Genomic DNA, 96105 nt, shown 5'->3' on the forward strand with positions numbered 1-96105 from the left:
TGTATTCTTGGTCGAAAACAATAGATTAGTGAGGTGCTCTTCTTTTTTCAATCACTTTTAAAGTTGAGAGTGGGGTATGAAACGCTAAGCAGCATAGAAGATGCTGAACAAAGAGAGCAGGTGCATAAGCAGATTACTAGCAACGGTAAACTACCCCCTAACCGATTAGAAACGCTATCACTAGCATTTTTATTTGCATTTATACTCTTCGATGTATTGTATACCCGCTGCTGGATAAGAGATCTGAGCCTAGTGTGGCAGCCTGACTGGGTCAATGCGTGTATTGGTTGGGTACATAATAATTTAACGCTGCCACCAATTAATGAGAATAGAAAACTCTTTAATTTGTATTTTAGTGGTAATAGTGCAGATACTAAATTGAAGGAATATTTTGGAGATGAATGGGCATTTTTAGCATCTCCATTTGGTGATGCCGCAATGTTGTACCACTTTATCCGAGTGGTCATGTTTATTCCTATTTTAGCGGCATTGTCGATCGTATTGTGGAAGCCGTTAAGATGGCTGGGTATGCAGCAAATTGATCCCAGAAATATTCATAGCGTCATGTCTTTTTTACGCAGTTGCGCATGGTCGCTTATTTTTGCATTTTTTATGGCGATTGGCACGTGGGGGTTTTTAACCAATGCAAACTGGTTCACATTAGGTTTGATAGATCAAGAGGCATGGTTCGAGAACTTATATATCAATGGTTTATACCTATTTATCGTTTTCGGTATCCGTTTTTTTTATGGCTGGTTCGTTTTTTGGAAAAATAATTTTTTAAAATTCTTGGCAATGTTTCGAAATAAATATCGAACTCAAATATAATCAAAGCTACGGGTCTCGTCTTGCGTATACCCCAAGGGAACCAGATATTTCACCCTTCAAAACTATTAACAGACTGCTATAATGGAACCACTTATAACAGACCGTGTTTGATGACTCATAAATAGGTATTGCTGGTGCTAACATTGCCCAATACTGCGCGACCAATTTCACTAAAGCATAGACTTATGCAAGAGGTCTATTCTCAAAATAAGAACATGGCTTTAGTCAATCCACAAAAAATACTCTTCCATTCGAGCATTATTTTGCTGAATAAAACAGACTTTTTCAGCTTGGGTTCTGGGTTGATGCCGAGAATCTGCCCCGCAGTCCTTTGAACGCTCCCTTATCCATCTAACCTGATCTTTTTTTGAACGCATTCAGGCTATCTTGACCGTATACATTCTCTATGTCTTTTCCGACAAGTTTGTAGCTACTATTTAAATCTTTGTCAGAAGTTTTATATAAAGAATCAATGAGACCAGCTTGTGACGCTAATGGCAAATAAGTTGAATTTTCTTGGTAGGAAAAGGTCGCGCTATCTTCTCTCCATTGACTGCCTACCGTTATTTCCTTGTTTGATGGGTCTATAAATCCATTAAAGTCATTATCCTCAAAGCGATAGCCTTGGAATCTACAAGGCGTCACGCCATCTTTGCATAAGCTATGCTTGGTCTTAGCAGGATAAAGCTTTACGGCATAAGGTAATTTATTTTGCCTCTCTCCAAGCTGCTTTGTTTGCAACAATCGACCCAAATCAGGGGCAACCAGCAGCATATTATCGCAAGTCACACTGCCTTCTTCGCAATCTCGATATAGATTTAAGCGTTGACCTTGTATGTCCATACCTAGTATAAAGTTCGCTTTTATAGGCGTCACGGCTGAGCTAAAAGAAGCGCACAGCATTAGACTCGCAAATACACTTACACGGCATAGTCGTTGATATATCGGTAATCTGGATTTATTTGGGCCCAAGGCAAGCATGATAATTTATACCTGTAGCAAAAAATTCGTTAGCAAGCGCTTGGCACCTTCGGTGGCAAAAGACTCTGGGTGAAATTGTACCCCTTGGATGGGGTAGTCTTTATGCTGGAGTCCCATAATCTCATCACCTGCTAGCGCTGATTCTGCCAAGTTTAAGTCAACATGAGCGTCATTGGCGACGACAGCTGTCACAGTCAAGCACTCTGGTAGGGTATCTGCTTTTACCATCAGTGAGTGATAGCGCATGATTTCAATCTCTTGTGGTAAGCCTTGATAGACACCTGCGCCATCATGTCGAATCGACGAGACCTTACCATGCATCGGCACACTGGCGCGTACCACGTCACCGCCAAATACATGCGCGATGCCTTGTAAACCCAAGCAGACACCCAGTATTGGCGTCGTCTTACCCATCACTTCGATGACTTCGGCACAAATCCCAAAGTAGGCGGGGTCGTCAGGAGCACCAGGACCGGGTGAAATGATGATGCGGTCAAGATTCATGGCCTGTACATCTGCTAACGTTATCTCATTGTTACGTTTAACAATGACGTTGGCTGCTTTATCGCCGTCCATCGTCTGCAAAATCTCACCGATATATTGGTAAAGATTAAAGGTAAACGAGTCGTAGTTATCTATAATTAAAACATTCATGGGTTATCAACTCTTTGGCGAAATATACACAATTTAGGGATTCATAAAGCTGTCTAAGACTACTTTCATCGCAGAAAGCTTACGCTGAATTTCTAGATATTCGTCAGCAGGATTGGAGTCATAAACATTACCGCCACAGGTCTGTGCATAGGCGGATTCGCCGTTGATGAATAGGCTGCGAATAGGAATAGCAAAGATACAATCGCCATTGAAATTAAACGATCCAAGCGCGCCGCCATAAGCACCGCGACCATCTGGCTCCAGCTCATTGATGACTTTAATCGCTTCAACTTTTGGTGCGCCTGACAACGTCCCAGCAGGGAAGTTACTGGCAAGGGCGCTAAACATATCTTCATTAGGATGTAAGATTCCGACGATTTCAGAAGAGATATGTTGCACGTGTGAGAAGCGTTTGATATCCATGAGGCTACGTACTTTTACCGTACCAAATTGTGCCACACGGCCGATATCATTGCGGTGCAAATCGACTAGCATATTGTGCTCGGCAATCTCTTTGGCATCGTTGAGCAAGGCGCGAGCAAGTTGACGGTCTTCGACGACATCAACGCCGCGCTTGGCTGTGCCTGCCAGTGGATACGTTTCCATCTCGCCTTGACGTAAGCGAAATAACAGTTCTGGTGACGCTCCAATGATGCACTGCTGGGCAAATTTCATAAAGTACATATGCGGTGATGGGTTGACCGCGCGCAGCTTTTCATAAATCGGCATCTTATCGCCCGCAATACGATATTTGGATTTAAATCCGACCTCACACTGAAAGATACGCCCCGAGATGATGTCTTCTTTGACTTGCATGACCGCTTTGGCATGCTCTTCTTGACTCATGCCATCACCCAAAAACGCAACCGTCGGCGGCTGATAATTTGGAATTGGCGCATCAAGTAAGGCTTTGATTTGCTCGATGCGGTTTTCTTGCTGCGCAGTCGGATAATAAAAATAGAAAATCTCACCGGTCATTTTATCGAGCGTCAAACCATCCAAATAGACGCCAAATTTAAACGGTTCAAAATCGTCGCTCGCCTTAGCATTAAGACTGGGCTCAAAGAAATTGACACTGTCATAACCCAAATAACCAACGAGACCACCGCTTTGGTCACGAGCAATGACGTGTTGCGGGGTAATTGTGCGCAGTAGCTCGTAAGGATTATCCGTTTGATAATGGCTGGTTTCAGCAGTTTTATTATCAGTAATCGCTAGGGTTGTACGATCGATGGCAGCAATGGTCATCACGGGGTCAAAACCAATGGCATGATGACGCGCCATATGACCATCTTCGCCCAATGATTCGAGCAAATAACAAGTATCAAAAGCGCGCTCAATACGTTTAAACAACGAAAAGAAATCAATATCCTGTGTCAGTTTAATGCGTTGTGGCTTACTAGGAATGTCAATAGCAGCAGGCTGGTTAGGTTTTGAGTTAGGAGAAGTCATAATCATGTCCAAAGTGGTTCAAATGTGTATCAGATAACAATAAAAGAAATCAAGATAGTTAATGGCTTACGCGTTTTGTCTATGAGTCGTTTTGCTGATGAGTCATCAGTAAGGCACTCACATCATGAGTGTGCATTGCCTTGGCACCGCGCGACACAGTGGCAATACCGACACCTAGCTGCTCAGATATTTCACGTTGGGTAACGCCGCGCGCCAGCAAGTCAAAAATACGAATACGATTGGCAATCTCATGTTGCTCTTTGTCTGTCAGTAAGGCAGTTAGCAAGGCTTCGATATCTGCGCTATCAGTACAGTTGGTCAAATGTTTCACTAAGCTTTGATAAGGATCGGTAGTCATAATAGGTCATCTTAGCCAAAGAAAATAGATAGGTCGTTTATTAAGCAATTTTTCGCTGAGAACTATCTTGTTTCAGTATTCTAGTACAGTAGTACAAGAAAAACAAGTAATGAGTTAAGTGAATAACAGACTGCTATAAACGTGATAAGTTCTTACGCCTGACTACATATAGCCTTAATACAATAGCCTTAATACAAAGCCAGAATAATATTGAATGATTATTTTATAACCAGTATCGAAGCATTTTTATGCTCTCTCAGCATGTTTAGAGCTAAAATTGAGAATTTATTATATTAATTATTGCCAAAGTGTTAATACTTCGTTATTATGCCTCTCATTATTTAAACGCTAATCATTATCATTAACATTAATCATGTTATTCGCACAATAAGCTTAAGCGTTTTTAAGGTATTTAATCTTCTGGTAGGCACTATTTTAAGGGTTTTTCGATGATAGCCTTTAAAAATAATTCTAAACATTCTAATTTCTGAGAGTAAACCAAGTGAGTAAATGTGTTATGCGCGAAGTAAAGTTATCTAGTCAATTGACAGTATTGTCTATCGGTGTTGCCGCTGTATTGTGGACACAAGCTGCCAGTGCCGCAACGGCAGCAGATATGCCAAATACGACGTTGCAAACGATTACCGTGACAGCAAATAGCTCTGTCCGCGGTAGTGTACAAGAAGACTCTGTCTATATAGATGACTATACGCCAGCGGCACAAGCAAGCCATCTGAGCGATTTTCTGGACGTTGTACCAGGGGTAAGCGTGGGTGGCACCTCATCAGTCAACCAACGTATTCGTGTACGCGGGCTAGATGACACCAACCTAAAAGTTACGATTGATGGCGCCCGTCAAGAAGGCGCTTTGTTCTATCATATGGGCGATGTCACGATTGATCCGGACTTATTAAAACAAGCAGAGGTGTCGGTGGGCAATAACTCAGTGACGCTCGGTAATGATGCTATCGGCGGTGCGGTTGCTTTTGAGACAGTCGACGCGGCAGATTTACTTAAGCCTGGTCAAAAAGTAGGTGCTAAGCTGCATGCAGGCTATGGCAGCAACAATGATGAGCTGTTAACCTCAGCTACTGTATATGGTGCGCCAACAGAAAGTGTTGATTTGCTGGCTTATTATGGCAAACGTGATGCTAATGCTGGTGAAGACGGTAAAGGCCGTAAAATCCAAACGGAAGACAGCGAAGGCGAAAACATCCTATTAAAAGCGGGTGCTTATGTCGGTAGTGATCATCATGTAGGCGCTAGCTTTAGCCGTACCGAAAACAAAGGCAAGTTCCCATTGCGTCCAGATTTTCCTGCTGGTGGCTGGAACCCAATCATCCCGCAGGAAGTCAAACGCGATACCTATGCGCTTGACTATGCATATAGTCCTGCCAACCAGTTGGTCAATGTAGATGCCAATGTATATCAGACTAGCACGCAGATTTTGCGTAACTCTGATGGCATACCTGGGTTTGAGTTTGATGCAGAAGTCAAAACCACAGGCGGCAAAGTACAGAACACCAGTATCGTTGATAGCACTATTATCAACGGTGTGCCAGGGGTTCATAAGTTAATCGCTGGGGTTGAGCATTACAAAAAAGAATCTGAGATGGCGCGCGATTTTGGCAAGGCGAGCACCGATGAGGCGACCAACACTTCAGTCTATCTGGAAGACCAATGGCAAATGGGCAAGCTTAGTTTAACGCCAGGCGTCCGTTATGACCGTTATGAATCTCCAGAGTATGTATCGGCTGGCAAAACCTATGACAATGTCGTCGGTGCCTTGGCCGCCAGCTACGAAATTGCACCACGTACGCAAATATTTGCCAGTTATACACAGCTCTTTAACGGCCCAGACTTGAGCCAAGCTATCTTTAATGCCAATGGTCAAGATACCTTTGTTAATGAAAATCTAAAAGCGGAAGAAGGCGATAACGCAGAAGTCGGTATTACCACGACGTTGCGCGACCTGACCACAAGCGACGACGCACTACAACTGAGCGCCAAGTACTTTGAGACCAATATCGAAAACTATATCGAATTCGTCCGTGCAGGCAGTAATAGAGTGGGTTTAGACTGTGCGACCGGTCAGCTGGGCGGCAAATGCCAAGGGGTCATCAATAAAGACGAAGACTATAAAATCAAAGGCGTAGAGCTATCAGCCGACTATCGAGCAGATAACTTTAGCATGGGTCTCAGCTACGCTCGCGCCCGCAGTGAAGGCGATGATACTGGCTACAATATCTCATCAGTGAGCGGTAGTAGCTCTGAGTCTGGCGACAAGTATATGGTCAATTTGGCGTATCAGCCAACGAATACCACCGAGCTTGGCTGGCGCAGTACCTATGTTGCGTCAGTCACGCCAAAAGCTGAGACAGTACAGCCTAAAAAGCCTAACTATGATGTGCATGATATCTTTATGAGCTATACACCCACTCAAGTTGAAGGCTTAAAAGCCACGCTTGGCGTATATAACATATTTGATGAGACCTATGCCAGCCATGCCTCACGTAACAATGCTTTAGATGATAATTATACGGATTTTGAAATGGGACGTAATATCAAAACGTCTTTAACTTATCAGTTCTAATCTAGCTTATCGAATTTAAGTCTAATCGTACTTATAAAGTCAGCTGTCTTATACGGGAGCTGGCTTTTTATTGCCTACTAGCTTTTACATTGGCTGTAACAGCAATGACGTGCCAACTGATAAGTACCTACCAAAACAACAAATGACAAAGAACTAAGACTAATGATTTCATTCAATCCTCGTCAAGCTTGCCTATGGCTCCATCGTTATACTGGGCTTGCCATGGCAGCTTTCTTAATTATTACTGGTATTACTGGCACGTTATTGGCATTTCATGACGAGCTAGACGATATCTTTAACCATAAACTGGCTCAGGTTGAGAAACAAAACGCATCACATCTGCCTATTGCCGAGCTTCATGACAAGGTCATAAGTGCGTATCCACAATATGCTTTTTCTAGTATGCCAACCTCGATAGCAGCAGAGAGGTCGGCTGTATTTTCGGTAGATAGAGCACGAGGAAAAGCCGCCCAAAACCAATCAACAGCACCGTTTCAGCAAGTTTATGTCCACCCTTATACTGGCGATATCATTGGTACTCGTGATAGAGATGAGTGGGCATGGCACAACACCATGTGGAAAGTGTTTTGGTTACATCGCGATTTATTACTGGGTGATATTGGAAAATTGCTACTAGGGATTGTTGCGCTCGTGTGGACGATTAATTGCTTTATTGGCTTTTACTTAACGTTTCCTAGAGCGCTCAAGAAAAAAGCACAGAATCAAACCTCGCCTAAAAAACGTGCCTCATTTTTGAAACGTTGGTTACCAGCGTGGAAAATCCGCACCAAAAGTAATATGTTTAAATTGAATTATGATCTACACCATGCCTTTGGGTTATGGCTTTGGGGGATTTTATTTGTCATCGCGTGGTCGAGTGTTGGTTTTAACCTAAGAGAGGTCTATCAACCTGTGATGCACGCTGTCGTGGGGCTTGAGGGAAGAGGTGAAAGACAGGAGAACTCAAGAAAACCATCAGAAAAAGCAGAGCAGGCGTCTGGTGCAGAAACAGCGACTAGGGTTAAGGCTGTAAACAATGAGGTTGTCGATGTCGAGTCTGTTGATGTCGAGTCTGTTGATGTGGTCAACAAAGCCAATAGCATTGCTTATTTAAGTGAGCAAGCAGACATCGCTGCCAAAAGTAAGGGCATGACAGTACAACAGCTATTGGGCGTACGCTGGGTAGAGGATGAAGGTCAATGGCAGCTGCGCTTTAAGACAGATAAGGATATTGGTAAAAAAGGCGGTGCATCATCCATCACGGTCAATGCAAGGACTGGTAGCATCGAGCGTGTAAATTTTGGCTATCAAAGTTCATCATTTGGCAGTAAAACCAACAATTGGCTAATGACTTTACATATGGGTCATATTGGCCATGGCATCGGCCATTTACTGTATCAAATATTTTTAGCACTGGTCGGTTTGGCTGTGACGGTGTTGTCCATTACGGGCGTCTATCTGTGGTGGAAAGGTCGACAGCAACGACTTAAAGCAGCGCAAAAACTTAAATAGATGTTAAGACATAAAATTAATATGCTCAATATAGTGCTAGTACCAATGTGCTAGTAATATATTGAGTTTTTATTGCGTACTTGAATACGGTTTAGTTATTAAACCGTATCAACAATCACTGGACGACCCTGATGGCTTAGGACAGTGACATCGACGTTGTATAAATCTTTCATCGTCTCTTTAGTAATAACATCAGCAGGACGACCAACAGCCGTCACTTCTCCTGCTTTCATCGTAACCACTGTATCTGCAAATTGTGCTGCTTGATTGATATCATGCAGGACGATTACCACGGTTTTTTGCTGATTGTGGCTAAGCTGGCGTAGCTCACGCATCAGCCGACCAGCATGATACATATCTAGGTTGTTCAGTGGCTCATCGAGCAATAGATAGGGTGTATCTTGGCAAACAATCATGGCGATCAGCACGCGCTGACGCTGTCCACCTGATAGCGTTGACAAGAAACGCTCGGCAAGTGGCTCAAGCTCAAAGCGTTCGAGGATTTCCTGTACTTTTTGCTGATCGTCTGCGGTTGGTTGCCCTTGATGATAAGGATAACGACCAAACATCAGTAGCTCATGTACGCGTAGGCGTCCTTGCACATGATTGTCTTGTCCGAGCATAGCGACAGTTTTGGCCAGTGTGCGCGCCTGACAGCTGACAATGTCACGTTCCTCATTATCTACAGCGAAGCTCACCTGCCCAGATTGTAGCGGCTGCAAACGGGCCATGACAGAAAACAACGTAGACTTTCCAGCACCGTTAGGCCCAATCAAAGCAATTACCTGCGCCGTTGGTAGGGACAACGTAATGTCATGCAAGATTTGTTGTTTGCCAATATGGTGAGAGATATTATTTAGTTTAATCATAGTCAGTCTTATTTAAAAAAGTCTTAGGGTTTTCTCTATCAACAGCATCAGCTAAATAAACAATGTCGGCTAAGTAGTTATAACGAACGACGTTGAGACATAAATATCAATGCTAAGAACATCAATCCGCCTGCTAGCTCTATCACCACTGACAATACGCCTGCCATATCTAACACTTGCTCAAAGATAGTCTGACCCAGCACTAAGCAAATCATAGCAACCAAGCTGACCAATATCAGCCGCTCAGTGTGATACATATGTCGCGCGATACGATTGGTCAATGCGCAAACCAATAAACCAAAGAAAGTCACTGGACCGACCAGTGCAGTGGCCGTGGCAACCAATACAGCGATGACAGTTAATAGACCAAATGCCAGACGCTGATAGTTGATACCAAGGTTGACGGCCTGTGCTTGTCCGAGCATCAACACATCGCATTGGTAACGCCAGCGCCACACAAATATCGCAGTGATGGCACAGATAAATAAGCTGATACCTAGTAGCTGAGGGTTGACTGTATTAAACTGCGCGTAGCTAGCGGACTGTATGACCACAAAATCATCAGGGTTTATCAGCCGTGCAATGAGTGCTGATAAACTGCGAAACAACACGCCAAAAATAACACCCACCAATATTAGCCGCGTCAGATCCTGACTGCTTTTAGAAAACAATAGCTTAAATAATAATAAAGATGCCCCAAACATCAGGACAATCTCTAGCGTAAACTTAGCAATAGGATCGAGACTGGTAAAGCTAATCGCACCTAAAAAGAAAACCAGCAGGCTCTGCAACAGAACATAGAGTGAATCAAATCCGAGTAGGGAGGGCGTTAGAATTGGATTGTGAGTCAACGTCTGAAACAGTAACGTCGACACGCCAATTGCATAGCCAACCACCATCAGTGCCAGCAGTTTTTTGCCGCGTAATGGTAGCGCAAAGTCCCAATAGCCATTGACATTGAGTGTCATAAACAAGGTCATCGAGATAAGTAGAATAATAGCTGCTATGGATTTTGGATGGGCAGCTATCCATGCCCAAAGCTTTGCCAAATGACCTTGGGCAGCGGCTGAATATTGACCGTCTGCTGAAGATGAGTTATCTACCGCTGTGCTGGTTTTGGTAGCATCAGTCTTGGTGGAAGTAAGCTTAGTTGATGAGAACATACAAAAATCCTATGGTGCCAAGCTTATCTAATAAGGCAAAAAATGAACGACGGTAAGCGAGTGTTGAAAATTAATACATAGTTAGTGAACATGGTGCTACTGCTCAGCTGGCGCACGTAATAACAGCCATAAAAACAGCACCGTACCAACCACACCAAAAATAGTGGCGACCGGTACTTCAAATGGATAGCGAATAGAGCGCCCGATAATATCGCATAGCAGTACTGCTGATGCGCCCAAGAGCGCGACAGCTGGCAAGCTGCGACGCAACTTATCTCCCATTAGACGGCTCACAATGTTTGGTACGACCAGCCCAATAAAAGGAATCATGCCCACAGTCACGACCACGACAGCGCTCATCATGGCTACCATACCCACGCCAATCCAAGTGACTTGACGCTTACTAATACCCAAGTTTAAGGCGATATTGTCACCCAAACCAACGATGGTCAGCTTGTCAGCAATAATATAAGCCAGCACACACAGTCCACCCGTGAGCCACAACAGCTCATAGCGCCCTGCCAATACGCCCGAAAAATCTCCAAACTGCCAAACACTCAGCATCTGTAGTGATTCGGTTTGATAGGCGATAAAGGTAGTGACGGCTTCAATAATGCCGCCAAAGACAATGCCAATCAGTGGAATCATCAAAAAATCAGTGGGCGGAATGCGGTGAATGAGCAGCATAAATAGCATCATGCCAAAAACGGCAGCGATGGTTGCCACGCCCATTTTTACAATGAGCGCACTGGCAGGGAACAGCAGACTGACCACTAGCAAACCAAGTGCAGCACTCTGAGTTGCACCAACCATAGATGGCTCTACAAAGCGGTTTTTTAGTACTATTTGGATAATCATCCCAGCCACTGCCATCGCAATACCAGTCAAGATAATGGCGATGGTACGCGGTATACGGCTAACCAATAACAATGAGCTATCGGAGTTGGCACTCTGAGTCAGCAGGCTCTGCAAGATACCTGACCACGAAAAGTCAGCCACACCAATAGATAAGCTCAATAACACCAAAAGCCCCATAAGAATGAGGCTTGCTGTATTGATGAACCACGGTGGTATGACAGTACGTCGATGTAACGCATTGCCAGTACCGCTTTGCCAGCTTGACGCTGATGGAGCAGTACTGGATTTGAGCCTAGCATGAGTACGGTGTGAAAATAACGACATAATCTCTACTGGCTTAAAAATGAGCAGGGTTAACGGTAATAATTACCTACTTGAGCAATAATATTTTTTATAAGCAACGACGTTATTTAGCGTTAGTAAAAGCATCTTTGATCGTCGTTAGATCCTGCATCCACTGGTAGTAACCGCCAAATGCTAAGTAAGAGTCTGGGCTCAAATAAACCACTTGCTGCTTACTCCATGCATTGCTCTGGGCAACTAGTGGATTGTCTAATACGGCCTTGGCACCAATACCGTCTTCACCAATTGCAGCACTACGGTCGATGACAAATAACCAATCAGGATTGGCTTTTTGGATGTATTCAAACGATATCGGCTGACCATGAGGCGCATCGGCAATTTTGTCATCTGCCATTGGTACACCTAACACAGTATGGATAAAACCATAGCGAGACTTGTCACCATAGGCTGACATTTTGTTGCCATTGACCATGACGACTAGGCCAGTGCCTTTATTTTCTTTTGTTAGATTCTTGGTCTCGTCGATGAGTCCATCGATGTTCTGTTGTAGCTTAGCGGCTTGATCGCTTTTACCAAACAGTGCACCTAAATCATGCAGGCGCTGCTTGCTTGACTCATAGATATTGGCTGTATCAATACTCATGTCCAATGTCGGCGCGATACTTGATAGCTCGTCGTATTTTTCTGCCATGCGTGAACCGACCAAAATAGCTTGCGGTTGCATTGCATTCAACGCTTCAAGATCCGGCTCAAACACAGTACCTACCGATTTTGGATCAGGCTGTGTTTCTGAATGTAGATTCTTTAGTAATAGGCCACCAGGCATACCATCGACCGCCACATCTAGCGCGGCCAAGTCTTGCATCAATGTCATGTCATAAACGACAAGTGGCGATGGGTTCATGGCTAGCTCAACATCACCTTTTACGGTATTAACCATGATTTTTTCAGCAGATACAGCATCGTTATTAGCAACGTTCTGTGATTCATCAGCCGTTGGGTTTTCGGTTTTGGCGTCTGCTGGCTCAGAGTCATTAGATTCAGGCGAGCTACATCCTGCCACTACGGTAGCTAACAATGCTGTCATGGCAGCAGTCAGTAATGGACGTTTGAAAGAAGAGGCGGTAGATCTGCTAGATAATAAGGGTGTCGGCATAATGAACTCGGTCTATAAAAAAATGTTTAAGCAATTGTCTAAAATGATTGCAAATGAATAACGCTAAAAATATTAAGTCTGAAAGATGCTTGAGATAAAAAGCATAAAATAAATAGTCTACTTAGTACCACTCACTAATTTTTTGTACGAATAATTTTTATAAAAATAGTTTGGGTAGACAGTACAGCGGTTATAATAAAGTAGTTGAGACTCATTATCAATATAAATGATAATGGTTTTTATTAACAGCACTTGTTATATTAAACGCAACGTATCATTTGATGTAAAGATAAGATTCATAGTAGTGAGGTATAAAAGTAGGTAACGTTCATAGAAATAAGCGTTCTGATAAGTAAGGCTACTAAGCAATGTCACGTGTCAGAGATGTATTAAATAGCGAAAATATTGTAAATTATTATTGATAATAATTATCGTTTGCATTATTATCTACGCCATTCTACCTCGGTTAATGAATATTAGGGTGTTATGAGTTCAACGGATTTAGACGCGCCACCACTTAAATTGATACTCACGGCTATTATGATAGTTGTGGGTCTGCATGTGTTGACGGTAGTCGCCTTAGCGGCCATCAAAACGCCTGAGTTGAAAATCGATAAAAAAGAAACACCGCCTATCGAAATAGAGCTGGTTACGCCACCACCTGTTGAGGTTGAAGAGATACAGGTGGAAGAGGAAAAACCTGAACCAGTTAGGAAGCTTGATACTAAGCCTAAAGCGAAGCCAGTTACTGCGCCTAGTACTGTAAAACAGACTAAAACTCCCAAAGATTCAAGTAACAAAAAATCACCAGCGCCATCACCTAGCAATAATAATCCAACTGATGAGCTTCCATCTGAAAGTATAAATAATAAACCTGCTGATAATGAGAAGCCAAATCTGGGAGGAGTGGTAGATAATAGTACGACTACTGTTATCAAAGTAAACAAGCCTACTGCTCAAAAACCTACAATTGATACTAGTACAAACAGTAACCAAGGTGTAAACAAGCCAAGTAGTGTTGGGGATGGCTCAAAGAATACTGGAGGCGGTAATGAAGGTGGTAATCAACAAGAAACACAATCACCTGTGGATACAGGTCCAGTAAGTTTCGGCGCTAGTGAAGCCAGCTGGCGAAGTGAGCCTCAACTTGGTTTCCTCGCGAATGAAAGAAGCCTTAAAAAGAAAGGAAGTATATCAGTAACAGCAGCAATCACAGTGGATGAAAAAGGTAATATTACGAAAGTATCTATCTCTCCAAGTACAGGTATCAGCAGCGTAGATAATAAAATTATAAGAGCTATAAAGAAAGCTAAACTGACCCCATTTATACGCAATGGGGTAGCGGTGAGAGGTAGGGTGTCTGTGCCTGTTAGTTACGTAATATCTTGAATATATTGATTATTTACATCTAACGTTATAAAAATAATGATCGATATCTTAAGCCATAATACAAAAGACGAAGGAGTCTGACATGGACTTTATGCAATACTGGCAAATCAGCGACATGGTGACAAAAACGTTGTTCTTTTTGTTGCTTGCTTTATCTATTCTTTCTTGGGTGACAGGCATCATTCGTGTGCTACAAAGCCGCAAATTGGCCGCCAATGTTGCAGATGATTTGAGTCAGCAGATTCAAATGAAACAGGCTGAGATGATAGCAGCAGATGCCACTACTCGCCGTTTGGTTACTGAGCAGATTTTGCTCAAGCATATTGGTCGTTACCGTTTTGCCAGCGAGCGCGGTTTACCTATTCTTGGGACGACGGCCGCAATTGCGCCATTTATCGGTTTGTTTGGGACGGTATGGGGTATTTTCCATGCGCTGCATAATATTGGTGTGAGTGGTCAAGCGGGTTTGGGACAAGTAGCAGGGCCAGTCGGTGAGGCACTTATCATGACAGGGCTGGGTATTGCCGTGGCGATTCCAGCCGTGGTGTTTTATAACCTTGCAGTGCGTATCAATCGCCGTGTGATGTATCACGCCAACGATAGAGCGCATGACCTATTGGCACGTTCTGCCGAGATGGTCGTTACCCAGCAGCCGTTAACAGACAGCAAAGCGACCGTTGCCCAAGATCCGTTAGCAAAGGGTATGCACTCAAACACAGCAGATACTCAGAAAGCGACTCATTATCATAGTTCAGCAGCATCGTCGCAGCCTTAACGATTATCCACTGATGAGACAGTCCGTTAGGCGATAGCCAAGCGAGCTGTATTGCGAATAACTAAATGTATTGAGAGTGATTATGGCATTTCAATTGGGTGATGATGACAGTCAAAGTATGAATGAGATGAACCTCATTCCACTTATCGATATCATGCTGGTATTGATGATTATATTTCTATTGACGGCGACCGTCCTCAATCCGACGGTGCCATTAGAGTTGCCGAAGACCAGTGCTGAGGTCAATGAAACACCGCCAGAAGCCATTCAAATCAGTATCGACAAGGATGCAGGGATATTTTGGGACAGCGATCCGATTAGTATGGAAGCGCTTGAGGTACGATTACAACAGCAAAGTGCTGCGGGTAAAGACCCTTCTGTGCAACTACGCGCTGATAAAGACAGTCGATACGATACCGTTGCCCAAGTATTGGCGGCTGCCAGTCAGGCTGGGCTCAGCAAAATAGCCTTTGTTAACGAATAATCTGTAGAAGTAAGTGATTGAAAAAAGCAGCTTCTAAAAGAACAAACTAGCAATGTAAACCAGCAAGCTTAGCAATAAGAAAACAACCAAGACCATAATAAGAATAATTAAAATTATAAATTTTTCTCCGACCTCGCTAGGGCAACCTTGCGAGGTTATCTTTTTGCTGATTACCTGTTTTCGATTGTACAATTGCTATAAAACTAGCTCTTTTCGCGCTTATGAGTTAAAGATATGGCACTATTACCAACCATAGCCGAACGGACTGTAACCATAACCAAAGCGTCCAGCAGGACCGTAGGCAAATCGATAAGGCGTACGTAGATAGTCTAGATCACGCTGGCGAATATAATAATAACGCCCTTGCGAATACGCTTCTTCTAGTTTATCAATGCCTTCGAGCGGACAGACAGGCTGCCAGTCATAGCCTTCGCGCCCAAGTTTATAAGCATTAAGTTCTGTACAGTAATTTTTTAGACCTTGCTGCCGACCTTGTTCCCATTGGATGCGGTTGGGGCTAGCACCAATCACACTGGCGCATTGATTGGTATATTGACCAAAATATGCACCTGAGCGCCCACGAATACCATCTGCATAACCGACTTCTTGCCAATTACTGGCCTGACATTGCTGAGGTGTGAGGCTTTGGGTGGTAGCACAGCCTGAGAGGATGATTAATGCAGCGCTCATTAGCGAGAGAACGATACTGGTCTTACTCATGAATTTGTTTGTCAGTTTACTGGCTAACACAGCGGTCGATGAGTTTGACTTAATAAGATAATTCATAATAAACCTGCGCGCGTCTAAAATTATGGTTTATCATAGCACTTTTTGCTGCATACAACTTTTTGTGTCTTGTTATTAAAATTATTTTTTGCGTACTAACTAATTGATATGACAGTATAAATAGTAGGTTTGTCAAATAAGGGGACTTTGCCAAGCAAGTGGCTATCAGCTGATTATCAACGCAGCGCTCTATCAACCCTGCTTGATTTTTTATGGTTCGTGCTCATTATAAGGACTGGTATGACAAACCACTGTCCATCCAGTTACTCGCTAATAGTTTTTTGCTCAATCGCGGCGCTAGTGTCGTCTCAGCCGCATTTTAATTCAGCTAAAAGGTCAGATTGTTATGGGAATATGGATTGCGATCGCCATTGTACTATTCGTATTAGGGAGTATGATGGCGCTCAAACCGAGCGGTATCGATCAGCGCTTGGATCATTTGCGCATGACCGCCCGTCGCTTACAGTTGAATCCAAAACTGGTGGCTTGTCCCGATTGGATCAGGGGCAAGGACAATGAGTATGGTCGCGGGATGCTTGGGCAGTATGGGTTGGTGCTAGACAATGTCAAATTGCCGCTGACGCGCTATCAGGTCCTCGATGGCTACTGGCGACCAGATAGCAATGCAAACAGCAACGTAAATAATGTGCCTCCTCAAGCCAATCCCCAAGCCAATTTTAGCTTGGATAAAGTGCCATTGGCATTGCCCGCCAGTATTGAGCCATTTGTAAAAGCCTTATTAATTAAGTCAAATAGCATTGTTATTTATTGGGAAGATATCGCCTATGTGCGCCCAGTGACCAACCCTCATTATCAACAAAAAATGATTGAGTCAGACTTATTAGTACTGAAGACACAGCTCGAAGCGTGGGCATTACAGATGCAAAAAAAGCGCCAGAGCTAGTAAATCGTTTTTTAGTCTCCATTAATGGGCAATAAGCAAGCAGTTTTGCGGTGCCCCAATTATTTACAGTTGACAGTTCAGCGCCTAGCAGTGTAACGTCTTTGTACCTTTATTGCTGTTTTATGACTCGTATCGGCGTCGTTGCTTGCTTTATACCCTTTTATATCAGCAGCTATTATTACAATAAATCGCTGAGCTATGATGATCAGCTTCCATAAATTGCCGTGCTGCTGAATTTAACCTTACTTTTAAACTACTTATATTATGGTGTCGTCAAATATGGCAAAAACCACAACTAAAAAAAGTCCAGCTGCGGCTGCTGACAAAACTAAAGACAGTCCAAAGGGCAAGTCTTTGGTGATTGTCGAGTCACCAGCCAAGGCAAAAACGATCAATAAATACCTCGGTAATGACTTCGTCGTTCGCTCGAGTATTGGACATATACGCGATTTACCCGTTGGTGCGAGTAAAAGCGCGAAGAAGCCAGCGACCAGTAAAAAAGATGACAGTCTGAGCAAAGAAGAAAAAGCGCAGCAAGCACTAGTCAGACGGATGGGTGTCGACCCTGAGCATGACTGGGCGGCAGTCTATGAAGTATTGCCAAACAAAACCAAGGTCATCAAAGAGCTCAAAGCCTTAGCTAAAGACGCTGACAAAATCTATCTCGCAACGGATATGGATAGAGAAGGGGAAGCCATCGCTTGGCATCTCAAAGAAGTCATCGGTGGCGCAGATAGTAAATATGAGCGCGTGGTCTTTAACGAGATTACCAAAACCGCTATTCAAAACGCCTTTAAGCAACCATCAAAGCTCGATATTGACCGTGTTAACGCCCAACAAGCACGGCGCTTTTTAGACCGTGTCGTTGGCTTTATGGTATCGCCACTACTCTGGCAAAAGGTTGCTCGCGGTCTTTCTGCAGGTCGTGTCCAGTCGGTCGCTATGCGCTTGGTGGTCGAGCGTGAGCATGAAATTCGTGCCTTTATTCCAGAAGAATACTGGCAAATTCATGCTGATACTCACGTTGCTAGCAGTAAAAAAGACGCTGAGCAAATTGCCATTCGTTTAGAAGCAACCAAGCAAGGTGGCAAAACGCTAAAGCTTGTCAATAAAGAGCAGACGGATAAAGTCTTAGAAGTGCTTAACGCCAACGACTTTATCGTCAAAGAGCGTGAAGAGAAACCAACGCAATCACGCCCGAGTGCGCCGTTTATTACGTCAACATTGCAACAAGCAGCCAGCACGCGACTGGGTTTTTCAGTTAAGAAAACCATGATTTTGGCACAGCGTTTATACGAAGCCGGTCATATTACTTATATGCGTACCGACTCGACATTCTTGTCGGGTGATGCATTGGCGGCGGTACGTGGCTATATCGAAGACAGCTATGGCAATAAATACGTGCCAGAAAAGCCAAACTTTTACGGTAATAAACAAGGCGCACAAGAGGCGCATGAAGCGATTCGTCCGTCTAACGTCAATATGAAATCAACCCAGCTAAAAGGGGTTGAGCGTGATGCCATCCGTCTATATGAGCTGATTTGGCGTCAGTTTGTGGCCTGCCAGATGCTCCCTGCAAAATACCTGTCAGTGAATCTATTCGTCGCTGCCAATGATGTTGAGCTAAAAGCCCGCGGTCGTACATTGGTGTTTGATGGCTTTACTAAAGTCATGCCACCAGCGAAAACCGACGATACTTTGCTTCCAGATGTCAAAAAAGGCGACAAATTAACGCTCGATAAGCTTGATCCGAGTCAACACTTTACCAAGCCACCACCGCGTTATACCGAGGCAAGCTTGGTCAAAGAGCTTGAGAAAAAAGGTATCGGTCGTCCATCGACTTATGCATCTATCATCTCGACCATTCAAGATCGCGGTTATGTAAAGCTTGAAAATAAGCGTTTATTTGCCGAAAAAATGGGTGATATCGTCACCGACAGACTGACCGCAAGTTTTCCGGATTTGATGGATTATACTTTTACTGCTGCGCTTGAAGACAAGCTCGATCATGTCGCAGAAGGCGATACAAACTGGAAAGATGTTCTCGATAACTTTTATGGCGACTTCAAAACCACGCTTGATCGCGCCAAAGAAAAAGATGGCATGCGGCCCAATGATCCGACCGATGTGCCAGATGTCCATTGTGATATTTGTGGTCGTCCAATGCAGCTGCGTACTGGCTCAACGGGTGTGTTCTTAGGTTGTACGGGCTATAACTTACCGCCAAAAGAGCGCTGTAAAGGCACCAAGAACTTAATGCCAGTCGAAGCGTTTGCTAATCTTGATGATGCTGAAGGTGATGACGAAGCAGCTGAAGTTAAAGATTTGATGGAAAAGAAACGTTGCCCAAAAGATGGTACCGCGATGAACGGGTATATCGTTGATGGCGGTCTCAAGCTACATATCTGTGGTAACAATCCCGATTGCGACGGTTATATCTTAGAAGAAGGCAAGTTTGAAGTACCGGGTTCAGATGCCCCAACCATTGACTGTAATAAATGTGATGGGCAGATGGAGCTAAAAACCGGACGTTTTGGTCCTTACTTTGCTTGTCAGAAATGTGACAATACTCGTAAAGTGCTCAAAACTGGCGAAGCTGCACCGCCGCGTATGGATCCTATTCATCTACCAGAGCTAAAATCAACCAAGCACGATGATTACTTTATCTTGCGTGAAGGGGCGGCTGGGATGTTCTTAGCAGCCTCTAAGTTCCCGAAAGTACGCGAAACACGTCCGCCAAAGCTTGCGGAGCTACGCGAAATCAAAGATAAGATGGAAGATAAGTTCCAGTATCTGTTTGCAGGTCCAGACGAAGACCCTGATGGCAATCCAACCATTTTGCGCTGGTCACGTAAGAAAAAAGAGCAGTATATCGGCTCTGAGAAAAACGGTAAGGCCACGCGTTGGGGTGTGTACTGGCGCAAAGGTGAATGGGTAGAAGAGTAAATTTCTTTAACCACTTTATCTCGAAGCCATATCTTTAAACCATAAAAAAACCTCTTAGATTATCTAAGAGGTTTTTTTACTATCAGTTTTTATGCTATTAAACGTATTAAACTTTAAAGGTTAATAGTTTAGTTAAAAACTATTAGATCTTTTCAATGATACCGCAAGCAACGCGATCGCCTGCATTACCAGCTGGTTGGCTAGTATAGTCATCTACGCCGCCATGAACGATAAAGGCTAGGCGGTTGACACTATATTTACCGGCATCAGCAGCAGATATTTTCTTGTTTACAAAGTTGATAGTAGCAACACCATCTGCGTTAGCGGTTAAGTTCGGCAAGTCGCCCGCATGACCATTCATATCATCAGGGTTAGAGTGCGGTTTGTTATCTGGGTTGAAGTGACCACCTGCCGCTTTACCCATATTACCGCAGCTACCTGTTTCATGAATATGCAATGATACCGTCTTACCTGGCTGCAAGTTCATCAGTTTACCGTAGACTTGTACGCCACCATCTACTGGGCGTAGGAATACTTGACCCACTTCACTATTGTTACCAGCGACTGCATTGATCGTCGATTTTAGCGCAGGTTGGTTAAGTGGATTACCGGTTTGCATCTGACCTTCTACCGTTTGGCAACCAGTCATCGCTAAAGCTGAACCACATAATAGCGCGCTTGCAAGAATTACTTTTTTCATCGTTTTCTCCGTTTATCTAAATAGTTGTTTCAAGTCTTTATATTTATAATCGTTACTGGCTTCGTTGCAACATTCGTTTATGTCGCAATCAGTATAACCAACGACTCGGCATAGATATTCATTAAAAGCGCAACAATCGGTTAATAAATGTAAGTATCGTATGGATTTGAAAAGGGTTTACGGTGTCTTCTTTACTTCGTTTTGCCATACTAAGGTTTCGCCTGATTCTAACTTTTGAGTAAGGAGATAGCTGGATTCAGAGTTATTAGAAGGATTAGATACTCTCTGCTTATCAAGATTGATCAGTGTTAACTGACTAGAGCTATAAAGCATTAGGCGGCTAAGGCTTGATTCAATATCATCAATGTCATCACCACACCCTACCATCGTTGAAGGGTTGCCACCAATTAGCAACGTTTGATTAGTAGATAAAGCATAAGACCCACCAGCCCCATTGCATCCGACAGAAAACCCAACACCTTGGCTAAAACTACTTTGCTGAGGATGGCTATAATCATGTGAACCAAGTCTGTAGTTTGCAGTAATAGGTACATCTGGACGATTAAATTTATTAATAGTTTTATTGGTATCGTCAGTTGCACTAATAAGACGCCATTGGTATCGCTCTAATAATTCATTGGTAAGCGGTATGCCCGCCACACGATATTCAGGCTTGGGCGTACCCGAAAAAATCAGTGTTTTTCCTTTATTGGTTTTTAGAGCCAGCTGTTTTAATGTCTTGTTAGAATTCTGTGTAGAATTTGGTAGTACTGGATCAAATCTGAAAGCTGTATCTGAATAGGGTATAAAAACACCATTTACGACATTTCCTGTTTTGTTTTTGATTGTGTTTTTATTACTCAAATTTTCGATAATTGAATGGTTTACTGTGGTGCAGTTATCAGATAGTTCTCTGACATCGATTTGCCCGTAAAGGTACGGTAATGGTAACCACATATCAAAAGAAACTTGGTAACGCTGACAGCCTTCTGTGAAAGTTAAAAGGCTTGGATGTACCTCCATTATCAAAGGCAGCTTTTGGTTAAAAGGCTTGATTCGACCCTTATCATTGCTGACATGGGTTAGTTGCCACTCATATTTTGTGGTGGTTTGAAACAGTCTGGATTCAAGCGTGGTCGCTGACCAGTTTTTATCGTCGATAACGGTACTGGTTTGTGCTGAATGATTGAGGCTGTTGGTTTGGCAGCCTAATAAAGCGAGGGGTAGTAATGTGCTTATTACAACTAGAGGCACCCTTAAATGATTTAACATTGTACTTTCCTAATTAATAAACATTTGTCTAAAATATAGCACAGGGTCTTAACCAAATTGTTTTTTATTATTACCAAAAAAAGCCGCCCATCATGACGATGAGCGGCTCTTTAATTTGTAAGACTGGATTAGTAACGAATCAGATTAGCTATGCAGTGCTTTGCTTGAGGTTTTATCAACCGTCACCTTAGCAGGTTTAAGCGGTACTGGCATACTCACCAACGCAACTTTTAATATCTCATCAATCGTCGCGACTGGCTGAATAGTCAGACCAGCTTTGACGTTATCAGGGATATCGGCCAAGTCACGCTCGTTGGTCGCTGGAATCAACACATGCTTGATACCACCGCGATGTGCAGCAAGTAGCTTCTCTTTTAGACCACCGATGCGTAGGATTTTACCGCGTAAGGTAATCTCGCCTGTCATTGCAATATCTGGACGAATGGCAATACCAGTCAAGGCAGAGACCAGCGCTGTGGTAAGCGCACCACCAGCCGATGGACCGTCTTTGGGCGTCGCGCCTTCTGGCATATGTACGTGGACGTCAGTGGTTTTAAAGGTCTCATAATCGATACCTAAGCTGTCACCGCGGGCACGCACCACACTCATCGCTGCACGAATCGACTCTTTCATGACGTCGCCGAGTGAACCGGTAAAGCTCAGCTCGCCTTTACCTTTCATCGCTACCGCTTCGATGGTTAATAGCTCACCACCGACTTGTGTCCAAGCAAGACCCGTAATACGACCAATCTCAGGCTCTTCTTCTGCCAGACCATAGTCATACTGATGCACACCTAAATAGTCATCGATGTTTTTGTCATCGACTACGACCAGCTCACGTTCTGCTTTTTTCGGAGCGCGTGCACCATGAGTTTCGACTGAACCGCGAACCACTTTACGGCAGATTTTATTGACTTCGCGCTCAAGGTTGCGCACACCGGCTTCACGCGTATAGCTACGCACGATGCTATGCAATGCCGCTTCTACAATCTCAATTTCACCTTCTTTAAGGCCATTATTTTTGATCGCTTTTGGCACAAGATATTTCTGCGCAATATTGACCTTTTCTTCTTCGGTATAACCCGGTAGACGAATCACTTCCATACGGTCAAGTAGGGCAGGCGGAATATCCATGCTGTTGGCGGTACAGATAAACATCACTTGTGATAAATCTAAATCCATATCAAGATAATGGTCGTTAAAGGTATCATTCTGTGAAGGGTCTAGCACTTCAAGTAACGCCGACGCTGGATCGCCGCGGAAGTCTTGCGCCATTTTATCGATTTCATCTAATAAGAATAGCGGGTTTTTAACTTCGACTTTTGCCAGTGATTGGACGATTTTACCCGGCATCGCACCGATATAAGTACGGCGATGACCACGGATTTCCGCTTCATCACGTACGCCGCCGAGCGCCATACGGACAAACTTACGACCCGTTGCACGCGCAATCGATTCACCCAATGAGGTTTTACCAACACCCGGAGGACCGACTAAGCAAAGAATCGGACCGCGCAGTTTTTTCACCCGTGATTGTACGGCGAGGTATTCTAAGATACGATCTTTCACATCTTGCAAGCCGTAATGATCTTCATCCAGTACCGTTTTGGCTTTTTCTAAATTAATCGAAACCTTGGTTGTGGCATTCCACGGCGTATCCAAGATCCATTCAATATAGTTGCGTACGACTGATGATTCACTCGAGGCAGGCGGCATCATTTTTAGCTTTTTAAACTCTTGCTCGGCTTTTTTGCGCACATCTTCTGGCAAGTCAGCATCTTCTAGGCGCTGCTCAAGCTCAGCCACATCATCTTCACCATCGAACGCGCCGTCATTCATATCTGACAGCTCATTTTTAATGGCTTTCATTTTCTCATTTAAGAAGTACTCGCGCTGATTGTCTTCCATCTGCTGACGAACGGCATCTTGGATATCTTGTTCGATATTTTGCTCAGCGCTTTGTTTGACTAAGTACTCAGTTAACGTATTGATATGGGTTTTGATATCGTCATGTTCTAAGAACGATTGCTTGACCTCAAGATCCATCGACACGCGGGTTGAGATGAAGTAAACCAGTTCAAGCAAATCATCGATGCGTTTTGCCACGCGAGTTAGCTCACGCGCATTACGCAAACGAGCATCCGCATAGCTTTCAAACAGTGTAGTTAAAGCTTGAATGGTATTTTTTTGCTGGCTCTCATCCATGTCGACATCAAGGTCAGCACGCTCAAAGCTCGCCATTAATAATTTGTCGTGATTTTCGATGTTATCGACGCGCGCACGGTACTGACCTTCGATCAATACTTTGATACAATTCTCATCGCTGTCATGAGGCATGGTGCTGACGATGCGGCACACGGTTCCGTACTGATACAAGTTATCTTGATCAATGTCTTCGGTCAGCGAGTCTTTTTGCGCCACGACCAATACTTTATTGCCATACTCAGCTTGTGCCAGTTCAACGGCTTTGACCGATGGCGCACGCCCTACGAACAAGGCAATTTGCATATGTGGATACACGACCACATCGCGCAATGCCAGTAGCGGTAGATAGTTCTGTTCACCTTTGTCTTTAGCATTCATGTTTTCAGCATCGTCTTGAGTAGATTCAGGCGTCGACTCTGACTCATTTTCCAACGTATCGTCAGCTGAGATATTTAGCGCATTATCATCAGAAACGTTAGATGATACGTCGACATCGATGTCGATATTGTCTTGGGCAATTTTATGTTCACTCATATATTCTTCCTCGTTCACCAGACTTGTAAAGTCAAGTTAGTGGTTCATGTTTAGATAAATGGTGCTCACAGATAAAATTGCAAGGCTTGGTGACCAAGTCATGCGCTTATCTTTGTTAAATAGTTATATCTTCTTTAATACAGCGATTCATCGCTGTGTTAATTTTATGAGTAATCATTGAAAGTCAGCATAGACAAAGTACTTATCGTTAGTAGGCAGCCAATATCTATTGGGTTCTATGCGTAGGTTTTATGGGCAAAATGAGGTAAACTGACGCGCGTCCGAAACCTCGCTTTTTAGAGTAAAGCATTTTAGGCGTTAGAGCGATATTGATAGGTCTTAAAATACTAATAAGTCCTAACCAGACCAGATTATAAAGAGCAAGGGGCAACATATGACCATCAACGCAGTATTATTGGCAGTCGTCATCATGTTAGGGCTGTCACTAGCGCGCGTGCACGTGGTGCTCAGTTTATTGATCGGTGCGCTGGCGGGCGGGCTGCTAGCGGGTCTCGGTATCACTGATACGCTAGAGGCCTTTCAAGAAGGCATCCGCAATGGGGCACAAATCGCTCTATCTTACGCGCTACTGGGCGCTTTTGCGGTAGCGATAGCTCATTCTGGTTTGCCGCAATCATTGGCAGGGGCGGTCATCAAGCGCATTGATGCCGGTGGCACCAGTGGCATGATTAAGTATATGCTGTTTGCAGGCTTAATCACCATGAGCTGCTTTAGCCAAAATTTAATCCCCATTCATATTGCCTTTATTCCGCTGCTTGTGCCGCCGTTATTACTCGCCTTTAATCGTATGCAAATTGATAGACGCTTGATTGCTTGTCTATTGACCTTTGGTTTGGTTACTACCTATATGTTTATCCCGTATGGCTTCGGTGATATTTATCTCAATCAAATTATGTTAAAAAACGTCGGTGAAGCGGGCATTGATATCGCCAATATCTCTGTGGTTAAGGCCATGGCGATTCCGGCACTCGGTATGTTGTTTGGTTTGCTGACGGCGGTATTTATCAGTTACCGTAAACCGCGACAATATCAGCAAGTGGCAATAGATAAAGAAGCTCGCGATGCCGCTCTTCAGAGTCAAAGGTTAGAAGGTGATGAGCTAAGCAAAACCACCGCTGGTGCGCAGTCTCAAAGCAAGATGAAAACGCTGGTTGCTCTAGCCGCTATTGTCACTGCCTTTGTCGTACAGCTCTACACAGACTCGTTATTACTTGGCTCAATGTTTGGCTTTGGGGTCTTTATGGCGACCGGCGTGGTCAAGTGGCGTGAAGCGGATACGGTCTTTAATGATGGTATCAAATTGATGGCGATGATTGGCTTTATTATGATTACCGCGCAGGGCTTTGCCGAAGTCATGAAAGCGACAGGTGAAATTGCACCACTTATCGATGGCGCGACCAACTTGTTTGCGGGTAATAAAGCCATCGCTGCGTTGGTCATGCTCGGAATTGGTCTAGTAGTTACGATGGGTATCGGTTCATCATTCTCGACCATTCCGATTATTGCTGCGATTTATGTGCCGCTCTGTATTTCTTTAGGATTTTCACCACTCGCGACGGTGGCGATTATTGGTACGGCTGGCGCGCTTGGGGATGCGGGTTCGCCTGCGTCAGACTCGACATTGGGACCAACCTCTGGTTTGAATATTGATGGACAACATGACCATATTGAAGACAGCGTGGTGCCAACCTTTTTGCATTATAATATTCCGTTATTAGTGTTTGGTTGGATAGCGGCGATGGTGCTGTAGGTTGTATTTTATAGAACTATGTTCCATAAAAAAGCTACCGAATAGGTAGCTTTTTTATTTCAAATCGATAATTTCATACTAAAGCTTTTTGTACTGCTTTTGCTAAAAACCCAGAGCGAGTTTCGTGGTTTTTTTCAGCATAACTGTCAACACGCTGTAATAAATATTCAGGCCAACTAACATTAAAGCGTACTTGCTTAGTTGAAAACTTGTTTTCATCAATATTTACAATAGCCCAAGCCAAAGCATCTTGAAAATCTGCATTCATTCTTAATGTTTCTATATCACTAGTATGAAAGTCAAAACTCATTCCTTTATCTACCATATATTCGATATGATCGTAAATTAAGGACTGCGCTTCTTGCACTGTGTCATCGATGGTATCTCCTAAAGGGAAACAGCCGTCAATATCAGGAACAATAGCTGCATAGTTGTCCATGCCTTCGTCTTTGAATATAGCGATGGGATAATTTAACATATAACCCCCTATGAATATTATCTTATTAATAAAGTTAAATAGGATAGAGAAAGTTTTTATGAAGAGTAAAAACCAACCTTTATTAAAAGGTTGGAGTTGCTTAAAGTTTCAAACCAGAAATACGTCTTGCTTGAGCCAATTGATGCCGAGACACATCTTTTTCAGGGTGACTGATTGAAATAATGCTATCAACGCCTTCCTTTCTCAAAATATGATGACTTCCTTTAACTCTATCAACTATCCAACCATCCTCTTTAAGCAACTTGATTAGTTCACCACTTTTCATGGATTCTCCTCAAGGATACTAATTGGATGTGTGTATTATTACACATAATTTATAATTAATGCTATATTTTGTGTGTAGAAGTGTGTATTGAATATTAAAGAAGATCGTTAATCCCCAAAATTCCCAATCTCACCACTTAAACTCTTCAAAAAATCATCACTTTGCGCTAGTAACTCATTCAAACGCGCCTCATTAATGACACTAGCCAACTCATCACCGCTAAAAGCTTGCTCCTGACTGTAGTAAAGTATCTCTCTAGCATCGTCATTTCCTAACGCTTGCAAATACGTATCAACACTATCAGCGCTAGATGCTTTGTCGTTGGACATTTTGATCTGATTTCTTTTAAACCACCTTAAGCCACTTGGCGTAATTAAGCCATCTAGCGGCACATCCCACGGTTGACGCTGTAATTGTTCAATCACTTGAAAGTCATAACACCAGCCAATTTTTAATGGCTTTTTCGCCCCTGATCGATAGCTTTTACCAAGGGTCGTATCATAAAATCCGCCACCCATGCCCATACGATTGCCATCTTTATCAACTGCCACTAACGGACAGATAATCACATCTAACTCTCGTGCCCAAAGTAACCTGCGATGATGGTTTTGTTTCATACCTAAGCTGTGAATACGTGTCGGTATGTTTAACAGTTTCGATTGATAAAGAGGTACAAAGCGCAGGTGTTTATCCACGTTCCCCTTATCATCACGACCGAGCGAACCAACGACCGGCAAGTAGGAAAAATAGCCTAAGCGTTGACACCAATCCAACAGTGGCTGAGTGGGCAGCTCGCCGAAGCCATCATAATATAAGCCAATACGCGCACGCGGCGGTAAGCGCTGCTGCAATTTAATTAAATGTAAACTTGCCATACGCGCGTATTGTCTACGCTCGCTAGCCGTTAGCTTACGACGTTGGCGGGTAAATTGCCGTCTCGGCGGATTGCTAACGGTAGATTTTTCTGACTCAGGATGCATAGATATACTATCCAATAATGTATTAAATTGATGATGGCTGGTGCTTTTAGACGCTAGCAACGGCTATTTGTGAATATTCAACGCGCCCTAGTCATGCTATCATAACGCCACTTTACATCGTATTTTCCTTTATGTGCAGCGTGTGTTGCACTTTTTTCGAAGCAGCTATACAACAAACCATCAAAGAGGGTAGTTATGTCGACACAGAATCAGGCAACTCGTACCGAAAAAGATACCATGGGCAATGTGGAAGTTCCAGCTGATGCTTATTGGGGTGCGCAAACTCAGCGTAGCCGTGAGAACTTTAAAATCGGTGGCGAGACGTTGCCACGTCCGATGATTGAAGCGATGGCATTAGTCAAAAAAGCCGCTGCCATTACCAATGCGAGCCTTGAGCGTATCGAAGGTGACAAGCGCGATTTAATCGTGCAAGCTGCTGACGAAGTTATCAACGGTGGTTTAACGGATCAGTTTCCATTAGTGGTATGGCAGACGGGTTCTGGCACACAGTCAAACATGAACATGAACGAAGTATTGGCCAACCGTGCCAACGAAATCGCAGGGAACGCGCGCGGCAGTTATACGCCGATTCATCCAAATGACCATGTCAACCATGCACAGTCTACCAACGACAGCTTCCCAACCGCGATTCGTGTGGCTGCTGCTCGTCAGATTAATAGCCTATTGATTCCAGCGGTAAAAGCACTCCGCGATACATTAGACGCAAAAGCAAAAGAATTCGATAGTATCGTTAAAATCGGTCGTACGCACCTGCAAGACGCCACGCCTTTGACTTTAGGTCAAGAATTCAGCGGTTATGTCAGCCAACTTGACCATTCATTGACTCGCATCGACAACGCGCTACAAGGTCTATATGAATTGCCACTAGGCGGTACAGCGGTTGGTACGGGTCTAAACGCCCACCCTGATTATGCGGTAAAAGCGGCTGAGCAATTGGCGACATTGACAGGTCTACCATTTGTCACCTCGCCAAATAAATTTGAAGCACTAGCGGCTCGTGATGCCGAAGTATTTGCTTCTGGCGCACTCAAAACACTAGCCGCTAGCTTGAATAAAATCGCTAATGATGTGCGTTGGTTAGCATCAGGTCCGCGTTGTGGTCTAGGCGAATTGACCATTCCAGAGAACGAGCCAGGCTCATCGATCATGCCGGGTAAAGTGAACCCAACGCAGTCAGAAGCAATGACTATGGTTGTGGCACAAGTGATGGGTAACGACGTCACTATCAGCATGGCAGGCGCGTCAGGTAACTTTGAGCTTAACGTTTATAAGCCAGTGATTGCCTTTAACTTATTGCAATCTATCCAATTGTTAGGCGATGCGTGTAATAGCTTTAACGACAACTGTGCCGTTGGTATCGAACCGGTAAAAGACAAAATCGATGATTTCTTGCACAACTCATTAATGCTAGTCACGGCACTGAATCGTCATGTCGGTTATGAAAACGCAGCGAAAATCGCTAAGACAGCTTATAAAGAAAACAAAACGTTGAAGCAAGTTGCCGTTGAATTGGAGCTGTTAACTGAAGCGCAGTTTGATGAGTGGGTAACACCTGCTGATATGGTGCATCCTTCTTAATATCAATCCAAAAACCTGACTAGCATTGTCAGATAAGCTGATTCTACAATTAGTAGCACTTGCGCTTGTCTTCCTCGCTACCCAGATTTTTAAATTCGATATTCTGATTGATAAAAAGACCTTGCCATCTCTTGTAAAAGGGTGTGTAAGGTCTTTTTTTGTCTATCAATTGAATCACCTACATCGCGCGCAACAATGTCTTACGCTCAAACAACAAGCAAACTAATAGTTATAACAGAACCAACAAAAATTTTGCTTATAATGAGTACATAGATAAGGGCTCGTGAATCAAAGTTTTAAAAAAATTTTAAATCACGACAAAGACAATAAGAGCAAACGATTAGACTAACTAAAAATAGTTCGCCGCTAACGTCCATATTACTCTTATCTATGACCATTCTATTTATATCATTGAGGTAATTTATGAAAAAGTTAACTGCCGCTCTATCATCAGCTGGCATTATGATGGCGATGTTGGGTTCTGGTTCTGCCATGGCTTACTCGGACCAAGTGATGGAGCCAAGCGAAAGTTATGATACCGCTGTTAAAATTGGACAAGTCAACTATACTTGCCAAAGCAACAAAAAAGTCAGCGTGACTTACGGTTTTAACAAAGAGTATTTACCGACCTTTGCAGAAGCCAATCTAAATGGCAAGAAAAGATTTTTACCTATTAACTTAGGTCGTTCTGACGATGTTGATACCGTGTTTGGTGATGAAGATAACTTTAGTATTATGACGGGCGCGCTGCGTTTGAATAACTATCATAAATCATCCGCCAATATTCAAAACGCTAAGAGTGAAATCCTTTATAAAGGCTGTAATGTTGCCTCTATCAGAAAGCTTAAAGGCTAGTTTATAGCAGGCTGATAAATATAGTCAATCCCACTTAAAAATGTTATAAACTAATTATCAAATTCAATTGTTATTATAAAGACCATGACTTACTCGCTAGATTTTCGCAAACAAGTACTAAAAAGCTTAGACGAGGGTATGACCTTTGCCGAGGCAGCTAAATTCTATAACCTCAGCCCAACCACCATACAAAACTGGAAGAGACGTGTTCATAGCAAAACAACCAGGCAAACCAAGCCCTATAAAATACCAGATGATGTGCTACTGAATGATGTCAAAGAACATCCCGACGATTACCAGTATGAGCGAGCACGTCGTCTAAACTGTAGTAAAACAGGCATTTATCATGCCCTAAAGCGCCTTGGTATCAGTCAAAAAAAAGACTTTAGAACATCCAAAAGCCTGTCCGATCAAAAGAGCGATATATCAGAATAAGCTTGATATCTTTAAACAACAAGGCTATCCCATTGTTTATATATACGCGCGCGGCTTTGAGCACGAGACTATTCGCTCTCATGGGTACACATTAATTGGTACACCTTGTATTGATAGCTACAATTGGCAAGGTAAAAAGCGAACCAACGTTATCGGTGCTCTGTATGAAAAGATGCTGTTTGCACTAGATTACTTTAAGCACAACATTAACAGCAGCATATTCTACGAATGGTGCAAGTTCACACTTATTCCAAGTCTTAAAACCAAATGCGTGATTGTGATGGATAATGCCAGATTTCATAAGAGTAAGCGTATTCAAAAGCTACTGAATAGGCATGGTCATCGTATTTTATGGTTGCCGCCGTACAGCCCTGATCTGAACCCTATCGAAAAGAAATGGGCTCAGGTGAAGTTTCTACGCCAAGGCTGGATGGAAAACGACTTATCCAAATTGTTTTATGATATTTGTCCTGGCCATAACAATTTTATTTTGAACTGACTATATAGAGAATTAAAAAGACCTTGTCATTTAATGTGGCAAGGTCTTTTTTTTGTATTTAGGTTTAGTGTGGGAGCTAATCCCGCTTTTCGCTACAATTAGGGCTAAATCTTGCTTCAATGAAAAACACCTAATTGGTGCGAAAAGCGATACTCTGTGTGTTTACATATCATTATTGATGTTTATCGATTATCGATATACTATAAGTAGTAGCACTACAACTTATTTTAAAAGCATAAATAAAGGGTATCGAGACTTGTATGATTGTTAATTTCAAATGTAGTGATACTCAAACTCTTTTTTCTGCTGGAAAAACAAAGCGCTGGTCAGCCATTAAAAATGTTGCAGAACGTAAATTACTACTACTAGATAATGCAACTATGCTAGAAGACTTGAAAGCTCCACCTGGCAACCGATTAGAAGCTTTACGTGGTGATAGAGAAGGTCAGCACAGTATTCGCATCAATGTGCAATGGCGACTTTGTTTCACTTGGACAGATCAAGGCGCTATAGATGTAGAAATTGTGGACTATCATTAATTTTATAAGAGATGTTATCAAAGATATAGAATATAGAATATAGAATATAGAATATAGAAGAGAGAAACACTATGACTAAAAACGGTATGCGTCCCATTCACCCGGGCGAAGTATTACGAGAGGATTTTCTTGAGCCGCTGGGTATGAGTGCCAATGCATTGGCGCTGAAGCTTGGTGTCACACCTGCACGTATTAATGAAATCATACGTGAGAGGCGTGGCATTACAGCAGACACTGCCCTGCGTTTAGCCAAGTATTTTGGTGGTAGCGCTCAGTTTTGGTTAAATCTGCAGTCTACTTATGAGCTGCGTTTGGTTGAGACTGATGATTTACATTTTTTAGATGATATTGAACCTATTGAATATGCTTAACTGCGCTATCGAGCAATACTACCTTTATCTTTTTTCCTAGAATATATATTTAACGAGTTACCCGTTACTATCAGCAGCATACCAATGATTAAAGCTGCACTAAAGCTTTCAGAATACAAAAGCACACCGATGATTGAGATGAGCGGTAATCTGAACATATCCATAGTGACCACGAATGTGACCTCTGCATGTTGCATGGCTTTGGTCATACAATAATGCGCCGATAGTGCCGTTATGCCTATGATGACAAGCCATAGCCACTGAATACCTACTGGCGCTGTCCACCCTTCTATAAATAAGAGTAACCCCAGAGGTGCTTGTATCAAACACATCATAAAAATAATGGTGATTGGGCTTTCAGTATTAGAGAGTGATTTTGTGGCCACATGGGAAAAGGCATAACAAATGGCAGCGCCCAACACGATAAGTGACGCATAGTGAGCGACATCTAAGCTGGGTTGTACGATGACGATTACCCCAAGAATTCCTAAAAATACGGCAATAACCTTTTTTACAGTTATAGATTCTTTTAGGAAGAGATACGAGATGATTATTGTCCAAAAAGGGACAGTAAATTCGATAGCGAAAACGGTCGCCAAGGGCAGGAGTCCTATGCCCAAGAACCAGCCATATTGCCCCGCGAAATGAAATAGATTTCTGACTACGTGTAATTTAATACGCTTGGGGAATGAAAAACGACCTTTTTTCGATGAAGCGTTTGATGCAAAGCTTGATAACGATAGTATGGGCAATAATACCAATAGTCCGACGATACTTCGAAAGAATAAGATCTGAAAAACACCAATCTCACCGTTTAGCTCACGAGCACCAATGGCCATTAAACAAAATGAAGTGAGTGCTCCAATCATCCAAAGGGTAGCGTGGAACATAATGGTGCAATCCTGTATATAAAATCAAATCTGGAATTTATCTTATAGTTAATTTACTCTAAGAATGTTATGGCGAGGTTGATAGAAACTTTCGCAGCCTCTGTCTGCGTAGGCACAGCAAGCAAGAAAATTTCTATCAACCTCGCATCCAGATAAAGTAAATGACACTTTTATTTTGTACGAACTATATAGGCTAGTGTCTCATATCAACGAATTAACGCAATAAAAAAGCCAAGCAAAATGCTCAGCTTTTTTATCAAACTTCTTAAACTTATTAAACCTTAAATTTCAAATCTTAAAACTTATAAAGTAGACCAAGCGTTGTCGTGGCTTCAGTACGCGAGTCAACCATAGGGCTATCGTGTTGCTCATTTGGTAGATAGCTCAAGCTTTGGTTGGCAAATCCTGCCCAGCGCTCATTGAAATCATAGTTGGCACTGACATTGATGTACGGGTTCAAGCTCGAATTAGATTTATAAGCTGCAACGCCCGTTTCAGCAGATTCTTTTTCGCTCACGCCATAGTAGTATTCGTTATAATCTGCATTATGAAATTCAAAGCCAATGCTTGGATAGACCGTCAGCTTGTCTTTGGTGATTCGGGCCAGATAAGTCAAGCGCCCCGTATTGCCGCCACTACGATCCAAAATATCGGTCGCTACTTGCGCACGAAAGCCGCCGACAGGAGTATTGCGCTGATAAGTCAGACCAGCAGCAGCTGAGGATTTACGCTCGTCCAGACCAGCAAGCGCGCCTCTGGCATCATCAGGATCGAACTCATTACCATCGAATTGCGCATAAGCAGACAGCTGGTTGGTACCATCATTAATGATATAAGCGCCCGCTTGCGCCCCGCGTGCATAGAATTTATTGTTATCATAAAACACACCCGGCAATACGCGTATATCGGTGCTGTCTTCCAAGTCATAGGCTGAGTTGACTGCCATGACGTTAACGCCAACGCTGAGCTCAGCATCTGGATCAGCCGGCAAGTTTTTATTAAAAAAAGCGGCATTGGATATGCTAGCGACACTGAATAGTGCAGTGGCGGTCAAAGTGCTAAGCAAGACGCGCGTAGAGGTAGCGGATAGCGCTGAAAGTGTAAACATAATTAAGTCTCGTCAGTAGGTAAAAATAGCTGGGTAACCATAGAAGAATAAGGAAAGCTAAAATCAGCTGTTTGTTTCTATGTGCAGGTTAATGATCAAAGATAAGGGTCAGCGTTTATTCAACAGCGTTTAGCACTTGTAGTATTTGCTGATGAATATCCTGCCACCACCAAACAAAGCCAATGCTGATGAACAACATTACCAGCCATGGTAGCAGCTGCCACATAAGGGCAGGTTTGGCCGCTGTCTTTTGCTCGATGATGTCGGCACGATTATCGTTCATATTTATAGGTAAGTTTACACGAGTGTCATCAAAATGAGCATTATTATCCAAATTAATATTGCTCATCGTTGGCTGCTCGATATAGCTGGTTTGCTCATTGTTTTGGATGTTGCTTTGCTCGTTATTTTGAGCGGTGCTTTGAATGTTGTTTTGAATATTATCTTGATAACGACTCTGTTTGAGAGCGACCGTCTGCATGAGGGCTGCCGTACGTTGGCGATGAACGATACCGATGGCGAGTGCAATGATCAATCCTGTCACCGCGCCGCCAATATGTCCTGCATTGTCAATGCCAGGCACCGCAAAGCCGTATACTAAATTGATGCCCATAATCAATATCAGACTTTTTAAATTGAGCACTAAGCCATTGACCGATATTTTAAACAGCGCAGCTATCAAAAGAGCGGCACCGATGCCCATGATACCACCAGAGGCACCGGCCGACAGCCCCGGTTGCCCCGTGCCATCCAAGATACTCTGCCACGTCACATAACTATTCAGTAAGTTGCCACCGATGGCCGCGAGTAAAAACAATGCCAAAAATTTAGCGGAGCCAAACATCGGCTCGGCGATTTGCCCAAAAAAATACATGGCAAAACCATTAAACAATAAATGCATCAAGCCAATATGCAAAAACGCGCTGCTGACCAAGCGCCATGGATCATCGCCCATGGTAAAAGGCAGCGCATTGGCACCCCATTTTAGCAGCGCTTCAGTTGAGGGGTTATTGGCATCGACACCTGTCAGCACCTGCATGATAAAAAGTCCGATAAAGCTGACTAATAGCAGGGTGGTCACGGGTGCCGTTTTTAAAAGCTGTTGGATGGTCATAAAAGCCGAGTATCAATTAAAAAGATTAAGGCGATTATAAAGGGTAAGGCCACTATAAAGAAAGCCACTCCTAAAAAGCCACTCCTAAAAAGCCATCGGCAAAAAAGCAAAAAGCAATCAGCGTCTAGGGGTGGCATTATCAGTGATATAAGGCGGTGCCAATTTTAGCTGCTCATACGTTCCTTTGACCAATATATTATCTGTGACTTGATTGATATCGGTATGACCACAAAACGCCATGCTAATATCGCACTCGTTATAGATAAGCTCAAGCGCGCGGCGTACCCCATCCTCACCATAAGCACCAAGCCCATACAAGAATGCTCGTCCAATCATGGTGCCTTTCGCGCCAAGCGCGATTGCTTTGAGCACGTCTTGACCGGAGCGAATACCGCTGTCGAGCCACACCTCGATATCACTGTTTTCGGCATGGACCGCCTGCACAATGTCAGAAAGCGCAGAGATAGAAGACAGCGCTCCATCCAATTGACGGCCGCCATGGTTGGAGACCACTAGCGCGTCCGCACCGCTACGCGCGGCTAAAATAGCATCTTCCGGCTCCATAATACCTTTGATAATGAGCTTGCCGCCCCATGCGTCTTTGATACGTGCCACATCATCCCAACTTAGGCGAGGGTCAAACTGTTCTGCAGTCCACGCTGACAGCGATGAGATATCTTCAACATTTTTGGCGTGACCGACGATGTTGCCAAAGGTGCGGCGCTTGGTGCCGAGCATATTAAGACACCATTCTGGCTTGGTCATTAAATTTAAAATATTAGCCAATGTGGGTTTCGGCGGTGCGGATAGACCGTTTTTGATGTCTTTATGACGTTGTCCCAGTACCTGTAAGTCCGCAGTCAAAATCAACGCAGAACAGTTTGCTGCTTTGGCACGGCGAATCAAATTTGCCATAAAGTCCTGATCACGCATGACATAAAGCTGAAACCAAAACGGCGCACTGGTATTTTCAGCGACGTCTTCGATAGAGCAGATACTCATGGTCGATAATGAAAAGGGCACACCGAACTTTTCAGCTGCCCGCGCGGCATGAATTTCACCATCTGCCCACATCATGCCTGTGAATCCCGTTGGCGCAATGGCGACAGGCATCTTGGCTGATTCGCCAATCATCGTTGTCGCTAGACTGCGGTTGTCCATATCGACCAAGACGCGCTGGCGCAATTTGATACGATCGAAGTCAGTCTCGTTGCTGCGATAAGTGGTCTCAGTCCATGAGCCTGAATCGACATAATCATAAAACATGCGCGGTACTTTGCGCGCGGCGACTCGGCGCAGATCTTCAATTTCGGTGACTTTTTTTAAAGTTGGGCTCAAGTTTTTCATTATCCCTCTCGCTTATCTATTCCATAACTGCTGTAAATCCATGACTGAAAATGGATAATTTAGAAGCTGCGTCTTTGTCAGGAGCACCGGAATGCTGGTAGCAAATTCCATCATCAATGACTCATCGAAGTCAGCGATATCGACATATTGGTAGGTAAGTGGCTGTACCGCCCGAAACTGTGTTAATAGTTGCTCAGCGACATCACATAGATGACAGCCAGAAGTACCAAGCAACCACCATTCATCGAGGTTTTTAGAGTCATTAAGCTCAGGGCACGCTGCCATAACGCGGTTCCGTAATAGGGTTATATTATTATCATTATGCATGTTTCTACTCTTATGTTAAGCCTTGTCGCAAAATACTTGTGTGCTGTTTTTAAGCCGACATACCAATGTGGCTTAGCCGTTATGACATGATAAAGAAATGGGGTAAATAATGACAGCGATTGTGAGATTAGGTAAGATGAGCTGCAGTTTATGATTCTCAATTTTATCTTATTATCTTTTTATCCACTCAGGTAGCGCACGCATGGCAAGTTTTGGCAAATTTATGAAACGAGTGTTATTGGCATTCATGTTATTGGTCGTGGCATTTCATATGCTGGTGGCAGGACTGCTATTAATTTGGAAAACGCAGCCAATTAACAACAGCATGTTTATGCTTACCCATCGCTTGAGCGGCGGTACGGTCACGCAGACGTGGGCTGAGTACGATGCCATCGCCAAATCAGCCAAGCAAGCGGCAATAGTGAGCGAAGACTCGACGTTTAGCCAACACAATGGCTTTGACATAAAGGGCATCGAGCTGGCGATGAAAAAAAATGAGGAGTCTGGCACCACCTCGGCTGGCGGCTCGACCATTACTCAGCAGCTGGCCAAAAATCTATTTTTGACGTCGCATCGCTCGTATATTCGTAAAGGCGAGGAAGCGGTAATCACCGTGATGATCGAAACATTTTGGGACAAGCAGCGTATCTTGACCGCCTATCTAAATGTCGCCGAGTTTGGCAATGGCATCTATGGTATCGATGCGGCGGCGCACCATTATTTTGATAAATCTGCTGCCAATCTCAATCGTGATGAATCCGCGCTACTCATTAGTATGCTGACCAATCCTAAATACTATGAAGACAATCGCAGTGATAGACGCCTACGTAATAAACAGCGTATTATTAAAAAACGTATGAAGAATGCGGTCTTGCCACAAGCGGCTTAATGAGTATTTACTAACAGTAGTTTTTTGAATGATAAATAGCAGGGTAAGTAGTACGATAAACTCATGACATGATTGATAGTCATATGGTTGCAATGATAGAACGTCACTATATTATGAACGCCACTATATATAGGGTCTGTTGAACATTCAAATATCAGGACTGCTGATTGCTAAAATAGTCCCAAACCTTTTATCAAATCAGGCGTAAACCGACGATAATGTCGAGACCTTAGCTAGGTTTACAACAACGTTTGAGGTGATTTTAGTATCAGCCTTTCAGGGCAGGACTGTTTTTTGCCAATACATGGCGAAATTGTCTAACCTAGAACGACTAGGCGTCAAACATTTCACTGCGTATTGTCTAAAAAATAGCCACTGCCAGTGCCACATTTGAATGTTCAACAGACCCTAGGTATCAAAATAAATTTGTTTAAAATGAGTGATTAAATAAAGTTACGGATACAGTGAAGTTAGCCATAAAAAAAGATAGGTAATGGCAGTAAAAATAAATTACATCAGTGATGATATATCGATAATGACAGGGGATGGCAGTATGGTGGATATTAATAATCAGAATAAAAGTGTCATGACTAACGATAATGCCACTGTTAACGAGCTGAATATACAGCAACTGAGCCAGCAGATGACCGATATTGCATGGCAGCGCTCTGAAGATGGTAGCTATTCACCCAGCAGTTATATCAATCGTGACCTGTCCTTATTACAGTTTCATTTGCGGGTCTTAGCACAAGCCGCCAGTTCTCGTCATCCGTTACTTGAGCGCCTATTTTTCTTGATTATTTTTTCATCAAATATAGACGAGTTCTTTGAGATTCGTGTCGCTGGCATTATGCAAAAGTTAAACCTCGGTGATGTGGTCAGTAGTCCGCATGGCATGCGCCCAAGTGAAGTGTTGGCAGAGTTATCCGCCGTCACCCATGAGGCGATTGATAAGCAATATCGTATTTTGAACGAAGACATCTTGCCAGCGCTTGCCAAGGAAGACATTCGTTATCTAAAACGTGACGAGCTGAATGCTGAGCAATCGGCATGGATGAAACGCTATTTTACTGAGCAAGTCTCACCAGTGCTGACCCCTATAAGTATCGATCCGGCGCATCCGTTTCCAAGATTGGTTAATAAGAGCCTCAATTTTATCGCCACTTTAGAAGGCAAAGATGCCTTTGGTCGCGATATTAATCTGGCGATTGTCCCAGCGCCGCGCAGTCTGCCGCGCGTGATTCGTCTGCCAGACGAGCTGACCGGTGGCAAAGAGCACCATGTCATGCTATCGGCTGTCATTCATGAGCATATCGGCGAGCTGTTCCCCGGTATGAATGTCACGGGTTGCCATCAGTTCCGACTCACGCGCAACGCAGACTTGGACTTGGCCGATGATGTCGATGATATTGCCAAGGCGCTAGAAGGCGAGCTTGAAAATCGCCGCTTTGGTGACAAAGTGCGGCTCGAGGTAACGACTGATTGCCCAACACCGATTAGTGATTACCTGCTTAATGAGTTTGAGCTACATGACAATCAGCTGTACCGCGTCAATGGCCCTGTGAACCTGACGCGCTTGCTGTTCGACTTTAACATACCCAAGCTGCGTTATCAGCCTTTTACCCATATCGTGCCAAAACCCTTTCGCCGCGAGCTGGACAAGCTTGATAAGAGTACCAGTATATTTTCTGCCATGCGCAAAGGTGATGTCTTGGTGCATCATCCTTTTCATGCGTTTTCACCGATTATCAATCTGCTTTGGGAAGCGGCGAGCGATCCCAAAGTATTGGCGATTAAGCAGACATTGTACCGCTCAGGCACCAATTCAGAGATCGTCAAGGCACTGGCTGCTGCGGCTCGTAATGGCAAAGAAGTCACGGCTGTCATCGAACTACGCGCCCGTTTTGATGAAGCGTCCAATATCGCCGTCGCCAATTTTTTACAAGAGGCTGGGGCAGTAGTGGTCTATGGGATTGTCGGCTACAAGACCCATGCCAAGCTGATGCTTATCGTGCGCCGCGAAGACGATCGCATTCGCCGTTATGTGCATTTAGGCACCGGCAATTATCATGCGGCCAATGCCAAAGTCTATACCGACTACGGCTTGTTCAGCGCTGACCCTGACATCTCAGAAGACGTGCACAAAATTTTCCAAGAACTGACGGGTATGGGCAAGCCTGCCAATCTAAAAAAACTGTTGCACGCGCCATTTACCTTGCACGAAAAGTTAATGAGCTTTATCGATGATGAAATTGCCCATGCCAAGGCTGGCAAGCGCGCGCATATTATTATCAAAGTTAATGCGTTGACGGAACGTCGCCTGATCGATAAGCTATACGATGCCTCGCAGGCAGGTGTCAAAATAGAATTAATTTTGCGCTCCATGTGTTGTCTGCGCCCCCAAGTCAAAGGCTTGTCTGAAAACATCACTGTACGCTCGGTTATTGGGCGCTTTTTAGAGCACACACGCATTTATTACTTTTATAATGATGGTGATGAGCGCTTGTATTGCGGCAGTGCTGACTGGATGGATCGTAACCTCTTCCATCGCGTCGAAGTCGCCTTTCCGATCGAAGATAAAAAACTGTTTAAACAGATATATCAAGATGGGCTACTTAACTATCTGCAAGACAATGTCCAAGCTTGGGCGCTTAATGGCGATGGTATTTGGCAGCAAATCCAACCAGCTGCTGACGAAGCGCCGCATATTGCTCAAGACCATTTATTACGGGTAATCAATCACGTTGGCGAGCCAGTATAGGCAAGACCTTTAATCATAAACGGCTTGGATGCTGTAGTTCGTGGTTGGTTATTCAATGTAACCATATTGATGGCCTTTCAGCGATGGGGTTTGCTTTACGACAATCTTAACTATCCACTGAACCAAGCGTTGGTAATCACCGATGCTTGGTTTTTTTGTGGCGAAAATAAGTTACAAACTGTCTGGTAACCTCACATTTATTCACATATTGATACGGCAGTACACTGGTGTGCTATTGCTTGACTTACTTATAATTAATGTCAGTCCTATGCTATGGCAAAAATAAGTTCAATTGAAAATTAAACCAGTCGATTTACTCTTCTAGGATAGTATCCAAGTTTATAAATCTGTGTCATAGAGGACTATTGGTTCACTAAACAATAATAATAGGAATTGCACCATGAGTAATACTAACAACGATACTTCAGACATCAAAAAAGCAGCAGAGCAGGCCGATAATCAACAAATCGAGAAAAATCTAAACGATGGCAAAAATGTTGATACTCCCGAAAAACTGAGTGAAGAAGAGCAAACCTCTTTTATTGATGAAGAGTTACGGACAGATAAGTAAGGAGCCGTTTGAGCGATATTGATAGCAAAGATATCAATAGCAACAACAATATCATCGATCAGGTCAAATGAACAATTAACATCATAAACGCGAGGGACACGCTATGCCAGATAATACCAAGCCAAATCATGAAGAAGCGGTAGCTGTTCGTGATCCAGCAGCCTTACACTCGGACAATGCGCCAGACAGCTACGAAGGCCGAAAGTACCAGCCAAATATAGATGGGCCGGAACAAGCCTCACAGGAGACAGACGAGGTCTATGTCGACCCGCGCAAAGAAGAAGATCTGCCTGCGGGTGGCAAAAACGTATCGGACCTAAATGCTTATGATCTGAGTCGAGACGACTAACAAATGATAAGCACAATATGTTATCGATACAAACAATAATTATAATAAGGACAAAACAATGGAAACCAGAGATCCTGCTTTAAGTAAAACTCGAATCGCAGAAACGGACACGCATGAAACTTTAGACAGTGCTCAAACGGTGAAAAACCATGAGGAGCTCGAAGAAAACGTCAATGAAAATAAAGGTACCGACACTTTTGAAGAGGGTGTAGTAGAGTCTGAGCATGTCAATGAAAATGACAACCCAGCGCGCCAGCCAGATCGCCGTGATCAACAGGGCAGCAGTCCGTTTGATGACAATATTAACGAAGATACCGTGGGCAGTGAAGCGCCAAAAAGTGAAGGTATTACGGATATGAATCGATATGCCAACGTTGATAACGCTCAAACTCGTGTATTAAATCCAGATGAAAAAGACTGATTTCTTAGCAAGATATTTCTGAATATTATTAATCTGAGCATTATTAATATGAGTATCGTCAAGTTATCGAATGCTCGATGTGGAAGACAGTTATTATAATAAGGATCGGTTATGAATAAGTCTAATGATACAGTTAACCATGATAACCATCAGCTCAAAGATGCAGATGATAATAATGGTATCGTCCCTGATGATGCATTACAAAAGGCAAATCCAGCCGCTGCAGAGCAAGAGACTGATGATCATGATCCGCATAATGTCGCAAAAAATACCAAGCAGTATGACAGTCCACTTATGGAAGATAAGAAACAGTCATAACTGAGCATCATATTCTGTACAGACAAATAAAAAAGCTAACGCTAGGCATGGTTTAAGACGCTAGTGTTGGCTTTTTTATGGATACGATATGAGTATCTTTGCATAGCGCTTATTTGACAGAAGCTATCAGCTGAAGCGCTCAGCAGGTGTACCACTGTGAAAACGCAGTTCAGTGTCAGGACTGGATATCAACTCTGCTTCTACTTCTTTAAAGAATGCGACACGCTCATCGATATTGTCGTCAGATAGCGATTGTGCCAGTGCCAAATAATCCTCAAAATGGCGACTCTCTGATTTTAATAGATAACGGTAGTACTTGGCTAAGCGTTCATCATCGATGACTTCAGCAAGCGCGGCAAAGCGCTCACAAGAGCGCGCTTCGATAAACGCCCCGATGATTAATACATCAACCATTGCTGCTGGCTCATGCGTACGTTTATGCTTGAGCAACCCTTTGGCATAACGCCCCGCACTCAGATATCCCCACTCTTGCTCGCGCTCATTCATAATGCCTAGGACTTGCTCATAGTGCAGCATCTCCTCACGTATTAACTGCGCCAATTTTCGCTGTAAGTCGTAAGAAAACTCATAGCGGAATAGTAGATTCATCGCTGTACCGGCTGCTTTCTTTTCGCAATTGGCATGATCTTGGATGATTAAAGGCACATCAGCGCTGGCAGCCTCCACCCAAGCCTGTGTGGTTCGCGCTCCCAGAAAATCATAGACAGCAGATAAGTCGACCTTAATAGGGGTGCGCAGCTGTGCGATATCGATACTGTCTGGTTCCATACTTTCCTCTGTTAGACCGTCTTTTTCTATCTTATATTCTTCTGTATGGCTGTCGCTCACAGCCTTGTCATTACTGTTATTGATTTTCATATTTTCATTATTCATAGTCTTTGCCATAGTCGAGGGTTCAACATCTCTTAATCAAATATTAAAAGTTAAATAGATAACCGTTAAGCATAAATGAATGCTGTAATGATTACTTACAGTTTATACTGAACGTATAATGGTCTAACTCTAAAGTATTGATTAAAGCCTCTAGAGTAGGTGGCTTATAGAGTATCATTATTATACAGCCTAAGTATTTACTTGGTGAATGACGTTTCCTTGTTTATTTTATTATTTGATAGTAGGATGAGATTTTGCTTTTCAGGCATTTTGTCTTACTATTGATCATTACTTAGTAGCGGGCGATAGGCATTATATCAAGTGCCAATCCTGTATTAAAACCTAAGAATTATAGACAGCTCTGCTTACAGACACTCCCAAAATCACAGACGCTGCATCAGACAAATTCAGTCTTAAACAGTTATTACATTAATAGATGCTCAATCACCACCAACAGTTCGCATTGTCATGTTTGCTATTTATTCACCGCAAAGCAAACTAGGGATAAATGCTCCAAGAGCACATATTTTCACACCGTTATTGTAGCAACTTAGCATTAACACACCTCACGAACAGATAAGGATAACAATATGAGCCAGTCTTCTAACGCCAATCGTATTCAAAAAGGCATTCTTGCCATCGACCAGCAATTGTATGACTTTATTGAAAACGAAGTGCTGCCGAAAGTCGGTGTTGATTCAGACAGCTATTGGTCAGGTTTTGAAAAGGTCATCAAAGAGTTTACCCCGCGTAACAAAGCGCTGCTAGAAACTCGTGACAAGATTCAAGCGCAGATTGACCAATGGCATCTGGACAACCCTGCCAAAGATGGCGAAATTGATTACCCCGCGTATAAAACATTCTTGCAAGAAATTGGCTATCTGTTACCAGAAGGTGATGATTTCAAAGTCAGTACTCAAAACGTCGATGACGAGATTGCCCATATTGCAGGTCCACAGCTGGTCGTACCAGTCCGTAATGCTCGCTACGCATTGAACGCCACCAACGCGCGTTGGGGCAGTTTATATGATGCATTATATGGTACTGACGTCATCAGTGACGAAAATGGCCAACAAGCAACAGGTGGTTATAACCCAACGCGCGGTGCTGCTGTTGTTGCTTATGCCAAAGCATTTCTAGACGAACATTTTGCCTTAGCATCAGGGTCATATAACGATGTGACCGGCTTTAAAGTGGTCGATGGCAAACTTGAAATTGTTCAAGGTGATAATAGCACTGAGCTAAAAGACGCCGCGAAATTTGTTGGTTTCGTTGGTGAAGCAGAGCAGCCTACTGGTATTTTGCTCAAGAATAACGGCCTGCATGCTGAGATTCAAATCGATGGCAATCATCCAGTGGGCAAAGATGATCCAGCAAGTATTAAAGATGTACTATTAGAATCAGCGATTACGGCAATTCAAGATTGCGAAGATTCAATCGCTGCTGTCGATGCAGAAGAAAAAGTAGAAGTGTATCGTAACTGGCTTGGTCTAATGAATGGTGACTTGCAAGAAACCTTTGAAAAAGGTGGCAAGACCCGTACGCGTAAACAAAACCCAGACCGTGAATATATCAGACCAGATGGCAGCACGCTTATCCTGCCAGGCCGTTCACTACTATTGATTCGTAACGTTGGTCACTTGATGCAAAACCCAGCCATCTTGGTCGACTTGGGTAATGGGCAAGAGCAAATCTTTGAAGGTCTGATGGATGGCTTAATCACGCCGCTATTGTCTTTAAATGATTTGAAAGGTAAAACTGCGCTATCGAACTCACGCAAAGGCTCGATGTATATCGTTAAGCCAAAAATGCATGGCCCTGAAGAGGTCAAAATGGCCAATGATTTGTTCAACGCTTCAGAAGATCTATTGGGTCTAGAGCGCAATACTCTAAAAATCGGCATCATGGACGAAGAACGTCGCATGACGGTCAACTTAAAAGAAGCCATTCGCCAAGCAAAAGAGCGCGTCATCTTTATCAATACCGGCTTCTTAGATCGTACTGGTGATGAGATGCATACCAGTATGAACGCTGGGCCTTTTGTACCTAAGGGTGAAATGAAGTCGCAAGCATGGCAACCAGCCTACGAGCAGTGGAACGTCGATATCGGTCTAGAGACAGGTCTACAGGGTCATGCGCAGATTGGTAAAGGCATGTGGGCGAAGCCTGATGAGATGAAAGAGATGATGGATACCAAAGCTGCACATCCTAAATCTGGTGCCAGTACCGCATGGGTCCCCTCACCAACAGGGGCAACTTTGCACAGTATGCATTATCATCAAGTCAATGTTGCCGACGTGCAAGACAGTCTAAAATCACGCGAGCGTGCCAGTTTAGATGACATCTTGACCATTCCATTAGCGAAAAATACCAATTGGACAGAAGAAGAGAAGCAGCAAGAGCTTGAAAACAACGCTCAGGGTATCCTAGGTTACGTCGTACGTTGGGTAAACCAAGGCGTTGGTTGTTCTAAAGTACCTGACATCAATGATGTCGGTCTTATGGAGGATCGTGCGACTCTACGTATCTCAAGTCAGCATATCGCCAACTGGTTGCATCATAACGTGGTCAGCGAGCAGCAAGTGATGGATACTATGAAGCGTATGGCAAAGGTCGTCGATGAGCAAAACGCTGGCGATAACGGTTATCAGCCAATGGCAGATAACTTTGATCAGTCTTACGCCTTTAAAGCTGCCTGCGATTTGGTCTTTAAAGGTCGTGAGCAGCCAAGTGGTTACACTGAGCCATTATTGCATCAAGCGCGTTTAGACTTAAAAGCCAATACGCATTGCTAATTCCTTATTTATAAAAGCCATTTTAGGGCTACTTATCCATGGTTAAGTAGTCCTTCAATACTTAGTATTACTCAAGCATACTTAAAGCAATGTATTTCTACTTTATTTATAAAAGTTACCCCTATTTGCCAATGGCAAGTAGGGGTATTTTTTTTGTTTTTATCTGAACAATCGTTAAACCTTAGATTAAATATGGGTTTAAGGATTTTTCGTCATCAAAGACTTAAAAATATGTTGCAAATTATGTCAAAGTTGTTATGCTTATACTCTAAGTATGAGTTTGGTAACGGATGTTACGCAGTAGGACGCATAAGACTTAAGTTTACATGGCAGTTACGTTGTTTAATCCCAGTCATGTGAGTCATGGTTTTTTATCTTACTGTAATAGAACTTCGCCACACTTGTTTCTGACCAATCTCGGTAGCTAGTTACACATTATATCTTTGAGGATTTGTGACGATACCATTATGGGCGCCAGCTAATCACAGCTTGCTCATTACTACAATTGTAAAGTGGAGATACCCCCATGAAAAAACTACTTTTAGCGACAGCAATCGCCGCCCTATCTGTATCTGCAGCACAGGCAGCACCTACCGTTTATGGTAAAGTATTCGTTACTACTGATTACGTTAATGCTGAAATTGATGGTCAGAATATGGATAATAATAACAGAATTAATGAAGACAACGGTTCATTACAAGTTAATTCTAAGCTTTCACGTTTAGGCTTCAGAGGCTCTGAAGCGATAACGGCCAACACTGACGTAATTTACCAATTAGAGTACGGCGTTCAAGTTGATGATAGTGGTAGCGATAACATTGGCTTCAAAAGTCGTGATACTTATTTAGGTTTAAAAAATAAAGACTTCGGTGAATTCCGCTTTGGTCGTAACTACACAGTCATTGACTATATCAATAACGTATCAGTTAATGAAGGTTATTGGGATAATCTTGGCTCTAGTACTCTGAACAACAACGACAGCTTTGCTAATATTTTGACCCCGACCGTTGGTAACCGTATCAATAATTCAATCGTTTGGAAAGCGCCTAAATACAATGACCTACCATTAGCGCTTGCGCTGATGTATGGTGCTGATGAAGACTTTATATCTGAGAGTGATCGTGACGCAGGCTATGGTGCCTCATTGATGTTTGATCCAGGTACAGGCATTACCGCTGGTATTGCTTATGAGCAAGACATGAGTGTTAGTGGTGATATTATCCGTGGCAGTGCTAGCGTCGATTTAGGTAAATATATCGCAGCTCCTGTAAAGTTAGGCGTTCTATATCAAGAAGCTGACTATGCCGGTACTACTACTGCAACAGAGGACGGTTTAGTGGTGAGTGCTGAAATGGGTCTTTCGAATTTTGCCCGTCCAGCCTCTGTTTATATTCAGTATGACAAAACCGACAATATCAGTGGTCTTGAGAATAATGACTCAAATCAAGTCGTTGTAGGTGGCAAATATGCGTTTAAAAATAATATGATCGCTCATGCCTATGCTGGTCTAAATTCAGCGGAATTAAACAATGGTCGTTTTGGTTCGAGAGACGAAGACGGCAAGGTTAATGAAATCGACTTACGTGGTGATATTGATGTACTCGCTATCGGTGGCGGTCTAGAATACTTATTCTAATCTAAACATTAGAAACGTATTATAAAAAACTCATCCTTCGGGGTGGGTTTTTTTGTTTTGTAATCAATACTGTGTCTTGAACAACAGCGTGTCTTAAATAACAGAATCCGTAAAATTAATAATAACATTTGTGTAAACTTTGGTTTTTTCATCTTACTGTAATATTTGCTTGGTAAAGTTATGTCTAAGCAGTTCTTATGGCTCGCTATATATATGGTTTCGAAGGTATAGGACCTTGCCATTATATATCTAATGATCTTAGACCATTTATCACTCAAATCGTAAAGTGGAGATATCCTTTGAAAAAATTACTTTTAGCCACAGCCGTCGCTGCACTTTCAGTTTCTGCTGCCCATGCTGCGCCAACTGTATATGGTAAAGCATTTTTAACCTTAGATTATGTTAGTACAGACTACGATGCAGCTAACAAGACAGATGAAGATACATTTAAACTTAACTCTAATCAATCACGTATCGGTTTTAAAGGTGAAGATGATCTTACTGATACCACTAAATTAGTCTATCAATTGGAATATGGTATTGATGTTGATGACGATAGCCAACAGTTTAGATCACGTAATACTTATGTAGGCTTAGCCCACAACACTTTAGGTACTGTACTAGCGGGACGCCATGATACCCCATTGAAACTTGCACAAAACAAAGTTGACGTGTTTAATGATAGCTTATTTGATATTAAAAATGCGGGTGTTTCAGGTGAATACCGTGCTAACAATATGGTGGCCTATCAATCACCTGTTATTGTCGGTATGCCAGTGAGTTTTATGGCAGCTACCGCATTATCAGAAACTGATGCCGACGGTGATATTCTCGTTTCCGCAGCATCTGGTGCGAAGCCTGCAGTCTATCGTGATAGAAAAGTAAAAGATAACGGTTATTCTGCTTTATTAGCCTATGACAAAAATGGTGTTTATCTAGCCGGTGCTTATGACAAAGACATGGGTGCTAACAATGTAAATACTGGCGTGATTGATAATACGTGGCGTTTGGTTGCTGGTTTAGATATGGGCAAAATGAATATGGTTTCGGGCTTAACTTTAGGTGCTCTATACCAACAAAGCCAATACTACGATAATTATAGCATCGTTAACAACAACCGCGTTAACAAAGCCAGTGAAGATGAAAAATCTTGGCTAATTAGTGGTAAATATAAAGTTGGTGCAACACCTTGGGCAGTTAAAGCACAGTATGTTAATACCACTGACGAAAAAGGCGTAAAAGATGCTGATGTAAATGAAATCGCAGTTGGTGGAGAATATGCATTCAATAAAGCGACCACGGGTCATATTTATGCAGGGCAAATCAGCCGTGACAATAACAAAGATGACTTGATTGTAGGTACGGGTATTGAATACAAATTCTAATCTAAACATTAGAAAACGTATTATAAAAAACTCATCCTTCGGGGTGAGTTTTTTTGTTGTGACCTTTTTAAAGCCGCAGTGGGTTATAATAGCTACGTATTTACGATGATTACGCACTTATGACAATTAAGCGTTAAAAACTGAGTGTTTTAAAGAGTTTGCGCTTTTGCCCTATATTTTGTAGCGTATTTTTAGTAAAATCCTTCTTTACCAATTACCGACAGAGTACTATGACCAAGTTTATATTTGTAACCGGTGGGGTAGTGTCCTCACTAGGAAAAGGTATCACTGCTGCTTCTCTTGCTGCCATACTCGAAGCGCGCGGTGTGAACGTGACCATGACTAAGATGGATCCGTATATTAACGTCGATCCAGGTACGATGAGTCCGTTTCAGCATGGTGAAGTCTTCGTTACTGAAGATGGGGCGGAGACGGATTTAGATTTGGGTTATTATGAGCGTTTTTTACGTCATTCTAAGATGAGTAAGAGTAATAACTTTACCAGTGGTCGCATCTATCAGAATGTACTGAATAAAGAGCGCCGCGGTGAATATCTAGGCGGTACTGTACAGGTTATTCCACATATTACTGATGAAATCAAAAACAAAATCCTTGCCAGTGGCGAAGGGTATGATATCGCTATTATCGAAATTGGCGGTACGGTTGGTGATATCGAATCACTTCCGTTTATGGAAGCCGTACGTCAGATGCAAGTAGAGCTTGGCCGTAATAGAGCCATGCTAATGCATCTTACTTTAGTACCGTATATTGCTAGTGCGGGTGAGACCAAAACCAAACCTACCCAGCATTCAGTAAAAGAGCTGCGATCTATTGGCCTACAGCCTGATATCTTAATCTGCCGCTCTGACCATCATATCTCACAAGACAACCGTCGCAAAATTGCGCTATTTACTAACGTTGAAGAGCGTGCGGTCATTATGTGTGAAGATGCACAAAGTATCTATCAGATACCGCGTACCCTTTATGAGCAAGATCTTGATGATTTGATTTGTGAGCGCTTTGGTTTGGATGTACCTGAAGCCGATTTGAGCGATTGGGACAAAGTCGTTGAAGCCCAGCTCAATCCTGAATCCACTGTTACCGTGGCAATGGTCGGCAAATATGTCGAGCTGCCTGATGCTTATAAATCGATTAATGAAGCATTATTGCACGCGGGTATCACTCACAAGGCAGATGTGAAGATTGATTATATCGATGCCGAACGTTTAGAGGATGACGATAGCTTGTTGGCGCAGCTTAATAATGCCGATGCTATCTTGGTGCCAGGCGGCTTTGGTGAGCGCGGTACTATGGGTAAAATGAAAGCAATTACTTATGCTCGCGAAAACAATGTGCCATATTTAGGTATTTGTCTAGGTATGCAGTTGGCCGTCATCGAATACGCGCGTAATGTGATGAATATCGATGCCAACTCTTCTGAATTTGATCGCAAAACGGCTGAGCCAATCATTGGTCTCATCACTGAGTGGCTAGATGAGCGCGGTGAGCTACAGATTCGCAGTGATGATTCAGATCTTGGCGGCACCATGCGTTTAGGCGCACAGCAAGCTGAGCTGGTCGCTGGTAGCAAGCTGAGCCAAATCTATGGCGCTAGCAATATCACTGAGCGTCATCGCCATCGTTATGAGATGAACAACCGTTATATCGAGCCGTTAGAGCAAGCAGGCATGACGATATCGGGTTATTCTGCCAAGCAGCATTTGGTCGAGTCAGTTGAGATTAGCGAGCATCCATGGTTTATCGCGGTACAGTTCCACCCTGAATTTACCAGCTCGCCACGCGGTGGTCATCCATTGTTTAATAGCTTCGTAAAAGCTGCGAAAAATTATAGCGCAACTAAGTAATAGTTTAAGTATTACAGCTTTACCTACAATAAAAAAAGACTGATCTTCGGATTGGTCTTTTTTTTGACTGTTTATTTAGCCATTTTTTAATAGTTTTTTCTAGGGCGTGTCCTCAATTCAATTGATCATATCTAAACGGGCTAAAAATGGCTAAATTTTGCCAAACATCGTTAAATAGCTGGTTAATATCCCGATATTATCTGCGCTATTTTCCTTGTTTGACTGCAATTTATCTCATTTTTATCACCATTTTTAAAATGAGGACACGCCCTAGCAATAGCGGTTTGATTAAGTAATCTACAGTATCAGCGAGATGTAATTACGCTTGGATACTTTTATTCATTGGGCTATCGGTTACAATATGGGAGAGTAATATTAATAACAACAGTATATAACAATAATGAGGGTCACTACTTTATGGAAAATTTATTAACTGCACAATCGCATATAGAGCTTACGACGCCAAGTGGCAATACGATTAATATAGGCAACGACCAGCCATTTGTATTGTTCGGTGGCATGAATGTTTTAGAATCAAAAGAATTGGCGTTCGAGATTGCCGAGCAGTATGTCGAGATTTGCCAGCGTTTGGGTATCGGCTATGTTTTTAAAGCCAGTTTCGATAAAGCCAACCGTTCAAGTCTGCATTCATATCGCGGCCCAGGTCTAGAGAAGGGTATCGATTGGCTGGGGCAAATTAAAGAAAAGTTCCAAGTGCCGATTATTACTGATGTGCATGAGCCGTATCAAGCCGCGCCCGTCGCTGAGGTTGCGGATATTATCCAGTTGCCAGCATTTTTGTCGCGTCAAACGGATTTGGTGCATGCGATGGCGAAGACCGATGCGATTATCAATATTAAAAAAGCCCAGTTTTTAGCCCCACATGAGATGCGTCACATCGTTAACAAGTGCCTTGAAGGTGGTAACGATAAGCTCATCCTTTGTGAGCGTGGTAGTGCCTTTGGTTATAATAATTTGGTCGTTGATATGCTAGGCTTCGATACCATGAAGCAGATGGATATACCGGTATTCTTTGATGTAACCCATAGTTTGCAGCAGCCGGGCGGTCGTAGTGATAGCGCCGGTGGACGCCGTGAGCAAATCACCACCCTTGCACGTGCAGGTATGGCGACAGGTTTGGCAGGTTTGTTTTTAGAGGCGCATCCAAACCCAGAAGTGGCGAAATGCGATGGCCCGTGTGCGTTGCGAACCAGTCAGTTAGAGCCGTTTTTGCGTCAACTTAAGCAGATCGATGAGTTGGTCAAAGGTTTTGAGGTATTGGATACGCATTAATGCTATAAACGATAAGGGGATAAGATCATGGCGATTAAAGTTGCACAAGTCAGTATCGAGAATATCGATGATAATGAAGGGTTTGAGAGCGTGATGACGGCGCTAAAAAACATTACCGGTGTCACAGAGATTGAGCTACAGCCTGAAAACAGAATGGCATTTATCCATTATGATGATACCAAAACGACGGTGCATGCGTTTGTTGCAGCAATTAGCATGGTCGATTACGTGACTCAACCGTTTCCTATCGATTCCCCGCAAAACCCGCGTTATCATGATTAACGTTTAGTGAGTGACTATTTACTGCGGTATTTTTAACGCTTGATAGTTCCATAAGCCATGTTTATACAAATTTCGTTTTTATAAAAATATTTGAAGCAACAACGCTTTAATAAACTTACAACCAAATGGACTTGTTGTTGGCTTTGTTTCAGCTTATGCTAGTTGCATGCTGTATTGATAATTAAGCGCATAAAGAGCATTATCAAAACAGTTTTTGAACATTATAAAAAATTCACTAATAAAAAATCCGTTATAAGAATAAGGAGCCTCTCATGGCAAACCAAACTAGAATCATTAATATCGATGGCATGACTTGCGGTGGCTGTGTGGCAAGTGTCCATGCTGCTACTGGTGAGATTGATGGTTTAGATCTTATTACTGTTGATCTCACTGACAATCTAGCAACAGTTAGCTTCGATGATAGTAAGACCAGTGCAGAAGCTATTGCATCGGCTATCGAGGAAGCAGGCTTTGATGCCACCGTCGCTAACTCTTAAGATTTTTTTATTTATAAAAGAACCGGCTCTGATGGCTGGTTTTTTTAATGGCTAAAAAATAATGAGGCAGCAATAACTAACTGCTTTTTATGTATGTACCAATAGGTCTTGATGCGTTGAAACAATAGAAAAATTTGAATTATCGCTAATCATAACCATTTAATATTTATCCCAGTAGTTTTAGAAAACTGGTCTTCAAATACGCTTTTGCCTAAAAATTTTATCAAGTCGCTGAGTTTTTTTCGCGCAAACGAATGCCCAAATGTATAAACGCTATCATGCGCTTTAACGCAATAACGAGTTCTCTCTATGAATGACGCTACCCGTACCGCCACTGAGCAATCCTATGAAGTTGAGACTGATATTCAGTCCAATACAACGCTTGCACCGGAGCGTGCACACCTGCAGCTGGCCATTGATGGCATGACATGTCAGGCCTGTGCCTCAAGAATCGAGAAGGTACTAAACAAAAAGCCGTCGGTATACGAGGTGAGTGTGAACTTCGCTGGCGAGACCGCGAATGTCGATTATGATCCGACCCAGACGACGCCTGAGCAAGTCAAAGAATGGGTAAATAAAACTGGTTTCGTCGCCAATTTGCAGGCAGCTGATAGCTTGTTTGCCCAAACGGATAAAGATACCGCGACTCAGTACCCGTGGCGCTTGATTGGCTTGTGGTTATGTTTGCTGCCGTTTTTAGTGGGTATGGCAGGTATGCTGACAGGTTTTGGTATGGCGTGGATGCCAGCAGTTTGGATTCAATTTATCCTAGCGACGATTGTACAGTTCGGATTTGCTTTACCGTTTTATAAAAGCGCTTGGGCATCCATCAAAGGTGGTCTTGCTAATATGGATGTGCTAGTCGTCATCGGTACGGTAACCATATGGGCGTACTCGACTTATCTATGGCTGACCCATGGCGATGGCACGTTAAACAGTCTATTGCAAAGTGGTCACGCTGGTGGTCATGGGACTGGCAATAGCCCTGCTGTGTATTTTGAAGCAGGCGTCATGGTCATTGCTTTTGTGCGAACGGGTAAATATCTAGAAGAGCGCACTAAAAAGCACAGCCTTAACAGTATCGATTTATTGTTGTCCTTAACGCCTGATGAAGTTGAACAGCAACAGCCAAATGGTGATTTTCATAATGTGGCTCTTAAAGATGTGCAAATTGATGATATTTTGCGTGCCAAACAAGGCAGCCGTGTTGCAACGGATGGGGTCGTTATCGATGGTAGCGGTTGGTGTGTGGAGAGTCATTTAACGGGTGAGTCGGTACCGCTCAAAAAAGAAGTAGGCGATGGTTTATTAGCAGGAGCACTGGTCGAAAACGGCAGTTTGCTTTATCGCGTCAGTGCTAAAGGTAGCGATACCAAGCTGGGTGATATGGTACAAGCGCTCAGCGATGCACAAGGCTCAAAAGCCAATCTAGCGCGCCTTGCTGATAGAGTAACGGCTATTTTTGTCCCAGTCGTTGTTGCCATTGCTTTGATCACTTTTGGGCTGACGTGGTGGCTAACGGGTATGATTGATACCGCATTGATGCATGCAGTGTCGGTGCTGGTCATTGCTTGTCCTTGTGCCTTAGGTTTAGCCACGCCAGCGGCTATTATGGCTGGTATGGGGGTCGCCGCGCGTCATGGAGTTTGGTTCAAAGACGCGCAAAGCCTAGAAGCGGCAGGCAATATCGATACCGTGGTGCTCGATAAGACGGGCACATTAACCATGGGTAAGCCTAGTATCGTCGATCAGGTGATGGTGGATAAGTCGCTTGCCGTCGATGATGTGCTACAAATTGCTGCAAGCGTTGAGGTGCACGCTAGCCATCCTTTAGCGACGGCATTGATTAACGCGGCTAGTGAACGCAACTTACCGTTAATGACTGTCACTGATATTAGCGTCATCAAAGGTGCAGGCATACAGGCAAACATCGAAGGGTTGGGACTGGTAAAAGTTGGTAGCGCAGAGTTTGCTAATTTAACATTGCCAAAGCTGATGCCCAAGGTATGGCAAATCGCCAGTACCGTAGCCATTAGTATTAATGATGAAGCGTTGGGGGCGTTTGCCCTAGCGGACGATTTAAAAGACGATACGCCGCAAGCAATTAAGGCGCTGCAAGATGCTGGCATCAATGTCATTTTGATGAGTGGTGATAAGCAGTCGGTCGTCGACCATGTGGCAGGGCAGCTGGGTATCGAGCAGGCTTATGGCAAAATGAGCCCACGCGACAAGGCGAGCCAAATTGCCCTATTGCAAACAGCGGGTCACAAAGTAGCGATGGCAGGCGATGGCGTCAACGATGCGCCAGCGATGGCAACCGCTGATGCCAGTTTTGCCATGTTTGAAGGTACGGATGTCGCCCAACATAGTGCCTCTGCACGCTTGATGGGTGAGTCGCTGATGCATATCGATGCGGCGCAAAAAATTGCGAATGCAACACTACGCAATATCAAACAAAATCTATTCTTTGCCTTTATTTATAATTGCCTTGGTATTCCGCTTGCTGCTTTTGGTTTTTTAAATCCTATGATTGCTGCCGCGGCGATGGCGCTGAGCTCTATTTCAGTATTAATGAATGCGCTACGTTTAACACGATTTAAAACCAAGGTTGAGCTCAGTAATACGGTATCTGGCTCACACACTGATAGCGAACGTTTAACAAAAGCATAGGTGTTGCTTTACTGCCAATAATAGCGCTCATAATACGATTTGATAACGGCTGATTATTGCTGACTATATCTGGTTTTATGCGCGCAAGTTGGTGTAAGATAAGGGAAGTTTGATAAAATTTATGCTATCATGCCAAGCACTATAGCTGAGGGTTCAAGTATTAAAAATACCTTTAATTCTGCTCAAAACTTACTGATCATATAGATAAGCAAAGCTGGTTTGAGCGTATGTGCTATACGTTATTTTGCTTTATCTTTTTTGTATTCTAGTTGCCGTTATTTATCCCACAAACTTGGCATGACCAAAGGAATTAACAGACATTATGTACGCTGAAGAAACCACCAACGTCGCCGCAATTAAAGACATTCGCGCCCGTGAGATTTTAGACTCGCGCGGTAACCCAACGATTGAAGCCGATGTCATCTTAGCTGATGGCACGATTGGACGTGCTGCTGCTCCAAGTGGCGCTTCTACTGGCTCACGTGAAGCGCTTGAGCTGCGTGATGGCGACCAAAGTCGCTACATGGGTAAGGGTGTCAAAAAAGCCGTTGCCAACGTCAATAGCCAGATTCGCAGCGCGCTAATGGACAAAGACGTCACTGAGCAGCAAGCCATTGATGACGCTATGATTGCGCTCGATGGTACAGAAAACAAAGACAACCTTGGTGCCAATGCGATGTTGGCGGTGTCTCTTGCAACGGCAAAAGCGGCTGCCAAGTCACAAAGTCTGCCATTGCATCAATATATCGCCAACTTGCGTAACCAGACGTCATTGACGATGCCTGTACCGATGATGAACATCTTAAACGGTGGCGAGCATGCGGATAACACCGTTGATATCCAAGAGTTTATGATTGAGCCTGTTGGTTTTACTAGCTTCTCAGAAGCGCTGCGTGCCGGTACAGAGATTTTCCATAGCTTAAAATCTGTCCTCAAAGCACAAGGCTTGAATACGGCGGTCGGTGATGAAGGCGGTTTTGCCCCAAACTTGCGTAGCAATGAAGAAGCCATCACCGTTATCATGCAAGCGATTGAGCAAGTCGGCTATAAAGCAGGCGAAGACATTCATTTGGCGTTAGATTGCGCGGCCAGCGAATTCTACAAAGACGGTCAATATATCTTGGCAGGCGAGGGTAATAAATCCTTTGATAGCCAAGGCTTTTCAGACTATCTAGTAGGCTTGGCACGTCAATATCCTATTATCTCTATCGAAGACGGTCTTGATGAGTCTGATTGGGATGGTTGGAAGTATTTGACCGAGCAGATTGGTGATAAAGTCCAATTGGTTGGCGATGATTTGTTTGTGACCAATCCTGCTATCTTGCAAGAAGGGATTGATAAGCATATTGCCAATGCAATTTTGATCAAATTTAACCAAATCGGCACCTTGTCAGAAACGCTAGATGCGATTTATCTGGCGAAGAAAAACGGCTATGCAACGATTATCTCGCATCGTTCAGGTGAAACTGAAGATAGCACCATTGCAGACTTGGCAGTAGGTACAGCTGCTGGTCAGATTAAAACGGGCTCACTATGCCGTTCAGATCGCGTTGCGAAATACAATCAGTTATTACGTATTGAGCAGCAAGTACGAGCAAGCTACCGTGGCCGTGAAGAGTTTATCGGTCTACGTGGCTAATAAGCTGAGTAGCTAAGAATTTTAGTGTAGACTTAAGCGCTATATTGTCATTCACAGGATGATATAGCGCCTAATCAGTTAATCTAATTTTTTCGATTTTAATTATTATCTCTTTATCACTTGGCGTTAATACTTTATGAAATACTTTAGCCAATTTATCTTACTTGCTTTAGCGGTCGCTGTGCTGTTAGGGCTGCAATATCAGTATTGGCTGGGTGAAAATGGTCGCTTTGAGCGTAATACACTACAGACTCAGATTGAAGATCAGCAGCGTCTGAACGACAACCAAGTGGCTGCAAATAATTTATTGCGTACTGATGTTTATGATCTAAAGAATGGTCTTGAGGCAGTAGAAGAGCACGCGCGTTTAGATTTGGGCTTAATCAAGCCAAATGAGACTTTTGTACAAGTATCAACAGCGCCGACAACGCACAGCCGTTATTGATTGCTCTCAACCTCATAAAATGAATTTCTTCTATCACCTATAGTAGAGACATTATTGATCTTAGGGCGTGTTGAACATTCGACCATGGCACTGACAGAGACTATTTTTTAGGCGATTCAACGTTAAAAATCTTAAGTTTAGTCTTTCTAAACGTCTATTTTTAACACAGAAGCGGCAAAAAACAGTCCTGTCCCTACAGGCTGATGCTAAAATCGCCCCATACTGCGTTGCAAGTCTAGCTAAGGTATTAACATTATCGTCGACTTGCGCCTTGTATGAAACCATTTTAGCAATCAGCAGTGCCTATTTGTGAATGTTCAACACGCCCTAAAATCTTTTTTTTAAATCTAAACCTCTTTTTCACTTCCTCCCCGTCCTATCATCATGGAATCCAACCATGAGTATCAATCAAAACCACCTTATGAATACCACACCTAATATACACGCCATGATTGTCGCCGCTGGTCGCGGTAGTCGCTTCGGTGCGTCTATTGCTAAGCAATATACAATCTTGCAAGGGCAGACTTTGCTACAGCATAGCGTGGCACGGCTTGCGTCAAGTGCTTATATTGACAAGTGCTTATTGGTCATCGCAGCAGATGACAGCACAGCGCAGACGCTTGATTTTGCACTTCCTATATATTATGCCATTGGCGGCACTGAACGTTGGCAATCAGTACAGGCAGGGGTAGAGGCAATCAGTCATTCAGGTGCTGACGATTCAGATTTAGTGCTGATTCATGATGCCGCGCGCCCTGCCGTTCCCAGTAATGATATTAATCAAGTTATCGAGGCAGCGATGTCAGAGCCTTATGGTGCTATCTTAGCGACGCCAGTGGCTGATACGCTAAAAGAGTCATATGTCTATTCTACTGCTCAATCTGAGCTTGTTAATACATCGATAAATAGCAGCAGCTCACACTCTTATGCTAAACGCACTATCGACCGCAGTAATATGTGGCAAGCACAAACCCCACAAGTATTTCGCCTAGGTGAGTTGCAGCAAGTACTCGCACATGTCGCTAAGCATCAGCTAGATATTACCGATGAAGCAAGCGCGTTTGAACATCTAAATCTCCCTATACGTTTAGTGACTGGCAGTCGTCAAAACATAAAACTCACTTATCCAGACGACGCTACATTGCTAGCAGCGATTCTCAACGCTCAGTCCTAATCATTTCTTAAAGATATTTAAACAATCACTTAAAATTTTTGAGTGATTGCTTTACTGTACCTATTCATTTTAACGCGTAAGCCGTTAGCTATGGTCAGTGAAAAGTAATATCAATACATTAGGCACCGCTGATATCCATTTTTGTTCTTAAAAAGTAGCGTACTAGACAGCAAAAATATATCGTTATATGTCACATACTCAATATATATAATGCTAAATGATTGTTTAGTATACATAAGTAGTGTTATAAGATAATCATAGGTTGCTTTGATGACCAAACTAAACTATGATGTAACCAACTTAATACAATTAATATAAATACTTATAAAATCAATAATGTATCAAGCCAATTTGACATCCTAATTGTCTTGTCTCTATGTGTTTTTCAAAAGTTAGTATGGTTGTCTTAGCTAAATTTACCTGATAATAGGGAGAAGCTGATTGTCAACAGTCAATAGTTCAACAAATCCAGTCACGACAGACCTCTGCCAACTTGTGTATTTGAGCCGCATTACGTCGACTGGTCTATCAAATGCCAGTACACTGAACGATATCGCAGAAGTCGCCAGCAAGCGTAACAAAACTGATAATATTACGGGTATTCTTTGCTACGGCAATGGTTATTTTTTACAGTGCGTAGAAGGTAGCGAACAAGCATTAACCAATCTCAAAAATCGCTTAGTAATGGACGATAGACATAAAGATCTAAACATTTTAGATTTTTCTGCGCTAGCAGAACGTCGTTTCGCTGGTTGGTCATTGCGCTCTATCACTCTTGAACGTTGGATGATTAAAGAGCCTAAGCTTAAAAGGTTTATGCCATTCAAGCCCTATGAGTGGAACACTGACGAATGGACGGAGTTTTTAGATATCTTGCAAGGTTACTATGAACAGCAGGTCAGAACAGGCGAGATCGACAGTCAGCCGATCCAATACAGCACCTTAGGTTTAACGCTAGGTAAAGTCGTTGGTCAGCACCAAGCCTTTTTCTTAATTCAGACGGTATTGGGTGCACTCATTATATTGGCACTTCTTTGGTTTGTGTTATCAGACAAGATTTTTTAGCTTGCCATAATTTTTAAGATATTATGGATAGACAGCTTATAAAAAAAGCCAGCTAAGATTGCTGGCTTTTTTGCGATAAAAATTTGATAAGGCACTTTTTTATCAGAAGATCAGCGCTCAAAATAGATAATCAAACAATTAATAAGTGGCTAGTCAGTGATACCGTATCCATGCCCGTCTATATTTGAGAGTGGAGTGGGTTGTAAGCTGGCAGCGTTAGTAGTGTAGTCATCTGAAATATTAAGAGAATATACAGAGATAAAAAAAGTCCAGTCACAATAGAATGTGACCGGACTTTTTGATGGTACGCTTATTAGTCTTATCTTATGCTTTACAGCAAAAGTGCTAATCAGTGACGCCAAATAGTGGCGTCCCCAGGGGGATTCGAACCCCCGTTACCGCCGTGAAAGGGCGGTGTCCTAGGCCTCTAGACGATGGGGACTAGTAACAACGCTTCAGCTGCTTTCACCATTTATGCTGAAGTGGTGCGTATTTTAATGGCGTCTGCGTTTGCTGTCAAGCCTTTTTCTTCGTCTTTTTAATATTAAGTATCTTTTTTTGAGTGCACGACTTGGATGTAGGTCATTACTCTTTAAATGGTGGCGAATCCATAAAGATGTGCAGCCACTAATGGTTAAGGCGAGCAGCATATAACCGATGATGGTGCCCCATAATTTAAGCTGTGGATCCATAATAAAGTCCCTCTTATTAAGCCTTAACAGCAGGGGCATTATCGATATCAATAACCTCAGCTATCAGGGCAGTGTGAGCGACTTAAACCATCTATAGGATATAAAGGTGTTGTTTGAGAGCAAAATAGTGGCAAGTAAGTGAGCTATTAATTCCTTTTAACAGCGCTACATGACATTGGCCCAAGTAGCCACCTTACTTATCATGGTATCAATCATATCCTTATTGATTGTGAAATCAAGATGTCAAAGTCATCAAGGTGTTGCAAAATTACTATCGTCAACTTTAGCAAACGATCAGTTATTACTGTAAAAATAACCTTTTATTGCGCGTCGTTATCTGTTAACTCTACTTTGCTTTGTTCGGTATGTAAAGCATTAGACAACATAGGATAGTGGTTAAGGATATGACAAAACAGCTCGGCTGTTTTTTGGGTATCATATAAGGCTGAATGGGCGTCTTTACCATCGAAGTCAAGACCTGCAGCCTTACAGGCGCGTGCCAATACTGTCTGACCGAAAGCAAGCGCGGCGAGGGTTACGGTATCAAAGACGGAAAAGTTATGGAAAGGGTTGTGGCTTTTAATGTTAGTACGTAGCACCGCTGCATTTAAAAACCCCAAGTCAAAGTGGGCGTTATGACCGACCAACACGCATTGACGGCAGTCTTCAGCGCGGCGCACTTCTTTTAAACCCTTAAAAATGCGGCGTAGTGCCGTTTTCTCATCTTCTGCAATGGCTTTCCGCATTGGGTTATTGGGGTCAATACCCGTAAAGGCGAGGGCACTTGGTTCTAAATTGGCACCTTCAAAAGGCTCAATATGGGCATTAAAAGCGTCACCGGGATAAAATACACCGTGCTCATTCAGCAAAATCGGAATACAAGCTATCTCTAATAAAGCATCGGTCTGCGAGTTAAAACCCGCGGTTTCGACATCGACCACGACAGGCATAAACTTACGAAAACGGTCTCTTAGACTCATCGGTGTTTGGGTGTCATTATCTGGCACCACTTTACTGTCGGTGTTGTTAGCGTCGACGCTACTAGTATCAATGTTATTAACGTTATCAGTGTTATCAGTGTTATCAGTCGCTAAGTCACTATTTGGATGACTATTAGCGACGTTATTTGATGGGTCGTCTGCAGGCAAGGTCGCATCGGTTTGAGTGGTCATATTAAGTTAAATCGCTTTTATCAGTCGTGCAGTGGTATTGAATTAAAAAATGAAATCAAGAACAAACTAAAATATCAGCCACACCGCTTGCCACAAGGGTATCACTGATACTTTAGAATAAACTAGGGTCTGTTAGCATTGAGCAAGCGTTACACTTTAAGAGACCAAGGCAACGTCTCACCAGCCATAAGCGGTGTCAGTGAGCTACCGTCAAAGTATGGGTAGTCTGCGGGTACTTGCATAGGTGTTTTGATGAGGGTAATTGTGCTGTCATTAACAGGCAGCCCATAGAACTGGGCACCGAAACGACTGGCAAAGCCTTCAAGTTTGTCTATTTTGCCCACACTATCAAAAGCGGTGGCATATAACGGTAGCGCAGTAGCGGCACTATAACAACCGGCACAGCCACACGCAGCCTCTTTTTTATCTGTGGCATGCGGAGCAGAATCAGTGCCTAAGAAAAATTTCGGATTGCCACTGGTAGCAACATCCAACAATACTCTTTGATGGCTTTCACGCTTTAAGATAGGCAAGCAATAAAAGTGCGGTTTGATGCCACCGACCAATAGATGGTTGCGGTTAAACATCAAATGCTGCGGCGTAATGGTAGCAGCGATATGGTTGCCTTGCGCCAAGACAAAGTCAGCGGCATCACTGGTGGTAATATGCTCTACCACAATCTTTAGTGTTGGGAATTTAACGATAATTTGTGCCAGTACCTCATCTAAAAAACGTTTTTCGCGATCAAAAATATCCACATGGTCTTGCGTCACTTCACCATGTAATAGCAGTGGTAGGTTGTGTTTTTCTAACGCTTCAAAGACATCTACGCAGGCGTTGATATCAGTGACACCATCCGCAGAGTTGGTGGTAGCACCAGCAGGGTAGAGCTTGACTGCTTGGACGATACCCGACTGTGCTGCCATTTCGATATCTTGTGCTGTCGTTCTGTCCGTTAAGTATAACGTCATACGCGGGTCAAATGCGGCTTGGCGCTCAGCAGATAAGTCACTGGCTTGTAGCTGCTGCATAATCCGTGCGCGATAGGCACGCGCATCGTCAACATTTTTGACAGGCGGCACTAGATTTGGCATACAAATAACACGGTTAAAGCTACTGGCTGCATGCGGTACAGTAGTAGCTAAGGCGCTGTCATCACGAAGGTGAATATGCCAATCATCTGGCTGAAGGATGGTCAATTCTGTAATCGAATCAGTCATAGTGTCGTCGCGCTCTATATCGTCGTATTGGGGAATAATAGGGAATGATACTGTGTGGCTATAATAACAGATTTGTCAGTGCGACTAAATACGTGACGAGATAAGCGGCAAAATGTCTTTGCAGCATTCATGGGTTATTGTTCTTATCATCATAAGTGTGTATTTTTGGACAAATAATGCAGAGGGATGACAGAGGCATTGACAGCAAAAGCTAGTACCTTGTGGCAGTTACACTTTTGCCAAAAGTAAATATGATGTACACTGAGCAAGCAATATATCTTTTATTGATTTTATCCCATCATTCGCATTTTTACGTCTTATTAAATGTATTCGACAATAAATTCTCATAATAGGAGTTATTCATGGCTCAGCTTGATCCAAAAAATATTAATAAAATCGTACTGGCCTATTCAGGTGGTCTTGACACCTCAATCATCGCGAAGTGGCTACAAGTAACCTATGATGCCGAAGTGATTACCTTTACCGCTGATATCGGTCAGGGCGAAGAGGTGGAGCCGGCGCGTGCCAAAGCTAAAGCCATGGGTATCAAACATATCCATATCGAAGACTTGCGTGAAGAGTTCGCTCGTGATTACGTATTCCCAATGTTCCGTGCCAATGCCATTTATGAAGGCGAGTATCTGCTAGGTACTTCTATTGCGCGTCCACTCATTGCCAAGCGCTTGGTTGAAATCGCTAAAGAACATAACGCTGATGCCATCAGTCATGGCGCGACTGGTAAAGGTAACGACCAAGTACGTTTTGAGCTAGGTGCTGTTGCCTTGTCACCAGATGTGGTGACAATCGCACCTTGGCGTGAATGGGATTTATCGAGTCGTGAGAGCTTGATGGAATATGCCAAAGAGCATGATATTGCGATTGATTATGCGGGCAATAAGAAAAAATCTCCGTACTCAATGGATGCCAACTTGCTGCATATCTCTTATGAGGGCGGTATCCTAGAAGATCCGTATGCCGAAGCAGAAGACGACATGTGGCGCTGGTCAGTTAGCCCAGAACAAGCCCCTGACGAAGCACAGTATTTAGAGCTAGAATATGAGAAAGGCGACATCGTTGCGATTGATGGCGAAGCGCTCAAGCCTTATGAAGTAATGATTAAGCTCAACGAGATTGGTGGTAAGCATGGTATCGGTCGTTTAGATATCGTCGAAAATCGTTATGTCGGTATGAAGTCACGCGGCTGCTACGAGACGCCAGCGGGTACGATTATGCTAAAAGCGCATCGCGGTATTGAGTCGCTAACGCTAGACCGTGAAGCGGCACACCTAAAAGATGAGCTAATGCCTCGTTATGCCAAGACTATCTATAATGGTTACTGGTTTAGCCCTGAGCGTATGATGCTACAGGCATTAATTGACAAGTCACAAGAATATGTCAACGGCACCGTACGTGTGAAGCTGTATAAAGGCGCTGTGAGCGTCGTCGGTCGTAAGTCTGATGATTCATTGTTCGATGAAAAAATTGCCACTTTTGAAGATGATGCTGGTGCTTATGATCAAAAAGACGCAGAAGGTTTCATTCGTTTGAATGGCTTACGTCTAGCAATTGAAGCCAGCCGTGGTCGTGATTTATCAAAATAATACCAAACGCCAAAAAGACGATTAGCTGTGTCAAAATCGCTTAACCTACAATGCGTAGTATTTGCACTCTTTTTCCTTACTACTCTAATTTTTGTGCATGGTATAAGCTTTCTAGCTATTTATCGTTAGATAATAGTTAATTGAGCTGATAAATCACAAAAAAAGCAGAGACCTATATTGATAGTGTCTCTGCTTTTTTATGGATGATAGTGATTGGTGAAACTGTATCGCCAAAATACTCTAAAAACGCGACGGTATTGCTGATATCTATTCAGTTTTCGCTTTTTCTGTGCCACCAGCTGCTTCATCATCTACCATGACAATGGCCACATCTTGCTGCTGACGTTCCTCGCTGCGTTCTTGCGCTAAGACCTCTTCGGTTGCTGGAACGGCACCGTTAGATTTTTGCGTTTGGTATTTTAAAGTAGCCAGCGCCCCAAGCACACCAATGACTACAATAATGATAAGAATCACTGGGTTTTTCCAAAGTGGTGTGGCCGCATCATATTCAATCGGTTTTTCACTGGTAGTGGCCGGTGTATTGTCATTGTTCCCACCGATCAACCCTAAGCTAACCAGCGGCGGTTTTGGCGGGGTAGCAGGTTCCGAGGTAATACGTAGCCGATTACGTTGTAAATATATTTCTGAAATCTTGGCCAACTGCAATAGCCAGCGCTGATGCGGTAAGGTAACGGCAGTCATTTCTGCAAACATCAATAAATCATTGTGTCCACCTTGCTGAATGTTTTCAGTAGAGCGGCCAATCGCCTTTAAGTAATTGCCAGTAGCCAGCTGCATATCTTGTGCCGGCTCATAATTATCAGCTTTAAAATTATTCAGTTTGTACCAATAAGGATCGAAAGGTGGTGGCGTACTTAAGAGTTGCTCTGCATCTAACAACTCACATTCTGCACCATCTTCCGATACTATTTCTGTAGCGTCTGAAGACAAAGTGCTGCTTTTGTTATTATCAGTGTCGGCTAAGGTCGTAGGCATTATCTGGGTCTGGTCGGCGGCGAATCGATCTATCGACAAAAACTGTGGCTGCAATGCAAACCATTTATTAATTTCATCATTATCAAGCTGACTGTATTCCGCTAAAATAGCCAGCTCGCGCAGCACAATCACGCATAGCGATGTCAGTAAAATCTGCACTTGTGGCGTCGTAGCATCAATGCGGTTTGCAATGTACTCACTGGCCTTTATCACGCGAGCACTATCGTTAAATATGGCGTCTGCAGCATCGTGGCGATGGTATAACGTCGCACTGATGGTCGCAAAATTCATCGAGTTGTATTGCCTAAGCTCTTTGACAGCACTGCGTCCAAACAGCTTTTTGCTAACGACTTGACCTTGATAGCGCTGCTGATAAGCGAGAAGGGCACTAATAATGGCCTGCAAACTGCAATCAATTGCCAAGCGCGCTTGCGGCAAAGAAAGCTTGGCGGCATCAGCCAATAATGACACCATCGGCTGGGTATCTTGATATAGAAAATCATACATCGACACACGTGTCGGTGAAATAGTCGTCATAATCTGCTAGCATCAAAAAGTGTGCCCCTATATTACGGTGCCAAAAGCCTTGATACAATCCCTTAATAATAGAAAATCTCAATCATTTTGCTAATAATACTCCAAATGACAGCCGGAAGACCGCTATGACCAATAACGCAGACCTTGCTCCAAATACAGATATCGCTACGACGTTACTGATTAATATCGCTCAGCAGACCTTGACGGTATATCAGCAGAATAAAGAGCTCGCTCAATACTTAGTTTCTACCGCCAAAAATGGCATTGGCAGCCAACAAGACAGTGGCTGTACGCCGCTCGGCAAGCATGTTATCGCAGAAAAAATAGGCAGTAGCGCACCTCGTAATGCTGTGTTTGTCGGTCGTGTGCCTACAGGGGAAGTATATAGTGCCGACTTTGGGGCTCTACATCCTGAGCGTGATTGGATATTGAGCCGTATTTTATGGTTAAGCGGCGTTGAGGAAGGGGTTAATAAAGGTCGCAATAGCCAAGGTGGCTGCGATACTTATCAGCGTTATATTTATATTCATGGCACACCAGACAGCGAACCGATGGGCGCGCCTTACTCACATGGCTGCGTGCGTATGTGCAACCAAGATATTATCGAGTTGTTTGAACAAGTCGAAGAGGGCACACCCGTCACGATTGTAGCGAGTGAGAAAGACATCTTATAAACCCTTCAATGGTACTGTATTAATAAACAATGAAACCTAAAAAGATAGCCATAATGCATTGAGCTGTCTTTTCTAAGCGTTCATGTCGATATAAATATGTCTACCTAATGGTGACTACCAAAATATATCGTTATCTTTAACGTTAGCCAAGCGTTTATGATGGCGATTATAGTCATCACTTAGCCTAGCAGCAAACCAACCGGCGCCATACAAAGCATTGGTATCCACTGTGGATTTTTGCTGATAACGCTGTTGGTATTGATTATGATCTAGGTATCGCCCCAGTGCTTTTTGCGCTTTGATCAGACGTTTTAACCCGCGTTTATTTTTCTTTTTAGCCCCCTTTTTACGCAATAACGGCGTGGCAAATTCACTGATATAACGTGAGTTTTTTAGCTGATGGCGTAATTTATGCTGGGCTTGTTGCTTATCGTTGCTATATGAATCATAGCTTTTTAAATCATGGCTTTCTAAATCAGAGCCTTCTAAGTCAGAGCTATCTGGTTCAGCATTATTGATATCATCAAGATTTTGTATAGCTTTGAGCATTTTTTTATGCTGTTTGCTAAGTACTTTTACTATTTTATCACGGGCAAGCTTATCAGCTTTGGGCTCAAGGTTTGGGTCACTCATGGTAAAAGCTATTAGCTCGAGCAAAGTCAGCTGAAAGTCATTGGCTCGTACTGCATCGATAGGGTTAATCTTGACCGTATTCATATCTGTAGACCAATCAACCACAGGCGCGCCATGCTCTTGTAATTTCGGCTCGATATGGCTGGCAAGATAAGCAACCTCTTGATAATCAGCCAATAAGTTGGCGGTTTGTTTCAGTATCAGCGGCCAATCCGGGTTGATCTCATCAGAGAAGCTTGCAAAGGCTTTCAGCGTAGTAAGCAGGCGATGAATACCGATACGCAATTGTAGAACATGCGCATCATCTGTGCTGCCAGCGACGATAGCACTGCTGTTTGGCAGTATTTGTAGCAGACAGTTATGGACTGCCGCACGGACAAAGGCGGGCATGCTGCCGTCTTTTTTAACCATTAGCTGACTAAGATTAGCGCTAACTGCTGGGCTATGGGGCTGTCCTTGGATAAGTAGACCACCGCGCTCCGCTTTCGTCACGGTAGACAAGCAGAGTTTATAACGCTGACACCAGCTTTTTGCGGTGATAAATAAAAAATCTAAATCTCCTGAGATTAGCTCAAATTCGATCTCTTGAATGGCCTCTCGATGATTATCATCATTACCATGAATGATTTCGCCATAATCGTACGCCATCTCGATCATATTGTCGCCTTGCTCACTATCCTCTTCTACCAGCAAGCGCGTGGTACGCCGTACATCAGTGACATACTGACGATTAAGCTGCTGAGCCAGTTTTTTGAGGTTAAATACCGCCAATGCTGGTGCAATTGGCGTGCCCTGATAAATCGTTAAATCTGGCATGAGCTCATGCTTGTCGAGCATTGCTTGTACCTGCTCATTATTCAATACGGCATTGTGCTCTAAGCGCGCCGCAATACCATCACCACCTGCTTTGATGGTCTGTACCCAAGCATCGCCTTCTTTACGAATACGCAGACCAATACCCGCTTGCGCCAGTTGCTGATCAGGGGTATCAAAATAATGTGCGGCCAGTTGCAGTACTTGTGACGATTTGACTTGAGCTTGACGCATTAGACTTTTTAACCGTGCCTCCGGTACCAAAAATTTCAGCTCTATTTCTTGCATCGTATATTCCTAGTTGTTTGATAATTATAATCAACTTAATAACATCGTATGAAAGCTATCTCATAATCACAAGTGAAATTTTGACTGTTTGCGTGCGTTTTATCGCTAACAATATACTTTTGGCAAATAATCATTATAATCAGGGCAAGGAATTAAACAAAAGTAAGATAAAAATGGAGTTGCAGCGATGAAAACGAGATTAAAGAAGACAAGGGCTTTTTCTGTCAGGCAAACCTTTAAACCAAACACGTCAGCATCGGATTACAGTGATTCTATCTACAAAACTGCTAACTGGCTTAAAGTATGTAGCGTTATAGCCTTGACTACTATTGTCGCTAGTGGCTGCAGTCCACAAAATGAGGAGTATGAATCAGAACAGAGTAGCGCTGAGACTGAATATGTGACGACGGAACAAGCGGTTGAAGAGATAACAGATCAGGGTGCTGATATATCAGATACCAATAATAAAGACTCGCCTAAGTTACAAGTAGAAAACCTATCCAATGATAGTGAGCAGACCCTTAATAGCCAAGCGGCTGATATCAAAATAGCAGGGAAGACATTACTGATTACGGCGGCAGCTGACTTCAAAGTAGAGGATGTGGTTGAGAGCAGTAGCGCTATTGAGAATCTGACCTATCAGCAAAGCGGTTATGTGGCATCAAGTCATATTAGCAATCGGGAGCGTGATAGTCGTGGTTTTGTGCAAGGGGATAAAAATGTTGTTTTGACGACTTATTATCGACAAGCTGAGATGACCGTACGTATCCCTAGACAAAACGTGAACAAGTTCCTAAAACAAGTGCAGCAGCAAGTGGCTTTTTTGAATGAACAGGAATTCTCGGCTCAAGATGTCACTTTGGATATATATCGCGAGCAACTGGCAAGTAAGCTCAATAGTGATATGGCAAAGGATCTCAGTCAAGAGCGGCTTAATAGCAAAAATGACAAAGATCAAACCAGTAATGTCGATACGATCACCGCCACCTATGCTGCGCGGCAACAGCAGGAATATGCGCAGTTAGAGCAAATGAATATTACGGATAGAGTGAAATACAGTACGATCAACCTAACCTTTACACAACCAGATATCAGTTATAAAGAAACGACGCAGAATATAGATCTGCTGATAGAGGCTGAACGCCCAAGCTTTAGCGCACAAGTGAGTCAGGCATTCAAACAAGGTTGGGAGATGTTAAGAGAAGTCGCTATTACTTTGATTAGACTGTGGTGGCTTGTCGTACTGCTAGCAGTATTTTATGGGGTCTATAGACTCATAAAAATGCTGTATCGCAAATTTCGTAGAAGTACTAGGCGTATGAACCACGCCAAGCTCAACGCAAAACGTAGGTCTGAGATAAAAACCAAGGGCAATAGTCATATTGATGACCGCCATTCTAATGACTGAAGCATTTTGTCTATTGGACGCTAATTTTTAAATATTTTTCAATGCAATCAGTTTGTGATGGCATTTTTATAATTGAGTAGGGCGTGTCCTCACTTTTAGGTACTTTGTTCAGATTGAGGACACGTCCTAAATCTGCTCATAAAAAAGCCGCCCTACATAGTGTAGGGCGGCTTTTCTTGTAACCTTTACTTATAAAAAGTATTTATAAAGTGTCGGTGATTAGAACTGGTTCATCGTGTTCTTGCCGCCGCCAGCTTTAAGGGCATTGTCACCAGAGAAGATCTCTTTGTGGTCATCGCCAAGGTCAGAACCGGCCATTGCTTGGTGCTTAACACAAGCGATGCCTTCACGGATTTCTTTACGTTGTACGCCAGCTGCATAAGCAAGCATACCGTCTTCACCGAAATAGCCTTTAGCAAGCTCATGCACGCTAAGTGCCGTGGTGTGGTAAGTCGGTAGCGTGATTAAGTGATGGAATACACCCGCTTCACGTGATGCATCACGTTGGAAGTTTTTAGCAGCGATATCAGCTGCTTCATCAAGCTCAGTACCGTCATAATCAGCGCTCATCAAGTCATCTTTATTGTACTTAGAGATGTCTTTGCCTTCTTCTTCCCACTGAGCGATTACTTGTTTACGGAAGTTAAGCGTCCAGTTGAATGATGGGCTGTTGTTGTATACAAGCTTCGCTTTAGGCTGCTCTTCTTTGATACGATCAACCATCATTTTGATGTGTTCTACGTCTGGAGTCGGTGTTTCGATCCATAATAGGTCAGCGCCGTTTTCTAGAGCAGTAACACAGTCAAGGACAACGCGATCGATGTTCGTATCTTCACGGAACTGATATAGACCATTGGCTAGACGTACTGGACGAACTAATTTGCCGTTGTGCTTAAGCAAGCTGTCGTTTTCGTTGGCGTTCTCTAGCGTCACTTCTTCCATTTCGATGAAGTCGATGTATTTAGAAGCTAAATCGCCTGGCTCATTTGATACTGGGATTTTTTGCGTTAGTGATGCGCCTTCAGAGTCAGTACGAGCAACGATGATGCCGTCTTCAACACCAAGCTCTAAGAATGCATAACGAATCGCATTTAGTTTAGAGATGAAGTCTTCATGCGGTACAGTTACTTTACCCGCTTGGTGACCACATTGCTTAGCATCAGATACTTGGTTTTCAACCTGAATAGCACAAGCACCCGCTTCGATCATTTGCTTGGTTAGCAAGTAAGTCGCTTCTTCGTTACCGAAACCTGCATCGATGTCAGCAATGATTGGCACAACATGCGAATCAAAGTTTTCGATTTTTTCTAGGATAGCTGAGGTGTCTTGACCGGCTTCTTCTGCAGCGTTTAGCTCACGGAAATAATCGTTTAGTACTTTAGCATCGGCTTGGCGCAAGAAGGTGTAGATCTCTGCAATTAGCTTAGGTACAGAGGTTTTTTCGTGCATAGATTGGTCAGGAAGAGGACCAAACTCAGAGCGAAGGGCTGCAACCATCCAACCTGATAGGTAGATGTAAGTTTTTGACGTGGTACCAAAGTATTTTTTCTTAGCATACATGGTTTGCTGGGCAACAAAACCATGCCAAGCACCTAAAGACTGCGTGTACTGAGAAGTATCATTGTCATACTCTTCCATATCTTGACGCATGATTTTTGCAGTATACTTTGCAATATCCAAACCTGTTTTGAAGCGGTTTTGTGCCATCATACGTGCTGCATCGGTTTCGCTGATATTTTGCCAGTTACCGTGCTTTTGCTTTAATTCACGTACTAAATCGATCGCTGATTTATAAACAGTTGACATCTATAGTCTCCTTGGTGGGGTGTAAAAACGAGAAAAATTAAGTGATAAATTGATCACGACTGTCTGTTATTGAGAGATACAAAATAAGATTTTTATTAAGGTTCTCGACATCTAATAAGTATAGACATAACGAAAAGGAATGAATGGTTATATCAGCTAAAAATAAATGTATATTGAACGCAGCCCTACTTACCCTAAACAAACCTATCTATAAACACAAGAGATTTGCTGAACTCAGCAGTTAACAAATTGTCTAATACATAGTGATAGCGTGACGCTCATTCAGTATGTTTTGTGTGCTACCTAAACAATTATAGCGCTGTGGTTTTATAATTGGCGATGAGAGGTGTTACAATAATCATTGAGGCAATCAGCTAAAAAATATCACTGGCAAAAAATTTATCTAAATCGATTGCTAGGCAGTTGATTAGGTTTTGCTATCGATACGGACCATTAAAATATTATGTTGGTCGGTAAGCTTATAATCAGCGTCTCAGCCTACGGTTTATTGTTTGCGTGACGGCTTGTCTGTGTCACTCACTATAACTGCCTTACCAAGATTTATCTAATTTATGATAGTTATCTTGGGTATTTTATTTGGTTATAATGTATAAAAAACAATGTCTTATGATGGCTAGTTTGCGTTATAATTAGCTGATTATAGGAACCCCTAGACAAAAAAATAGTAATATTATGCGGTTATAGACGATAAATATTTATGACAGCACTAAAAATACCAATATTTATAGTGGTATTTATTCTAAGGCAAAGAGAAATACATATGAATTTGCAGCGGGTTGATTTGAATTTATTGGTACATTTAGATGTGTTGTTGCGAGAAAAAAATGTGACACGTGCAGCTGAACAGCTTGGCATTACCCAACCGGCGATGAGTAATATTCTAAGGCGCTTACGTAAGCTGTTTAATGACCCACTATTAGTACGCTCATCAGAGGGCATGACCCCAACTGAGCGAGCCCTTGAGTTGCAGCCACGTATTCGCGAGATATTGGCTGACCTGACGCAAGTGTTAGAGCCACGTACCGAGTTTCGCCCTTATAGTACCTCACGTGTCTTTCGCATTATGACTTCAGATTATGCCGAGGCGACCTTAGTACCCAAGCTAGTAAAAGCACTACGTTCCGAAGCGCCCAACGTCATTTTGGATTTCTTGACGCCATCCGATGTCTCCTATCGCGATATGGAGCAGGGACGGGTGGACTTGGCGATCAACCGCTTTAATGAAATACCGCAAAGCTTCCATCAAGTACTCGTATGGCGCGATACGTTTAGTTGCTTGCTGTCGTCAGAAAGCCCCTATGCCAACCGTTTCAATCTAAAAAACTATCTAAAAGCCCAGCATGTTTGGGTGTCCAAGACAGGCATGGGCGTGGGATTTGGGGTCAATCCAGAAAAATCTGGCGGCCTAGGCTCAATTGATCAAGCACTGCAACGTTTGGGTCAAAAACGCCAAATCAGCGTCTTTACGCGTCACTATCAGATGCCGGCGATGCTCGCCGCCAATAAAGATTTGATTGCGACATTGCCGACGCGGGTGGCAAAAATGCAGGCCAATAATGACAGTATAAAAATGGAAGAGCCACCATTTTTTATTCCTGAATTTGAGCTAACGATGGCGTGGTCGCCTTTATTGCAGCATCACCCAGCCCATCGTTGGTTGCGCCAGCTCATTATGCATGTAGCGCGTCAAATCGTTGACGAGGAAGAGAATCCTCCACAAGATATCCCTATTATCAATCATTTGTTCTAACAAAATGTGAATAACATAAGTATCGCTTAAACAATCGATAAAACCAGCCCATATATCATGTGCTGGTTTTTTATTTGCTTGATTTATTATCAAAGATTTCATAAATATATAGTCAGTGAAAAGTTATATCAATATCAGCAATACCGTCACGTTTTTGGGATATTTTGACTATAAGCAGTTATATATTAGGGCGTGTTGAACATTCACAAATAGTCTCTGTCAGTGCCATGGTCGAATGTTCAACACGCCCTAAATAGTTTTGATAAATATGCTAATAATCTGCCAAATATGTATTTAACAACGAATGAGTCACACTCTTAACATCTTACGCACACTTCTTTATATCTTGTAAAACTTCAAAGCAAATGATTTGTTATGATAGCTCTACATTAAGAAAAAAGACAACTAGAGCATCCATTGTTAAGACAGGCGACACGATCGAAGCTTCTTAAAGTTTTGATTAAGTGCAACTCTAAATTAGCATTAGCTAACTAGCATTAATTAAGAACAACAAATAAATAAGGGCAACAATCATGGCAGATATTACTACTGTAAACCCAGCAACAGGCGAAGATATTAAAGATTACGACTATATGAGTAATGATGAGGTCAACAACATCGTTGAAGCCTCACATCAAGCGTTTCTAGAATGGCGTAAAACCAGTCATGAAGAGCGCGCGAAGGTTATTAACTCTATTGGCGAAACCCTGATAAAGTATAAAGAAGAGCTGTCTCGTCTTATGACTGAGGAGCGTGGTAAACTTTATAGTCAGAGTCTACAAGAAGTTGATCTGTGTAAAGCCATTTGTGATTACACTGCAGAAAAAGGTGTGGCCGCGCTTGCTGACGATGAACGTGACATCGAAGGTCTCAAAAAAGGTATTGTCACTTATCAGCCCATTGGTGTCATTTATGGTATGCAGCCTTGGAATTTTCCAGCGTATCAAGTGTTCCGCTATACCATAGCCAATTTGATGGCAGGTAACAGCATTCTGCTCAAGCACGCAGCAAACGTGACTGGTTCTGGCTTATTAATTGAAAAAATATTCCATGAGTCTGACTTACCGAACGACTTGTTCCGTACCATTTTAATTGATCATGATCAGTCAGAGAAATTAATTGGTAATGATAAAGTACGCGGTGTGACGCTCACTGGTAGTGATGGTGCAGGTAGTATCGTCGGTCAGCAAGCAGCCAAAGCAATCAAAAAAGCAGTTCTAGAGCTGGGTTCAAATGACGCATTTATCGTTTTAGAAGATGCTGATCTTGAGCTTGCAGTACAAACTTGTACGCTAGCGCGTCTGATAAATAATGGCGAAACTTGTGTGGCTGCAAAGCGCTTTATCGTTGTTGATAGCCTGTATGACGAGTTCCGTGAGCGTATCGTTGAAGAGTTTGCAAGTAAAAAAGCCGGCGATCCAATGGATGACAGCTCAGATCTTGGACCACTAGCGCGTAAAGACTTGCAAGAAAAGTTGCATGAACAAGTAGAAGAGAGTGTAAGTAAGGGCGCTACTATATCTGTCGGTGGTAAATTACCAGAAGGTAAGGGCAGCTTCTACCCAGCGACTATTTTGGAAAATGTCGAAAAAGGTCAGCCAGCTTATGACGATGAGCTATTTGGTCCAGTAGCATCGCTAATCCGCGCCAAAGATCAAGATGATGCCTTACGTATCGCTAATGACAGCCGCTATGGTTTAGGTGGCGCTATCTTCTCTAAAGATGAAGACAAAGCGATTCGTTTAGCTAATGAAGAGTTTGATACCGGTATGGTTTATATCAATGGTTATGGCCTCGCAAATCCAGCACTACCTTTTGGTGGCGTGAAAAACTCAGGTCATGGTCGCGAGCATGGTGGTTTTGGTATTAAAGAGTTTGTAAACATCAAAGGTGTCCACGTGCATAACAGCTAAGAGCACGTACAGATTTTGAAGCTAAAACGCTTTAAATATTAGATACTGAAAAGCCCAGTCATTCATTAATTGAGTGACTGGGCTTTTTTATGATTGATAGTTTTAAATGATTACTAATTTTCTTTACTACTTGTTACTGCTTTAACTGTCTAAATACAGCTTTAAAGGTAATGTGGGCAATATAGAAAAAGTCCCTTTGTCCTGACTGTTCAGGTTGATGACACCTTTAGCTAATAATAAAATTGTCCAAGGTAGCAGTTGATGTTCAAGCTTTTGGACGCGCGCTTGTAGGCTATCGGCAGTATCTTTTTGGTTAATCTCTAAAAAAGCTTGGGTCAAAACAGCGCCCGCATCGAGCTCAGCGGTGACGACATGGATGCTGCAACCATGATGACGTTCGCCTGCTTGTATGGCACGTTGATGGGTATCAAGGCCTTTATAAACAGGTAGCAGGGAAGGGTGCAGATTAATCATCGGTGGAGGTATATTGTCGATGAAACCTGCGCTAAGTACCCGCATAAAGCCAGCCAACACGATTAGGTCAGGTTGCCATGCCGTTAGTTGGGCGCTGGCATGAGTCTCAAAAGTTTTGATAGCCATGCGTTTGCCACTATCAGTATGTGATAGCACGGCGACAGGTATGTTAGCTTGCTCGGCACGCTTGATAGCGTAGGCGTCTTCACGATTACTAATGACGCCGACGATCTCAATTGGTAGTGTACCTGCTTGCATGGCATCTATTAATACTTGTAGATTGCTACCACTACCTGATACTAAAACGGCAATGCGTAATGGTTTATTGTTGCTAGTTTTGATAGGACTGTCTGACATTAACGGTACACCACGGCATCCGCCTGATCATCAGTGCTGCGCTTGATCATTTCGCCTAGTTGCCACGCTTTTTCGCCAGCATCGTTCAAGGTTTGAATAGCAGCATCTGCTTTATCTTTTGGTACGACAATGACAAAGCCGACGCCGCAGTTAAAGGTACGGTACATCTCACTTTGCTCGATATTACCCTGGGTTTGCAACCAAGTGAACAGCTCTGAGAACTGCCAGCTATTGGTATCGATGCTAGCGGCTAGAGTTTCAGGCAGTACGCGTGGTAAGTTGTCCGTTAAGCCGCCACCGGTGATATGTGACATGGCATGTAAAGCTGAGCTACCAAGAGTATCTTGCAAGGCTTTAATGGCTTTTACGTAGATACGCGTCGGTGCCATTAGCGCGTCTTGGATAGATTGACCATCTAATTGCTCATCACTGCTAGTGACATCAATCCCGCTGACTTCGATGACTTTACGCACTAATGAGTAGCCGTTAGAATGCGCGCCACTTGAGGCAAGGGCAATTAAAACATCGCCCTCTGCGACATTTTCGCCAGTGATGACTTCCGCTTCTTCAACCACGCCGACACAAAACCCTGCCAAGTCGTAATCATCGTTTTGATACATGCCTGGCATCTCAGCAGTTTCGCCACCTATAAGCGCGCAATTGGCCAACTTACAACCATCACCAATCCCGCTGACAACAGTAGCAGCCACATCCACATCGAGCTTACCCGTTGCATAGTAATCTAAAAAGAACAAAGGCTCAGCACCGCATACCAATAGGTCGTTGACACACATCGCTACCAAGTCGATGCCGATCGTCTCATGACGATTGAGCTGTAGCGCGAGTTTGAGCTTAGTACCGACACCATCTGTACCAGAAACCAATAGCGGCGAGGTGTAACCTGTCGGAATACGGCATAACGCGCCAAAACCACCCAGTCCACCCACGACTTCAGGACGCGTCGTGGCTTTTGCTACGGACTTGATTCGTTGCACCAATGCATCGCCTGCATCGATATCAACGCCGGCATCTTTGTAGCTTAACGAAGGCTTGTCACTCATAGTCATCTCACAGTTGGGGGCTATATAATTGGAATTAACCGATAAATTATTTATTGACATTAATAATAGCAGTCAATGTTACAAAGTTTGAAGTTAGTGGGCGCATTATACCTAATAATAGACCTCACTCGCAAAGCAACTTGCCAATATTCGGCCAAGATTAGAAATAAGCGATAAATAAAAAGTTAAGAAACAAAAAATGACTGCTTTTTTTGTCGACTCTGCGATAATAAAACACTTAGAATCAAAGCACTTAGAATTTGTAGACGTACCGATAACGATACAGTGAGTTTGTAGCAATAAAACTGCAATCTCAACGATAAGTTATCGCGATTAGCTTACTTTTAGGATGGCCCTTAATGACCAAACAATCGATAGACCCTTTTTTCCGGCGCTTATTTATCGTCGCCGTGCTCATCATTGCTGTTGTTTTGCTTTATTTAATGATGCCGGTCATTTTGCCGTTCATCTTTGCTTTTGTACTCGCTTATTTGTTCAATCCATTGGTCAAACGTCTCTCAAAGTATATCAAGCGCTGGATAGCTATTATTATTGTTTATGCTACCATTACCTTGGGGATGGTATTGCTGCTCTGGTGGCTGATACCGACATTGCTGCATCAGCTACAAGCGGCTTGGGAATATCTGCCCAAGGTTTTGAATTGGTATAATCAGGTAGTTCGCGGATGGTTTGTTGCGAATGCCAATATCCGCTTGCCCATACTAGAAACCAAAGGATTCTCTGAAACCTTGGTTGAATATCTGCAAACACATTATAAGTTCTCTGATGCCAGCTCGATGATGAGTCAGGTGCTTGCTTCAAGCATGAGCTTTATCAATAATGCAGGATTGATTGTCTTAGTACCGATTTTGACTTTTTACTTTTTGTTCAATTGGGACAAACGCATACAGATGTGGAAGACAGCGATTCCAGGGCCGTACTGCGAAAAAGTTATTGGTATTGCCCAAGAGTGTGATCAGGCATTGATGGCGTTTATCAAAGGTCAGCTGTTGGTGATGGTGTTGTTGGGTGCCATTTATGCCGTACAACTTCAGCTCATTGGCCTTGAGCTGGGTCTTATTATCGGCATGGTTGCGGGTATTGCTAGCTTCGTGCCTTATCTGGGCTTCGGTATTGGCTTCATCGCTGCTATTATTGCGTGTTTGTTCCAGTTTGGCTTAGATTGGACGTATTTATCCTTAATCGTTGGCGCATTTTTAATCGGTCAAGCGGCAGAAGGCTACATCCTACAGCCTTTATTGTTGGGCGATAAGATCGGATTGTCACCTTTATGGGTTATATTTTCGGTACTAGCAGGCGCAAGTCTATTGGGTTTTGTCGGTATGCTTATCGCGCTACCAGTGTCCGCCGTCCTCAACGTATTGTTCCGCCACTTATATGCTTATTATCTCTCCACGGACTTTTATAAAGGTCGTAAACAGTTGGTGTTATTTAAAAAATAATAGGTGTAACGTCATTGAAAATTGATAAAATAGCTAGATAATAAGGGTGTCATTTAGGCTTAATAATTAATGACTGACAAAGCTTAGTAAGTAAAAGACTTGTCAGTCATTTTGCAAATATGTTATATATAGGCGCAGTAGTAACGCTAACAGCTGTTACTGTGAGCGTTTTGATACACGTCGTTAATTTTGATAAATATCATGTTTGACTGAGTGTAATCAAAACCTCAAGCTCGTTTATTTTATTAAGCCTACTTAAACTGAGCCTGTTTTAAAAGTTACCACGCCTTTTCCTTTTCTATCTATTGCGCTACGCAAACCGAGTTGATGATTCATGGCAGAAGCACAGCTAAGTCTCAATCTGGACATTAAGCATGATGCGAGTCTCAGTGACTTTGCCGGTCCCGGTTGGATGTCGATTATTGATGCAGTGCGGCAGCTACATGTCGGCCTGATTGGTCAGCTGTACCTGTTTGGCAGCCCTGCAACTGGTAAGTCCCATCTACTATCCGCTATCTGTGAGTCATTCATTGAGATGGACAAGTCAGCGATTTGTTTGTCACTCAATGAATTGATCCATACCGATGTCAATGTGCTGTCTTCTCTTGAGAACTTCTCGCTTATCGCCATCGATGACTTAGAAGTGCTTGAGCAAAGTAGTCAATGGCAAGAAGCCTTATTCCATCTCATTAATCGTAGCCGTGAAGGGCAGCGCCAGTTATTATTTGCTGCCAATAAGCCTGCGGGCGAGTTACCATTTCAATTGAGGGATTTGCTCACTCGTCTGGCACAAGCGCCTACCTTTAAAGTACCGAATGGTCACGATCTTGCTGACCGTCAAGCCTTGCTGCAGTCTATCTTACGTCGCCGTGGTTGGCAGTTTGATGAGCGTATTATTGATTATCTTCTGACCGAAGGGCCACATCGTATCGGTGCTATGATGGAGGTGCTCAATTATATTCAGCCAATGTTCTCAAACCTTGGGCGTAGCAATATCTCTAAAGCGGTCATCAGTGATGCTTTGCGTACGATTGATGAGCAAACACTGGCAGCTGAGCTTGCGGATATTGCACAAGAGACACAAGTGGATAATGAGGCAGCCAGTCAGGATCAACATACGATGCCACTCGATTTTTAATACTGAATTTTAAATATTAGAAACACCATTTGTTTCTATCCAAAATGTCGCTGTTATCAATGCATTTACTATCAATGGGACCATTTATGAAAACCAATACTTCTTCGCTAAAAAAACTGACCATCAGCACCTTACTTATCAGTGCCGGATCGGTATCTATGCTCTCAAATGCCGCGGTTACTTTACTCGTTGATGACTATATCAAAGTGACTGCTATCAATGGTCAAGAAGTTCAACAGAGTCCTTTTCAGGCGTTGACTAAACAATTCACCTTGCAGCCGGGTCAGCATGCGATTACTGCTAAGTATGACCGCTTGTATAATCTGCCGCGTGACGAGCATGATTATTTGCGTTCAGGCAATGTGAGTGTGACAGCCGAACTGGCAGACAACCAGACATACCGCTTGACCATGCCTAATCAACCAGAAAAGTATGAGGCAGCCAAAGATTATGTCAAACAGCCAACCCTTGCGATACAGCAAGACGATGCCATTATTGCCAGTCAACAGGGCGTTGCAAATGGTAATGATGGCTTGTTTGCTGGATTGGGTAAAGCGATAGGCGGCGTATTTGGTGGTGGCGGTGATGCAGAATTACAGAACCAACGCGCAATCGCAGCTCTCAATCAGCCAACGGCGAGTACTCAGAATAATACAGGTAGTATGTCTTCAAATACCTATACCGTGGCGCCAGTAGGGACGAGCAATCAAAGCACCAATACCCTTGATAGCTTCATGCAGTTATGGCTACAAGCAACGCCAGCTGAACGCGAAAAAATTCGCCAGTGGGTACAACAGTAGATTTTACCCCTATAAATATGTGAAGACATAACCCAAACTTCACCCACAAAAAAGCACCCATAGCGGGTGCTTTTTTATGACATATAATTTTACTTATAACCGACTTCTAAGGCTGGTCGCTCTTAAAGTCAGCTACCTTTAAGTATTAACTATTTTGCTAAAAAAGCATTATACATCCAAATTAGCTTTTCTTGCTGCTGCACATAGCCGTCGACTAAATCGGCAGTACCTTGGTCTTCCGCTTCTACCGCCAGCGCTGATACTTGACGCTGCTCTGAGATAAGCGCTTGTAGGCCAGTAACTACGCCTTTTACACAAGTATTGCCATCTTTGACGTTTTTATCTTCCTGAATACTTGTATGTTTCGTAAAGTCGCTATACGCATGGAGTGGTGTACCACCTAAGGTTAAAATACGTTCAGCGATTTCGTCAATCTCGACTTGTAGGCTGGTATACAGCTCTTCAAACTGTGGGTGCAAAGTAAAGAAGTGCTCACCTTTGACGTTCCAATGATAGCCACGAACGTTAATATAGAACATGTGATAGCTTGATAGTAAGCTATTAAGTTTAGTGATGACACCGCTCATGTCTGATTGTTCTAAACCGATTTGGTTGGTCGCATTATTAGTGTTACTCATAATATTATCCTTATAGTGTGAGTGTTAATGTAAGAAACTGGTTATAACAGACTAAGAGTATAGCAAGCCCTATGATGCACTACTATGCTTGCTCTTGTGTTGAATTATAGAACGCTATTTTAATTCATAAAGATCTATTTATTAAGTCCGTCATAATCTTGCTGTCGATGTTCATTATAATAGCAAAGCAGCGTCTATAAGTTAAGTTCAATAATTATAAGTCTATGATTGGTTTTTTAAAATTATAAGCTTATGAGTTCAAAAGCTTATAAGTTCAAAAAATGGACTATTACCCTTTATGCAGGGGGTTGTAAGCTTTCAGGATTTAAACCTTTAACTGGAACCACTTCTTGTAGGTGTTGACGTACCGTATCGATGGGAAATTTCTGTGCTTGTAGACGTTTAGGAACAATTTGGCTGCCTTGTTGACCTTTCATCTCAAACATCATAAAGATATAGTCGTCAGTCTCATCCCAGCTTTTGACCGCTGTCCATGGAATAACCGCTTGTTGGGTCGCTCCTGCACGCATTTGCATGCCACGCATTTGCGAGTTTTTCATCATATCAGGTTGATTGGTTGGCATCGCCATGACCAAGCCATGTTTTTGTACACCCAACTTCATCTGGCGCATCTCATCTGGCATCTCTTGATCAGCCACTTGTTTTTCAAACTCTCTTTTGACGTACCATTTAAAACCTAAGGTACGCACCAACAGATAAACCACGACCGAAACCAACATGACCCAAAAAATAATTGTGGAATAGCCAGTGACAAAGATTAACCCTGCAATGGCCAGTATCACGACTACCGCCATAATGACCCATTCTTTGGTCTTCAAACTTGAAAGACCAAACGAAGGGCTGGCACTGGCAAACAGTTCATACTGTGCTTGATGAAATTCCGCCTCGGTCAGGTTTAAGGCAACAGGTTGGAGCGTATAGGGGTACAGGGCCATAAAGGTTTCTCAAATACTTGTAGTAAAAGCGTTGGGTTTAAATCGCCAAAGTGAAGCTGCGATGCGGTACTTGGCTAGAAGTGTCATAAAGCTATGCGCTTATCTTACCGAAAAGTGCTCCTAAATGAAACATATAAGCCGCTCTGTTCATTGATAGACGTCATATTAATGGCATTAATAGAGATTGGGGCTGATTGTGGAAGCTAACCTTAAGTTTTTCATAGCAAGATAGTGGTATAACGTGCAACATTCAAACACGGCGTCACACTAAAAACTTTGCTATAACACAGGACAGTCACAGGTACGAAAATAGCCGAAAAGTAGTCAAAATAGCGTCTAAATAGGGGCAAAACATGGTCAAATCTGCTGGGTCTTGGTATTATAGCGACTACCTATTTTCTCATGACAAACAAGCTGTCATAACATAAGTTATAAAGTGATAGGCTGCCCACTATAAAATCACTACAGCGTCAACTTCGCTAAACATAGTACTGTATAGCTTGTACTCGGTTTTCTTGTATTGATATTATTTTGGATTGACGATAGGTTAGGTTGTAAAATGAGCTTGGCTCATTATTGTTTTGATAATATTTTCTTAAAATTCCTTATTCACTCTCAGCGTTACAGGCAACTATTATGATTGATCCAAAACTCTTACGCGGCGATTTAAGCGATTTACAACAGCAGTTGGCTGCTCGTGGCTATACGCTTTATATGGAGTTCTGGCAAACCATTGAAAACGAGCGTAAATCGCTACAAGTCAAAACCGAAGAGTTGCAATCGCGCCGTAACGCTGGTGCTAAGCAAGTAGGGGCGCTAAAAAAATCGGGCGAAGATGCCAGTGAGCTGTTGGCTGAGATGCAAAGCGTCAGCGGTGAGATTAAGACGGCAGAAGACGAGCTGCGTACTCTGCAAGAGCGTATCAATCAAGCTGCCTTGCAGATTCCTAATATTCCAGCAGCAGATGTGCCAGTGGGTACGTCAGAAGATGATAATGTCGAAGTACGCAAATGGGGTACGCCGCGTGAGTTTGATTTCGACATCAAAGACCATACTCATATCGGTGAGACGCTCGGTATGCTCGACTTTGAAGCCGCAGCGAAGCTTACCGGTAGTCGTTTTAATGTATTAAAAGGTCAGCTTGCGCAGATGCATCGCGCTTTGATTCAGTTTATGCTCAATACCCACACCATCAAGTACGGCTATACTGAAACGTATGTGCCTTATATTGTCAATTCTGAAAGCCTAAAAGGTACGGGTCAGTTGCCAAAATTTGAAGATGATTTGTTTAAATTGACCAATCATACGAATAATGATGATATGGATTTTTATCTGATTCCGACGGCTGAAGTACCAATGACCAATTTGGTACGCGGTGAGCGTTTAGATATCAAAGAGCTCCCATTAAAATTCACCGCCCATACGCCTTGTTTCCGTAGTGAAGCCGGCTCGCACGGCCGTGATACCCGTGGTCTGATTCGTCAGCATCAGTTTGAAAAAGTCGAGATGGTTAATATCGCTAGCGCTGAGCAATCTGATGAATTGCTTGAAGCAATGACAGGTCAAGCTGAATATATTTTACAGCAGCTCAATCTGCCATATCGTACAGTCAAATTATGTACGGGTGATATGGGTTTTGCCGCGCAAAAAACCTACGATATTGAGGTATGGCTACCAAGCCAAGACACCTATCGCGAGATCTCTAGCTGCTCAAATTGTGGCGACTTCCAAGCCCGTCGTATGGGTACGCGTGTCAAAGACGGTAAGCAAACCAGTTTGGCGCATACGCTAAATGGTTCAGGTTTGGCCGTTGGTCGTACTTTATTGGCAGTGATGGAAAATCATCAAAACGCCGATGGTAGTATCACCATTCCAGAAGTGTTGCGTCCGTTTATGGGCGGTGCTGAGACGATCTCCGTTTAGTAAATATTTTGCCCATATAAATGGCGGTTGATAATGCAAACTCGCCATTTATTATTTTTAGCCTATTATTAGGGTCTGTTTAACAAAACCGATATAAGTTATGAGTTAAATACAAACGATTTTATGATGCCGTTTTTGGCTTGGCTCATGGCAAATATGTTAATATTGCACCTTAATTAAATACCTTATTCTTAAGAGCGTTTATTGCGCTCCTACTGTTGCTCAATATATCTTCTTCTTATCCTCCATACTTCTTATTTGAATATTAGGACACGCTATGCCCACCCCAATTAACGAACGCAAACTTGCCAATGCCATCCGTGTACTGTCGTTTGATGCGGTGCAAAAAGCCAATTCAGGACACCCCGGTGCACCCATGGGTATGGCTGATATTGCTGAAGTTCTGTGGCGTAAGTTTTTAAAGCATAATCCTGCCGATCCGCAATGGCACAACCGTGATCGCTTTATACTGTCAAACGGTCATGGCTCGATGCTTATTTATTCATTGCTACATTTATCAGGTTACGATGTGAGCGTTGATGACCTAAAAGGTTTCCGTCAGCTGCATTCAAAAACCCCAGGGCATCCTGAACTTGGCTATACGCCTGGTGTAGAAACGACGACTGGTCCACTAGGACAAGGTATTGCTAATGCCGTTGGTTTTGCAATCGCAGAAAAAACTCTAGCCGCACAGTTCAACCGCGACGGTCATAACGTCGTCGATCATCATACCTATGCGTTCTTGGGCGATGGTTGCTTGATGGAAGGTATCAGTCATGAAGTCTGCTCACTAGCTGGCACGTTGGCGCTTGGTAAATTGGTATTCTTCTATGATGATAACGGCATCTCAATCGACGGTAACGTCGAAGGCTGGTTCACTGATGATACCGAAGCGCGTTTTGAGTCTTACGGCTGGCAAGTTATCAAAGTCGATGGTCATGATACTGATGCAATCACGCAAGCAACTGAGCAAGCGATTGCAGAGACTACTAAGCCAAGTCTAATTATTTGTAAAACGACTATCGGTGCTGGTAGCCCGAACAAACAAGGTCTAGCCGCCAGTCATGGTGCACCACTTGGTGATGATGAAATTGCCTTGACTCGTGATGCGCTGTCTTGGAAACATGCCCCATTTGAATTAGATGACGAAATCTATGAAGCGTGGGATGCTAAAGCAAAAGGTGATGTCCAGCAAAAGAACTGGGATGCAGACTTTGAAGCGTATAAAAAAGCCTACCCAGAGCTTGCAGCAGAACTATCACGCCGTTTAAATGGCGAATTGCCTGCTGACTTTAACAGCCAAGCGCAAGCTTATATTCAGCAAACGCAAGAAGAAGGTGGTGATGTTGCTAGTCGTAAAGCCAGTCAAAACGCCATCAATACCTTGCAGCCATTATTGCCAGAACTATTGGGCGGTTCAGCGGATCTAGCTGGCTCAAACCTGACGCTATTCAAAGGTGCTAAAGGCATCGAAAAAGATGCTGACGGTAACTATATCTATTACGGTGTACGCGAATTCGGTATGACTGCGATTGCCAACGGTATTGCATTGCATGGCGGCTTTATTCCTTACGTCGCGACGTTCCTGATGTTTATGGAATACGCACGTAACGCAGTACGCATGGGCGCATTGATGAAGCAGCGCGTTATCCATGTCTATACGCATGACTCTATCGGTCTGGGTGAAGATGGCCCGACGCATCAGCCAGTTGAGCAATTGACTAGCTTACGTACTACGCCAAATCTACGTACATGGCGTCCGTGTGATGCGACTGAATCTGCAAGCGCTTGGGTAGAAGCAATCAAGTCTGAAAACAACCCATCAGCATTGATCTTTAGCCGTCAGAGTTTGCCACATCAAGCACGTGATAGCGAGCAAGTCGCGAGCATCACCAAAGGTGGTTATGTACTTGCGAAAGAGCAAAGCGAGCTACAAGCAATCATCATCGCCACTGGTTCAGAAGTTGGCCTAGCGATGGAAGCGTATGAAGCGTTGAGCGCAAATGGTGTTGGCGTCCGTGTGGTATCTATGCCATGTGCTGAAGTCTTCGTTGAGCAAGATGCCAGCTATCGTGAAGCGGTATTGCCTGCCACTATCCGCGCCCGCGTCGCAGTAGAAGCGGCGCACGTAGACTACTGGTATAAGTTCGTTGGTCTAGATGGCAAAGTCATCGGTATGACGACTTATGGCGAATCTGCTCCTGCTAGCGATTTATATAAAGAGTTTGGTATCACGACTGATGCTGTGGTTGAAGCGGTAAATAGTTTGGTGTAATAAACCTAACTTAGTTAGTGTTTAAAAAAGAGCCACTAGAGAAATCTGGTGGCTTTTGTATAGAAGCTATTGCTTAATAAATTCATTAAACTGTATCAGCATATTCTTCAAATTTATATTTATTTCTTCAATATCTTTCTTTGAGTAATCGTTAGTAAAATGGACGATTCGATTACGACTATCCTTTAAACTAACCAATTTATAAAATAATGATGAATCAATAGCCTCACTATTGTGTAAAAACTTAAGAAGTATATAGAAAGGGGTGTTCTTTTTTATTTCATTATCTGTATATTTGCTATCGACCCAGCCTCTAATATTACTTTCAAGTTTGTTCCAAGATATCATAAACTCTCCGAGCTCTGAGCTAATGCTACCTATCACTTGTTCTTCAATATTATCTTTTTCATTTTCTTCAATATGTAAGTTGGACAGACTAACGATAGCTTGTTCAATTATAGGTTTTATTTTATTAATTAAGTCTACTAACTTTATATAATCATTTATTGTGAAAGTTTTATTATGAGCGACATCACATCTCAACTCATATAGTTTTTGCCAGTCATTGCTAAGTTCCTTTTCATTAATGTCAATACTATTAGAGAAATGTTTGGACCAATTAGACTCAGGTATCAACTTATCTAGACTCTCAATATCTTCAATAGTTAAATTATTTTTAGTTTTGAGAGACTTCAATGTACTGATCAGCTTATTTTTATTTGAAATATACTCTTCACTAAATAAAAAATTCTTTAATTGAATAAAGTCGGTATTATGAAAATATGTAAAATCCTTCTTTAAATTATTATCTTTTGTTTTAATTGAGCTAGCAACATCATCTGGTACATCGGTTTTATACCAGTTTACTCCAACATTTATAAGCATGAACTTAGTTAGTAATTTCCGCATTAAATTTTCTATTTCATAAATCAAGGGATAGGCTTTAGAAGCATAGTACATACTTAGTCCATCAAACAAGATTTGTGGAGAATTAGTGATAATAGAAAACCTTTTTCTTATTGCTCTAAGTAATTTAGTTAATTTTTCTATGTCTTCGATGGATTCTGTAGTGATGATAAGATGAAAGCAAGCATCTTCAGTATTTGAAATTTTATTAAAATCTAGTTGGTATTTAACACTAAAACTATTTTCGTAAGTTATACTGCCGTTATTTAATACTATATCAGAGTCGGTTTGCATAAAGTGCTCAAAGGATTTTACGCTAGAACACAGGCTTTCTTTCTTATCGTTAAATATCAGATACTCCACTGTAATCACTTAACACTTCCTTATAAATTTTTTAATGTGGTTGATAGCTTATTATAATCAATATTTAACTTACTATGAATTTAAAAGACGCTTCCTATGTCCCTAAAATCCAGCTTCAAAGGTTTCCTAGGTGAGGCCGTCATCAATGTTGCCATGTGGCTAAAGCTTGAAAAAGACGTCTACCACCGTTTAAACGGTATTACCTTGCCAAGAGCCAATGGTGGCAGTACCCAAATCGATCATATCATCGTCTCCGTATACGGCATATTCGTCATTGAAACCAAAAACTATAAAGGCTGGATATATGGTAGCGAGAACCAAAGACAGTGGACACAAGTTTTCCAAAATGGAAGTAAGTTTAAATTTCAGAACCCATTGCGCCAAAACTACTTGCACATTAAGACGCTCGCAGATTTATTGGGCTTGGAGCTGAGCTATTTTCATTCGATGATTGCTTTCATCGGTGAGTGTGAGCTAAAAACCCGCGATGAGTTGCCCGAGTATGTATTGACGAGTGGTATGGTCTCGTATGTGAAGAAAAAACAAGAAAAAATACTCACTGAAGATGAGGTTGCATCTATCGTTGAGCAGATTAATAGCAATAGATTTAGCAAGTCTTGGCGTACCAATAGAGAGCACAAAGCCTATCTAAAAGACAAGCATAGCAATCCAAGCCAAAATACAAATAAGCAGCCTAGCGGTAACGCTATTGATAAACCAGTTGCTAAAGTGGCTAATGAGTCTATACCAGAGCCGATAGTAAAAGAGACCGCTAAACGAGCTATTCTAAAAAGTAGAGAAGTGCATCGATGGTCTGGTCAGACTGAAATTGAATCTAGCGATTTACCAATTGATAGTATGGACAATCAGCAGGCAGTCACTCAGCATACAATTACATCGCACGATATTGCTGATAAGGTTTTTCTTACGCCGTTTGAAGTTATGGAGCCTGAGTTATCGGGCAATGATTTTAAAACGGCTGAATGTGAGATTATCACGTCTAATAGCATCGATCTTAAAGCTGTTGAGCAAATCAATCATACAGCTATTACAGAGCAAGTACCTGCCTGTCCAAGATGTCAGGCAGCAATGGTCAAACGTGTTGCAAAAAAAGGCCAGCACCAAGGGAAAGACTTTTTTGGTTGTAGTCAATTTCCTAAATGTTGGGGCGTGGTGAATATTGATTAGCTATTTCATGATAAAAGCGACATCAAAATCATGGGTTGGCACAAAATTACTCTCTTTAATCTCAAACGTCGTTGGTCCAATCTTTTTGACTTTACTCTTACCTTTCCAGCAGAACGAGACCAGCTCGTTAGGGTCGCGTTCGACAGTCAGTTTGAAATTGGCAATAGGTTTGGCCCAATTTGCTCCCGTATTCAAGATATAGCTTAAGGCATGATAGGGACGGCCATTCTTGTTAAAGGATCTCTGAGTTGAAGCATCTACGCAAAAATTGCCATATTGTCCACTGTCTAAATCTACAGAGCCACCCACTAACGGTTTATATGTGTGTTTGACCTTGGTAATCGTATTGGCTTTGAAGGTTTGCTTCCAACTATAAATCACTTGTGAATCCCAAAGGATATCAAGGTCTTCTCTATTATCGAGAAACTTATCGAGTGCCTTGCTCTTACAATCTAAAAGCCGTTGATTGACATCGTCAGTATCAAATCGATAGGTCCAAGGTGACATCATTTCAGCATCACTAATACCGCATGCCTTGAAAATATTGGTGGTATCAATAGGGGTTTCTGCATAGTTTCGATCACGGTTTCTGGTGATGATCGGGTACATAAAAGTGCGGACATGCTGATCAGGCGTGATAGGTTTGCCATTGGCCCAAATCTTAAAGTTATTATAAGTGGCACTGGTATCAGCGTAATCTGAGTCTGTAAAGCTAGGCACCGCTGGCATAGGAAAAAGAACCGTCTCGGTAATGTCTTTATTACTGAGATTTTTGAACTCATAATTAACGCGCACTTCCTCTTTTGAGATGTATAAGTCTTCACTATGCATGCTGATGTTCTTATTTTTAAGATATTCAACACCGCCTGTGCCGACATAGCCAGTAGAGTCGTTCGCTTGAGCAGCCGTCATCGCTATGAGCACAGCGTAAGCTAACGTACCGCTAAACATCAGATGTCGCTTATCCATATATTTCTTCTAAACGTAAACAAGCCACCAATCGACCATCCCATTCGCGCAGTTGTGGCTCTATTTCGCTGCATTGCTGCTTGGCATATGGGCAGCGTTTGTGTAGGGCGCAGCCACTTGGTGGGTTAAGTGGGCTTGGTAGCTCACCTTGTAGCGTCAAATCATTTTTATGGCCATTTACCGTTGGTGCAGCAGCCAATAGGGCGATGGTATATGGATGTTTTGGCGCATTATAAATAGCTTCTTTAGGCCCGTGTTCGACCGCCTGACCTAAGTACATCACCATTACATCATCAGCGACATGGCGTACTACTGATAGGTTGTGTGAGATAAAGACGTAAGCGGTATGGTATTCGTCTTGCAAGTCCATGAATAAATTCAAAACTTGCGCTTGAATCGAGACATCGAGCGCCGAAGTAGGCTCATCGGCGACGACTATTTTTGGATTGAGCATCATAGCGCGGGCGAGGGCGATACGTTGGCGTTGTCCACCTGAAAACATATGTGGATAACGGCCCGCATGTTCGGGACGTAGACCGACATGCCTCATCATCTCGTTTATTTTGTCGCGCTTTTCTTCTTTAGATAGCTTGGTATGAATATCTAAAGGCTCAGTCAATTGATAACCAATCGTATGACGCGGGTTTAGGCTGCCATAAGGGTTTTGGAATACCATCTGGATTTCGGTACGCAACTCTTTTAATGCTTTTCTACTATAACCGGTCGTTGCTTCATCGTTGATAAATAACTCGCCGTCAGTGGGCTCTTCAATGAGGGTCAACTGGCGGGCAAGCGTTGATTTACCACAGCCTGACTCACCAACGACCGCCAGCGTCTTGCCCGCTTCAAGCTCAAACGAGACACCATTTAGGGCTTTAACATAAGCTTTAGGCTTGCCCAATCCTTGTGATACTGGGTAATGCTTGTGTAGGTTGTCTGCTTTTAAGACCACTTTATGACTCATGCTGTGACTCCAAAGTAGCAGGGTGAGGGGTAGAGGTGCGAGAAGGTAGATTAGGCAATTCAGAGTGAATACAGCGCACTTTGCCATTGGGCGTATCTAAAATGGGCGGCGGTACTTCACAAGCCGGTTCTTTATACGGACAACGCGGAGACAATAAGCAACCGCTTGGGCGATCATATTGGCTGGGTACCACACCCGGCAAACTATTGAGCCTGTCTTGACCGATAGCCAGCTCAGGGATGGCTTGCAGTAAAGCTTCGGTATAAGGGTGGGCAGGATGTTGAAAAATCTCCGGCACTGTGCTGGTTTCGACCACTTGTCCGGCATACATAACGGCGACATCGCGTGAGTTTTGCGCGACCAAACCCAAGTCATGGGTGATAAGTACCATGGCCATTTGTTTTTCGCGTTGTAAGCGCCCGAGCAAATCCATAATTTGTGCTTGCACCGTGACATCAAGAGCCGTGGTTGGCTCATCGGCGATAAGCAGTTTTGGCTCGCAAGCAATCGCCATCGCAATCATGACCCGCTGACTCATACCGCCCGATAATTGATGCGGATAAACCTTAAGTCGATTTTTGGCATCCGGCATCTCAACCAGTTCGAGCAGCTCTAAGATACGCGTCTGTACCGCTGCACCGCGCAGTCCAAGATGCTTACGCAGTACTTCACCCAGTTGCATCTCAATGGTAAAGCTCGGATTTAGACAAGACATGGCATTTTGAAAAATCATGGAAATATCTTTACCAATGATGCCGCGCTTTTCTTTGGCTGACATACTCAGCATGTCTTTATTATCAAACATCACCCGCTTGGCACGAACTGTCGCAGAAGGCGGCAATAGTCCCATGAGTGCCATCATAGTGACCGACTTACCCGAGCCTGATTCACCGACGACGGCGATGACTTCGCTTTGGGTGATTTTTAATGATACATCATCGACGGCGCGAAAAGCACGTGCGCCTTGACCAAAAGTGACCGAAAGATTTTCAATATCTAACAACAGTGGCGCTTCTTTTATTAACGAGCCATTCATAGAAGTATTGGTAAGCGCTGTTTTATCTAAGGTATCAGTCATCTTAGGTCACCTGCTTTAATTTGGGATCTAGCGCATCGCGTAAGCCATCACCCGTCAGGTTAATCGACAAGGCAGCTAAGAAGATGGCGACACCCGGCCAAATAGCGAGCCAAACATTACTTTGAATATATTGCCGCGCTGTACCGAGCATTGCGCCCCATTCGGCATCTGGTGGTTGCACGCCAAAGCCTAAGAAACCAATTGCGCCTGCTTCTAAAATAGCAGAGGAAAAAATCATTGTCGCTTGGACGATAAGCGGTGCCATACAGTTAGGTAAAATAGTTATAAATAATAAGCGCAGCACGCCAGCCCCCATGACTTGCGAGGCAACAAAGTACTCACGTTGTAGCTCTACCATGGCGGTAGCGCGTGTCAGACGAATAAAAGGTGGGGTACAAACCAAGGCAATGGTAATAATGGTGTTGGTCATAGACGGCCCTAAGATAGCCGCAATAATAATCGCCAATAGCAAGCTTGGATAAGACATCAAAATATCATTGACTAGCATCACCGCCTTGCCCCAAACCTTTGGCCAAAACGCGGCGCTAAGCCCTAGCGAGACGCCGACCAACATAGCAAGGGTCGTCGCACTTAGACCGATAAACAACGAGTAACGTGCGCCATACATCACCCGAGATAAGGTATCTCGACCGGCATCATCAGTCCCAAGCCAAAACATCGTATCGCCGCCACTTAAAAACGCTGGCGGCAATTGCTCTTGACCGGTAAATAATTCATAAGGGTCATGCGGTGCAAGGGCGGGCGCAAGTATGGCGATAATCACCATCAAGGCCAGTACTATAAAACCAAGTACCGCGCCTTTATTGCGGCAAAATGTCGATAAAAATAACTGCCAAGACGACGGCGGTGTCGCTGCCATCAGCTTAAGATCAGAGGGAAGAACAGAAGGCTTCATGAGCATTTCCTACAGTGGCTAGTGCTTTGCTAATATTTAAAGTTTTAGAGTTTTAGCCTTAATAAGTATTAAGCATTTGCTAAAAAATCACTCAAAACCATGCAAACACCAATAGCCACTATTTATAATATGAGTATTTATCAATGTTAAATTAAGAAGTATGTCTGATGCGCGGATTGATCAGACCATACAAAATATCAATAAATAAGCTAACCAAAATCAAGGCGGTGGCGACCAATAAGATACCGTTTTGCACAATAGGATAATCACGGGTAAAGAAGCCATCGAGTAGCCAATTACCAACACCCGGCCAACTAAAGATAGTCTCAGTAATAATGGCGCCAGCGAGCAAGGTTGCCATCTGTAAGCCAATTACCGTCACCACAGTAATCAAGGCATTGCGCATCACGTGTACCAATATCACGCGGCGCGGCGATAAGCCTTTAGCGCGTGCGGTACGTACATAATCTTCATCTAGTACCTCCAGCATCGCCGAGCGCGTCATACGTGCAATCATCGCGAGTGGTATGGTCGATAAGGCAATAGACGGTAAGATAAAATGTTTTACCACGTCCCAAAATGCGCCCGGTTCACCTGAAGTCAAGGAACCCAATAGCCATGAACCATATAAAGGTTTGACGTCCAAAAACTGCGCGACAGATATGACACCGGCGACGGGTAATAGGCCTAGATAGTGGGCGAATATACCGGTTAGGATAGGTCCCAATAAATAAATAGGCATAGAATAGCCAGCCAGCGCCCCTGACATTAAGGTGTAATCAATCCAAGTACCACGGCGCAGCGCGGCAAAGATACCTAAGCTGACCCCAATGACACTGGCAATAACAATGGCGCATACCGCCAGCTCTAAGGTTGGCACAAAATGGGCAAAGAAGTCTTGTAATACTGGAGTACGGGTACGAAAGGACTGACCAAAATCACCGGTTAAGATACCGGTTAAATAGTCCCAGTATTGAACGATGAGGGGTTTGTCTAATCCTAGTCTTTCTAAGGCACGAGCATGGAGCTCTGGATCGACCATACGCTCACCCATCATAATCTCGACGGCGTCTCCGGGGACGAGCCGAATCAGGGTAAATGTCGATAGCGTTAAGCCAAGATAGACAGGAATGAGAATGGCAATGCGACGCAAAATATAAAGTAGCATGGGCTGCTCAATAGTTGTGGTTCAATAGTTATGGTTTAATAACTCTAAGTTGATGACTAGAATGTTGATAATGATGAGAGTGTTGGTGACAGCATGCTTAACAAAGCGGTTGCTTAACAAAGCGGTTGCTTAACAGAGTGCTTAATTTATATAAATAAGGCTGGAGCAGAGTATCTGACCCAGCCGAATACCAATTAAACAGTCGTGTATGTCATACCGGACTTCATCAGTTAAGATTATTCAACTTTTACACCATCGAAGCGTATTGAGCCAAGTGGACTAATTTTATAATCGACGACGTTTGGTGCGGTGAATACCGTTACCACCGAATGCGCCATCGTCGTCCATGGCAGTTGCTCTTTAAATATCTGCTGAGCTTTTACATAGTCATTGACGCGATCATCTTGATTGGTAATCTGACGGGCATTAGTCACCAAAGTGTCAAAGTCTTTATTACACCAGCGCGAGTAGTTATTGCCACCGACCGCATCACAAGATAACAATGTACCAAGCCAGTTATCAGGGTCACCATTATCACCTGTCCAGCCTGCTAAAATAACATCGTGCTCGCCTTTAGCGGCGCGATTTAGATACTCGCCCCACTCGTAAGTGACCAGCTTGGCATTAACACCAATCTTCGCCCAATCTGCTTGTAGCATTTCCGCCATGAGTTTGGCATTTGGATTGTAAGGGCGCTGAACGGGCATATACCAGAGATTGATGGCAAGCTTATCTGCACCTGCTTCTTTCATAAGGGACTTGGCTTTTTCGACGTCATAAGGCGCGTCTTTGATCGATTTATCATAACCCCATTGTGTTGGTGGCATAGGGTTGGTGGCTTTAAGCCCTTCGCTTTGATAAACGGCGTTAATAATAGCGTCTTTGTTGATGGCCATATCTAATGCTTGACGAACTTTAAGGTCGCTAAGCTTTGGTTTTTCAACGTTGTAGCCGACATAACCGACGTTAAAGCCGGGTTGATCAAGGACGGTGGCCTTACCGGATTTTTTAACAGAGTCAATCTCGGCAGGTTTTGGATAAGCGGACACATGACATTCGCCAGCTTGCACTTTTTGCGCGCGAACCGCCGAGTCTTTGGTGATGACAAACACTAGATTGTCGATATGAATATCGTCTTTGTTCCAATAATCTGGATTTTTGGTATAACGAATTTGCGCATCTTTTTGATAGGAAGTAAAGACGAAAGGTCCGGTACCAACAGGTTTGGTATTAATGTCAGCCGCATTACCAGCAGCCATTAACTTGTCTGCATATTCAGCAGAATCGATGTAAGCAAAGGCCATCGCTAGGTTTTGTAAAAACGGCGCGTTGGTCTCGCTGAGAGTGATTTTCACGGTATTGTCATCGACCTTTTCGATAGTAGAGATCAGATCAGGCAGCCCCATGCCGACAGAATACGGGAACTCAGCAGGATAGGCTTTATTAAATTCAAAATCAGGATTGGTGATACGTTCTAGCGTAAAGACCACGTCGTCCGCGTTAAAATCGCGGGTTGGGGTAAAGTAATCGGTTTTACCGAATTTGACGCCTTTGCGCAGATTAAAGGTATAAGTCTTGCCATCTTCACTAATATCCCAGCTTTCGGCTAAGGCTGGCTGAATCTCAGTGCCATCTCTTTTGAATTCCACCAAGCCATTATAGATAGGATAGGCG

Annotated in this window: 81 protein-coding genes and 1 tRNA gene; 44 read left to right on the forward strand and 38 right to left on the reverse strand. The window is 43.1% G+C overall.

Annotated features, from left to right (window positions below; genetic code table 11):
* Positions 1-69: 69 nt before the first annotated feature.
* Entirely contained in the window at positions 70-828 is a 759-nt protein-coding gene (locus AAEY80_RS08000) for a hypothetical protein (protein WP_350588160.1), read from the forward strand.
* A 351-nt stretch (positions 829-1179) separates the two neighbouring features.
* On the opposite strand, the gene AAEY80_RS08005 is transcribed toward AAEY80_RS08000, so the two are convergent.
* The 4 genes from AAEY80_RS08005 to AAEY80_RS08020 form a co-directional block, all read right to left on the reverse strand.
* Positions 1180-1731, reverse strand: coding sequence for a hypothetical protein (locus AAEY80_RS08005; RefSeq protein WP_201566170.1), 552 nt, complete (start codon positions 1729-1731; stop codon positions 1180-1182).
* 84 nt (positions 1732-1815) lie between these two features.
* A complete protein-coding gene (locus tag AAEY80_RS08010) occupies positions 1816-2463 on the reverse strand; it encodes an anthranilate synthase component II (protein WP_201566169.1) in 648 nt (215 codons plus the stop codon).
* A gap of 33 nt (positions 2464-2496) precedes the next feature.
* Entirely contained in the window at positions 2497-3915 is a 1419-nt protein-coding gene (locus AAEY80_RS08015) for an anthranilate synthase component I family protein (RefSeq protein ID WP_201566168.1), read from the reverse strand.
* A gap of 79 nt (positions 3916-3994) precedes the next feature.
* A complete protein-coding gene (locus AAEY80_RS08020; protein WP_201566167.1) occupies positions 3995-4273 on the reverse strand; it encodes a Trp family transcriptional regulator in 279 nt (92 codons plus the stop codon).
* A gap of 517 nt (positions 4274-4790) precedes the next feature.
* On the opposite strand from AAEY80_RS08020, the gene AAEY80_RS08025 reads away from it, so the two are divergent.
* Both AAEY80_RS08025 and AAEY80_RS08030 read left to right on the forward strand, forming a co-directional pair.
* On the forward strand, positions 4791-6866 hold the full coding sequence (locus AAEY80_RS08025; protein ID WP_201566166.1) for a TonB-dependent receptor domain-containing protein: 2076 nt from the start codon (positions 4791-4793) through the stop codon (positions 6864-6866).
* A 162-nt stretch (positions 6867-7028) separates the two neighbouring features.
* A complete protein-coding gene (locus tag AAEY80_RS08030; protein WP_201566165.1) occupies positions 7029-8378 on the forward strand; it encodes a PepSY-associated TM helix domain-containing protein in 1350 nt (449 codons plus the stop codon).
* Positions 8379-8476: 98 nt separating this feature from the next.
* Here AAEY80_RS08030 and AAEY80_RS08035 read toward each other — a convergent pair whose 3' ends face one another.
* The 4 genes from AAEY80_RS08035 to AAEY80_RS08050 form a co-directional block, all read right to left on the reverse strand.
* Positions 8477-9247: an iron ABC transporter ATP-binding protein gene (locus tag AAEY80_RS08035; protein WP_057761234.1), complete on the reverse strand. Its 771-nt coding sequence runs from the start codon at positions 9245-9247 to the stop codon at positions 8477-8479.
* A 77-nt stretch (positions 9248-9324) separates the two neighbouring features.
* Positions 9325-10410: an iron chelate uptake ABC transporter family permease subunit gene (locus AAEY80_RS08040; protein WP_350588161.1), complete on the reverse strand. Its 1086-nt coding sequence runs from the start codon at positions 10408-10410 to the stop codon at positions 9325-9327.
* 96 nt (positions 10411-10506) lie between these two features.
* Positions 10507-11592 carry an ABC transporter permease gene (locus AAEY80_RS08045; protein WP_102093047.1) on the reverse strand — a complete coding sequence of 362 codons (1086 nt, stop codon included), beginning with the start codon at positions 11590-11592 and terminating at the stop codon, positions 10507-10509.
* A gap of 82 nt (positions 11593-11674) precedes the next feature.
* A complete protein-coding gene (locus tag AAEY80_RS08050) occupies positions 11675-12727 on the reverse strand; it encodes a siderophore ABC transporter substrate-binding protein (RefSeq protein WP_350588162.1) in 1053 nt (350 codons plus the stop codon).
* A gap of 486 nt (positions 12728-13213) precedes the next feature.
* Between AAEY80_RS08050 and AAEY80_RS08055 the strand changes: the two genes are divergently transcribed.
* From AAEY80_RS08055 to AAEY80_RS08065, 3 genes are all read left to right on the forward strand, one after another.
* Positions 13214-14116 carry a TonB family protein gene (locus AAEY80_RS08055; protein ID WP_350588163.1) on the forward strand — a complete coding sequence of 301 codons (903 nt, stop codon included), beginning with the start codon at positions 13214-13216 and terminating at the stop codon, positions 14114-14116.
* 82 nt (positions 14117-14198) lie between these two features.
* A complete protein-coding gene (locus AAEY80_RS08060; RefSeq protein WP_201577214.1) occupies positions 14199-14891 on the forward strand; it encodes a MotA/TolQ/ExbB proton channel family protein in 693 nt (230 codons plus the stop codon).
* A gap of 82 nt (positions 14892-14973) precedes the next feature.
* On the forward strand, positions 14974-15375 hold the full coding sequence (locus tag AAEY80_RS08065; RefSeq protein ID WP_173240327.1) for an ExbD/TolR family protein: 402 nt from the start codon (positions 14974-14976) through the stop codon (positions 15373-15375).
* A gap of 243 nt (positions 15376-15618) precedes the next feature.
* On the opposite strand, the gene AAEY80_RS08070 is transcribed toward AAEY80_RS08065, so the two are convergent.
* Positions 15619-16161 (reverse strand): DUF2799 domain-containing protein, encoded by a 543-nt coding sequence (locus AAEY80_RS08070; RefSeq protein ID WP_227687615.1) that lies wholly within the window; start codon positions 16159-16161, stop codon positions 15619-15621.
* 346 nt (positions 16162-16507) lie between these two features.
* Between AAEY80_RS08070 and AAEY80_RS08075 the strand changes: the two genes are divergently transcribed.
* Positions 16508-17065 (forward strand): hypothetical protein, encoded by a 558-nt coding sequence (locus AAEY80_RS08075; protein ID WP_101211984.1) that lies wholly within the window; start codon positions 16508-16510, stop codon positions 17063-17065.
* 279 nt (positions 17066-17344) lie between these two features.
* Positions 17345-20011 (forward strand): type I DNA topoisomerase, encoded by a 2667-nt coding sequence (topA, locus tag AAEY80_RS08080; protein WP_025651317.1) that lies wholly within the window; start codon positions 17345-17347, stop codon positions 20009-20011.
* 142 nt (positions 20012-20153) lie between these two features.
* Here topA and AAEY80_RS08085 read toward each other — a convergent pair whose 3' ends face one another.
* The 3 genes from AAEY80_RS08085 to lon all read right to left on the reverse strand — a co-directional run bounded on the left by AAEY80_RS08085 (position 20154) and on the right by lon (position 24722).
* A complete protein-coding gene (locus AAEY80_RS08085) occupies positions 20154-20711 on the reverse strand; it encodes a superoxide dismutase family protein (protein ID WP_025651318.1) in 558 nt (185 codons plus the stop codon).
* 177 nt (positions 20712-20888) lie between these two features.
* Positions 20889-21983, reverse strand: coding sequence for an META domain-containing protein (locus tag AAEY80_RS08090; protein WP_025651319.1), 1095 nt, complete (start codon positions 21981-21983; stop codon positions 20889-20891).
* Positions 21984-22127: 144 nt separating this feature from the next.
* A complete protein-coding gene (gene lon / locus AAEY80_RS08095) occupies positions 22128-24722 on the reverse strand; it encodes an endopeptidase La (RefSeq protein WP_025651320.1) in 2595 nt (864 codons plus the stop codon).
* A 394-nt stretch (positions 24723-25116) separates the two neighbouring features.
* Between lon and AAEY80_RS08100 the strand changes: the two genes are divergently transcribed.
* Positions 25117-26493: a Na+/H+ antiporter family protein gene (locus AAEY80_RS08100; protein ID WP_350588164.1), complete on the forward strand. Its 1377-nt coding sequence runs from the start codon at positions 25117-25119 to the stop codon at positions 26491-26493.
* A 73-nt stretch (positions 26494-26566) separates the two neighbouring features.
* Here AAEY80_RS08100 and AAEY80_RS08105 read toward each other — a convergent pair whose 3' ends face one another.
* The 3 genes from AAEY80_RS08105 to AAEY80_RS08115 all read right to left on the reverse strand — a co-directional run bounded on the left by AAEY80_RS08105 (position 26567) and on the right by AAEY80_RS08115 (position 28237).
* Positions 26567-26971 carry a type II toxin-antitoxin system HicB family antitoxin gene (locus AAEY80_RS08105; protein ID WP_350588165.1) on the reverse strand — a complete coding sequence of 135 codons (405 nt, stop codon included), beginning with the start codon at positions 26969-26971 and terminating at the stop codon, positions 26567-26569.
* Positions 26972-27071: 100 nt separating this feature from the next.
* Positions 27072-27257 carry a type II toxin-antitoxin system HicA family toxin gene (locus AAEY80_RS08110; protein WP_101211988.1) on the reverse strand — a complete coding sequence of 62 codons (186 nt, stop codon included), beginning with the start codon at positions 27255-27257 and terminating at the stop codon, positions 27072-27074.
* Between the two features lie 107 nt (positions 27258-27364).
* Positions 27365-28237, reverse strand: a complete 873-nt coding sequence (locus AAEY80_RS08115; RefSeq protein ID WP_350588166.1) for a 5-formyltetrahydrofolate cyclo-ligase — start codon at positions 28235-28237, stop codon at positions 27365-27367.
* Positions 28238-28432: 195 nt separating this feature from the next.
* Between AAEY80_RS08115 and fumC the strand changes: the two genes are divergently transcribed.
* The 6 genes from fumC (at position 28433) to AAEY80_RS08145 (ending at position 32535) form a co-directional block, all read left to right on the forward strand.
* Positions 28433-29836 carry a class II fumarate hydratase gene (gene fumC, locus AAEY80_RS08120; RefSeq protein ID WP_350588167.1) on the forward strand — a complete coding sequence of 468 codons (1404 nt, stop codon included), beginning with the start codon at positions 28433-28435 and terminating at the stop codon, positions 29834-29836.
* A gap of 423 nt (positions 29837-30259) precedes the next feature.
* Positions 30260-30691 (forward strand): ACP-like domain-containing protein, encoded by a 432-nt coding sequence (locus AAEY80_RS08125; RefSeq protein WP_201566162.1) that lies wholly within the window; start codon positions 30260-30262, stop codon positions 30689-30691.
* Positions 30692-30775: 84 nt separating this feature from the next.
* Positions 30776-31126, forward strand: a complete 351-nt coding sequence (locus AAEY80_RS08130) for an IS630 transposase-related protein (RefSeq protein WP_025651329.1) — start codon at positions 30776-30778, stop codon at positions 31124-31126.
* Positions 31053-31625 carry a transposase gene (locus tag AAEY80_RS08135; RefSeq protein WP_156915633.1) on the forward strand — a complete coding sequence of 191 codons (573 nt, stop codon included), beginning with the start codon at positions 31053-31055 and terminating at the stop codon, positions 31623-31625. Before AAEY80_RS08130 ends, AAEY80_RS08135 begins: the two co-directional genes overlap by 74 nt.
* Before the next feature lie 260 nt (positions 31626-31885).
* Positions 31886-32164 carry a type II toxin-antitoxin system RelE/ParE family toxin gene (locus AAEY80_RS08140; protein WP_025651331.1) on the forward strand — a complete coding sequence of 93 codons (279 nt, stop codon included), beginning with the start codon at positions 31886-31888 and terminating at the stop codon, positions 32162-32164.
* Between the two features lie 71 nt (positions 32165-32235).
* A complete protein-coding gene (locus AAEY80_RS08145; protein ID WP_025651332.1) occupies positions 32236-32535 on the forward strand; it encodes a HigA family addiction module antitoxin in 300 nt (99 codons plus the stop codon).
* Between the two features lie 5 nt (positions 32536-32540).
* Here AAEY80_RS08145 and AAEY80_RS08150 read toward each other — a convergent pair whose 3' ends face one another.
* The 5 genes from AAEY80_RS08150 to AAEY80_RS08170 form a co-directional block, all read right to left on the reverse strand.
* On the reverse strand, positions 32541-33425 hold the full coding sequence (locus tag AAEY80_RS08150) for a DMT family transporter (protein WP_025651333.1): 885 nt from the start codon (positions 33423-33425) through the stop codon (positions 32541-32543).
* Between the two features lie 295 nt (positions 33426-33720).
* The gene (locus AAEY80_RS08155; protein ID WP_025651334.1) at positions 33721-34533 is read right to left on the reverse strand and encodes a MipA/OmpV family protein; all 813 of its coding nucleotides are present in this window, start codon (positions 34531-34533) and stop codon (positions 33721-33723) included.
* 115 nt (positions 34534-34648) lie between these two features.
* Positions 34649-35647 carry a rhomboid family intramembrane serine protease gene (locus AAEY80_RS08160; protein ID WP_025651335.1) on the reverse strand — a complete coding sequence of 333 codons (999 nt, stop codon included), beginning with the start codon at positions 35645-35647 and terminating at the stop codon, positions 34649-34651.
* Positions 35648-35764: 117 nt separating this feature from the next.
* Positions 35765-36994 carry an alpha-hydroxy acid oxidase gene (locus tag AAEY80_RS08165; protein WP_037025673.1) on the reverse strand — a complete coding sequence of 410 codons (1230 nt, stop codon included), beginning with the start codon at positions 36992-36994 and terminating at the stop codon, positions 35765-35767.
* A gap of 12 nt (positions 36995-37006) precedes the next feature.
* Positions 37007-37279: a glutaredoxin family protein gene (locus AAEY80_RS08170; RefSeq protein WP_227502374.1), complete on the reverse strand. Its 273-nt coding sequence runs from the start codon at positions 37277-37279 to the stop codon at positions 37007-37009.
* 244 nt (positions 37280-37523) lie between these two features.
* Between AAEY80_RS08170 and mtgA the strand changes: the two genes are divergently transcribed.
* The 6 genes from mtgA to AAEY80_RS08200 all read left to right on the forward strand — a co-directional run bounded on the left by mtgA (position 37524) and on the right by AAEY80_RS08200 (position 42630).
* The gene (gene mtgA, locus AAEY80_RS08175; RefSeq protein ID WP_025651338.1) at positions 37524-38210 is read left to right on the forward strand and encodes a monofunctional biosynthetic peptidoglycan transglycosylase; all 687 of its coding nucleotides are present in this window, start codon (positions 37524-37526) and stop codon (positions 38208-38210) included.
* Positions 38211-38796: 586 nt separating this feature from the next.
* Positions 38797-40971: a polyphosphate kinase 1 gene (gene ppk1, locus AAEY80_RS08180; RefSeq protein ID WP_427646369.1), complete on the forward strand. Its 2175-nt coding sequence runs from the start codon at positions 38797-38799 to the stop codon at positions 40969-40971.
* Positions 40972-41371: 400 nt separating this feature from the next.
* Entirely contained in the window at positions 41372-41542 is a 171-nt protein-coding gene (locus tag AAEY80_RS08185) for a hypothetical protein (protein ID WP_173239946.1), read from the forward strand.
* A 103-nt stretch (positions 41543-41645) separates the two neighbouring features.
* Positions 41646-41891 (forward strand): hypothetical protein, encoded by a 246-nt coding sequence (locus tag AAEY80_RS08190; RefSeq protein WP_201576364.1) that lies wholly within the window; start codon positions 41646-41648, stop codon positions 41889-41891.
* A gap of 58 nt (positions 41892-41949) precedes the next feature.
* On the forward strand, positions 41950-42312 hold the full coding sequence (locus AAEY80_RS08195) for a hypothetical protein (RefSeq protein ID WP_201576361.1): 363 nt from the start codon (positions 41950-41952) through the stop codon (positions 42310-42312).
* Positions 42313-42423: 111 nt separating this feature from the next.
* Entirely contained in the window at positions 42424-42630 is a 207-nt protein-coding gene (locus AAEY80_RS08200; RefSeq protein ID WP_160022521.1) for a hypothetical protein, read from the forward strand.
* A 126-nt stretch (positions 42631-42756) separates the two neighbouring features.
* Here AAEY80_RS08200 and AAEY80_RS08205 read toward each other — a convergent pair whose 3' ends face one another.
* Complete coding sequence (locus AAEY80_RS08205; RefSeq protein ID WP_025651343.1) at positions 42757-43524, reverse strand: MiaE family protein; 768 nt, start codon at positions 43522-43524, stop codon at positions 42757-42759.
* A gap of 590 nt (positions 43525-44114) precedes the next feature.
* Between AAEY80_RS08205 and AAEY80_RS08210 the strand changes: the two genes are divergently transcribed.
* The 12 genes from AAEY80_RS08210 to AAEY80_RS08265 all read left to right on the forward strand — a co-directional run bounded on the left by AAEY80_RS08210 (position 44115) and on the right by AAEY80_RS08265 (position 60270).
* Complete coding sequence (locus AAEY80_RS08210; protein ID WP_350588168.1) at positions 44115-46319, forward strand: malate synthase G; 2205 nt, start codon at positions 44115-44117, stop codon at positions 46317-46319.
* A gap of 526 nt (positions 46320-46845) precedes the next feature.
* Positions 46846-47955 carry a porin gene (locus AAEY80_RS08215; RefSeq protein ID WP_102093065.1) on the forward strand — a complete coding sequence of 370 codons (1110 nt, stop codon included), beginning with the start codon at positions 46846-46848 and terminating at the stop codon, positions 47953-47955.
* 197 nt (positions 47956-48152) lie between these two features.
* Positions 48153-49340: a porin gene (locus AAEY80_RS08220; protein ID WP_037028812.1), complete on the forward strand. Its 1188-nt coding sequence runs from the start codon at positions 48153-48155 to the stop codon at positions 49338-49340.
* 230 nt (positions 49341-49570) lie between these two features.
* Positions 49571-51205 carry a CTP synthase gene (gene pyrG / locus AAEY80_RS08225; RefSeq protein WP_350588169.1) on the forward strand — a complete coding sequence of 545 codons (1635 nt, stop codon included), beginning with the start codon at positions 49571-49573 and terminating at the stop codon, positions 51203-51205.
* Positions 51206-51622: 417 nt separating this feature from the next.
* The gene (kdsA, locus tag AAEY80_RS08230) at positions 51623-52498 is read left to right on the forward strand and encodes a 3-deoxy-8-phosphooctulonate synthase (protein ID WP_350588170.1); all 876 of its coding nucleotides are present in this window, start codon (positions 51623-51625) and stop codon (positions 52496-52498) included.
* Positions 52499-52525: 27 nt separating this feature from the next.
* Positions 52526-52780: a hypothetical protein gene (locus AAEY80_RS08235; RefSeq protein WP_201615830.1), complete on the forward strand. Its 255-nt coding sequence runs from the start codon at positions 52526-52528 to the stop codon at positions 52778-52780.
* A 272-nt stretch (positions 52781-53052) separates the two neighbouring features.
* The gene (locus AAEY80_RS08240; RefSeq protein ID WP_350588171.1) at positions 53053-53277 is read left to right on the forward strand and encodes a heavy-metal-associated domain-containing protein; all 225 of its coding nucleotides are present in this window, start codon (positions 53053-53055) and stop codon (positions 53275-53277) included.
* 309 nt (positions 53278-53586) lie between these two features.
* Positions 53587-55947 carry a heavy metal translocating P-type ATPase gene (locus tag AAEY80_RS08245; RefSeq protein ID WP_201583359.1) on the forward strand — a complete coding sequence of 787 codons (2361 nt, stop codon included), beginning with the start codon at positions 53587-53589 and terminating at the stop codon, positions 55945-55947.
* A gap of 322 nt (positions 55948-56269) precedes the next feature.
* Positions 56270-57586: a phosphopyruvate hydratase gene (gene eno / locus AAEY80_RS08250; RefSeq protein ID WP_025651352.1), complete on the forward strand. Its 1317-nt coding sequence runs from the start codon at positions 56270-56272 to the stop codon at positions 57584-57586.
* A gap of 136 nt (positions 57587-57722) precedes the next feature.
* Positions 57723-58031 carry an FtsB family cell division protein gene (locus tag AAEY80_RS08255; RefSeq protein ID WP_025651353.1) on the forward strand — a complete coding sequence of 103 codons (309 nt, stop codon included), beginning with the start codon at positions 57723-57725 and terminating at the stop codon, positions 58029-58031.
* A gap of 397 nt (positions 58032-58428) precedes the next feature.
* Positions 58429-59205 (forward strand): 2-C-methyl-D-erythritol 4-phosphate cytidylyltransferase, encoded by a 777-nt coding sequence (ispD, locus tag AAEY80_RS08260; protein WP_051395118.1) that lies wholly within the window; start codon positions 58429-58431, stop codon positions 59203-59205.
* 441 nt (positions 59206-59646) lie between these two features.
* Positions 59647-60270 carry a BLUF domain-containing protein gene (locus AAEY80_RS08265; RefSeq protein ID WP_025651355.1) on the forward strand — a complete coding sequence of 208 codons (624 nt, stop codon included), beginning with the start codon at positions 59647-59649 and terminating at the stop codon, positions 60268-60270.
* Positions 60271-60636: 366 nt separating this feature from the next.
* Here AAEY80_RS08265 and AAEY80_RS08270 read toward each other — a convergent pair.
* The 3 genes from AAEY80_RS08270 to pyrC form a co-directional block, all read right to left on the reverse strand.
* Positions 60637-60712: transfer RNA gene (locus tag AAEY80_RS08270), tRNA-Glu, on the reverse strand.
* A 570-nt stretch (positions 60713-61282) separates the two neighbouring features.
* Entirely contained in the window at positions 61283-61942 is a 660-nt protein-coding gene (gene rnt, locus AAEY80_RS08275) for a ribonuclease T (protein WP_201565776.1), read from the reverse strand.
* A gap of 341 nt (positions 61943-62283) precedes the next feature.
* Entirely contained in the window at positions 62284-63354 is a 1071-nt protein-coding gene (gene pyrC, locus AAEY80_RS08280) for a dihydroorotase (RefSeq protein ID WP_101212006.1), read from the reverse strand.
* A 362-nt stretch (positions 63355-63716) separates the two neighbouring features.
* Between pyrC and AAEY80_RS08285 the strand changes: the two genes are divergently transcribed.
* The gene (locus tag AAEY80_RS08285; RefSeq protein ID WP_025651358.1) at positions 63717-64955 is read left to right on the forward strand and encodes an argininosuccinate synthase; all 1239 of its coding nucleotides are present in this window, start codon (positions 63717-63719) and stop codon (positions 64953-64955) included.
* 267 nt (positions 64956-65222) lie between these two features.
* Here AAEY80_RS08285 and AAEY80_RS08290 read toward each other — a convergent pair whose 3' ends face one another.
* Complete coding sequence (locus tag AAEY80_RS08290) at positions 65223-66488, reverse strand: hypothetical protein (RefSeq protein ID WP_101212007.1); 1266 nt, start codon at positions 66486-66488, stop codon at positions 65223-65225.
* Between the two features lie 125 nt (positions 66489-66613).
* On the opposite strand from AAEY80_RS08290, the gene AAEY80_RS08295 reads away from it, so the two are divergent.
* Complete coding sequence (locus AAEY80_RS08295; protein WP_350588172.1) at positions 66614-67162, forward strand: L,D-transpeptidase family protein; 549 nt, start codon at positions 66614-66616, stop codon at positions 67160-67162.
* A gap of 114 nt (positions 67163-67276) precedes the next feature.
* On the opposite strand, the gene AAEY80_RS08300 is transcribed toward AAEY80_RS08295, so the two are convergent.
* Positions 67277-68896: a CYTH and CHAD domain-containing protein gene (locus AAEY80_RS08300; RefSeq protein WP_201565770.1), complete on the reverse strand. Its 1620-nt coding sequence runs from the start codon at positions 68894-68896 to the stop codon at positions 67277-67279.
* Positions 68897-69215: 319 nt separating this feature from the next.
* Here AAEY80_RS08300 and AAEY80_RS08305 point away from each other — a divergent pair, with 319 nt between their 5' ends.
* Positions 69216-70304: a DUF4349 domain-containing protein gene (locus tag AAEY80_RS08305; RefSeq protein WP_350588173.1), complete on the forward strand. Its 1089-nt coding sequence runs from the start codon at positions 69216-69218 to the stop codon at positions 70302-70304.
* A 219-nt stretch (positions 70305-70523) separates the two neighbouring features.
* Here the strand turns inward: AAEY80_RS08305 and AAEY80_RS08310 are convergent, their stop codons facing one another.
* The gene (locus AAEY80_RS08310; protein WP_025651363.1) at positions 70524-72110 is read right to left on the reverse strand and encodes an isocitrate lyase; all 1587 of its coding nucleotides are present in this window, start codon (positions 72108-72110) and stop codon (positions 70524-70526) included.
* A 781-nt stretch (positions 72111-72891) separates the two neighbouring features.
* Between AAEY80_RS08310 and AAEY80_RS08315 the strand changes: the two genes are divergently transcribed.
* Positions 72892-73881 carry a LysR family transcriptional regulator gene (locus tag AAEY80_RS08315; RefSeq protein ID WP_025651364.1) on the forward strand — a complete coding sequence of 330 codons (990 nt, stop codon included), beginning with the start codon at positions 72892-72894 and terminating at the stop codon, positions 73879-73881.
* Between the two features lie 533 nt (positions 73882-74414).
* A complete protein-coding gene (locus AAEY80_RS08320) occupies positions 74415-75794 on the forward strand; it encodes an NAD-dependent succinate-semialdehyde dehydrogenase (protein WP_025651365.1) in 1380 nt (459 codons plus the stop codon).
* Positions 75795-75935: 141 nt separating this feature from the next.
* Here the strand turns inward: AAEY80_RS08320 and purN are convergent, their stop codons facing one another.
* The gene (gene purN, locus AAEY80_RS08325) at positions 75936-76625 is read right to left on the reverse strand and encodes a phosphoribosylglycinamide formyltransferase (RefSeq protein ID WP_201583356.1); all 690 of its coding nucleotides are present in this window, start codon (positions 76623-76625) and stop codon (positions 75936-75938) included.
* On the reverse strand, positions 76625-77686 hold the full coding sequence (gene purM / locus AAEY80_RS08330) for a phosphoribosylformylglycinamidine cyclo-ligase (RefSeq protein ID WP_025651367.1): 1062 nt from the start codon (positions 77684-77686) through the stop codon (positions 76625-76627). Before purM ends, purN begins: the two co-directional genes overlap by 1 nt.
* A gap of 359 nt (positions 77687-78045) precedes the next feature.
* On the opposite strand from purM, the gene AAEY80_RS08335 reads away from it, so the two are divergent.
* The 3 genes from AAEY80_RS08335 (at position 78046) to AAEY80_RS08345 (ending at position 81087) form a co-directional block, all read left to right on the forward strand.
* Positions 78046-79149 carry an AI-2E family transporter gene (locus AAEY80_RS08335; protein WP_025651368.1) on the forward strand — a complete coding sequence of 368 codons (1104 nt, stop codon included), beginning with the start codon at positions 78046-78048 and terminating at the stop codon, positions 79147-79149.
* A 334-nt stretch (positions 79150-79483) separates the two neighbouring features.
* Positions 79484-80287 (forward strand): DnaA regulatory inactivator Hda, encoded by an 804-nt coding sequence (hda, locus tag AAEY80_RS08340; protein WP_025651369.1) that lies wholly within the window; start codon positions 79484-79486, stop codon positions 80285-80287.
* A gap of 86 nt (positions 80288-80373) precedes the next feature.
* Positions 80374-81087, forward strand: coding sequence for a DUF2057 family protein (locus tag AAEY80_RS08345; protein WP_025651370.1), 714 nt, complete (start codon positions 80374-80376; stop codon positions 81085-81087).
* 149 nt (positions 81088-81236) lie between these two features.
* On the opposite strand, the gene AAEY80_RS08350 is transcribed toward AAEY80_RS08345, so the two are convergent.
* Both AAEY80_RS08350 and AAEY80_RS08355 read right to left on the reverse strand, forming a co-directional pair.
* Positions 81237-81725: a Dps family protein gene (locus tag AAEY80_RS08350; protein WP_025651371.1), complete on the reverse strand. Its 489-nt coding sequence runs from the start codon at positions 81723-81725 to the stop codon at positions 81237-81239.
* Positions 81726-82021: 296 nt separating this feature from the next.
* Positions 82022-82681, reverse strand: a complete 660-nt coding sequence (locus AAEY80_RS08355) for a YcxB family protein (protein ID WP_025651372.1) — start codon at positions 82679-82681, stop codon at positions 82022-82024.
* A gap of 636 nt (positions 82682-83317) precedes the next feature.
* On the opposite strand from AAEY80_RS08355, the gene serS reads away from it, so the two are divergent.
* A complete protein-coding gene (gene serS / locus AAEY80_RS08360) occupies positions 83318-84604 on the forward strand; it encodes a serine--tRNA ligase (protein WP_201576326.1) in 1287 nt (428 codons plus the stop codon).
* Between the two features lie 277 nt (positions 84605-84881).
* Positions 84882-86879: a transketolase gene (gene tkt, locus AAEY80_RS08365; protein WP_201576323.1), complete on the forward strand. Its 1998-nt coding sequence runs from the start codon at positions 84882-84884 to the stop codon at positions 86877-86879.
* A gap of 66 nt (positions 86880-86945) precedes the next feature.
* Here tkt and AAEY80_RS08370 read toward each other — a convergent pair whose 3' ends face one another.
* Positions 86946-88079: a HEPN domain-containing protein gene (locus tag AAEY80_RS08370; RefSeq protein ID WP_201576320.1), complete on the reverse strand. Its 1134-nt coding sequence runs from the start codon at positions 88077-88079 to the stop codon at positions 86946-86948.
* Positions 88080-88244: 165 nt separating this feature from the next.
* Between AAEY80_RS08370 and AAEY80_RS08375 the strand changes: the two genes are divergently transcribed.
* Positions 88245-89336 carry a nuclease-related domain-containing protein gene (locus AAEY80_RS08375; RefSeq protein WP_201583354.1) on the forward strand — a complete coding sequence of 364 codons (1092 nt, stop codon included), beginning with the start codon at positions 88245-88247 and terminating at the stop codon, positions 89334-89336.
* Here AAEY80_RS08375 and AAEY80_RS08380 read toward each other — a convergent pair whose 3' ends face one another.
* From AAEY80_RS08380 to AAEY80_RS08405, 6 genes are all read right to left on the reverse strand, one after another.
* Entirely contained in the window at positions 89337-90305 is a 969-nt protein-coding gene (locus AAEY80_RS08380; RefSeq protein WP_227693021.1) for a DUF4424 family protein, read from the reverse strand. It abuts the gene before it with no gap.
* Positions 90298-91269, reverse strand: coding sequence for a peptide ABC transporter ATP-binding protein (locus AAEY80_RS08385; protein ID WP_201583352.1), 972 nt, complete (start codon positions 91267-91269; stop codon positions 90298-90300). Before AAEY80_RS08385 ends, AAEY80_RS08380 begins: the two co-directional genes overlap by 8 nt.
* Positions 91259-92347 carry an ABC transporter ATP-binding protein gene (locus tag AAEY80_RS08390; protein WP_265088466.1) on the reverse strand — a complete coding sequence of 363 codons (1089 nt, stop codon included), beginning with the start codon at positions 92345-92347 and terminating at the stop codon, positions 91259-91261. Before AAEY80_RS08390 ends, AAEY80_RS08385 begins: the two co-directional genes overlap by 11 nt.
* Before the next feature lies 1 nt (position 92348).
* Positions 92349-93263, reverse strand: coding sequence for an ABC transporter permease (locus AAEY80_RS08395; RefSeq protein WP_025650615.1), 915 nt, complete (start codon positions 93261-93263; stop codon positions 92349-92351).
* A gap of 151 nt (positions 93264-93414) precedes the next feature.
* On the reverse strand, positions 93415-94431 hold the full coding sequence (locus tag AAEY80_RS08400) for an ABC transporter permease (RefSeq protein WP_173239922.1): 1017 nt from the start codon (positions 94429-94431) through the stop codon (positions 93415-93417).
* A 236-nt stretch (positions 94432-94667) separates the two neighbouring features.
* A partial coding sequence (locus tag AAEY80_RS08405; protein WP_350588174.1) for an ABC transporter substrate-binding protein occupies positions 94668-96105 on the reverse strand: 1438 nt, incomplete at its 5' end.

Origin of the sequence: Psychrobacter sp. 78a-MNA-CIBAN-0178, assembly GCF_040309625.1 — a bacterium.
GTDB classification, from domain to species: domain Bacteria; phylum Pseudomonadota; class Gammaproteobacteria; order Pseudomonadales; family Moraxellaceae; genus Psychrobacter; species Psychrobacter okhotskensis.

What these genes read in the sequence shown, in the direction of transcription:
- AAEY80_RS08005 (WP_201566170.1), bottom strand. Translation starts at nt 1,731, where the DNA reads ATGCTGTGCGCTTCTTTTAGCTCAGCCGTGACGCCTATAAAAGCGAAC.
- AAEY80_RS08010 (WP_201566169.1), bottom strand. Translation starts at nt 2,463, where the DNA reads ATGAATGTTTTAATTATAGATAACTACGACTCGTTTACCTTTAATCTT.
- AAEY80_RS08015 (WP_201566168.1), bottom strand. Translation starts at nt 3,915, where the DNA reads ATGACTTCTCCTAACTCAAAACCTAACCAGCCTGCTGCTATTGACATT.
- AAEY80_RS08020 (WP_201566167.1), bottom strand. Translation starts at nt 4,273, where the DNA reads ATGACTACCGATCCTTATCAAAGCTTAGTGAAACATTTGACCAACTGT.
- AAEY80_RS08025 (WP_201566166.1), top strand. Translation starts at nt 4,791, where the DNA reads ATGCGCGAAGTAAAGTTATCTAGTCAATTGACAGTATTGTCTATCGGT.
- AAEY80_RS08030 (WP_201566165.1), top strand. Translation starts at nt 7,029, where the DNA reads ATGATTTCATTCAATCCTCGTCAAGCTTGCCTATGGCTCCATCGTTAT.
- AAEY80_RS08035 (WP_057761234.1), bottom strand. Translation starts at nt 9,247, where the DNA reads ATGATTAAACTAAATAATATCTCTCACCATATTGGCAAACAACAAATC.
- AAEY80_RS08040 (WP_350588161.1), bottom strand. Translation starts at nt 10,410, where the DNA reads ATGTTCTCATCAACTAAGCTTACTTCCACCAAGACTGATGCTACCAAA.
- AAEY80_RS08045 (WP_102093047.1), bottom strand. Translation starts at nt 11,592, where the DNA reads ATGTCGTTATTTTCACACCGTACTCATGCTAGGCTCAAATCCAGTACT.
- AAEY80_RS08050 (WP_350588162.1), bottom strand. Translation starts at nt 12,727, where the DNA reads ATGCCGACACCCTTATTATCTAGCAGATCTACCGCCTCTTCTTTCAAA.
- AAEY80_RS08055 (WP_350588163.1), top strand. Translation starts at nt 13,214, where the DNA reads ATGAGTTCAACGGATTTAGACGCGCCACCACTTAAATTGATACTCACG.
- AAEY80_RS08060 (WP_201577214.1), top strand. Translation starts at nt 14,199, where the DNA reads ATGGACTTTATGCAATACTGGCAAATCAGCGACATGGTGACAAAAACG.
- AAEY80_RS08065 (WP_173240327.1), top strand. Translation starts at nt 14,974, where the DNA reads ATGGCATTTCAATTGGGTGATGATGACAGTCAAAGTATGAATGAGATG.
- AAEY80_RS08070 (WP_227687615.1), bottom strand. Translation starts at nt 16,161, where the DNA reads ATGAATTATCTTATTAAGTCAAACTCATCGACCGCTGTGTTAGCCAGT.
- AAEY80_RS08075 (WP_101211984.1), top strand. Translation starts at nt 16,508, where the DNA reads ATGGGAATATGGATTGCGATCGCCATTGTACTATTCGTATTAGGGAGT.
- topA (WP_025651317.1), top strand. Translation starts at nt 17,345, where the DNA reads ATGGCAAAAACCACAACTAAAAAAAGTCCAGCTGCGGCTGCTGACAAA.
- AAEY80_RS08085 (WP_025651318.1), bottom strand. Translation starts at nt 20,711, where the DNA reads ATGAAAAAAGTAATTCTTGCAAGCGCGCTATTATGTGGTTCAGCTTTA.
- AAEY80_RS08090 (WP_025651319.1), bottom strand. Translation starts at nt 21,983, where the DNA reads ATGTTAAATCATTTAAGGGTGCCTCTAGTTGTAATAAGCACATTACTA.
- lon (WP_025651320.1), bottom strand. Translation starts at nt 24,722, where the DNA reads ATGAGTGAACATAAAATTGCCCAAGACAATATCGACATCGATGTCGAC.
- AAEY80_RS08100 (WP_350588164.1), top strand. Translation starts at nt 25,117, where the DNA reads ATGACCATCAACGCAGTATTATTGGCAGTCGTCATCATGTTAGGGCTG.
- AAEY80_RS08105 (WP_350588165.1), bottom strand. Translation starts at nt 26,971, where the DNA reads ATGTTAAATTATCCCATCGCTATATTCAAAGACGAAGGCATGGACAAC.
- AAEY80_RS08110 (WP_101211988.1), bottom strand. Translation starts at nt 27,257, where the DNA reads ATGAAAAGTGGTGAACTAATCAAGTTGCTTAAAGAGGATGGTTGGATA.
- AAEY80_RS08115 (WP_350588166.1), bottom strand. Translation starts at nt 28,237, where the DNA reads ATGCATCCTGAGTCAGAAAAATCTACCGTTAGCAATCCGCCGAGACGG.
- fumC (WP_350588167.1), top strand. Translation starts at nt 28,433, where the DNA reads ATGTCGACACAGAATCAGGCAACTCGTACCGAAAAAGATACCATGGGC.
- AAEY80_RS08125 (WP_201566162.1), top strand. Translation starts at nt 30,260, where the DNA reads ATGAAAAAGTTAACTGCCGCTCTATCATCAGCTGGCATTATGATGGCG.
- AAEY80_RS08130 (WP_025651329.1), top strand. Translation starts at nt 30,776, where the DNA reads ATGACTTACTCGCTAGATTTTCGCAAACAAGTACTAAAAAGCTTAGAC.
- AAEY80_RS08140 (WP_025651331.1), top strand. Translation starts at nt 31,886, where the DNA reads ATGATTGTTAATTTCAAATGTAGTGATACTCAAACTCTTTTTTCTGCT.
- AAEY80_RS08145 (WP_025651332.1), top strand. Translation starts at nt 32,236, where the DNA reads ATGACTAAAAACGGTATGCGTCCCATTCACCCGGGCGAAGTATTACGA.
- AAEY80_RS08150 (WP_025651333.1), bottom strand. Translation starts at nt 33,425, where the DNA reads ATGTTCCACGCTACCCTTTGGATGATTGGAGCACTCACTTCATTTTGT.
- AAEY80_RS08155 (WP_025651334.1), bottom strand. Translation starts at nt 34,533, where the DNA reads ATGTTTACACTTTCAGCGCTATCCGCTACCTCTACGCGCGTCTTGCTT.
- AAEY80_RS08160 (WP_025651335.1), bottom strand. Translation starts at nt 35,647, where the DNA reads ATGACCATCCAACAGCTTTTAAAAACGGCACCCGTGACCACCCTGCTA.
- AAEY80_RS08165 (WP_037025673.1), bottom strand. Translation starts at nt 36,994, where the DNA reads ATGAAAAACTTGAGCCCAACTTTAAAAAAAGTCACCGAAATTGAAGAT.
- AAEY80_RS08170 (WP_227502374.1), bottom strand. Translation starts at nt 37,279, where the DNA reads ATGGCAGCGTGCCCTGAGCTTAATGACTCTAAAAACCTCGATGAATGG.
- mtgA (WP_025651338.1), top strand. Translation starts at nt 37,524, where the DNA reads ATGGCAAGTTTTGGCAAATTTATGAAACGAGTGTTATTGGCATTCATG.
- ppk1 (WP_427646369.1), top strand. Translation starts at nt 38,797, where the DNA reads ATGACTAACGATAATGCCACTGTTAACGAGCTGAATATACAGCAACTG.
- AAEY80_RS08185 (WP_173239946.1), top strand. Translation starts at nt 41,372, where the DNA reads ATGAGTAATACTAACAACGATACTTCAGACATCAAAAAAGCAGCAGAG.
- AAEY80_RS08190 (WP_201576364.1), top strand. Translation starts at nt 41,646, where the DNA reads ATGCCAGATAATACCAAGCCAAATCATGAAGAAGCGGTAGCTGTTCGT.
- AAEY80_RS08195 (WP_201576361.1), top strand. Translation starts at nt 41,950, where the DNA reads ATGGAAACCAGAGATCCTGCTTTAAGTAAAACTCGAATCGCAGAAACG.
- AAEY80_RS08200 (WP_160022521.1), top strand. Translation starts at nt 42,424, where the DNA reads ATGAATAAGTCTAATGATACAGTTAACCATGATAACCATCAGCTCAAA.
- AAEY80_RS08205 (WP_025651343.1), bottom strand. Translation starts at nt 43,524, where the DNA reads ATGAATAATGAAAATATGAAAATCAATAACAGTAATGACAAGGCTGTG.
- AAEY80_RS08210 (WP_350588168.1), top strand. Translation starts at nt 44,115, where the DNA reads ATGAGCCAGTCTTCTAACGCCAATCGTATTCAAAAAGGCATTCTTGCC.
- AAEY80_RS08215 (WP_102093065.1), top strand. Translation starts at nt 46,846, where the DNA reads ATGAAAAAACTACTTTTAGCGACAGCAATCGCCGCCCTATCTGTATCT.
- AAEY80_RS08220 (WP_037028812.1), top strand. Translation starts at nt 48,153, where the DNA reads ATGGCTCGCTATATATATGGTTTCGAAGGTATAGGACCTTGCCATTAT.
- pyrG (WP_350588169.1), top strand. Translation starts at nt 49,571, where the DNA reads ATGACCAAGTTTATATTTGTAACCGGTGGGGTAGTGTCCTCACTAGGA.
- kdsA (WP_350588170.1), top strand. Translation starts at nt 51,623, where the DNA reads ATGGAAAATTTATTAACTGCACAATCGCATATAGAGCTTACGACGCCA.
- AAEY80_RS08235 (WP_201615830.1), top strand. Translation starts at nt 52,526, where the DNA reads ATGGCGATTAAAGTTGCACAAGTCAGTATCGAGAATATCGATGATAAT.
- AAEY80_RS08240 (WP_350588171.1), top strand. Translation starts at nt 53,053, where the DNA reads ATGGCAAACCAAACTAGAATCATTAATATCGATGGCATGACTTGCGGT.
- AAEY80_RS08245 (WP_201583359.1), top strand. Translation starts at nt 53,587, where the DNA reads ATGAATGACGCTACCCGTACCGCCACTGAGCAATCCTATGAAGTTGAG.
- eno (WP_025651352.1), top strand. Translation starts at nt 56,270, where the DNA reads ATGTACGCTGAAGAAACCACCAACGTCGCCGCAATTAAAGACATTCGC.
- AAEY80_RS08255 (WP_025651353.1), top strand. Translation starts at nt 57,723, where the DNA reads ATGAAATACTTTAGCCAATTTATCTTACTTGCTTTAGCGGTCGCTGTG.
- ispD (WP_051395118.1), top strand. Translation starts at nt 58,429, where the DNA reads ATGAGTATCAATCAAAACCACCTTATGAATACCACACCTAATATACAC.
- rnt (WP_201565776.1), bottom strand. Translation starts at nt 61,942, where the DNA reads ATGAGTCTAAGAGACCGTTTTCGTAAGTTTATGCCTGTCGTGGTCGAT.
- pyrC (WP_101212006.1), bottom strand. Translation starts at nt 63,354, where the DNA reads ATGACTGATTCGATTACAGAATTGACCATCCTTCAGCCAGATGATTGG.
- AAEY80_RS08285 (WP_025651358.1), top strand. Translation starts at nt 63,717, where the DNA reads ATGGCTCAGCTTGATCCAAAAAATATTAATAAAATCGTACTGGCCTAT.
- AAEY80_RS08290 (WP_101212007.1), bottom strand. Translation starts at nt 66,488, where the DNA reads ATGACGACTATTTCACCGACACGTGTGTCGATGTATGATTTTCTATAT.
- AAEY80_RS08295 (WP_350588172.1), top strand. Translation starts at nt 66,614, where the DNA reads ATGACCAATAACGCAGACCTTGCTCCAAATACAGATATCGCTACGACG.
- AAEY80_RS08300 (WP_201565770.1), bottom strand. Translation starts at nt 68,896, where the DNA reads ATGCAAGAAATAGAGCTGAAATTTTTGGTACCGGAGGCACGGTTAAAA.
- AAEY80_RS08310 (WP_025651363.1), bottom strand. Translation starts at nt 72,110, where the DNA reads ATGTCAACTGTTTATAAATCAGCGATCGATTTAGTACGTGAATTAAAG.
- AAEY80_RS08315 (WP_025651364.1), top strand. Translation starts at nt 72,892, where the DNA reads ATGAATTTGCAGCGGGTTGATTTGAATTTATTGGTACATTTAGATGTG.
- AAEY80_RS08320 (WP_025651365.1), top strand. Translation starts at nt 74,415, where the DNA reads ATGGCAGATATTACTACTGTAAACCCAGCAACAGGCGAAGATATTAAA.
- purN (WP_201583356.1), bottom strand. Translation starts at nt 76,625, where the DNA reads ATGTCAGACAGTCCTATCAAAACTAGCAACAATAAACCATTACGCATT.
- purM (WP_025651367.1), bottom strand. Translation starts at nt 77,686, where the DNA reads ATGAGTGACAAGCCTTCGTTAAGCTACAAAGATGCCGGCGTTGATATC.
- AAEY80_RS08335 (WP_025651368.1), top strand. Translation starts at nt 78,046, where the DNA reads ATGACCAAACAATCGATAGACCCTTTTTTCCGGCGCTTATTTATCGTC.
- hda (WP_025651369.1), top strand. Translation starts at nt 79,484, where the DNA reads ATGGCAGAAGCACAGCTAAGTCTCAATCTGGACATTAAGCATGATGCG.
- AAEY80_RS08345 (WP_025651370.1), top strand. Translation starts at nt 80,374, where the DNA reads ATGAAAACCAATACTTCTTCGCTAAAAAAACTGACCATCAGCACCTTA.
- AAEY80_RS08350 (WP_025651371.1), bottom strand. Translation starts at nt 81,725, where the DNA reads ATGAGTAACACTAATAATGCGACCAACCAAATCGGTTTAGAACAATCA.
- AAEY80_RS08355 (WP_025651372.1), bottom strand. Translation starts at nt 82,681, where the DNA reads ATGGCCCTGTACCCCTATACGCTCCAACCTGTTGCCTTAAACCTGACC.
- serS (WP_201576326.1), top strand. Translation starts at nt 83,318, where the DNA reads ATGATTGATCCAAAACTCTTACGCGGCGATTTAAGCGATTTACAACAG.
- tkt (WP_201576323.1), top strand. Translation starts at nt 84,882, where the DNA reads ATGCCCACCCCAATTAACGAACGCAAACTTGCCAATGCCATCCGTGTA.
- AAEY80_RS08370 (WP_201576320.1), bottom strand. Translation starts at nt 88,079, where the DNA reads ATGCAAACCGACTCTGATATAGTATTAAATAACGGCAGTATAACTTAC.
- AAEY80_RS08375 (WP_201583354.1), top strand. Translation starts at nt 88,245, where the DNA reads ATGTCCCTAAAATCCAGCTTCAAAGGTTTCCTAGGTGAGGCCGTCATC.
- AAEY80_RS08380 (WP_227693021.1), bottom strand. Translation starts at nt 90,305, where the DNA reads ATGGATAAGCGACATCTGATGTTTAGCGGTACGTTAGCTTACGCTGTG.
- AAEY80_RS08385 (WP_201583352.1), bottom strand. Translation starts at nt 91,269, where the DNA reads ATGAGTCATAAAGTGGTCTTAAAAGCAGACAACCTACACAAGCATTAC.
- AAEY80_RS08390 (WP_265088466.1), bottom strand. Translation starts at nt 92,347, where the DNA reads ATGACTGATACCTTAGATAAAACAGCGCTTACCAATACTTCTATGAAT.
- AAEY80_RS08395 (WP_025650615.1), bottom strand. Translation starts at nt 93,263, where the DNA reads ATGAAGCCTTCTGTTCTTCCCTCTGATCTTAAGCTGATGGCAGCGACA.
- AAEY80_RS08400 (WP_173239922.1), bottom strand. Translation starts at nt 94,431, where the DNA reads ATGCTACTTTATATTTTGCGTCGCATTGCCATTCTCATTCCTGTCTAT.